The organism is Archangium minus (assembly GCF_044360475.1).
GTDB lineage: Bacteria > Myxococcota > Myxococcia > Myxococcales > Myxococcaceae > Archangium > Archangium minus.
Genome location: NZ_CP043494.1, coordinates 6,258,608 through 6,372,698, shown reverse-complemented (window position 1 = coordinate 6,372,698; position 114,091 = coordinate 6,258,608). Strand labels below are relative to the sequence as shown.

General features: G+C 66.8%; 92 protein-coding genes, 3 tRNA genes, 1 pseudogene and 1 riboswitch (1 of these 97 only partly in view). Of the genes and pseudogenes, 39 read left to right on the top strand and 57 right to left on the bottom strand.

Annotated features, from left to right (window positions below; all coding sequences use genetic code 11):
- Window positions 1–10: 10 nt before the first annotated feature.
- From F0U60_RS25865 to F0U60_RS25845, 5 genes are read right to left on the bottom strand one after another with little or no spacing between them, the layout of a single operon-like run.
- A complete protein-coding gene (locus F0U60_RS25865; RefSeq protein ID WP_395824567.1) occupies window positions 11–1,150 on the bottom strand; it encodes an acyl-CoA dehydrogenase family protein in 1,140 nt (379 codons plus the stop codon).
- A gap of 35 nt (window positions 1,151–1,185) precedes the next feature.
- Window positions 1,186–3,024: an AMP-dependent synthetase/ligase gene (locus F0U60_RS25860; RefSeq protein ID WP_395824564.1), complete on the bottom strand. Its 1,839-nt coding sequence runs from the start codon at window positions 3,022–3,024 to the stop codon at window positions 1,186–1,188.
- Between the two features lie 46 nt (window positions 3,025–3,070).
- A complete protein-coding gene (locus F0U60_RS25855) occupies window positions 3,071–3,898 on the bottom strand; it encodes an SDR family oxidoreductase (RefSeq protein WP_395824561.1) in 828 nt (275 codons plus the stop codon).
- Window positions 3,898–4,581: a TetR/AcrR family transcriptional regulator gene (locus F0U60_RS25850; RefSeq protein ID WP_395824558.1), complete on the bottom strand. Its 684-nt coding sequence runs from the start codon at window positions 4,579–4,581 to the stop codon at window positions 3,898–3,900. The genes F0U60_RS25855 and F0U60_RS25850 overlap by 1 nt, the downstream gene beginning before the upstream one ends.
- Window positions 4,578–5,420: an enoyl-CoA hydratase-related protein gene (locus tag F0U60_RS25845; protein ID WP_395824555.1), complete on the bottom strand. Its 843-nt coding sequence runs from the start codon at window positions 5,418–5,420 to the stop codon at window positions 4,578–4,580. Before F0U60_RS25845 ends, F0U60_RS25850 begins: the two co-directional genes overlap by 4 nt.
- A gap of 219 nt (window positions 5,421–5,639) precedes the next feature.
- Between F0U60_RS25845 and F0U60_RS25840 the strand changes: the two genes are divergently transcribed.
- From F0U60_RS25840 to F0U60_RS25830, 3 genes are read left to right on the top strand one after another with little or no spacing between them, the layout of a single operon-like run.
- Window positions 5,640–6,851 (top strand): acyl-CoA dehydrogenase family protein, encoded by a 1,212-nt coding sequence (locus F0U60_RS25840; protein ID WP_395824552.1) that lies wholly within the window; start codon window positions 5,640–5,642, stop codon window positions 6,849–6,851.
- Window positions 6,852–6,870: 19 nt separating this feature from the next.
- Window positions 6,871–7,893: a phosphotransferase family protein gene (locus F0U60_RS25835; protein ID WP_395824549.1), complete on the top strand. Its 1,023-nt coding sequence runs from the start codon at window positions 6,871–6,873 to the stop codon at window positions 7,891–7,893.
- A gap of 26 nt (window positions 7,894–7,919) precedes the next feature.
- The gene (locus F0U60_RS25830; protein WP_395824546.1) at window positions 7,920–8,693 is read left to right on the top strand and encodes an SDR family NAD(P)-dependent oxidoreductase; all 774 of its coding nucleotides are present in this window, start codon (window positions 7,920–7,922) and stop codon (window positions 8,691–8,693) included.
- Window positions 8,694–8,742: 49 nt separating this feature from the next.
- On the opposite strand, the gene F0U60_RS25825 is transcribed toward F0U60_RS25830, so the two are convergent.
- The 16 genes and pseudogenes from F0U60_RS25825 to F0U60_RS25750 form a co-directional block, all read right to left on the bottom strand.
- A complete protein-coding gene (locus tag F0U60_RS25825; RefSeq protein ID WP_395824543.1) occupies window positions 8,743–10,764 on the bottom strand; it encodes a hypothetical protein in 2,022 nt (673 codons plus the stop codon).
- Between the two features lie 435 nt (window positions 10,765–11,199).
- Window positions 11,200–11,276: transfer RNA gene (locus F0U60_RS25820), tRNA-Asp, on the bottom strand.
- Window positions 11,277–11,350: 74 nt separating this feature from the next.
- A tRNA-Pro gene (locus F0U60_RS25815) sits at window positions 11,351–11,427 on the bottom strand.
- Between the two features lie 189 nt (window positions 11,428–11,616).
- A pseudogene (locus F0U60_RS25810) lies at window positions 11,617–11,955 on the bottom strand (integration host factor subunit alpha); the annotation flags it as partial.
- A 111-nt stretch (window positions 11,956–12,066) separates the two neighbouring features.
- Window positions 12,067–14,478 (bottom strand): phenylalanine--tRNA ligase subunit beta, encoded by a 2,412-nt coding sequence (pheT, locus tag F0U60_RS25805; protein ID WP_395824540.1) that lies wholly within the window; start codon window positions 14,476–14,478, stop codon window positions 12,067–12,069.
- Entirely contained in the window at window positions 14,478–15,527 is a 1,050-nt protein-coding gene (gene pheS / locus F0U60_RS25800; RefSeq protein ID WP_395824538.1) for a phenylalanine--tRNA ligase subunit alpha, read from the bottom strand. The genes pheT and pheS overlap by 1 nt, the downstream gene beginning before the upstream one ends.
- Before the next feature lie 150 nt (window positions 15,528–15,677).
- Window positions 15,678–16,025 (bottom strand): 50S ribosomal protein L20, encoded by a 348-nt coding sequence (gene rplT / locus F0U60_RS25795; RefSeq protein ID WP_395824534.1) that lies wholly within the window; start codon window positions 16,023–16,025, stop codon window positions 15,678–15,680.
- Window positions 16,026–16,138: 113 nt separating this feature from the next.
- Window positions 16,139–16,348, bottom strand: a complete 210-nt coding sequence (rpmI, locus tag F0U60_RS25790) for a 50S ribosomal protein L35 (RefSeq protein WP_204228402.1) — start codon at window positions 16,346–16,348, stop codon at window positions 16,139–16,141.
- A 100-nt stretch (window positions 16,349–16,448) separates the two neighbouring features.
- Window positions 16,449–17,207 carry a translation initiation factor IF-3 gene (infC, locus tag F0U60_RS25785; protein WP_395824530.1) on the bottom strand — a complete coding sequence of 253 codons (759 nt, stop codon included), beginning with the start codon at window positions 17,205–17,207 and terminating at the stop codon, window positions 16,449–16,451.
- A 60-nt stretch (window positions 17,208–17,267) separates the two neighbouring features.
- Window positions 17,268–19,196 carry a threonine--tRNA ligase gene (thrS, locus tag F0U60_RS25780; RefSeq protein WP_395824527.1) on the bottom strand — a complete coding sequence of 643 codons (1,929 nt, stop codon included), beginning with the start codon at window positions 19,194–19,196 and terminating at the stop codon, window positions 17,268–17,270.
- A gap of 73 nt (window positions 19,197–19,269) precedes the next feature.
- Window positions 19,270–19,341, bottom strand: a tRNA-Val gene (locus F0U60_RS25775).
- A gap of 89 nt (window positions 19,342–19,430) precedes the next feature.
- Window positions 19,431–20,153: a uracil-DNA glycosylase gene (locus tag F0U60_RS25770; protein WP_395824524.1), complete on the bottom strand. Its 723-nt coding sequence runs from the start codon at window positions 20,151–20,153 to the stop codon at window positions 19,431–19,433.
- A gap of 26 nt (window positions 20,154–20,179) precedes the next feature.
- The gene (locus F0U60_RS25765) at window positions 20,180–21,367 is read right to left on the bottom strand and encodes an AI-2E family transporter (RefSeq protein ID WP_395824522.1); all 1,188 of its coding nucleotides are present in this window, start codon (window positions 21,365–21,367) and stop codon (window positions 20,180–20,182) included.
- A 95-nt stretch (window positions 21,368–21,462) separates the two neighbouring features.
- Window positions 21,463–21,861, bottom strand: coding sequence for a hypothetical protein (locus F0U60_RS25760; RefSeq protein WP_395824519.1), 399 nt, complete (start codon window positions 21,859–21,861; stop codon window positions 21,463–21,465).
- A 23-nt stretch (window positions 21,862–21,884) separates the two neighbouring features.
- On the bottom strand, window positions 21,885–22,664 hold the full coding sequence (locus tag F0U60_RS25755; RefSeq protein ID WP_395824516.1) for an LPP20 family lipoprotein: 780 nt from the start codon (window positions 22,662–22,664) through the stop codon (window positions 21,885–21,887).
- 101 nt (window positions 22,665–22,765) lie between these two features.
- Window positions 22,766–23,107, bottom strand: coding sequence for a PilZ domain-containing protein (locus F0U60_RS25750; protein WP_395824514.1), 342 nt, complete (start codon window positions 23,105–23,107; stop codon window positions 22,766–22,768).
- A gap of 157 nt (window positions 23,108–23,264) precedes the next feature.
- Between F0U60_RS25750 and F0U60_RS25745 the strand changes: the two genes are divergently transcribed.
- Complete coding sequence (locus tag F0U60_RS25745; protein WP_395824511.1) at window positions 23,265–23,963, top strand: FKBP-type peptidyl-prolyl cis-trans isomerase; 699 nt, start codon at window positions 23,265–23,267, stop codon at window positions 23,961–23,963.
- Between the two features lie 82 nt (window positions 23,964–24,045).
- On the opposite strand, the gene F0U60_RS25740 is transcribed toward F0U60_RS25745, so the two are convergent.
- The 4 genes from F0U60_RS25740 to uvsE all read right to left on the bottom strand — a co-directional run bounded on the left by F0U60_RS25740 (window position 24,046) and on the right by uvsE (window position 29,394).
- A complete protein-coding gene (locus F0U60_RS25740; protein WP_395825436.1) occupies window positions 24,046–26,028 on the bottom strand; it encodes a hypothetical protein in 1,983 nt (660 codons plus the stop codon).
- A 209-nt stretch (window positions 26,029–26,237) separates the two neighbouring features.
- Window positions 26,238–26,441 carry a cold-shock protein gene (locus F0U60_RS25735; RefSeq protein WP_203404698.1) on the bottom strand — a complete coding sequence of 68 codons (204 nt, stop codon included), beginning with the start codon at window positions 26,439–26,441 and terminating at the stop codon, window positions 26,238–26,240.
- Window positions 26,442–26,564: 123 nt separating this feature from the next.
- The gene (locus F0U60_RS25730; protein ID WP_395824506.1) at window positions 26,565–28,424 is read right to left on the bottom strand and encodes a M2 family metallopeptidase; all 1,860 of its coding nucleotides are present in this window, start codon (window positions 28,422–28,424) and stop codon (window positions 26,565–26,567) included.
- Window positions 28,425–28,467: 43 nt separating this feature from the next.
- A complete protein-coding gene (uvsE, locus tag F0U60_RS25725; protein ID WP_395824503.1) occupies window positions 28,468–29,394 on the bottom strand; it encodes a UV DNA damage repair endonuclease UvsE in 927 nt (308 codons plus the stop codon).
- 125 nt (window positions 29,395–29,519) lie between these two features.
- On the opposite strand from uvsE, the gene F0U60_RS25720 reads away from it, so the two are divergent.
- Window positions 29,520–30,047 carry a DUF3105 domain-containing protein gene (locus tag F0U60_RS25720; protein WP_395824500.1) on the top strand — a complete coding sequence of 176 codons (528 nt, stop codon included), beginning with the start codon at window positions 29,520–29,522 and terminating at the stop codon, window positions 30,045–30,047.
- Window positions 30,044–31,138 (top strand): heparan-alpha-glucosaminide N-acetyltransferase domain-containing protein, encoded by a 1,095-nt coding sequence (locus tag F0U60_RS25715; RefSeq protein WP_395824497.1) that lies wholly within the window; start codon window positions 30,044–30,046, stop codon window positions 31,136–31,138. Before F0U60_RS25720 ends, F0U60_RS25715 begins: the two co-directional genes overlap by 4 nt.
- Window positions 31,139–31,183: 45 nt before the next feature.
- On the opposite strand, the gene F0U60_RS25710 is transcribed toward F0U60_RS25715, so the two are convergent.
- Window positions 31,184–32,776: a thiol-activated cytolysin family protein gene (locus tag F0U60_RS25710; RefSeq protein ID WP_395824494.1), complete on the bottom strand. Its 1,593-nt coding sequence runs from the start codon at window positions 32,774–32,776 to the stop codon at window positions 31,184–31,186.
- Window positions 32,777–32,911: 135 nt separating this feature from the next.
- Here F0U60_RS25710 and F0U60_RS25705 point away from each other — a divergent pair, with 135 nt between their 5' ends.
- From F0U60_RS25705 to F0U60_RS25690, 4 genes are all read left to right on the top strand, one after another.
- Window positions 32,912–34,717: a von Willebrand factor type A domain-containing protein gene (locus tag F0U60_RS25705; protein WP_395824491.1), complete on the top strand. Its 1,806-nt coding sequence runs from the start codon at window positions 32,912–32,914 to the stop codon at window positions 34,715–34,717.
- 486 nt (window positions 34,718–35,203) lie between these two features.
- Window positions 35,204–37,669 (top strand): glycosyl hydrolase 2 galactose-binding domain-containing protein, encoded by a 2,466-nt coding sequence (locus F0U60_RS25700; protein WP_395824488.1) that lies wholly within the window; start codon window positions 35,204–35,206, stop codon window positions 37,667–37,669.
- 140 nt (window positions 37,670–37,809) lie between these two features.
- Window positions 37,810–38,631, top strand: a complete 822-nt coding sequence (locus F0U60_RS25695; protein WP_395824484.1) for an alpha/beta fold hydrolase — start codon at window positions 37,810–37,812, stop codon at window positions 38,629–38,631.
- 64 nt (window positions 38,632–38,695) lie between these two features.
- On the top strand, window positions 38,696–39,214 hold the full coding sequence (locus F0U60_RS25690) for a MarR family winged helix-turn-helix transcriptional regulator (protein ID WP_395824481.1): 519 nt from the start codon (window positions 38,696–38,698) through the stop codon (window positions 39,212–39,214).
- 1 nt (window position 39,215) lies between these two features.
- On the opposite strand, the gene F0U60_RS25685 is transcribed toward F0U60_RS25690, so the two are convergent.
- Both F0U60_RS25685 and F0U60_RS25680 read right to left on the bottom strand, forming a co-directional pair.
- Window positions 39,216–40,550 carry a dicarboxylate/amino acid:cation symporter gene (locus F0U60_RS25685; protein WP_395824478.1) on the bottom strand — a complete coding sequence of 445 codons (1,335 nt, stop codon included), beginning with the start codon at window positions 40,548–40,550 and terminating at the stop codon, window positions 39,216–39,218.
- A gap of 40 nt (window positions 40,551–40,590) precedes the next feature.
- Complete coding sequence (locus tag F0U60_RS25680; protein WP_395824475.1) at window positions 40,591–41,319, bottom strand: SDR family oxidoreductase; 729 nt, start codon at window positions 41,317–41,319, stop codon at window positions 40,591–40,593.
- A 147-nt stretch (window positions 41,320–41,466) separates the two neighbouring features.
- Here F0U60_RS25680 and F0U60_RS25675 point away from each other — a divergent pair, with 147 nt between their 5' ends.
- Together F0U60_RS25675 and F0U60_RS25670 are read left to right on the top strand one after the other, a co-directional pair.
- Window positions 41,467–42,420: a LysR family transcriptional regulator gene (locus tag F0U60_RS25675; protein WP_395824472.1), complete on the top strand. Its 954-nt coding sequence runs from the start codon at window positions 41,467–41,469 to the stop codon at window positions 42,418–42,420.
- An 8-nt stretch (window positions 42,421–42,428) separates the two neighbouring features.
- Window positions 42,429–43,085, top strand: coding sequence for an HAD family hydrolase (locus tag F0U60_RS25670; RefSeq protein WP_395824468.1), 657 nt, complete (start codon window positions 42,429–42,431; stop codon window positions 43,083–43,085).
- Window positions 43,086–43,308: 223 nt separating this feature from the next.
- Here the strand turns inward: F0U60_RS25670 and F0U60_RS25665 are convergent, their stop codons facing one another.
- The gene (locus F0U60_RS25665) at window positions 43,309–44,322 is read right to left on the bottom strand and encodes a GlxA family transcriptional regulator (protein ID WP_395824465.1); all 1,014 of its coding nucleotides are present in this window, start codon (window positions 44,320–44,322) and stop codon (window positions 43,309–43,311) included.
- 167 nt (window positions 44,323–44,489) lie between these two features.
- On the opposite strand from F0U60_RS25665, the gene F0U60_RS25660 reads away from it, so the two are divergent.
- Window positions 44,490–45,317 carry a DJ-1/PfpI family protein gene (locus F0U60_RS25660; RefSeq protein ID WP_395824462.1) on the top strand — a complete coding sequence of 276 codons (828 nt, stop codon included), beginning with the start codon at window positions 44,490–44,492 and terminating at the stop codon, window positions 45,315–45,317.
- Window positions 45,318–45,353: 36 nt separating this feature from the next.
- Here the strand turns inward: F0U60_RS25660 and F0U60_RS25655 are convergent, their stop codons facing one another.
- On the bottom strand, window positions 45,354–46,322 hold the full coding sequence (locus F0U60_RS25655; RefSeq protein ID WP_395824460.1) for a helix-turn-helix transcriptional regulator: 969 nt from the start codon (window positions 46,320–46,322) through the stop codon (window positions 45,354–45,356).
- 111 nt (window positions 46,323–46,433) lie between these two features.
- On the opposite strand from F0U60_RS25655, the gene F0U60_RS25650 reads away from it, so the two are divergent.
- Window positions 46,434–46,904, top strand: coding sequence for a GFA family protein (locus F0U60_RS25650; RefSeq protein ID WP_395824457.1), 471 nt, complete (start codon window positions 46,434–46,436; stop codon window positions 46,902–46,904).
- On the opposite strand, the gene F0U60_RS25645 is transcribed toward F0U60_RS25650, so the two are convergent.
- The gene (locus F0U60_RS25645) at window positions 46,801–47,268 is read right to left on the bottom strand and encodes a CHASE3 domain-containing protein (RefSeq protein ID WP_395824454.1); all 468 of its coding nucleotides are present in this window, start codon (window positions 47,266–47,268) and stop codon (window positions 46,801–46,803) included. The two genes, F0U60_RS25650 and F0U60_RS25645, sit on opposite strands and share 104 nt — an antisense overlap.
- Window positions 47,269–47,349: 81 nt before the next feature.
- Window positions 47,350–47,763 carry a winged helix-turn-helix transcriptional regulator gene (locus tag F0U60_RS25640; protein WP_395824451.1) on the bottom strand — a complete coding sequence of 138 codons (414 nt, stop codon included), beginning with the start codon at window positions 47,761–47,763 and terminating at the stop codon, window positions 47,350–47,352.
- Between the two features lie 130 nt (window positions 47,764–47,893).
- On the opposite strand from F0U60_RS25640, the gene F0U60_RS25635 reads away from it, so the two are divergent.
- The gene (locus tag F0U60_RS25635) at window positions 47,894–48,589 is read left to right on the top strand and encodes a glutathione S-transferase family protein (protein WP_395824449.1); all 696 of its coding nucleotides are present in this window, start codon (window positions 47,894–47,896) and stop codon (window positions 48,587–48,589) included.
- 63 nt (window positions 48,590–48,652) lie between these two features.
- Here F0U60_RS25635 and cglB read toward each other — a convergent pair whose 3' ends face one another.
- Together cglB and F0U60_RS25625 are read right to left on the bottom strand one after the other, a co-directional pair.
- Entirely contained in the window at window positions 48,653–49,918 is a 1,266-nt protein-coding gene (gene cglB / locus F0U60_RS25630) for an adventurous gliding motility lipoprotein CglB (protein ID WP_395824446.1), read from the bottom strand.
- Between the two features lie 123 nt (window positions 49,919–50,041).
- Window positions 50,042–51,157, bottom strand: a complete 1,116-nt coding sequence (locus tag F0U60_RS25625) for a HEAT repeat domain-containing protein (RefSeq protein WP_395824442.1) — start codon at window positions 51,155–51,157, stop codon at window positions 50,042–50,044.
- Between the two features lie 188 nt (window positions 51,158–51,345).
- Here F0U60_RS25625 and F0U60_RS25620 point away from each other — a divergent pair, with 188 nt between their 5' ends.
- On the top strand, window positions 51,346–52,713 hold the full coding sequence (locus tag F0U60_RS25620; protein ID WP_395824439.1) for a class II 3-deoxy-7-phosphoheptulonate synthase: 1,368 nt from the start codon (window positions 51,346–51,348) through the stop codon (window positions 52,711–52,713).
- A gap of 136 nt (window positions 52,714–52,849) precedes the next feature.
- Window positions 52,850–54,172 carry a right-handed parallel beta-helix repeat-containing protein gene (locus F0U60_RS25615; protein ID WP_395824436.1) on the top strand — a complete coding sequence of 441 codons (1,323 nt, stop codon included), beginning with the start codon at window positions 52,850–52,852 and terminating at the stop codon, window positions 54,170–54,172.
- A 5-nt stretch (window positions 54,173–54,177) separates the two neighbouring features.
- On the opposite strand, the gene F0U60_RS25610 is transcribed toward F0U60_RS25615, so the two are convergent.
- The 5 genes from F0U60_RS25610 to F0U60_RS25590 all read right to left on the bottom strand — a co-directional run bounded on the left by F0U60_RS25610 (window position 54,178) and on the right by F0U60_RS25590 (window position 59,884).
- Window positions 54,178–56,223, bottom strand: a complete 2,046-nt coding sequence (locus tag F0U60_RS25610) for a hypothetical protein (RefSeq protein WP_395824433.1) — start codon at window positions 56,221–56,223, stop codon at window positions 54,178–54,180.
- Between the two features lie 113 nt (window positions 56,224–56,336).
- Window positions 56,337–56,687 carry a calmodulin gene (locus F0U60_RS25605; protein ID WP_395824430.1) on the bottom strand — a complete coding sequence of 117 codons (351 nt, stop codon included), beginning with the start codon at window positions 56,685–56,687 and terminating at the stop codon, window positions 56,337–56,339.
- A gap of 30 nt (window positions 56,688–56,717) precedes the next feature.
- The gene (trxA, locus tag F0U60_RS25600; protein WP_395824427.1) at window positions 56,718–57,044 is read right to left on the bottom strand and encodes a thioredoxin TrxA; all 327 of its coding nucleotides are present in this window, start codon (window positions 57,042–57,044) and stop codon (window positions 56,718–56,720) included.
- A 22-nt stretch (window positions 57,045–57,066) separates the two neighbouring features.
- On the bottom strand, window positions 57,067–58,818 hold the full coding sequence (locus F0U60_RS25595; RefSeq protein ID WP_395824424.1) for an amidohydrolase: 1,752 nt from the start codon (window positions 58,816–58,818) through the stop codon (window positions 57,067–57,069).
- A 19-nt stretch (window positions 58,819–58,837) separates the two neighbouring features.
- Window positions 58,838–59,884 carry an alpha/beta hydrolase family protein gene (locus F0U60_RS25590; protein WP_395824421.1) on the bottom strand — a complete coding sequence of 349 codons (1,047 nt, stop codon included), beginning with the start codon at window positions 59,882–59,884 and terminating at the stop codon, window positions 58,838–58,840.
- A gap of 495 nt (window positions 59,885–60,379) precedes the next feature.
- Between F0U60_RS25590 and F0U60_RS25585 the strand changes: the two genes are divergently transcribed.
- Window positions 60,380–61,405 carry a poly-gamma-glutamate hydrolase family protein gene (locus F0U60_RS25585; protein ID WP_395824418.1) on the top strand — a complete coding sequence of 342 codons (1,026 nt, stop codon included), beginning with the start codon at window positions 60,380–60,382 and terminating at the stop codon, window positions 61,403–61,405.
- A gap of 81 nt (window positions 61,406–61,486) precedes the next feature.
- On the opposite strand, the gene F0U60_RS25580 is transcribed toward F0U60_RS25585, so the two are convergent.
- The gene (locus F0U60_RS25580; RefSeq protein WP_395824415.1) at window positions 61,487–63,169 is read right to left on the bottom strand and encodes a hypothetical protein; all 1,683 of its coding nucleotides are present in this window, start codon (window positions 63,167–63,169) and stop codon (window positions 61,487–61,489) included.
- A gap of 208 nt (window positions 63,170–63,377) precedes the next feature.
- Between F0U60_RS25580 and F0U60_RS25575 the strand changes: the two genes are divergently transcribed.
- From F0U60_RS25575 to F0U60_RS25550, 6 genes are all read left to right on the top strand, one after another.
- Entirely contained in the window at window positions 63,378–64,226 is an 849-nt protein-coding gene (locus F0U60_RS25575) for an FAD binding domain-containing protein (RefSeq protein WP_395824412.1), read from the top strand.
- Window positions 64,219–64,689 carry a (2Fe-2S)-binding protein gene (locus tag F0U60_RS25570; protein WP_395824409.1) on the top strand — a complete coding sequence of 157 codons (471 nt, stop codon included), beginning with the start codon at window positions 64,219–64,221 and terminating at the stop codon, window positions 64,687–64,689. The genes F0U60_RS25575 and F0U60_RS25570 overlap by 8 nt, the downstream gene beginning before the upstream one ends.
- Window positions 64,686–67,064: a xanthine dehydrogenase family protein molybdopterin-binding subunit gene (locus tag F0U60_RS25565; RefSeq protein WP_395824406.1), complete on the top strand. Its 2,379-nt coding sequence runs from the start codon at window positions 64,686–64,688 to the stop codon at window positions 67,062–67,064. The genes F0U60_RS25570 and F0U60_RS25565 overlap by 4 nt, the downstream gene beginning before the upstream one ends.
- 196 nt (window positions 67,065–67,260) lie before the next feature.
- A complete protein-coding gene (locus F0U60_RS25560; RefSeq protein WP_395824403.1) occupies window positions 67,261–68,535 on the top strand; it encodes a trypsin-like serine protease in 1,275 nt (424 codons plus the stop codon).
- Window positions 68,536–68,606: 71 nt separating this feature from the next.
- Entirely contained in the window at window positions 68,607–69,101 is a 495-nt protein-coding gene (locus tag F0U60_RS25555) for a hypothetical protein (RefSeq protein WP_395824401.1), read from the top strand.
- Between the two features lie 293 nt (window positions 69,102–69,394).
- The gene (locus F0U60_RS25550; protein ID WP_395824399.1) at window positions 69,395–70,549 is read left to right on the top strand and encodes a hypothetical protein; all 1,155 of its coding nucleotides are present in this window, start codon (window positions 69,395–69,397) and stop codon (window positions 70,547–70,549) included.
- Between the two features lie 32 nt (window positions 70,550–70,581).
- Here the strand turns inward: F0U60_RS25550 and F0U60_RS25545 are convergent, their stop codons facing one another.
- Window positions 70,582–71,016 carry a hypothetical protein gene (locus F0U60_RS25545; protein WP_395824396.1) on the bottom strand — a complete coding sequence of 145 codons (435 nt, stop codon included), beginning with the start codon at window positions 71,014–71,016 and terminating at the stop codon, window positions 70,582–70,584.
- 166 nt (window positions 71,017–71,182) lie between these two features.
- On the opposite strand from F0U60_RS25545, the gene F0U60_RS25540 reads away from it, so the two are divergent.
- Entirely contained in the window at window positions 71,183–72,646 is a 1,464-nt protein-coding gene (locus F0U60_RS25540) for a hypothetical protein (RefSeq protein WP_395824393.1), read from the top strand.
- Window positions 72,647–72,663: 17 nt separating this feature from the next.
- Here F0U60_RS25540 and F0U60_RS25535 read toward each other — a convergent pair whose 3' ends face one another.
- The 5 genes from F0U60_RS25535 to F0U60_RS25515 form a co-directional block, all read right to left on the bottom strand.
- Window positions 72,664–76,074 carry a hypothetical protein gene (locus tag F0U60_RS25535; protein ID WP_395824390.1) on the bottom strand — a complete coding sequence of 1,137 codons (3,411 nt, stop codon included), beginning with the start codon at window positions 76,072–76,074 and terminating at the stop codon, window positions 72,664–72,666.
- Window positions 76,071–78,116 (bottom strand): CHAT domain-containing protein, encoded by a 2,046-nt coding sequence (locus F0U60_RS25530; protein WP_395824387.1) that lies wholly within the window; start codon window positions 78,114–78,116, stop codon window positions 76,071–76,073. The genes F0U60_RS25535 and F0U60_RS25530 overlap by 4 nt, the downstream gene beginning before the upstream one ends.
- 101 nt (window positions 78,117–78,217) lie before the next feature.
- A complete protein-coding gene (locus F0U60_RS25525; RefSeq protein WP_395824384.1) occupies window positions 78,218–79,144 on the bottom strand; it encodes an alpha/beta fold hydrolase in 927 nt (308 codons plus the stop codon).
- A 93-nt stretch (window positions 79,145–79,237) separates the two neighbouring features.
- A complete protein-coding gene (locus F0U60_RS25520) occupies window positions 79,238–80,119 on the bottom strand; it encodes a helix-turn-helix domain-containing protein (RefSeq protein ID WP_395824381.1) in 882 nt (293 codons plus the stop codon).
- 223 nt (window positions 80,120–80,342) lie between these two features.
- Complete coding sequence (locus tag F0U60_RS25515; protein WP_395824378.1) at window positions 80,343–81,656, bottom strand: LysM peptidoglycan-binding domain-containing protein; 1,314 nt, start codon at window positions 81,654–81,656, stop codon at window positions 80,343–80,345.
- A 174-nt stretch (window positions 81,657–81,830) separates the two neighbouring features.
- On the opposite strand from F0U60_RS25515, the gene F0U60_RS25510 reads away from it, so the two are divergent.
- The 6 genes from F0U60_RS25510 (at window position 81,831) to F0U60_RS25485 (ending at window position 89,345) form a co-directional block, all read left to right on the top strand.
- Window positions 81,831–82,451: an RNA polymerase sigma factor gene (locus F0U60_RS25510; RefSeq protein WP_395824375.1), complete on the top strand. Its 621-nt coding sequence runs from the start codon at window positions 81,831–81,833 to the stop codon at window positions 82,449–82,451.
- A complete protein-coding gene (locus tag F0U60_RS25505) occupies window positions 82,451–83,224 on the top strand; it encodes a hypothetical protein (protein ID WP_395824372.1) in 774 nt (257 codons plus the stop codon). The genes F0U60_RS25510 and F0U60_RS25505 overlap by 1 nt, the downstream gene beginning before the upstream one ends.
- Window positions 83,221–84,768, top strand: coding sequence for a caspase family protein (locus tag F0U60_RS25500; protein ID WP_395824369.1), 1,548 nt, complete (start codon window positions 83,221–83,223; stop codon window positions 84,766–84,768). Before F0U60_RS25505 ends, F0U60_RS25500 begins: the two co-directional genes overlap by 4 nt.
- A gap of 36 nt (window positions 84,769–84,804) precedes the next feature.
- The gene (locus F0U60_RS25495) at window positions 84,805–86,151 is read left to right on the top strand and encodes a hypothetical protein (protein WP_395824366.1); all 1,347 of its coding nucleotides are present in this window, start codon (window positions 84,805–84,807) and stop codon (window positions 86,149–86,151) included.
- Window positions 86,152–86,303: 152 nt separating this feature from the next.
- Window positions 86,304–87,758 carry an FAD-dependent oxidoreductase gene (locus F0U60_RS25490; RefSeq protein WP_395824364.1) on the top strand — a complete coding sequence of 485 codons (1,455 nt, stop codon included), beginning with the start codon at window positions 86,304–86,306 and terminating at the stop codon, window positions 87,756–87,758.
- 12 nt (window positions 87,759–87,770) lie between these two features.
- Window positions 87,771–89,345, top strand: coding sequence for an FAD-dependent oxidoreductase (locus F0U60_RS25485; RefSeq protein WP_395824361.1), 1,575 nt, complete (start codon window positions 87,771–87,773; stop codon window positions 89,343–89,345).
- Here the strand turns inward: F0U60_RS25485 and F0U60_RS25480 are convergent.
- Genes F0U60_RS25480 through F0U60_RS25465 form a run of 4 tightly spaced genes read right to left on the bottom strand, consistent with a single transcriptional unit; the run spans window position 89,302 to window position 93,267 of the window.
- Window positions 89,302–89,970 carry a hypothetical protein gene (locus F0U60_RS25480; RefSeq protein ID WP_395824359.1) on the bottom strand — a complete coding sequence of 223 codons (669 nt, stop codon included), beginning with the start codon at window positions 89,968–89,970 and terminating at the stop codon, window positions 89,302–89,304. The genes F0U60_RS25485 and F0U60_RS25480 overlap by 44 nt on opposite strands.
- Entirely contained in the window at window positions 89,964–91,028 is a 1,065-nt protein-coding gene (locus tag F0U60_RS25475; protein WP_395824356.1) for a TadE family protein, read from the bottom strand. Before F0U60_RS25475 ends, F0U60_RS25480 begins: the two co-directional genes overlap by 7 nt.
- Window positions 91,028–92,515 carry a pilus assembly protein TadG-related protein gene (locus F0U60_RS25470; protein WP_395824353.1) on the bottom strand — a complete coding sequence of 496 codons (1,488 nt, stop codon included), beginning with the start codon at window positions 92,513–92,515 and terminating at the stop codon, window positions 91,028–91,030. Before F0U60_RS25470 ends, F0U60_RS25475 begins: the two co-directional genes overlap by 1 nt.
- A complete protein-coding gene (locus F0U60_RS25465; RefSeq protein ID WP_395824350.1) occupies window positions 92,512–93,267 on the bottom strand; it encodes a TadE/TadG family type IV pilus assembly protein in 756 nt (251 codons plus the stop codon). Before F0U60_RS25465 ends, F0U60_RS25470 begins: the two co-directional genes overlap by 4 nt.
- Before the next feature lie 412 nt (window positions 93,268–93,679).
- On the opposite strand from F0U60_RS25465, the gene F0U60_RS25460 reads away from it, so the two are divergent.
- A complete protein-coding gene (locus F0U60_RS25460) occupies window positions 93,680–95,059 on the top strand; it encodes a DnaA N-terminal domain-containing protein (protein WP_395824347.1) in 1,380 nt (459 codons plus the stop codon).
- Window positions 95,060–95,221: 162 nt separating this feature from the next.
- Window positions 95,222–95,292, top strand: a riboswitch (S-adenosyl-L-homocysteine riboswitch).
- Window positions 95,293–95,364: 72 nt separating this feature from the next.
- Window positions 95,365–96,783, top strand: coding sequence for an adenosylhomocysteinase (gene ahcY / locus F0U60_RS25455; protein WP_395824345.1), 1,419 nt, complete (start codon window positions 95,365–95,367; stop codon window positions 96,781–96,783).
- Window positions 96,784–97,663: 880 nt separating this feature from the next.
- On the opposite strand, the gene F0U60_RS25450 is transcribed toward ahcY, so the two are convergent.
- From F0U60_RS25450 to F0U60_RS25435, 4 genes are all read right to left on the bottom strand, one after another.
- Window positions 97,664–98,656: a hypothetical protein gene (locus tag F0U60_RS25450; RefSeq protein ID WP_395824342.1), complete on the bottom strand. Its 993-nt coding sequence runs from the start codon at window positions 98,654–98,656 to the stop codon at window positions 97,664–97,666.
- A gap of 43 nt (window positions 98,657–98,699) precedes the next feature.
- A complete protein-coding gene (locus F0U60_RS25445; RefSeq protein ID WP_395824339.1) occupies window positions 98,700–99,320 on the bottom strand; it encodes an NAD(P)H-dependent oxidoreductase in 621 nt (206 codons plus the stop codon).
- Window positions 99,321–99,468: 148 nt separating this feature from the next.
- Window positions 99,469–99,831: a LysR family transcriptional regulator gene (locus tag F0U60_RS25440; protein ID WP_395824336.1), complete on the bottom strand. Its 363-nt coding sequence runs from the start codon at window positions 99,829–99,831 to the stop codon at window positions 99,469–99,471.
- 114 nt (window positions 99,832–99,945) lie between these two features.
- On the bottom strand, window positions 99,946–101,103 hold the full coding sequence (locus tag F0U60_RS25435) for an alpha/beta fold hydrolase (RefSeq protein WP_395824332.1): 1,158 nt from the start codon (window positions 101,101–101,103) through the stop codon (window positions 99,946–99,948).
- 348 nt (window positions 101,104–101,451) lie between these two features.
- Here F0U60_RS25435 and F0U60_RS25430 point away from each other — a divergent pair, with 348 nt between their 5' ends.
- Window positions 101,452–102,663 (top strand): glycoside hydrolase family 19 protein, encoded by a 1,212-nt coding sequence (locus F0U60_RS25430; protein ID WP_395824329.1) that lies wholly within the window; start codon window positions 101,452–101,454, stop codon window positions 102,661–102,663.
- A gap of 200 nt (window positions 102,664–102,863) precedes the next feature.
- Here the strand turns inward: F0U60_RS25430 and F0U60_RS25425 are convergent, their stop codons facing one another.
- Complete coding sequence (locus F0U60_RS25425; RefSeq protein WP_395824326.1) at window positions 102,864–104,039, bottom strand: FAD-dependent oxidoreductase; 1,176 nt, start codon at window positions 104,037–104,039, stop codon at window positions 102,864–102,866.
- A gap of 69 nt (window positions 104,040–104,108) precedes the next feature.
- On the opposite strand from F0U60_RS25425, the gene F0U60_RS25420 reads away from it, so the two are divergent.
- Window positions 104,109–104,546: a MarR family winged helix-turn-helix transcriptional regulator gene (locus F0U60_RS25420; RefSeq protein WP_395824323.1), complete on the top strand. Its 438-nt coding sequence runs from the start codon at window positions 104,109–104,111 to the stop codon at window positions 104,544–104,546.
- 245 nt (window positions 104,547–104,791) lie between these two features.
- On the opposite strand, the gene F0U60_RS25415 is transcribed toward F0U60_RS25420, so the two are convergent.
- Together F0U60_RS25415 and F0U60_RS25410 are read right to left on the bottom strand one after the other, a co-directional pair.
- Window positions 104,792–106,477 (bottom strand): tetratricopeptide repeat protein, encoded by a 1,686-nt coding sequence (locus tag F0U60_RS25415; protein ID WP_395824320.1) that lies wholly within the window; start codon window positions 106,475–106,477, stop codon window positions 104,792–104,794.
- Between the two features lie 165 nt (window positions 106,478–106,642).
- Window positions 106,643–107,446 carry an SDR family NAD(P)-dependent oxidoreductase gene (locus F0U60_RS25410; protein ID WP_395824316.1) on the bottom strand — a complete coding sequence of 268 codons (804 nt, stop codon included), beginning with the start codon at window positions 107,444–107,446 and terminating at the stop codon, window positions 106,643–106,645.
- A gap of 260 nt (window positions 107,447–107,706) precedes the next feature.
- Here F0U60_RS25410 and F0U60_RS25405 point away from each other — a divergent pair, with 260 nt between their 5' ends.
- The 4 genes from F0U60_RS25405 to F0U60_RS25390 all read left to right on the top strand — a co-directional run.
- Window positions 107,707–109,734: a lipoxygenase family protein gene (locus tag F0U60_RS25405; protein ID WP_395824312.1), complete on the top strand. Its 2,028-nt coding sequence runs from the start codon at window positions 107,707–107,709 to the stop codon at window positions 109,732–109,734.
- A 45-nt stretch (window positions 109,735–109,779) separates the two neighbouring features.
- Complete coding sequence (locus F0U60_RS25400) at window positions 109,780–111,168, top strand: cytochrome P450 (RefSeq protein WP_395824309.1); 1,389 nt, start codon at window positions 109,780–109,782, stop codon at window positions 111,166–111,168.
- A gap of 33 nt (window positions 111,169–111,201) precedes the next feature.
- On the top strand, window positions 111,202–112,548 hold the full coding sequence (locus F0U60_RS25395; protein WP_395824306.1) for a cytochrome P450: 1,347 nt from the start codon (window positions 111,202–111,204) through the stop codon (window positions 112,546–112,548).
- Between the two features lie 101 nt (window positions 112,549–112,649).
- Window positions 112,650–114,091, top strand: the beginning of a protein-coding gene (locus F0U60_RS25390) for a hypothetical protein (protein WP_395824303.1). The gene runs 3,529 nt beyond the window's last position; 1,442 of the gene's 4,971 nt are visible here — the first part of the coding sequence; the start codon lies at window positions 112,650–112,652; its stop codon lies off the right edge, out of view.

Here is a 114,091-nt window from a genome sequence, read left to right as displayed (position 1 = left end):
TGGTTCCGCTCTAGAGTCCGAACGTCTTGCCGATGATGTCGCGCTGGATTTCGCTCGTGCCGCCAAAGACGGTGGAGATCACCGTGGCTCGCAGATGCGACTCCATGTCGTACTCAAGGGCGTAGCCGTAGCCCCCCATCATCTGCATGCCTTCGAGCGCCACACGCTTGGCCGTCTCGGTCGTCTTCAGCTTCGCCATCGACGCCTCGCGAGGGAGCATCCGCTCGGGCGCCTCGTCCGCCATCGCGGCCACGCGGTAGATGAGCAACTCACAGCAATCGAGCTCGGTGGCGAGGTCCGCGATCCGGTGCTTGATCGCCTGGAAGGAACCAATCGGCTGGCCGAACTGCTTGCGCTCCTTCACGTACGCGACGGCGTCATCGAAGGCACGCCGGCCGCGGCCGAGCATGGACGCGGCGAGAATGAGCCGCTCGCAGTTGAGCCCCGCCATCAACTGGGGCCAGGCCCGGTCCACGGTTCCGACCACGGAGTTCTCGGGTAGGAAGCAGTCGGTGAAGAAGACGTCGTTCACTTCCTTGCCGCCCAGGGTGGGGATACCGCGAATCTCCATCCCTGGCGTGCCCGCGGGAACGCAGAACATGGTGAAGCCCTCGTGCCGTCCGCCCGAGGGGTTGGTGCGAGCCACGAGCAGGAGATGGTCCGCGAGGTGCGCGTTCGAGACCCAGGTCTTCTGCCCGTTGATGATGAACCCTCCAGGGGTCCGGGTCGCGCGGCAGGTGATCGCGGCGACGTCCGATCCAGCCCCGGGTTCGGAAATGGCGATCGCCTCCACGCGGCCGCGGGTGATACCTCCAAGGATCTTCTCGCGCTGGGCCTCGGTCCCGAACTTCACATACGGACCGGCGGCGACCGAGGTGGTGATATAGCCCCCCACCGGGGCGAGCCCGTACGCGGTCCGCTCGGCGAAGAGACACATGTCGGAGAGGCCGCCATCCGAGCCGCCATACTTCGACGGGATGCCCACCCCGAGCCAACCAAGCTCGGCCATCTGAGCGTAGAGGGCGGGGTTGTGGGCCTCGGCGCCGTTCCGGGTCAAGGCGTCGCGTTGCGCGCGCGTACCCGTCTTGTCGCGGCAGAACGCATCAATGGCGTCGGCGAACGAGGCTTGCTCCGGTGTTCTCGCATGCATGGGAGTCCCTTGGGTGGTGTTCCGGGAGGTGGAAATCAGGCGTTCGCGTAGAACGAGGCGATGCGCTCGGCGTACTGCTCGAGGATGACGCGGCGCTTGAGCTTGAGGGTGGGCGTGAGCTGGCCCGTCGCGGGAGACCACACCTCGGGGACCACCTCGAAGCGCTTGATCTGCTCCGCTCGGGAAAGCCGGGCGTTGGTTGAAGCAACGAGCGACTCGAGCTCGGCGCGAACCACCGGATCGCGCGAGAGGTCGGCGAGCGACTGCGGCGCGAGACCTTGAATCCTGGCCCAGAGCGGCGCGGCGTCCGGGTCGAGCGAGACGAGTGCCGTCACGTAGGGCCGACCGTCGCCAATCGTGATCGCCTGCCCGACGAGCGGATGCGCGCGCAGCATGCCCTCGATCCGGGATGGCGCGATGTTCTTCCCGCTCGAGGTGATGAGGAGCTCCTTCTTGCGGTCGGTGATGGTGAGGAAGCCGTCGGGGTCGAGCGTGCCGATGTCGCCGGTGGCGAGCCAGCCGTCCTCGTCGACCGCGCTGACGATCTGGCCGTCCGCGGCGAGATAGCCAAGGAACACCACGGGGCCGCGAACGAAGATTTCACCGTCCCCTGCCAGCCGGAGCTGCACTCCGGGAATGGGCCGGCCCACGGCACCCACGCGGAAGTCCGTGGGCGTGCTGATGGTGGCGCAGCCGGTGGTTTCGCTCATGCCCCAGACCTCGAGCACCTTGATCCCGAAGCCTCCGAGGTACTCGAGAATGTCGACGGGGATGGGCGCCGAGCCGCTGCTCGCCCACTGGAGCGCGTCCAGTCCGAGCGCCTTGCGCAGGGGCTTGAGGACCCTGGCATCCACCTCCGCGGCCTTCTGCTGGAGCTCCGGGGGCACAGCCTTTCCGACACCTTCGAGCCGGAAGGCCTCCAGGGCCACAGCATGAGCGGAGAGAATGGCCTCGCGCTGAGGAGGCTCAAGCGTGCCCAGCTTCGCCCGCAGGCCCCCGGCGAGCTTCTCCCAGACGCGCGGCACTCCGAAGAACGCGGGGGGAGACACCTTGGCCATCAGCGGCACCACTCCCGCCGGATCCGCGCAGATGTGCACGTGCAGCGCCTTGTAGAGTGCGCGGTAGAAGCCGAGCTCGCGCTCCGCGATATGCGCCAGCGGGAGATAGGCGATCGACGGGACCTGCATGGGAACGGGGACGGCGAGATCCACCGCGATCGCCTCATAGAAGGCGTTCTGGTGGCTCAGCACCACGCCTTTGGGGTCGCCCGTCGTGCCCGAGGTGTACATCATCGCGATCGGATCCTCGGGCCGGATGGATCTCCAGCCGTCCTCGAAGACCGTGGGCTCCGCCTGGTGCAACCTGCGTCCCTCGGCCTCGACCTCCTCAAAGGAGACGAAGCGCGCATCCCCGGCCGGGATGGCCGATGAATCGAGGACGATGATCCGCTTGAGCGCCCGGAGCGTTTCGAGCACCGGCCGCCACCGTGAGACCTCCTCCGCGCCCTCCAGCACCACCACCGTGGCCCGGCTGTGCCGCGCGACGTAGCCCACCTGCTCGATGCTCAGGGTCTGGTACGCGGTACAGGGAATGGCGGCGAGGTGGACCGCGGCGAAGTCGATGATCCAGTGCTCTGGCCGGCTGGACATCATGATCATCATCCGCTCGCCTCGCGTCAGCCCGAGCGCGCCGAGCCCGCGGGCGAGCACGGCGGTCCGTTCGCGCAGCTGTGCCCAGGTGAGCGTCTTGTCTCCAGCGCTGAGAGCGGGAGCGTCCGCGTATTCTTCGGCATTGCGTTTGAGGAGCAGCGGCAGCGTGAGCTTGCTTGCCTGTGATTGGCACTGTGCTTCCAATGCTGCGAGCGACGGACCCATGGGCACCTCCTCGAGTCAATGGACAAACTTGCTGCTGTGTTCCTCTTCAGGGGTCGACGTAGAGGTCGAGCAAGACGTCAGAGCCCCCCCCATAGCGGCTGAAGTCGGTGATGCCTTCAGCGCGGAGGACGTCTTCATCGATGAAGGTCTGCCCCGTGCAATCGCGCGGCGGACGCTGGAGGATGGCCACGGCCGCGTCCGCCATGATCTCCGGCGAGCGGGCCCGCTGCATCGATGCGTCGCCCCCGAGCATGTTCCTCACGGCGGCGGTGGCGATGAGCGTTCGGGGCCAGAGGGCGTTCGCGGCGATGCCGGCCTCGGCCAGCTCCGCGGCCCAGCCGAGCGTGAGCAGGGTCATCCCGTACTTGGCGAGCGTGTACGCCGGGTGCAGGCCCATCCAGTGCGGCGCGAGGTTGACCGGCGGCGAGAGCGAGAGGATGTGCGGATGGGGAGATCTCCGCAGGTGCGGAATCGCCGCGCGCGTCAGAAGGAACGTCCCCCGCAGCTGGATCTGCTGCATCAGGTCGAAGCGCTTGACCGGCAGCTCTTCGGTCTTGAGCGGGGCGAGGGCGCTCGCGTTGTTGACGCAGAAGTCGATGCCACCAAAACGGGCCACGGTCTCATCCACGGCCCGCTGCACAGCCGCTTCGTCGCGCACATCGCCAACCACCGCGAGCGCCTGGCCGCCCGCGGCTTCGATCTCCGCGGCCGCCGTGTGCACCGTCCCGGGCAGCCGTGGATCCGGGGTGTCGGTCTTCGCCAGGAGCGCGACGTTGGCCCCCAGACGCCCCGCCGCGACGCCGATCGCCAGTCCGATTCCGCGGCTTCCTCCGGACATCAACAGCGTGCGTCCCGCAAGTGGCCTCGAGGTCATTACTCGTCCTTTCCTCGCTTGCGCCCCGACCCCGGCCCCCGGGAGTCGTCGCGCTCGGGGGAGGCGTCTTGATGGAGCTGGGGGAACACGTCGCGCACGATCGTGATGAGCGCTTCGCTCAAGAGCAGGTGCGCGTCCTCGCGCGAGAGTGTTCCACCGCGGATCCACTCGCGAATGGTGGCTTTCACCAGACCGCCATAGGAGCGAATCATCGCCCGCTGCCGCGCGTCACTTCCGACCTCGACCTTGAGGCCCAGGAACTCAAGCGTCTTCGAAGCGGACACGTCGTCCGCCTCCGAGATGATGCGCTCGACCTCCGGATCCACGCCGATGCCCCCCGCGCCGGTGACCGCCACATAGGTCTTTCCGTGGGTCGCCACCGTATCGAGGTACCACTCCACGCTGCGCTCCACTCGCTGCCGCAAGGTTCCCGTCATGGGCACGCTCTCGTCCAGGCCGGGCATGAGCAGCATTCTCTTCACGACCTTCAAATAGAGATCCCGCTTCTGCCCGAAGTAGTGATTGATCAATCCCCGGGCGACGCCCGCCTCCCGGGCGATGTCCGAGGTGGAGACTTCCGCGTACGGGCGCTCGCCGAACAGCCGCGTGGCGCACGCCAGAATCTGTTCCCTGCGCGTGTCCGGCTCGAGCCGTTTCCAGCGAGGAGAGGCGGCCTGGCTCATGACTTCTGCTCCCGCCAGGGCAGGAACGCCGGCAGGTCCCGCTCCAACGTTCGGAGGAACTTCGCGGGCCGCTTCTGCAGGAACGACATCACGCCCTCCTCGGCGTCCGCGTTCTGGGCACAGCTCGCGATGAGCTGGCTGTCGAGTGCGAAGGCGGGCTCGGGCGAAGGGAGAGCGCTCATCCGGTAGAGTGCCTGCCGGATGACGGCCACGGACACCGGCGCGGTGTTCTCGACCAGCTCGCGAGCAAGCGCATAGGCGGCATCGAGCAGCGCATCGGGCTCGTGGAGGGACTGGACCAGGCCCGCGCCAAGCGCCTCTTCTGCTTTGATCAGACGGCCACTCACCATCCAATCGAGCGCGCGCCCCATTCCGACGAGGCGCGGCAGGAACCAGCACGAGCCCGCTTCCGGATAGATGCCACGCCGGCTGAAGACGAAACCAAAGCGGCTGTCTTTCGCGGCGAGGCGGAAGTCCGCGGGGAGAATCATTGTCGAGCCTACGCCCACCGCGGCGCCGCGGACGGCGGCGATGACCGGCTTGCGCAGCGCGAACATCTTGCGAGTCACCCGAGTCGCCGGCTCGACCCAGCCGCGCTCCATGTGATTGATATTCGACACCTCGAACGAGCGGCCACTCAGGTCCGCGCCTACGCAGAAGTCCTTACCAGCGCCGGTGAGGACGACCACGCGCACCTCTTCGTTTGCGTCGGCGGCTCCGAGCGCGTCGCTGAGCTCGTCCGCCATGGTCACGGTGAAGCCGTTCCTCGCTTCGGGACGGTGCAACTCCAGGGTAGCGACCCGATCCGCAACTGAAGATCGGATGTGTTGGTAGCTCATGAGTGGGCCTCTATGCGGGTGATGATGGGGGCTTGTTGGCATCGTGTCAACAGCAACAGTCTTTGAAGTGCGGCTTGTGAGGTCATGCCTGTGTCCGACGTGTTGCGTCATCCTAGTTGGGTTGAGGGCTGGACGCACGCGGCCAGGGACTCCCGCCCGAGCCACTGCGTGATATGCCAGACGCTAGAGACGCTCTGATTGCTTTCAAAGGAGAACCCCGTGGATTTCCAACACTCCCCCCGCGTCACGGAGCTGCAAAACCGGCTCAATGCCTTCATGAAGGAGCACGTCTATCCGAACGAACACACGTTCACCCAGCAGGTGCAGAAGAACCGCTGGGCGTCGCCGCCGATCGTCGAGGAGCTGAAGGCCAAGGCGAAAGCGCAGGGGCTGTGGAACCTGTTCATGCCGGGCACCGAGCACGGCGGCGCCGGCCTGACCAACCTCGAGTACGCGCCGCTGGCCGAGATCATGGGCCGCGTGTTCTGGGCTGCCGAGGTCTTCAACTGCTCCGCGCCCGATACCGGCAATATGGAAGTGTTCGCGCGGTACGCGACGCCCGAGCAACAGAAGAAATGGTTGGTGCCGCTGCTGGAAGGAAAGATCCGCTCGGCCTACGTCATGACCGAGCCGAATGTGGCTTCCAGCGACGCGACCAACGTGGAGCTCTCGATCCGCGCTGAAGGTAACGAGTACGTCATCAATGGCACCAAGTGGTTCGCCACCGGCGCGATGCACGAGAACTGCCAGATCTTCATCGTCATGGGCAAGACCGATCCGGACAATCCGAACCGCCACCTGCAGCAATCCCAGGTCCTGGTCGAACGCGGCACGCCGGGCATGAAGATCAAGCGTCCTCTGTCGACGTTGGGTTACTGGGAGGAGCCACACGGCCACGCCGAAATCGTGTTCGACAACGTGCGCGTGCCGAAGTCGAATCTCCTGCTCGGCGAGGGCCGCGGTTTCGAGATCGCCCAGGGTCGCCTGGGCCCAGGCCGCATCCATCACTGCATGCGCGTGATCGGCGCCGCCCAGCGCGCACTCGAATACGCCTGCAAACGTGTGGAGAATCGCGTGGCCTTCGGCAAGAAACTGAGCACGCAGGGCTCGGTGCGTGAATCCATCGCGGTGATGGCGTCCAAGGTCGAGATGTGCCGCCTGATGACGCTGCGCGCGGCGGACAAGATGGACCGCGTCGGCAATAAAGAGGCGAAAGACCTGATTGCGATGGCGAAGATCATGGTGCCGCAGCTCGGCTTCGAGGTCATCGACATGGCGATCCAGCTGCACGGAGCCGGCGGTCTGACCGGGGATTACTTCCTCGCCGAGGCGTTCAACTACGCACGCTGGTGCCGCATTGCCGATGGTCCCGATCAGGTCCACATGATGGCGCTCGGCAAGCAGGTCATCCAAGAGCTGTCAGCACTCTAATTTTCGAGGAGGCGTATCCATGTCCGAGGCAGTCGACACGCTGAATGTCGAAAAGCTGCAGAAGTATCTGGCTCCGCGGATCGCCGATTTCGGCACGATTCAGGAGTGCACCAAATTCGCAGGCGGTCAGTCCAACCCGACCTTCCTGGTGCGCACCGAGAAGAGCAGCTACGTGCTGCGCCGGAAGCCGCCCGGACTGCTGCTGAAATCGGCGCATGCGGTCGACCGCGAGTACCGTGTGATGAAGGCGCTGGCAGCGACCCAGGTGCCAGTGCCAAGGATGTTCGCACTGTGCGACGACGACAGCGTCATCGGCTCGATGTTCTATGTGATGGAGTTCATCGAGGGCCGCATTTTCTGGAACAGCGCGCTGCCGGAACAGACACCGGCCGAACGCCGCGCACTCTACGATGAGATGGTGCGCGTACTCGCCGCGATGCATACGGTCAACCTGGAGCAGGCCGGTCTCACCGACTACGGCCGCCCCGGCAATTACTTCGAGCGTCAGATCAGACGCTGGAGCGAACAATACCGAGCCAGCCAGACCGGCACCCTGCCGGCCATGGAAAAGCTGATGGAGTGGCTACCCGCCAACGTGCCGGCCGACGACGGTCAGGTCGCGCTGAACCACGGCGACTACCGCATGGACAATGTCATGTTCCACCCGGCCGAATCGCGCATCGTCGCGGTGCTCGACTGGGAGCTGTCGACGCTCGGTCACCCGTGGGCGGATCTCGCGTATCAATGCATGCATCTGCGCCTGCCGCCGGATGCGGCGATCCCTGGCCTCGGCGGTCTCGACCGCAGGGCACTCGGCATTCCCTCGGAAGAAGAGTACGTCGCGCGCTATTGCGAGCTGACCGGCATCAAGACCATCCCCAACTGGGACTTCTACATCATCTTCAGCTTCTTCCGCATCGCCGCGATTCTGCAGGGCGTCTACAAGCGCGCGCTCGACGGCAATGCGTCGAGCAGGAAGGCCATGGACTACGGCGCGCTGGCCGGTCCGATCGCGGAGATGGCTGTGGCGATGATCCGATGACACCGGCGGGAACGCAGGAGGACACCATGAGCAAGAATCGTTTTGATCTGACCGGCCGCGTGGCGCTGATCACCGGTGCGTCGAGCGGTCTCGGCGAGCATTTCGCGCAGGTCCTGGCCGAAGCTGGCGCCAAGGTGGTGGTCGCCGCGCGCCGTGTCGATCGCCTGCGGCAGCTGGCCGAGCGCATCAAGAGTGCCGGTGGTGATGCCGCAGCCGTGGCGATGGATGTCACCGATGGCGACAGCGTGAAAGCCGCATTCGAGGAGGCGGGCAGGTTCTTTGGCACCATCGATGTGCTGATCAACAACGCCGGCGTCGCCCGATCGATGCTCTTCGCGAAAACGCAGGAAGAAGACTGGGACTACGTCGTCGATACCAACCTGAAAGCGGCGTGGCGCGTCGCCCGTGCGTTCGTCGATCAACCGGGCATGGCCGGCAGGCCCGGCAGCATCGTCAACATTTCCTCGATCCTCGGCATCGGTGTCGGCTATGGGGAATCGCTGTATGCCACGTCCAAGGCGGGCCTGATCCAGCTCACCAAGCACATGGCGCTGGAGCTGATGCGCAACAACATCCGCGTCAACGCGCTCTGCCCGGGCTACATCGAAACCGAACTCAATTCCGGCTACTTCAAGTCAGAGCGTGGTCAGGCCTACCTCAAGAACAATATCCCGTCGAAAAAGCTGGGGACGGTGGAAGACCTTTCCGGCGCGCTGCTGCTGTTGGCCAGCGACGCCGGCGCTTTCATCACCGGTGTCGCCCTACCCGTCGACGGCGGTCACCTGCTGCACTCGCTGTAATCACCGAGGCCTCCGGCCGAATTGAAGCCGGAGGCCTCATCCTGGAGTCCTAGAGCGTCTTCAGGTACTCGATGATGGCCCAACGCTCCTCGTCCGTGAGCGATTGCGTGAAGTCATGCCCCTCATTGCCAAGCCCATAGAGATGCGAATTGAAGATCATCCGCGAGCGAATCTGCTTCTGGGTAATGGGCGGCGGTGACTGGTAGGCGAGCGAGTTGTAGTTCGCGACGAGGTTGGCGATGCTCGCGAAGAGGACGTCGGGCGTCGCCATTTCGTGGCTGCAGGGAATGAACGGGTCGTTGCTCGGGACATCTCCGCAGGCAAGTGGCGTCACCTTCCAGCCGAGCTTCGCGAAGTCATACGAGGCATGGCTCGAGTCGTAACCCGCGTTGGTTCCCAGCACGTTGGCGGAGGTCTGCTGGCGCTTCCACACCTTCCGGCGGTCCGATGGCTTCAGCACCTCCCAGAGGGTGGGCACGCTTCCGTTGTGGAAGAAAGGCGCGGAGGCCCACGAGCCGTAGAGTGGCGGCGCCATGTAGCCGAACGGCTCGATCCAGATGTTCGGCCCTTCGGGTGAGTAGATGGGCCCGAGGCCGTTGTCGTACGCGCTGCGCGGCACGCGGCGCAGTGCGCTCGTGATGGGGTCGTCGTAGAAGGGACCGTGGTCGGGGGCCTGGTCGTTATAGGCGAGGAAGGACGTGTTCCAGGCTCTGCGCTTACGCTCGTCGGCCATCAGTTGCTCGCGTGCCGGATCCGTCCGGATGGTTTCGATGGGCGTAATGACGCCGGCAACGCCCTTGAGACGGGGATCGGGCAGGTACGCGGGGTCGGCGGCGTAGCGCGGCGAGTAGACGCCATGGCAGCTCGCGCAGGAGCCATTGCCTGGAGTCTTCGGGATGTTGGCATTGGCGCCGTTCGCCCAGAGGTCACGCTCGTGAAAGAGCACGGCTCCTTGCTCGGCGAGCGCGGTGTTGATCGCCTTGGGGTAGACGGGGGGCGAGAGCGAGATGAAGAAGTTGTCGTTGTCCTCGAACTCGGCGGTCAGCGCGCGGCGCTGCGCGGGCGTGCGACCCAGGTTCGCGATTCCAAACGCCATCTCCGAACGGACGTTGTCCGAGGTGAGCGCCCCATCCCAGAACTGGCGCGTCTTGAACGCGCGGTACCACCAGTTGGGCGCACGGGACATGCCCCCCGCATGGGTCGGGAAATACTCGAGCAGGCTCGGTACCAGTGCGAGCGAGTCCATGTCGAAGATGGCGGGCAGGAGGTCGACGATGCCAATGGCATCACTCGTGCCGCGGCCCACGCTCCAGGGCACGGGCGCGAGTTGGAGCACCGTCCCCACGCCCGTGGACCGGAAGAAGTCGGACTGGATCAAGCCGGCATCTATCGCGTCGTTCGAGCGGCCCCAGACGAAGCCGGCCTCCTGCTCGCTCCCGAGCCGCGAATCGTGGCAACCCGAGCAGCCGGAGCTGATTTTTCCCGTGTAGCGCCCGTTCTCGTCCCGCTCCTGCACGAGCCCCAGCGGAAGCTGCCCGCTGCCGCCATTGGTGAGGTTGGGGTTCTCCCACGGCAGCGGGTAGGGATTGCGGAATGGCGCCTTCGCGAGCCCATAGCGTTTGATGACCTGCTCGTCGAAGTCGGCGGGGCGGGTGAGGTAGCCCCAGAGCCTATAGAGGTTGTAGTAGGCAAGCGAGTTGGTGAAGGACTGGAAGTAGGCACGGGTCTCGATGTTCTCCCGGCCCCGAGCGACGCTCGCGCGAAATTCGCCGCAGGTCTTCGGATTCGGAGGCAGCGTCGAGACGAACGGCGGCGGCGGCGTGTGCAGGTCCACCCAGTAGGCATTGAACTGCACCGCGGCCCCAGGCTTGTTGACGCCGGGCACCACCAGGGTGCGCGGATCCACTGGCAACGGAGTGGAATCCGGTTGCCCAGCACATGCCGCCGAGAACGGCGACCGGATGGCCGTCGAATCCAACAACGGCAACGGGTCCGCATCTGCCCGAAAAGCGCCCAGGGCAAGAATCAGAAAGCTCGAAAACGTCAACTCACGGTTCCACCGCAGTCTCATGGAGCAGCCCTCCATTACGTATTGGCACAGTGCCAATAAGGAGTTCCTTATGCCCCAGGGATGGGCGTCCACAATGCGCAGCGCGTCAACGCGCGTCATTGCTGGCCGCTTCATCCAGTGGACAACAGAGAGAAACGGACTCATCAGAGCAACGCACCCGAGCGCGGTTACTTGCTCACGACCACGCTGCGAGGACTCGAACGCGACGGGCTCGTGATGCGCACGGTCCACCCAACGAACCCACCGCAGGTGGACCCGCGCCGTTCAAGGCCGCGATGCGGAAAAAGCCAGCAGGCGTTCCCGGACGGAGCAGCCGCTGCCGCTCCAGCTCCACGCCGCACCGGCTAGAGACACCGGAGGGGGACACTGAGGGCACATGAGGGAACGAGGACAAAGAAAAAGCCCAGCAACCCCGGAGGATTGCTGGGCTTCTTTTGGCGAGGAGTACGGGACTTGAACCCGTGGCCTCCGGCGTGACAGGCCGGCGTTCTAACCAACTGAACTAACTCCCCACATCGCTTCCCCTCTGGAAGGGAGAAGTGAAGGCCCTGGAGTCCACCGTGAAGTGAGCCTCCAGGGCCTTCTATGGTCGGGGCGACTGGATTTGAACCAGCGACCACTTGCACCCCAAGCAAGTGCGCTACCAGGCTGCGCTACGCCCCGATGTGTGTCCCGCTCGGCGTCGGCGAGATGGGCTGCCTTATGCCTTTACCTGCCCCATGGGTCAAGTACGAGATCGGGCAGCCCTTCAAAAACTCATTCGGCCTTGGCCTTCATTCCGCCCACGGAGGCCTTGTACTCCGGGAGCTCCTCCAGCTCCTCGTCCAGATCCTCGGGATCCAGCCCCGCGGCCTCGGCTGCGTCGGCGGCGGCCTCCTCCGCGGCATCCAGCTCGGAGTGGTTCTCCGGAATCTGTTCGCCGTTGAGGGCGGCCTTCAGCACCGCGCTCGGCCGGAAGGTCAGCACTCGACGCGCCGAGATCTCGATCTCCTTCCCGGTCTGCGGGTTGCGGCCCACGCGCGCCTTCTTCTGGCGCACCTGGAAGTTGCCGAACCCCGAGATCTTGATCTTGTCCCCGCGCTCGAGCGTTTCCTTGAAGGTGTCGAAGACGAGCTCGACGATCTCCGCCGACTCCTTCTTGGAGAAGCCGACCTTCTCGTAGACCCCTTCGATGATGTCCGCCTTGGTCATGCGAGTACCTTCGCGCCCCTCTCTGCGGTGAACCCGGCGGACTGTGACAGCCTTCCCTGACAGCTGTCAACCCACCGGTTTCACTCAGGTTTTCCCTTTGGAGCCCCTAGATCAGGTCCGGAGGGCTCCGCCCAGTCGCTGGTTGACTTCGGAGATGATGCGCTGGTGGGCAGCGCTCACTTCCGCGTCGGTCAGGGTGCGCTCGGGCGAACGGTAGCGGATGGCATAGGCCAGGTTCTTGCTGCCCTCGGGGATGGGCTTGCCGGTGTAGACGTCGAAGATGAGGGCGTCCTCCACCAGCGGGCCACCGACCTCCAGGATGACGCGGCGGACCTCGTCGTTCTGGAGCTCCAGGGGCACCACCACGGCCAGGTCCCGGAGCACGGCGGGGAAGCGAGGCAGCCCTCCCCAGGCGGGAACCAGCCGGGCAGCCGAGTACAGGGGTGCCGTGTCGACCTCGAAGGCGAAGACGTCCCGGGGCAGCTCCAGAGCCTTGGTCACGCGGGGGTGCAGCTCGCCCACGTAGCCCAGCACCGTGCCGTCGGACAGCTCCACCCGAGCGCAGGCGCGGGGGTGGTAGGCCGGGGCCTCGGCGGCAACGAAGCGGACGCCGTCCACATGGAGTGCATGCAGCACGGCCTCCAGGGCGCCCTTGGCGTCATAGAAGTCCGCCCGGGCCTCCTTCTGGGTCCAGGTCCGCCCACCGCGCAGACCCCACACGAGGCCCGCGAGCCGGGGCACCTCGCGCGCGGCCGGGCGCTGGCCCCGTCCGCCCTCCGGATCCCGGAAGTAGGCCCGACCCATCTCGTACACGGCGACGGTGTCCACCTGGTGACGCACGCTGCGGGAGAGGTTCTCCAGCAGACCTGGCAGCAGGCTGGTGCGCATCACCGACTGCTCCACGCTGAGCGGGTTGAGCAGCGCCACCGGCTTCTCCTGCCCGCCCAGCACATCCAGCGTGCGCGGCGGAACGAAGGAGTAGTTCACCACCTCACTGAGCCCCAGGCCGGCCAGGGCCTGGCGGGCGCGGCGCTCGGCCTCGGAGGCGGCAGGCTCGGGACCCAGCTCGGCGATGCCACGCGGCAGCCGGGCGGGGATGTTGTCGTAGCCGAAGACGCGGGCCAGCTCCTCCATGAGGTCCTCCTCGCGCTCCACGTCCACGCGAGCCCGAGGCACCTCGAAGGTGGTCTGCCCACTCCCCTCCTCCACCGACTTGAAGCCCAGGGTGCCGAGGATGCGCCGGCACTCGGACTCGGCGATGGCCACGCCCAGCACCTTCTCCACACGGCCGTAGCGCAGCGTCACCCGGCGCTGAGGCTGGGGCTGCGGGTACACGTCCACCCGGCCCGGAGCCACCGTCCCCCCTGCCAGCTCGGCGATGAGGGCCGCGGCGCGATCCACCGCGGGGATGACGGCATCGAGGTCCGCGCCACGCTCGAAACGGTGCGAGGCCTCGGTGTGCAGGCCGTGGCGCTTGGACGAGCGACGGATGCTCGAGGGCTGGAAGTGAGCGGACTCGATCACCACGCGCGTCGTGCCCGCGCTCACCTCACTGTCCGCGCCGCCCATCACGCCGGCCAGGGCCTGGGCCCGGTCACGGTCGCAGATGAGCAGGTCCTCGGACTCCAGCGCCCGCTCCTTGCCGTCGAGCGTGGTCATCTTCTCGCCCGGCTTCGCGGTGCGGACGATGATCTCCTGGCCCGCGACCTTGTCCAGGTCGAAGGCGTGCAGCGGCTGGCCGTACTCGAGGAGGACGAAGTTGGTGACGTCCACCACGTTGCTGATGGGGCGCACGCCACAGGCCTTGAGCCGGTCCTGCAGCCACTGGGGCGAGGGGCCGATCTTCACGTTCTCCACGACGCGGGCCGCATAGCGCGGGCAGCGCACCGGGTCCTCGATGCGCACCTTCACCTTCTCGGAGGTGGGAGCGCCGGACTCGGCGAGCTTCGGCTGGGGCGGACGCAAGGTGTCACCGGTGGCCACCGCCACCTCCCGGGCCACGCCCAGGTGCGACAGGGCATCCGGCCGGTTGGGGGTGACATTCACCTCCAGCACCACGTCATCCAACCCGAGCGCCTGGGCGATGGGCGTTCCGGGCTTCAGGTCCTGCGGGAGGATGAGCAGGCCGGAGGACTCTTCGGAGAGGCCCAGCTCCTTGGCCGAGCAGAGCATGCCGAAGCTGTCCACGCCACGCAGGGGCGCCTGCTTGATCTCCACGCCGTTGGGCAACTTCGTGCCGATGGTGGCCAGCGGCACCTTGTCGCCGACCTTGAAGTTCTTGGCGCCGCAGACGATCTGGAGCGGCTCCGGACCGCCCAGGTCCACCTTGGTGACGGACAGCTTGTCCGCGTTGGGGTGCTGCACGGACTCCTTGATCTGCGCCACCACCACGCCGCGCAGCCCCTCACCGGGGCGCTCGAGGCCTTCAATCTCCAGACCCACGGCGGTCAGCTTGCGAGCCAGCTCATCCACACTGGCCGGCAGCGCCACGTAGTCTCCGAGCCACTTGACCGAGATCTTCATCAGAACTGCTCCAGGAAGCGCGCGTCGTTCTCGAACATCATCCGCAGGTCATCGATGCGGTAGCGCAGCATGGCGATGCGCTCCACACCCATGCCGAACGCGTACCCAGTGACCTGGGTGGAGTCGTAACCGCTGTACTTGAAGACGTTGGGGTGCACCATGCCGCTGCCGAGCACCTCCAACCAGCCGGTCTGCTTGCACACGCGGCAGCCCTTGCCACCGCACGAGGTACAGGAGATGTCCACCTCGGCCGAGGGCTCGGTGAAGGGGAAGAAGGACGGGCGGAAGCGCGTGCGCGTGTCCGAGCCGAAGAAGGCCTTCACGAAGGCATCCAGGGTGCCCTTGAGCTCGGCGAAGCTGACGTCCTTGTCCACCAGCAGGCCCTCCACCTGGTGGAACATGGGCGTGTGGGTGATGTCCGAGTCGCGCCGGTAGACGCGGCCGGGCATGACGGCGCGCACGGGCGGCTTCCGGTTGAGCATGAGGCGCACCTGCACCGGGGACGTGTGCGTGCGCAGCAGCACCGGGCTGTCCGCCTTCTGCGCGTGGCCGAGCGAGGCCTCGTCCACGTAGAAGGTATCCTGCATGTCGCGCGCGGGGTGGTCCTTCGGGAGGTTGAGCGCCTCGAAGTTGTAGTAGTCGAGCTCGATCTCCGGCCCGTGGGCCACCTCGAAGCCGAGCCGCTGGAAGGTGCGGACGATCTCCTCCATCGTCCGGGACACCGGGTGGCGGCTACCGGGGGTGACGGCCCGACCGGGCAGCGTCACGTCCAGCCGGGGGCCGCGCAGCTCGGCCTCCATCGCCGCCTCCTCCACGCGTTGGACGGCGTCGGCCAGGAGCTTCTCAATCTCGGCCTTGACCTGGTTGGCCACCTCACCGAGGGCGCGGCGCTCGTCGGGGGGCAGCTTGCCCATTCCACCGAGGACACCGGACAGCTCCCCCTTCTTGCCGAGGTAACGGATTCGGAGCGCCTCCACCGCGGACGGCTCCGAGGCGACGGAGATCTCCCGCCGCGCCGCGTCCGCGAGCGCTTGCAAGCGGTCTCGCATTGACTTCGCCTCCCACCCCGGCCGTGCCGGGGCAAAAAAAAGGGCCGCCCAAAGGGGCAGCCCGCTTTCAAACCCACGAGTGACAACGGCCTTCCAGGAAGACCGCGGCCACTCGCTTTCGATGCCGGCCTGTGCGGCCGGCCGTCATTCTCAGGCCGCCTTCGCGATTTTGGCGACGGCGGCAAAACCGGCGGGATCCGCCACGGCCATGTCGGCCAGGACCTTGCGATCCAGGGCGATCTTGTTCTTGGCCAGACCGGCGATCAGGCGTGAGTAGGACAGGCCCACGGTGCGGGCGGCCGCGTTGATGCGGACGATCCACAGCGAGCGGAAGTTGCGCTTCCGCGCGGCGCGGTCACGCGAGGCGTAATCCAGCGCGCGCTCCACGGCCTGGTTGGCCCGCTTGTAGCAATTCTTGCGACGGCCGCGGTAACCCTTGGCCAGCTTCAGAATCCGATTACGACGGCGACGAGCCTTAAAACCCTTCTTGACGCGCATTGCTGACTCCTAACTGCGGTGAGGTGTTCGAAAACCCCCGGCGTATTGGCACATGGCCACACCGACAGGGCCCTCTGTACTGCGTCCTGCGGTCCTGCGGTCCTGCGTCCTGCTTAGTTCGCGCCGAAGGGGAAGAGCTCCTTGATCACCTTCTTGGCATCCATGTCCTTCAGATGGCCAGTGCCGCGGTGCTCGCGCTTGAGCTTCTGGGACTTGGCGTGGGTGAAGAGGTGCTTGCCGAAGGCCTTGGCGAACTTCACCTGACCGGACTTCTTCACCTGGAAGCGCTTCTTGGCGCCGCTACGGGTCTTCAACTTGGGCATGTTGCGATTCCTTCCTTCAACTACCAATCCGCCGCAGCGAATCGCCGTCAGCGTCTGTCAAGGGCCATCGGCTTTGCAGCAATCCGACGGCCGGGTCCAACTATTTCGCGCCCCCAGGCTGGGATGCTGGAGCGCCCACCGCGGGAGCAGGCACAGGGGCCTGAGCCGCTGCCTGATCCTCGGGCTTGCCACCTGCCGCCGGGGCGGCCTCGTTCTTCTTGCCGCCCTCGGGCTTGCCCTCCGCCTTCTCCGCCGCCGCCGCCTGCTGCCGGGCAATCTCGCGCGCCCTCGCCGCCACCTTCGGGTTCGGGGCGATGATCATGAACATCTGCCGCCCTTCCATCCGGGGCATCTGCTCCACCACCGCCACGTCTTTCAAATCCTTGATGACGTCGTCCAGGATGGCCGAGCCCAGCTCCTTGTGCGTGATCTCTCGGCCACGGAACATGATCGTGACCTTGGCCTTGTTCCCCTCCTCGAGGAAGCGGCGCACGTTGCGGACCTTGAACTCGTAGTCATGCTCCTCCGTCTTCGGGCGGAGCTTGATTTCCTTCAGGTGGACGACGACCTGCTTCTTCTTCGCTTCCGAGGCCCGCTTCTTCTCCTCGTACTTGAACTTGCCGTAGTCCATGATCTTGCAGACCGGCGGCTTGGCCATGGGGTTGACCTCAACGAGGTCCATCCCCGCAGCCTGAGCGCGCTCCAGGGCCGCTTCGATCGGCAGGACTCCGAGCTGCTCGCCTTCCGGCCCTACAACACGGACTTCCCGAGCACGGATACGGCGATTCGTTCTTTGGTCGCGAGCGATGTGAAAGCCCTCCAGCAGTGGGAGTAGGTACCCCCCTCGGAAGACGGGCAAGATACTTGCCAGCCTTCCGGAGTCAAGGCCTGTCAAGGGCCTGTGACTCCCAGTGCGACATCACGGCCAGGCGGCCTCTTTCTCCAAGAGCGCCTCGAAGGCCTCGAGCTTCATGGTCTTGAGGTCCTCGCCGCCATAACGACGGGGAGACACCCCACCCGCCTCCACCTCGTTGTCTCCCACCACGAGGGTGAAGGGGATCTTCTGCAGCTGGGCGTCGCGGATCTTCGCGTTGAGCGTGAGCCCGCGCTCGTCGAAGTCGACCCGGTAGCCCTTGGCGCGCAGCTGATCGCGCACCTTGAGGGCGTAGTCCCTCTGGCGGTCCGCCACGGTGACGATCACGCCCTGGATCGGAGCCAGCCACGCGGGGAACGCACCGGCGAAGTGCTCGATGAGGATGGCGATGAAGCGCTCGAACGAGCCGTAGATGGCGCGGTGGAGGACCACCGGGCGGTGCTCGGCGTTGTCCTCTCCCACATAGGAGAGGTCGAAGCGCTCGGGGGCCAGGTAGTCGAGCTGGATGGTGCCCAGCTGCCACTTGCGGCCGATGCTGTCGGACACGTCGAAGTCGATCTTCGGACCGTAGAAGGCACCGTCGCCGGGCTTGAGCTCGTACTGCAGGCCGAGGCTCTCCAGGGCGCTCTTGAGGCCGGCCTCGGCGCGATCCCACAGCGAGTCATCGCCGAGCCGCTTCTCCGGCCGGGTGGACAGCTTCACCGAGTAGGACAGACCCACCGCCTTGTAGACACGGTCCAGCAGCTGCACGAAGCGCCGCACCTCGTCCGGGATCTGATCCTCGCGGCAGTAGATGTGGGCATCGTCCTGGCAGAACTGGCGCACGCGGGTGAGGCCGCCCAGCGAGCCCGCCGCCTCGTTGCGGTGGAGCACGTCCTGGGTGTGCAGGCGCAGGGGCAGGTCCCGGTAGCTGTGCTTCTTGAAGCCGTAGTACAGGTGGTGACTCGGGCAGTTCATCGGCTTCAGCGAGAAGTCATGCTCCCCACTTTCGCTGTCGAGCACGAGGAACATGTTCTCCTTGTACTTGCCCCAGTGGCCGCTCGTCTCCCACAGGCCTTTGTTGTAGAGCAGCGGGGTCTTGATCTCGACGTAGCCGGTCTCGCTCGTCAGCCGGCGCATGAAGGCCGACAGGGTGTTGTAGAGCGTGGTGCCCTTGGGGGTCCAGAAGGCCGCGCCCGGCGAGTACGGGTGGAAGTGGAAGAGATCCAGCTCCTTGCCCAGCTTGCGGTGGTCGCGCTTGCGCGCCTCCTCCATCCGCGTGAGGTACTCCTGGAGCGCCTTCTTGTCGAAGAAGGCCGTGCCGTAGATGCGCTGGAGCATCGGGTTGCGATGGTCTCCGCGCCAGTAGGCGCCGCTGGTGGACAGCAGCTTGATGACGCCGATCTTCCCCGTGGAGGGCGCGTGGGGCCCCAGGCAGAAGTCCACCCAGTCCCCGTGGGTGTAGAGCGTGAGCGTCTTGGCGCCCTTGGCCGCGATGTCCTTGACGATCTCGACCTTGAACTTCTCCCCCTTCTCCTCGAAGAGCTTGATGGCATCGTCCATGGACACCTCGGTCCGGACGAAGGGGAGGTTCTTGGCGATCTCCTTGTTGGCCTCTTCCTCGATCTTCTCGAGGTCCTCGGGCGTGAAGGGCTTCTCGCGGAAGAAGTCGTAGTAGAAGCCCTCCTCCGTCGCCGGACCGATGGTCACCTGCGTGCCCGGGAAGAGGCGCTGCACCGCGCTGGCCACCACGTGGGCGGCGTCATGCCGGATGAGCTCCAGCCCCTCGGGGCTCTTCGAGGTGAAGATCTGGAGCTTCGCGTCCTCGTTGAGGGGGCGGGACAGATCCACGTCCTCGCCATTCACGCGCGCGAACAGGGCGGCCTTGGCCAGGCCCGCCCCGATGCTCTCGCGCACGAAGTCCCCGATGGTCATGCCCCGCGCCGCCTGCTTCTGGCTGCCGTCGGGGAGGGTCACCGTGATCTGATCCGCCATGCGAGACCTCGGAAAAGGACGCGGGCGGCAGGCTGTTGAGCCTGTCGCCCGCTGTGGAACCACTTTGCTGAAGTGGGTCGTAGTGGGATCGAACCACTGACCCCTACCGTGTCAAGGTAGTGCTCTACCGCTGAGCTAACGACCCGTTTGCGCCTCGGGACTTCCGTCGTCGAAGGCGAGCGGGGAATACAGCGGGCGCCCCGCAGCTGTCAAGGAAACAGCGCGCGCGGTGTTTCATCTTCCCTGACGATTTTCGATCAGCTCCCGAGCCCGGCCCATCACCGCGTCGAACATGGCGGGGGTGAGCCGGCCCGTCTGGGTGTTCTGCTGGCTCACGTGGTAGCAGCCCAGCAGCACCGGGGCCCCGGGCAGCGCCAGCTCCGCGCCGTGGCCGAAGGCGGGCCGGGGCGAGGGAATGGCCACCCCCACCCTCTCCAGCCAGGCGAGGGTCGCGTTCCAGGCGATGCCCCCCAGGGCCAGGACCACCCGGGTGGGCAGCAGCGCCATCTCCCGGTCCATGAAGGGCGTGCACCGGGCCAGCTCCTCCGGCAGGGGCTTGTTGTCCGGCGGCGCGCATTTGCACGGCGCGACAATGTAGGCCCCCGTCAACGCAAGGCCGTCCTCCCGGTGCTCGCTCCGGGGCTGGTTGGCGAAACCCGCCCGGTGCAGCCCGGCGAAGAGGAAGTCCCCCGAGCGATCCCCGGTGAAGACCCGGCCCGTCCGGTTGGCCCCGTGCGCCGCCGGAGCCAGCCCGATGATGACCAGCTCCGCCCGGGGGTCTCCGAAGCCAGGGACCGGCCGGCCCCAGTACGTCCAGTCCCGGAAGGCCCGGCGCTTCTCCCGCGCCACCTGCTCCCGCCACTCCACCAGCCGGGGACATGCCCGGCAGGTGATGATCTCCTCCCGCAGCCGCGCCCATGCCGCCGCGCCCTTCCCCGCTGCCTTGCTCTCGGACACGATGCCCTTCCCCAGCCCCGGACGACTCAGGAGGCCGATCCCTCTCCCTTGTAGAGGGCCGTCTTCTGGTAACGCTCCACCACCACGCGCAGCACCACCTTGAGGATGGCCGTCGTGGGCACCGCGAGCAGGATGCCGGTGAAGCCGAACAGCTCGCCGAAGGCCAGGATGGCGATGATGACGGTCACCGACGAGAGGCCCACTTTGTCCCCCACCACGCGCGGGGTGATGAAGAATCCCTCGGCCATCTGGGCCACCACGAACGTGCCGACAACCACCGCGAGCTGCCACGGCCCCTGCCAGGACAACATCACCCCCAGCAGCGCCAGCACCACGCCCAGCGTCGTTCCCAGGTAGGGCACCATGTTGCCGAACCCGGAGATGGCGCCGATGACAATCGCCATGTCGATGCGCGCGAGCCCCAGGCCCGTGCTGTAGAGCACCGACAGGATGGCCCCCACGGTGATCTGTCCTCGCACGAAGGCGGACAGGACGTCGTCCACCTCGGAGAAGCGCCGGCTGACCAGGCCCACCGCCCGGCGTGGAACCAGCCCCTTCACCCGTCCCACCAGCTTCGGGTAGTCCTGCAGGAAGAAGAAGGCCAGCACCGGCACCACCAGCAGACCCAGCAACGTGGCCACGAACCGGGCGGTGTTGCCCGCGAAGCTCGCCACCAGCCGCGCTGCCGTGGGCCCCGCGCTCTGGAGCAGCTCCGAGGCCTGCCCCCCCAGCTCCGTCATGCGCTGCCGCAGCAGATCCGGCAACGGGCGCCCCAGCAGCGCCTCCACCTGCGGCACCACCCGCTCGCTGGCCCGGAGGAAGAAGTCCGGCAGCTTGGCCGCCTCGTCTCGGAAGACGGGGATGAGGTACAGCACCGCCCCCACCATCAGCAGCACGCACGCGCCGAACACCACGCTCGAGCCCACGGCGCGGTTGAGGCCCCGCCGCTCCAGCGCGGTGACGGGCGGGTTGAGCACGTACGCCATGAAGAGCGCCAGCAGTACCGGCACCGCCACCCCGCCGAAGACCGACAGCAGCTCGAAGACCAGCGCCAACGAGCCCACCATGCCCAGCGACCAGGCGAAGTCCACCCACCGGGCCTCCGCCTCGGAGAGCTCCACCTCTGGCTCCGGTAGCTCCACGGGAGCCGGCGCCGGCCCTGGCTCGGACCTGACCACCTGCAGGGGCACCTCCGCTGGAACCTCCCGCGCCATGGGCGCCTTCACCGCGCGCGCCTTGCCTCTCTTGTTACGTCCGATGGCGAACCTCCGTGCTGGGGTGAGGGTATACCGGATGCGAGCCCCGCGACTCAGTCCGCGCCGCCGCGCTCCGGCTCCACCGCCCGCAGTTTGATGGTCAGCCCCGCCCGGGCACTGCCTGGCTCGTAATACGTGGTGTACGGCCAGTAGCCGTCCTTCTTCACGTCGATGCGGTGCAGCCCCACCCCGACTTGGAGCCCATTCGCCCCTCCGCCGAAGTCGGTACACACGCCCTGGACCACTCCATCCAGGTACACCTCGGCATCCGAGGGCTCACACCGAAGCAGCAGGTTGCCTCCACGCGAACGCGTGGAGCGCAGCAGCTCGCGCGCCTTGTCCGCCGCTGGAGATTGCACCCGCTCGGGGCCCGAGGCACACCCCAGCATCAGCCCACCGAGCACCAGGGCAACCTCTCGCCTGCCCCACCGCCTCACACTCCAGGCCATCATCACCAGGCTCCTCGTCCTCCCGTCTACTTGATGAGGATCGCTACCCGCCCCTCGTTGAGCAGGCTTGGATCCAGCCCCTCGAGCGCCTTCGCCGCATCCGGCCCCAACTGAAGGTCCGAACCCTCGAGCCGCGCTGCCTCCAGCATCAGTGGTTTCGTCCCCACCAGCGCCGACTTCTTGGCCGCCTCGAGGCTCTTGAAGAATCCGGCCACCCCCGTGCTCTTCCGGGCCTCCGCCGACAACGACTCCACGCCGTAGAGCTGCTGGCCGGACGCATCGAGCAACCGGGGCGCCAATGCCGGCACCATGCCCAGCTTCCGCGCGTCCACCACCAACCCCGTGTACTTCACCTTGGCGGCTTTCTTCGTCTCGGCGGGCTTCGCTTCGGCCTGGGCGGGAGTACTCGAGGGCGTCGGGGGCACCAACACCGCAGTGAGTGCCGCGAGCGGAACCTCCACGTCCATCTGCACGCCGCTGTCCGAGTAGTAGCGCTTCCCGACGACCGTATAGCCGCGAAGCACGTCCTCGACCTGACGGCGCGTCTCCTCGCGAGCCATCTCGTCGCCCACGGTCCTGTCCGCCCGGACGCGGACGCCCTTCACCTGCTCCAGCAAATCCGTGAAAGCATCCGCCTTCGCCGAGCGCTCCGCGCCCAGCCTCGCCTGGGACGGGTTGGAAGCCTTCACGTCCGGCGGCCCATCCCCCGTCACCCGGAGGACCTGCCGCTGCCAATCCACCCCACTACCCTGAGCCAGTGCCGACAGCGGAGCCGCCAACACCAGCGCCCACAATGCACGCCTCACGTGAATCCTCCACGCTCTCGTTCGGAGGGTCGGATTCAACCGGCCGGCTCCGAGCCAGGTCAAGGCGGCTCTGTCCCATCTGCCCTCGCGCGGAGCGTGGCTCAGTGGCCCTGCGTGTTGCGTGTCACGTAGTCGTCAATCAACTGGCGATGCCGCTGGGTGAGCAGCGTAAAGCGCACGCCCGAACGCTCATTGCGGCGCGGGCTGCCGGCCTCCACCCACTCACGCACCACCTCGCCCTCGGCGTAGATGACCTCTTCCGACCCAGGGAGCTGGAACTGGAGCCCCACCCGACGGGCCTCCTGCTCGGGCTCCAGCAGGCGCGCCAGGCTCACGCCCTCCTGGCTGATATCGGAGGCTCGGGCCATGTACGGTACGCCCCCCATGTACTTGTTCAGGTAGACGTCGAGGGGAACCCGCGCGCTCTTCCGCTTGTCGCTCATGCTCACACCCTCCCGGTAGCTCGGCTGCTACAGGTTGCTTCCGCGCTGCAGCAGGCTGTCGCGAAGGTACGAGCATCCGGACAGGCCGCAAGAAAACGACCAGCCAGAAGGCCCGGGCAGGCCTATCCTTCCGCCTCCATTGAGAAAGGCGGTTCACATGCGATTCGGAATGTTGGCGGCAGCACTGCTCGGTCTCGCTGGAATGCAGGCACAGGCGCAGCAGGCGCAGGGACAAGCTCAGCTCAAGACCGAGGATGAGAAGACGGTCTACGCGCTCGGCCTGTCGATCGGACGCAGCATCAAGGTCTTCGACCTGAGCCCGGCCGAGATCGAGATCGTCAAGAAGGGCATGACGGACTCGCTCACCAACGCCAAGCCGGCGGTGGAGCTGGACACCTACGGGCCCAAGCTCCAGGGGCTCGCCAAGGCCCGCGGCGAGAAGGCCGGCCAGAAGTATCTGGATGAGGCCGCCAAGGAGAAGGGCGCCGTCAAACTGCCCTCGGGCGTCATCTACAAGGAGCTGAAGGCCGGCACCGGCCAGAGCCCCAAGGCCACCGACACGGTGAAGGTGAACTACCGCGGCACGCTCACCAGCGGCGTCGAGTTCGACAGCTCCTACAAGCGCGGCCAGCCCGCCGAGTTCCCGCTCAACGGCGTCATCCCCTGCTGGACCGAGGGCGTGCAGAAGATGAAGGTCGGCGGCAAGGCCCAGCTCGTGTGCCCCGCCAAGCAGGCCTACGGTGAGCAGGGCTCGCCTCCCACCATCCCGCCCAACTCCACCCTCGTGTTCGAGGTCGAGCTGCTCAGCATCGGCTCGGATACTCCGCGCGCGCAGCCCCAGCAGCCCGGGAAGTAAGCACTCCGGGTAGACGGGGTGAGGGGCTGACTGAGCGATAGACCCTCACCCCGACCCTCTCCCAGAGGGAGAGGGAGTGCATTCAGCGTCCGAGGAGCGCCGCCTCCGTGGCGCGCAGCAGCGGCTCGGCGCTCACCGGCGCGCCCGTGGCGTTCGTCATCCACACGTCCGGAGTCAGGGCCCCCTGGCTCGCCATCCGCTCGAACTCCGCCCCCAGCTTGCCCGCCTTGTGCAGGTGCTCCTCGATCTGAAACGCGATCAGGTGCCCCAGCGGATAGTCCGTCAGGTACAGGGGATAGGAGATCATGTGGCTGTAGATGCCCAGCAGCGGCGTCCCCTGCCCTCCCAGCACCGGCGCGTAGTAGCGATCCCACGTCTCCTGCGCGATACGCACCACCGCCTCGCGGAGCTGCGCCGGCGTAGCGTCTGGGTGCTCGTACATCCAGTGCCACACCGCGATGTCCACCAGCGCCACTCCGGCGATCTCCCACGTCTGCCAGAAGTCGTTGAGCACCCGCTCGCGCTCACGGGCCGCGTCCGGCTTCGCCTGTCCCAGCAGCTCCAGGTCTCTCGCCTGGAAGACGAAGGCCAGCGCCTCCGTGAAGGCATTGTTGGGCACTCCCGCCAGGAGCGTGTGATCCACCTCATAGAGCGAGAACACCTGCTCCACGTTGTGCCCCAGCTCGTGCACCGCGATGTTGTAGCCCTTGTAGTCCATGCCACTGGGGCCCACCCGCGTCCGTAGCCGGGGGAAGTCCCCGCGCCGCAGCGACGGCATCGCGTGCCCCGCTCCTCGCGAGGAGTCCACCCGGATGTGCTCCGACAGGAAAGCCGCCTTCTCCTTCGAGAAGCCCAGCCCCTGGAGGATCCGCGGCAAATCCTTCGCGAAGGCCTCCGCCGTCGGGTAGCGCTGGCGCGTCAGCTTGTCGAGCTCCGCCTCGGGCAGCTTCGCGTTCGCCCTGAAGCCGGCGTACCACAGGTCCTGCGGCTCCAGCTTCCGTCCCAACCTCTGCTCAATGAGCTTCGCCACTTGTGGCACCAGCGGAGACGTCAGCACCTGCTCCAGCAGCGCCTTTACCCGGGCCTCGGGCAGCTCACGCCCCAGCTCGAAGCTGCGCGCGATCGCCGTGGGCGCCACCGGCACGTAGGGGTCCTCCCTCCGAGCCGCGTGAAACTGCGCCAGCAGCTTCGTGTAGCGCACGTCGTCCTCACGCTTGCCGTCCAACACCACGGGGCGCTGGGGCGCGTCCGACTCGAGCTCCCCCGCGGGTGCAGCCTTCACCTCGTTGGTGAACGGATTCCAGTCCACCCAGGGATTGTCGATGACTGCCGCGGGGATCGTCTGCGTAACGATGCGCTCCATCACCTTGATGATCATCCGCTGCTTCGCCACGCCCTCCGGATCCGCGTACCGGGACTTCAGCTCGTCCCGCAGGTTCCAATGGCTGATCAACCGCATCCCCTTCGGGAAGGGCCGGCGCCCCTGCTCATCCACCAGGTGGTGCATCCAGATGTTGTACTCGGCGATGTAGAGGTCCGCGTCCGCCGTCGCGCGCGTCGACGCCTGCCGCACCTCCGCGGGGACGCGGCGGCTGAAACGACCGGTGAGCCGAGCCTCGGCCCACTGGCGGCGGGTGTAGCCCGGGCCCTTCTCCATCCGCTCGGCCAGCGTGGTGAGCGGGAAGTTGAGCAGCGCCACGAACCCCACCTTCGCCTGGAAGAGATCCTCGGTGGTGTGCGCGCCCGGGTCATACGCCGCGAGCAACGGATCCACCGGCAGCAACGGCCCCAGGTCCAAATCCGTGGGACGCCGCAGCTCCCGGCTGATCTCGTTCAAATGCCCGTCGAGCTGCTCGAACGCCGTCTCCAGCCGGGCCAGGGTGGCCTCGAGCTGCTTCTCGTCGGCGATGAAGTACTCGCGCACGAAAGCGGCCAGGTCCCCGTCCTCCGCGCGCCACAGCACGGCCACCTGGTCCACGCCCCGCTCGATGCGGGCCCGCTGCGCCTCGCCATGGCGGGCAACGAGCTCTGCCTTCAGAGCGGAGAGATCGGCGGTCTGCTTCATGGGACGAGCCTCCGCGGGCGCGGCGCCCGCCTGGACATGGGGCTGGCCGGACGCACAGCCGAGCACGGCCAGCAGGGGAAACACCGGGGCACGCTTCAGGAAGAACCGGGAAGAAGAGCGGACGAACATACGAGAACTCCGGACATGAAAAAGGGCCCGGCCCCAATGGGTCGGACCCTTTTCAGGAACAACCTACGAAGAGAGCCGGACTAGGCGGGACGAACGTTCTGCGCCTGCAGACCCTTGGGGCCCTTGGTCACTTCGAACTCGACCCGCTGACCCTCGGCCAGGGTGCGGAACCCATCCATGTTGATCGCAGTGTGGTGGCAGAACACGTCCTCGCCACCGCCGTCCTGCGTGATGAATCCGAACCCCTTCGCATCGTTGAACCACTTCACCGTACCAGTCGCCATTTGCTCTCTTCTTCCTTCAGACAAACGGGCGCGAAAATCTGCCGCCCGACCCGGTTGGATGAGACCCAGCCAAGCGGGCGAGAATGTAGGCTCAGCCGCTTTCCGTGTCTACCGCGCAAAGTCCTACCAGCCACACTTTTGTCCCTTGTTCTGCTCCTGCAGCCAGGTTCTCAGTGGAGTGAAGTAGTCCAGCATTGCTGAAGCATCCATCTCACGCTGCCCCGTGAGGGCCTCGAGCGCGTCGGGCCACGGCTTGCTCGCGCCCATTTCGAGCATGGCCTGGAGCCGCTTTCCGGCCTCCTTGTTGCCGTAGATGGAGCACTCGTGGAGGGCGCCCTGGTGACCGGCGGCCTGGCAGAGTGCGCGGTGGAACTGGAACTGGAGGATGCGCGCCAGGAAGTAGCGCGTATAGGGGACGTTGGCGGGGACGTGGTACTTGGCGCCCGGATCAAAGTCCTGCTCGGAGCGCTCCACCGGCGCGCGCACGCCCTGGTACTTCTCGCGCAGCGCCCACCAGGCCTTGTTGTAGTCCTCCGGCTTCACCCGCCCGGAGAGCACCTCCCAGCGCCACTGATCCACAAGCAGACCGAAGGGCAGGAAGGCCACCTTCTCCATCGCGTCCTTCATCTGCAGGTTGATGAGGCCCTTGTCCCCCTGCGGCACCGCTTTCAGCAGGCCCATCTGCTTGAGATAGCCCGGGGTGATGGAGAGGGTAATGGCGTCGCCGATGGCCTCGTGGAAGCCATCATGCGCGCCCTGCTGATAGAGCGCGGGGAGCGTGTAGTAGTACGTGTAGTAGTAGTTGTGGCCCAGCTCGTGGTGGATGGTGACCAGCTCCTCCTCGGTGGGCTTGATGCACATCTTGATGCGCAGATCGTTGTCGTAGGTGACGTCCCACGCGCTGGCGTGGCACACCACCTCGCGGTCGCGCGGCTTGGTGAACTGCGAGCGCTCCCAGAACGTCTGCGGCAGCGGCTTGAGCCCCAATGAAGTGAAGAAGCCCTCGCCCGTCTTCACCATGCGGATGGCGTCGTACTTCTGCCGCGTCAGCTCGGCGCTCACGTCCAGGCTGGGCTGCCCCTTGTAGGGCTCCACCAGGTTGTAGATGTTGTTCCACTCCTGCGCCCACATGTTGCCGAGCAGGTGCGCGGGGATGGCCTGGCCGGCGGGCACCTTGTCCTCGCCGTACTGCTTCGCCAGCCGGGCGCGCACGTAGCAGTGCAGGTCGTCATAGAGGGGCTTCACCTGCCCCCACAACCGCTGGGCCTCCTTCTCGAAGGCCTCGGGCGGCATGTCGTAGTTGGAGCGCCAGAGCGCACCGAGGTCCGAGAAGCCGATCTCCTGAGCCCCCTCGTTGGAGATGCTCACCAGGCGCTCGTAGAGCGGGCGCATCGGCTGCGAGATGGCGTGCCACCCCACCCAGGCCTCGAGCAGCTCGTTGTAGTTGCGGCTCTTCGCCATCACGTCGGACAGCTCGCCCAGGTCCTTGCACTGGCCCTTGCCATCCTTGCCGCAGTACTTGCCCTTGCCGTAGAGGCCCTCGAGCTTCGCGGCGATGGAGGCCAGCTCCGAGCGCTTCTGCGCATCGCTCGGCGCGACCAGCGAGGAGGACACGCGCAGCAGGTGCAGCGTGCGCGCGGTGTCCGCGTCCAGCCCCTGCACGTCCTTGAAGCGCGCGGCCTCCTTGATGGCCTGGTTGATGTAGCCCATCACCTCCTCGTTGATGGAGGCCGCGTTCCGCTCGGTGTCGTCGGTGATGTAGGTGGCCTTGATCCACTCGGCCGTGGACTGCCTCACCCACAGCCGCTTGAGCTCCTCATTCACGCGGGTGGCGAACTGGCGCGCGTTCTCGGCCGTGGGCTGGGCCGCGGCGGACTTCTGCGCGGAACCATGCGCCGAGGGAGTACAGCCGGAAGCTGCGACGAGCGGCGCGACCACAAGGGCCGCGCGCAGGAGGTATTTGACGGAAGGGGTGCGATTCATGGCGGGGCGCAACCGTAGAGGAATGCCCGCGCGAAGCGCACCTCTAAAGTGAGGAGGTGTTCAAGGGTTGGACGAGGGATTCTTGACGCAGTGCGAAGAGCGCCAGGTCCTTCTCCTTGGCCTCCAGCATCAGGTCCGCCGGACCGTCCAGCGCCGCCACCACGGCCCGGAAATCCTCCGGGTCGATGCGATCCGCATGCGCCCCCGGCCGGCCGTCTGGCTTCTGGCTCGCCAGATGGAACTTGGGCCTCAGGTCCAGCGCGCGCCAGGAGGCCGCCGACTCGCGCAGCAGCTCCTCCAATGACATCACCGGCTCCGAGGGCTCGATGACGTTGTGCAGGTTGTCCGCGAGCCAGGGCAGCCCGTGCGCGCGTGCCAGCGGGGCGACCTCTCGCGCGCTCCAGATCTTGTCATCGTGCTCGATGACGAGCCGATTGCGCAGCTCCTCGGGCATGGCGTCCAGCATGCGGTGCGCGTTGTCCAGCGCCTCGGGCCGGCTCGGCGCGGCACCTCCGAGATGGAGGACCACGCGAGCCTCGGGCCCCTGGCCGAGCAGGTCCAACACCCGAGCGCTGTAGCGCAACTCGGCGATGGCGGCATCGCGCACCCGCTGGTGCACGGACGTCAACGAGGCCGCTGCTGGCGAGGGGTGCATTGAGAGACGTTGGCGCGAGCGCCGAGCGATATGCCCCAGGCGCTCGAAGTCCCGCGCCCACTTCCGCCACCACTTGAGCGTATTGACCGGGTGCGAGCCGAACGGAATGAGCGAGGAGCCGATGCGGAACAGCTCGATGCCTCGCGCCTCGTTGAAGAGGAGGATCTGCTCGAGCTCGGAGAGGTTCTGCTCGATGAGCGCCTCCAGCCGCTGAGGCGTGGCCCCCGCGAGCCGGCACGTGTGGCTGGCCCCCAGGCCGAGGGAGAGGCAATTGGCGACGTAGCCGAGTCGGTATGAAGAGAGTCCTTCTTGCACCCTTTTAGGATTCGTATGGACGGAAACGTCGCCCAGGCTCGCTCAACCTGACCGGGAGGCGGTCAGCCCGCCCTGCCCTCTGTCCACTCGTCCACCCGGGGTGGAATGCGATAGAAGGACCATCGATGTCCCTGCTTCGTCGCACCCTTCCCCCCCTCATCCTGGCTCCATTGCTCGCCTGTAGCCCGAGCGAGCCGGACTGTTCCCGCTATGGGATCCAACACGCACCGGCCCCCGCGAGCACCCGGCACGTCACCTGCTCGAGCACCGCGTGTGGAGACGGACTGAACCCCCCCACCAGCGGCGAGCACTGCAGTGACACCCTGCGCTGCCGAGCCCACGACACCGAGCAGAACCGGTGCGTATGGCTGCACAACCTGGAGCACGGGCACGCGGTCTTCCTCTACAACTGCCCCGAGGGCTGCCCCGAAATCGTGTCCACGCTGGAGACCCTCCGGCAGGAGGCGAAGGTTGGGAGCAACGGTGTGGTTCGCGCCCTCGTTGCTCCGGACTCGCGGATTCCCCATCGCGTGGCGGCACTCCTGTGGCGGCGCTCCTGGGTCTCGGACGAGGTCGACCCGGACGCCCTGCGGTGCCTGCTGCAACTCCAGGACGACGAAGCCCCCGAACCCGGCCTCGCCTGCCTCCCATGAGTCTCGCCCCTCCCCCCGATCGCGTTCGCGCCATCGACTGGCTGCGCGGCATCGCGGTGCTGTTCATGGTCCAGTGCCACGCGCTGGTACTGCTGCGCCCGGAGCTGCGCCAGAGTCCGACGACGAAGTTCCTGCTCAGGATCGATGGGCTGGTGGCCCCGGCGTTCCTCTTCTCCGCGGGCTTCGCCCTCTCACTGCTGCTGGTCCGCAGCGCCGCCAGTGGCAAGCGGAGTGATCGGCTCGGACGCAACCTGCGCCGGGCCCTGCAAGTGCTCGGCGTCGCCACGCTCGTCAACTGGATGTGGTTCCCCCTCTTCCGGGAGCCGAAGTGGCTGGTGCGCCTGGACATCCTCCACTGCGTGGGGCTGTCGCTGCTGATCCTCCTGCCCTTCACCGCCGGGATGGCCTCACGACCCCGGATGCTGCGAGGCGTGGCCCTGGCCCTGGCGCTCGCCACCTTCTTCCTGTCACCACTCGGCGAGGTCGTAAACGGGCCGTGGGCCTACGTCCTCAATAAGTCCACTGGGGCCGTGTTCCCCCTCCTGCCGTGGCTCGGCTTCGCGTGGCTTGGGGCGTATGCCGGGGCGGTAGCCGGTGAGCAGGGCCGCACAGGGCTCGTCCGCGCCCTGCTCTTCCTCACCGGGCTTGGCGTCCTGGGCTGGCTGGCTGCGGAGCCCCTCCGGAACCTGTACCCGGAGCACCGGTTCTTCGTCACCAACCCCTCCAACGCGGCCGAGCGATGGATGTGGATCTGCATCGTGTTGCTTGGGCTGATCGCTCTGGAGCGGCGGATGGCGCAGGGAGCCGAGCCCTCCCGGGTGCGGCGCTTCGTGGAGACGTTCGGCACCTCTTCCCTGTCCGCATACGTCTTCCACGAGGGGCTGCTCTACTTCCACATCTTCGGCTTCTCCTTCGAGACGGTGTGGGGCAACCGGAGCGGCTGGGGGCAGTACACGCTGCTAACGGTGGCGCTCATCGGCCTGACGTACGGGCTGTGCCTGGCAGTGGATTGGCTCCAACGGCTCCCCCGGACAGCAGGCCCCCTTCTTCGTGCGAGGTGGTCAGCCCTCGGAGCCGGACAGTCGCGGTGAGGGCCTGGCCCCCCACCGGCTGCCCGGCACACCCGGAGGCGGCGCTCAGTACGGCGTGACGGTGTAGCGCAGGCCGACCTTCAGGTTCTTGTACTCGCCGATGACCTCTTGGTACCCCTTCGGCGACCAGTCCTTCAGGTAGGTGCTGAAGATGTGCGTGATGCCGGGGGTCACCTTCTTGTTGTTCTCCCAGACATCCGCTCGCACCCGCAGGGAGTTGCCCTCCTGTTGGAGCAGGGTGACCATCCGCGACACGTTCAAGGAGATGCTCTCCTTGTCACCGCGCTTCACGTTGCGCCCGGACGCCACGAGCGAGTCGCCCACGTAGACGTCGTAGTTCATCTCGCCCTTCCCGAAGGTCTCTCCGTTCGCGTAGATGTACAGCTCGCCCAGCGACACGGACATGGCGGTCGTCTTGCCCACGCAGGACGGCACCGTGTAGCTGGTCGTCGAGGCCACCACGAGCGGCTGGTAGTTGCTCAGGTAGCGCACCGTATAGGACAGCGGAACGCCCGGAGAGCTCGGCGAGAAGTTGGCTCCATCCTGGAAGTACTTCTGGAGCGAGGTGATCTTGTCCAGGCCGGTCCCGATGACCTCCACCGCGCTGCCAGCGGGCCCGCCCAGCGCCAGGATCGTCATCTTCATGTTCTGAAGGGTCTTCTGCTGCTCGTAGTCCAGGTTGATGGAGCCGCCCACCTTGCCCTTTGTGAAGACGGCGTCGAGCGTCGAGGACACCTTGGAGCTGTCCTCGGAGGACTCGAACTTGACGAGCAGCCGGCGGCCATACGTGACGGAGCTGAGATAGCCGGGCGGGTTGCCGTTGTAGATGAACGGCTTCAGCTCATCGAGCGTCACCGAAGGCGCGAAGAAGGCCGAGGGCTCCGCGGGCGCCCCGAAGGAGACGGTGTAATAGGACTGGGTGAAGTCCACCAGGAAAGTCGTCTTGCTCTGCGTCCACTGCTGGCCGAAGGTGGTGTTGAGCGAGTTGCCCGCGAACTGCACTGCGATGCCCGCCTTGATCGAGCCCTCGTTGAGCGAGTGCGCCTGGTGCATCGTGTAGGCAATCTTGGCCGCGTAGTTGACGCTCTCCGCGGTCAGGATGTTCTGGATGGCGTCCTGGGCGCTCGCCAGGCTCGGAGACGCCAGGGTCCGGCTGTACACGTACTCGGTCGGTGTGGAGCCGTCGATCCGCGCGTTGGTCAGGGTGATCGTCCCCGGAGCGCGCGGCGCCCCGATGGGCGACAGGAGCCCGAGCGACAGCGACTGCCCCTGCACGAGGGCACCCGGCCACAACACATCCGCGTTCGGATCAAAGGAGACCAGCTTGTCGAAGTGGCTCGTCTCCGAGACCTGGGTGTACGTGCAGACGTTGATCGTCGCGTCACGCACCTCCTCCTGGGTGGAGGAGCTCTCGCTGTGGCTCTGGGTCGGGAGGATGAGCGGCGACAGCTGGGTGAGGTAGTCGAAGATCGCCTGGTTCTGGATCAGCTCCTGCTTCACGCTCACCGGCTCACCCACGGGGGCGACCGAGGACGTCCCCTCCGCGACTGGCGCCACGGCACCGAGCTCTCCTCCACAGGCGTTCAGGCCCGCGACGGAGAGACCCGTCAGCATCAACACGCTTCGAAGTTTGTTCATGGTGCTTGAATTCTAACGTTTTCACGCAAATCAGGTCAAAACAGTAAGAATCTTAGAAACAGAGAAACCCCAATGTAGACCCAACTCGCGGCTGGTTCGTTTCGAACGTCACCTTCACCACTTTTCGGAGTGCACATGCCAACGTCCAAGCTGAACCGCCTGACCCGCTGGGGGAGCGCCGCCCTCGCCCTGGGCCTCGTCCCCGCGTGCAGCACGTCTTCCAAAGTCACAGGAGACAGCACGGCATCCCTCGCGCAGGCCCAGCCCAGCGAGATGAAGGAGGAAGCCGGATCCGCTCAGGCCCCGCGGGACCATGACGGCGTGGACGAAGAACCCGAGAGCGCCGCGGAGGCCGGTGCCCCTGCGCCTCGCATGCCGAGCCCGAAGCCGAGCTCCGCCTCCGCGGGGGCTGCCCTGTCGGCCCCCGTGGCGCGCGACAATGGCGCGAGGATGAAGCGCGCCGAGGTGCTGAGCGGCGTGGATGCCTCCGCCCCGGCCACGCCGCCGCCTCCTCCGCCCGCGAAGATGCATCCACCGGGCTCGCGCATGCAGCCCCCGGAGCCTGTGTCCCAGGGCAACAGCTTCGCCGAGCACGCGCCCAACACCTTCACCGAGACCGCCACGGATCGCTTCTCCACCTTCGCGGTGGACGTGGACACGGCGTCGTACGCGGTGTCACGCCGCTACCTCACCCAGGGAGCCCTGCCGCCGCACGCGGCCGTCCGGGTCGAGGAGTTCGTCAATTACTTCAAGTACCGCTACACCCCGCCCGAGCAGGGCGCCTTCACCGTGCACCTCGAGGGCGCGCCGTCCCCCTTCAACGCGAACCGCCACTTCGTGCGAGTGGGCGTGCAGGGGAAGAGCGTCTCGCGCTCGCAGCGCAAGCCCGCGCACCTGGTCTTCCTGGTGGACACCAGCGGCTCCATGAACCAGCAGGACAAGCTGCCGCTGGCCAAGGAGGCGATGAAGCTCGCGGTGAAGAACCTCAACGAGAACGACACGGTGGCGATCGTCACCTACGCGGGCAGCACCCGGGACGTGCTCTCCCCCACCCCGGCCACCAGCCTGGAGCGCATCTACAAGGCCATCGACAGCCTGGAGTCCGGCGGCGGTACAGCCATGGGCTCGGGCATGGAGATGGCCTACAAGCACGCGGTGAAGAAGGCCTCGGGCAGCGTGGTGTCGCGCGTGGTGGTGCTCACGGATGGTGACGCCAACATCGGCCCCAACCTCTCCGCGGACACCATGCTCAACAGCATCCAGGGCTATGTGAAGGAAGGCGTCACCCTGTCCGCCATTGGCTTCGGCATGGGCAACTACCGGGATGACCTGATGGAGAAGCTGGCCGACAAGGGCAACGGCAACTGCTTCTACATTGACAGCTACAAGGAGGCGAAGAAGGTCTTCGAGGCCCAGCTCACCGGCACGCTGGAGGTCATCGCCAAGGACGTGAAGATCCAGGTGGAGTTCGACCCGAAGGTGGTGCGCCGCTACCGGCTGGTGGGCTACGAGAATCGGGACATCGCCGACAAGGACTTCCGCGACGATAAGGTGGACGCGGGAGAGATTGGCGCGGGCCACAGCGTCACCGCGGTGTACGAGGTGGAGCTGACGGGCGAGAAGGCGGCACTGGGCACGGTGCGCATCCGCGCCAAGGCGCCCAACGGCACGGAGGCCGCCGAGCAGTCCTTCCCCTTCGAGCAGCGAATGGTGCGCGCCACGTTGGACGCGGCCTCTCCGGACTTCCGCTTCGCGCTGGCGGTGGCGGCAACGGCGGACGTGCTGCGCGGCAGCCCGAGCGCTCGGGGGTGGAACCTGGCCACGGCGCAGAAGCTCGCTGAGGGGGCCACGGACGGCCAGTCGGACCGCGAGGAGTTCACGAAGCTGGTGGCCCGGGCGCGAGGCCTGCTGGGCAACGCCGTGGCTCGCGACGCGAACTGAAACTGCTCCTGCATCTCATCCAAGCCCTGCGCAGGGACCAGGAAGAACGAACGTCCCTGCGCCATGTGGTGCTGTAGGGTTTTCCCGTGCGCTGGCCGGATCGTGGCGGGGAAAGAGGAAGTTCCACATGGCATCCCGAGTCGGGTGGACTCGTATCGCCACTTCATTCGTTTGTCTTTCGTGGCTGTGTGGATGTCTGGAGCGCCCGCGCCTCGGCTCTGACGTGGCCCGCCATACGGGCACGCACCGCCTTGATCCCAGACATGCAATGCCCATCTGCAACGAGCCCCGCCAGAGCCACTGGGATGTCGATGCGGGGTGGAGCTGCGTCTGTCCTCCTGACTCGGATGCCGGAGTGGCAGACGGCGGGATGGAGCGCTCTCCGAACTCGGAACAAAGCGCTCGGCACTCGCGGCACCGGGGGGACATATAGCTCGAGGTCCGACGCGGCTCGGACGTGACTTGCTGCTATGCTCAGAACACAAAATGCCTGAAACCACCCAAATCGACCTCGGTGGCGTCTGGTCGCTCGAGGCCGAAGGCCAGCGGCCGAACCTCAAGATCACCCTACCGGGCGACGTCCATTCCGCCTTGCAGGAACAAGGCATCATACCCGATCCCTATTTCGGCAAGAACGAAGCCGAGGTGCAGTGGGTGGCGCACAAGGACTGGAGGCTCTCGCGCAGCTTCCGGTTGGACGCTTCCGATCTGGATGGACGCTGGTATCTCGACCTGGATTTCGTCGATACGGTCGCGACCCTCCGCGTCAACGGCGAGAGGGTGCTGGAGGCCAACAACTGCTTCCGCCGCTACCGGCCCGACGTATCGAAGTTCCTCGCCGCGGGAGAGAACACGATCGAGGTGCTCCTGCATTCCCCGGTCGAGGCCGGCAAGGCGGTCCATGATCGGCAGCCCTTCGAGGTGCCGTGGACCCGGAACTCGCCGATTCCATACGGAAACATGTTGCGCAAGCCGCAATGCCACTTCGGCTGGGACTGGAACATCGCGCTTGCGCCGCTCGGCCTCTACGGCACGGTCAAGCTGCGCAAGCTGGACCCGGCGCGCATCGAACATCTCATGGTCACGCAGCGCCATCTGGCGACCGGCTCGGTCGAACTCGATGTCGTACTGACCCTCTTCGCCGTAGACCCTTGCGTGCTGCCCGTCGAATTCGAATTTGACGGCGAGACGGTGCGGCTCGATTGCAGTGCGAATGCCGGCGAGACGGTGCTCCACCAGCGCTTCGTCGTCGAGCGGCCACGCCTCTGGTGGCCCGCCGGCAGCGGCAAGCAGGAGCTCTACGAACTCAAGGTCACGATCCCGGGCGAGACCGTAGCCCGCCAGGTCGGCATCCGCACGATCGAGCTCATCACTGACAAGGACGAGGCGGGCGCCCGCTTTGCCTTCAAGGTCAACGGCCGCGAGATCTTCTGCAAGGGCGCGAACTGGATTCCGGCCGACGCGCTCTTCTCCAAGACGAGCCCTGAGAAGACCGAAGCGCTCTTGCAGTCGGCGGTCGACGCGAACATGAACATGATCCGCGTCTGGGGCGGCGGCTTCTACGAGCACGACGGGTTCTACGACACCTGCGACCGGCTGGGCCTGCTGGTCTGGCAGGACTTCATGTTCGCCTGCAATCTTTATCCCTCGACGCCCGAATTCCTCGACAATGTCGCGGCCGAGGTGGACTACCAGGTGCGGCGGCTCTCGCATCACGCCTCGATCGCGCTCTGGTGCGGCGACAACGAACTTGTGGGCGCGCTCACCTGGTTCCCGGTCTCCCAGAAGAACCGCGATCGCTACCTCGTCTCCTACGATCGGCTGAACCGGACGATCGAGGTCGCCGCCAAGAAGGCCAATCCGGAGCTCATCTGGTGGCCGTCGAGCCCGTCCTGCGGCTATCTCAACTTCGGCGATGCCTGGCATGCCGACGGCTCCGGCGACATGCATGTCTGGTCGGTCTGGCACGAGAACAAGTCGTTCGACCATTATCGCTCGGTCAAGCCGCGTTTCTGCTCGGAATTTGGCTTCCAGTCCTATACGTCGAACCTGCTGATCAGCCGGTTCGCCGACAAGAAGGACCTCAACATCGCGTCTCCGGTGATGGAGGTGCACCAGAAGAATCCTGGCGGCAACGAGCGCATTGCGGGCACCATGTTCCGCTACTTCCGCTTCCCAAAGGATTTCTACAACTTTGTCTATCTCTCTCAAATCCAGCAGGGCCTGGCGATCAAGACCGCCGTCGAATATTGGCGGTCGCTGAAGCCCCATTGCATGGGCACGATCATCTGGCAGCTCAACGACACCTGGCCGGTGGCCTCTTGGGCGAGCCTGGACTACGGCGGCAACTGGAAGGCCATGCATTATCAGGCGCGGCGCTTCTTCGAGCCCGTCAGCATCTTTGCGATCCCGTCAGCCGACGGCAAGGTGATCGACATGGCCATGGTCAACGACACCCCCCAACTCACCGAGGTTTCGGCCGAGTTCTTCACCGTCTCGATGGATGGCCAACGCTCGCCGCTGACCACCGCGCGCGGCACCTGCCGGCCGGACGCGGCATGCACGCTGATTTCGCTGCCAGCCGACAGCGTGCCCGAGGGAAGCCTGCTCATGTGGTCCTATTCAGCTTCAAATGGTTCGTCGGGCAGGGGGCACCACGTCAACGGCACCTACAAGCAGCTCGAGCTGGAGCCACCGGGGCTCTCAGCCCGCACGGTCCGGAGAGCCGACGGCAGCTACGAGCTCACGCTCTCGTCCAAGGGGCTGGCACTCTTCGTGATGATCGAGGCCGATATCGAGGGCCGGTTCTCCGACAATGCCTTCGATCTCACCGCAGGCGAAAGCCAGACCCTCTTCTTCACGCCGGTAGAACAGGGGGCGGAAGCGGAATTCACCCTCCGCGACCTCTATTCCTGCCAGGCGGTCGACTGCGCTTCGATTTCCACCAGCTGAGAAAGTGGCATCACTCGAAAAGGGTATCTCGCCCCCACTCTCCCGAGGATTCTCGCCACGGGCTCCAGCTGATATTCAGGACGGTGCAAGGACGCTCCTTCCTGCGTCCCAATGCCCCCCAAAATCATGGAGCCCAGACGATGAGCACGATCACGACGAAGGACGGCACGCAGATCTATTACAAGGACTGGGGGACAGGGCAGCCGGTGGTTTTCAGCCACGGCTGGCCGCTCAACGCCGATAGCTGGGAGGACCAGATGCTCTTCCTGGCAGCCAACGGCTATCGCTGCATCGCCCATGACCGTCGGAGCCATGGCCGCTCGAGCCAGACCTGGAGTGGCAACGACATGGACACCTACGCCGACGATCTCGCGGCGTTGATCGAGACCCTCGATCTGAAGAATGTCGTGCTGGTCGGCTTCTCCACAGGTGGCGGCGAGGTCGCCCGCTACATCGGTCGCCATGGCACGAAGCGTGTGGCCAAGGCCGTGCTGGTGGGCGCGGTGGCGCCGCTGATGCTGAAGACGGCGGCCAACCCCGGTGGCCAGCCGATCGAAGTCTTCGACGGCATCCGAGCCAATGTCCTCGCCGATCGCTCGCAGTTCTTCAAGGACCTCACCGGGCCCTTCTTTGGTGCCAACCGGCCGGGCGCCAAGGTCTCTCAGGGTATGCGAGACGCGTTCTGGCTCGCGGGGATGCAGGCCGGGTTCAAGGGCGCCCTCGACTGCATCAAGGCGTTCTCGGAGACGGATCTCACCCAGGATCTCAAGAAGTTCGACGTGCCGACGCTGATCATCCACGGTGACGACGACCAGATCGTGCCGATTGGTGCCTCGGCCCAGCTCTCGTCCAAGATCGTCAAGGGCTCCACGCTGAAGGTCTATCCCGGTGCGCCGCACGGCCTCACCAGCACGCACAAGGATCAGTTCAACGCCGACCTGCTCGCCTTCCTGAAGTCCTGAGCCACTGGGTGGGGGTCCCGGCGCCTTACTTCATAGCTTATATAAGGGGTGATATGTACAGGCCATGAGGCGAGGACTGGGAACCCAGCTAAGGCATCTACTCGAGCTGCTCGACGGAGCGGTGGCCCAGGCATACGAAGACGCCGGGCTGGACTATCGGCCGCGGTACACGCCGGTCATGCGCGTGCTGCAGCAACACGACAGCGCATCGATCGGCCAGATTGCCGCGGCGGCGGGCATCACCCAACCGGCAGCGACGCAGACGGTCGCGCTGATGAAGAAGGAAGGGCTGGTCTCGGTCGAGCCGGGGGAGGATGGACGACAGCGCCTCGTCTGTCTGACGCGGCGGGGACGTGACTTGCTGCCCGGGCTGGAGGCCTGCTGGGCGGCCACCCGCGCGGCAGCGGACAGCCTGGACGCGGAGCTGCCCTTTCCTCTGTCACAGTGCCTCGCGGACGCAATCGATGCGCTCGAGACGAAGTCGTTTGGCGAGCGAATTCGCGAGGCCCGGGCTCGCGCGCGCCCTGCGAAGACGTCGAACCCGAAAGCGAAGGACACCTGGGGCAAGACCAAGCAGGGATGAGCTACTCGCCCGAGGCCGTGCTCGGAGAATACTCGGGCACGGGCTGGGAGGGGTTGAGCATCACCTCGTCGAAGGTCTTGCGGTCCAGCCCGCCTTCCCACCGCGACACCACGACAGTCGCCACGGCATTGCCAATGAAGTTGGTCAGCGCCCGGCACTCGGACATGAAGCGATCGATGCCCAGGATCAGCGCCATGCCAGCGATGGGCACAGAGGGCACCACCGACAGGGTTGCGGCCAAGGTGATGAAGCCCGCGCCCGTCACCCCCGCGGCGCCCTTGGAGCTCACCATGGCCACCAGCAGCAGCAGCACCTGCTGGCCGAGGGTCAAATGGGTATTGGTCGCCTGGGCGATGAAGAGCGCCGCCAGCGTCATGTAGATGTTGGTGCCATCCAGGTTGAAGGAGTAGCCGGTGGGCACCACCAGGCCGACGATCTGCTTGGGGCAGCCCGCCCGCTCCATCTTCTCCAGCAGGCTGGGCAAGGCGGCCTCGGACGAGCTGGTGCCCAGCACGAGCAGCAGCTCCGCCTTGAGGTAGCGGATGAGCCGCAGAATGGAGAAGCCGTTGTAGCGGGCCACCAGCCCCAGCACCACGAGCACGAAGACGGCCGAGGTCAGGTAGAAGGTGAGCACGAGCGCCGCCAGGTTCACCACCGCGCCAAGCCCGTACTTGCCAATGGTGAAGGCGAACGCGCCGAAGGCGCCGATGGGCGCGGCCTTCATGAGGATGCTCACCAGCCGGAAGAAGGCGTGGCTCAGCGAGTGGAGCAGCGCCAGCACCGGCTGGGCCTTCTCCCCCACCGCGGCCAGGGCGATGCCGAACAGCACGGAGACGAACAGCACCTGGAGGATGTCTCCCTCGGAGAAGGCGCTCACCACCGTCGTGGGGATGATGTTGAGCAGGAACTTCACCAGCGACTGGTCATGCGCCTTGGCGGCATAGGCGCTCACCTCGCCCGCCGAGGACAGGGTGCTCGGGTCGATGTTCATCCCCTCCCCTGGCCGCACCACGTTGGCGATGAGCATGCCCACCACCAGCGCCAGCGAGGAGAAGGTGAGGAAGTAAGCGAAGGCCTTGGCGGCCACACGGCCCACCTTGTTCAGGTCCGTGGACCCCGCGATGCCCGTCACCACCGTGAGGAAGATGACGGGAGCGATCACCATCTTCACAAGCTTGATGAAGCCGTCGCCCAGGGGCTTCAGGGACGCGCCGAGCTCCGGGTAGAAGTGGCCGAGCAGTGCGCCCAAGGCGATGGCCGCGAGCACCTGGACATAGAGGTGCCGGTGAAGACCGCGGGAGGTGGGCTCCGCCTTGGAGAAGTCCTGAACGGCCATGGAGGGGTGGTCCTTGGGAAGTTCGAGACCCCCGAGCCTATCAAGTGATGCCGCCGTTGGCACCGAGGACCTGACCCGTGACCCAGCCCGCCTCGTCCGAGACGAGAAACGCCACGACATCCGCAATTTCCTCCGGCCGTCCAATCCGTCCCAGCGGCGTGTCACCGGGCGCACTCTTACGACGGGCGGGTCCCAGCATCTCGGTATCCGTGGGGCCTGGCGCCACGGCGTTCACGGTGATTCTCCGAGGCCCAAGCTCCTTGGCGAGCGTCTTGACGAACTGCTCCACGGCCGCCTTCCCGGCCTGGTAGAGACCAAGCGCTGGCAGCCCCTGGAGTGTCAGACATGTTGAGAACCCGATAACACGGCCGCCCTCCGGCACGCGTCTGGCGGCCTCAATGAAGGTGAGAAAAGAGCCGCGTGCATTGACCGAGAAGCCGACGTCGAAGTCGGCCTCGGTCATCTCGGCGAAGGGCCTGGCGAAGAAGGTGCCGGCATTGGCCACGACGATGCTCGGACGACCCATGCGGCGCTCGGTCTCATCGAAGAGCCGCTTCACGTCCTCGTGGCGGGAGACATCGGCCTGGATGGCGGTGGCCTTCCCCCCCGCCGCTACAATCGAGGCAACGACAGCCTCGGCCTTGTCCCGGCTTCCCGCGTAATTGACCGCAACGGACGCACCGTCACGCGCCAGGCGTTCCGCGATGGCTCGGCCAATGCCCCGCGATGCGCCCGTCACCAGTGCAACACGCCCCGAAAGTCGATTCATCTCTTGCCTCCATCCGTGCGGAGTGGCCGCCGATACCGGCGCGTCACCCCGTGAGTGATGGACAACTAGATGCACTTCATCGAGGCGGTTGATAATCACCTCGAATGGCGAAGGACCTTCAAGTGCCATGAAAAGATGAGAGGGACCATGGACCGATTCCAGAGCATGGCGGTGTTCACCCGGGTGGTCGCGAGCGGCAGCCTCTCGAAAGCCGGCCGCGAGCTCGGGATGTCCCCGGCAGGGGTGAGCCATCACCTCCGCGCGCTCGAGGACTGGCTGGGCGCCCGGCTGCTCAACCGCACGACGCGGCGGCTCGCGCTGACGGAGGTCGGCGCGGGCTTCCATGCGCGTTGCGTCCGAATCCTCGAGGAGGTGGAAGAGGCGCGCTCCGCCGCTGACGCCTTGCAGGCAACGCCGCGAGGGCTCCTTCGGGTCAACGCGCCCATCACGTTCGGCATGCGGCACCTCGCACCGGCGATCGCCGACTATCTCGCGACCCATCCGGAGATGGCCATCGACATCACCCTCAATGACCGCAGGGTCGACCTCCTCGAGGAGGGCTTCGATGTAGCAATCCGCATCGGCACGCTCGCCGACTCGAGCCTCATCGCGCGACGCCTCGCGCCGAGCCGCTCCGTGCTCTGCGCTGCTCCGGCCTATGTCGAGCGGTTCGGCGCTCCGTCGTCTCCGTCCGACCTCACCCGTCACCAGTGCTTCGAGTACACGTATCGCTCGACACCCGGGGAGTGGCGGTTCGTGGGGCCCAAGGGAAAAGAGGAGTCCGTGCGCATCCGTGGGCGACTGACGGCGACCAACGGCGAGCTGCTCCGCGTCGTCGCGCTCCGAGGGCTGGGGCTCACCCTCGCGCCAACCTTCATCGTGGGGGAGGATCTCGCTGCCGGCCGTCTGGTACGCCTCATGCCCGGCTACGAGCCAGCGGAGGTCGCCATCCACGCGGTGTATCCTCAAGGCCGTCATCTCTCGGCCAAGATCCGCAGCTTCGTCGACTTCCTCGCGGCCCGCTTTGGGAAGGAGCCTGCGTGGGACCAGCCTCCGCGCAAGACACACCGACGCCTCCCAACCGCCCCTGGTTTGCGATAGGGAGGGCCATGCTCACCATCTTCGATTGTGACGGCGTGCTGATCGATTCAGAAGTCCTGGCGGCGGGCGTACACGCCGAGCTGCTGACCGGACTGGGGCTCGTCATCTCCCGGGAGGAGGTCATCACCCGCTTCACCGGGCTGACCGACGCACAGCTCAGGACCCTGGTCACCCAGCAGCTCGGGCGCCCTCTGCCAGCGGACTACCGTGAGCGTTCGAACATCGAAATCGACCGCAGACTGGAGAGCGTGAAGCCGATCGAGGGCGTGCACGCGCTGCTCGATCGACTCACGGGCCCACGCTGCGTCTGCTCGAACTCGAGCACCCGGCGACTGAAGATCAGCATGAGCGCGGCGGGCCTCTGGGAGCGCTTCCATCCCCACATCTTCTCGGCCCCCGAGGTGGGACGCTCGAAGCCCTCCCCCGACGTCTTCTTGCACGCGGCGCGGGTGTTCGGGGCCCATCCGCAAGACACGCTCGTCATCGAGGATTCTTCACATGGTGTCGAGGGAGGAGTCGCGGCCGGCATGCGGGTGATTGGTTTCACGGGAGGCGGGCACAGCTGGCCCGGTCATGCCGATGCCTTGGTGCGCGCGGGAGCCGTGAAGGTGGTCTCTCGCCTCGAAGACGTAGGGGCGGCCATCGAGGAGTTTTCTTCCAGATAACGCACTCGATGTGAGGCCCCTCGTGCTCGGGACTCCCAGGCCGATGCAGTCAGCCAAGGGCTTCTGCGATGCGACTGTCCATCCGATTGCTTCTCACGCTTCTCATGCCGCTGGCGCTTAGTCCAGACGTCCACCCCCCAGTGGACACCAGACGGCCCGGGTGTGCTCCTGCTTCCTGCAGAGCCCCTCCGGGCCGTCGTCTTTCCAGAGGTCCGCTCTAGCATCAACGAAAGTGCTCCCGGTAGCGCGCTGGAGTGACACCGAGTCCACGCAAGAAGGCGCGCCGCATTACCTCGGCACTGCCGAAGCCGCAGGCGCTGGCGATCTCTTCGACCCCCTTGTCTGTCCGTTCGAGCTGGCGCCGCGCCGCTTCGACGCGCAAGTGCTGGACGTAGCGGGCCGGGGTCTTTCCCAACTCCTGGAGAAACACGCGGGCGAAGTTGCGAGGGCTCATCGCCACTCGCGCGGCCAGGGATTCGACGGACATCTGCTCGCCAGGGTTCTCGGCCATCCAAACCTGAAGCTCGTGGAGCGCCTTGCGCTCGGAGGACTGCGCGGACAGGGCGACACTGAACTGGGCTTGCCCGCCGGGCCTGCGCAGGAACAGCACCAGACCCCGTGCGACCTGGAGCGCAGCGGCGCTTCCGAAGTCCTCCTCCACCATCCCCAGGGCGAGGTCCATCCCGGTGGTGACCCCCGCTGAGGTGTAGATGCGGCCGTCCTGAATCCAGATGGGGTTGGGATCGACGGACACCCGGGGGTAGCGCCTGGCCATCTCGCGAGCCCATCCCCAATGCGTGGTGGCGCGCCGCCCATCGAGGAGCCCGGCTTCGGCCAGCAGGAAGGCGCCGGTGCAGATGGAGCCCAGGCGCCGCACCTGGGAAGCCCGCTCACACAACCAACGAAGAAGCAAGGGATCGCGCACGTTCACCACACCGGTGCCGCCGGCCACCAACAGCGTGTCGATCGGTCCGCGGACCTCGTTGAAGCTCCGCCCGGCCAGGAGCGAGAGCCCCGACTCCCCCGTGACGGTCCGTTCCGGCGTGCTCGTCACGAGCTCAATCTCGTAGCCGGGGTCGCGCCCCCCGAGGAGATGGTTGAGGCCCGCGAACACCTCCACGGGCCCCACGACATCGAGCTCCTGAACGGGCGGCACCGCGAGCACGACCACGCGTCGCACCTGACGGACCGAGCCATTCTTCCTCCCACTCCGCACCAGCGCTGCACGTGTGCTCACCTCGTCCTCCCTGCCCTCGAACGTACCCCACGGAGTGCTCGCATGACTCTGGCAGGAATCGTGGGGTCTTCGTCCTGACGGCAAATCCGCACAAACAGTACCTTGTGCGAGCCATACAGCAACAACCCACCCATGCACACGCGCATGGATTCTCAAGAAGGACGCACATGAACAGGCGTGACTTTGGAAAGACCCTTGGCACCCTCCTGGCAGCCTCGACCCTCACGGGAGGGCTGGAGGGTCTGGCCGCTACCCCCAGAGCAACTGGCAGCGGCCGGGAGTCGCCTCCGCCGCCCTCAGGCACGAGGCTGCGGATCGCCATGCTCATCTACCCGGGAATGACCGCGCAGGACATGATCGGCCCGCAGCTCCTCTTCGCCTCGCTCGGAAATGTCGACGTCCAGCTCGTATGGAAGACCCGGGAGCCCGTGGTCAGTGACACCGGAGTCACCATCCTGCCCACCGCCACGTTCCAAGAATGTCCAAAGGACCTGGACATCCTGTTCGTGGGAGGTGGCTTGTCGGGCACCTGGGCCCTCCTGAACGATCTACAGGTCCTCGACTTCCTCGAGGACAGGGGCCACTGCGCCCGGTACGTAACCAGCGTCTGCACCGGCTCCCTCGTGCTGGGAGCCGCCGGCCTGCTGCGCGGGTACGAGGCCGCCTCGTACTGGGCGGTGAGGGACCTGCTTCCGCTGCTCGGAGCCAGGCCCGTCGCCCAGCGAATCGTCCAGGACCGCAACCGCATCACGGGAGGCGGTGTCACCGCGGGCCTCGATTTCGGCCTCTACCTCTCGGCTCAGCTGCGCGGAGAGACGTTCGCCCGGATGCAGCAACTGTCTATCGAGTACGACCCGCAGCCTCCGTTCCAGGCTGGAAGTCCCGAGAGCGCCGGAGCGGCCATTACAGCCCAGGTCCTGGACATCCTGGCACCCGAGCTCGAGGCCGGCCGACAGGCAGCTCTCGAGGCTGCGAGGCGACTCGACGAGCGCTGAATCACGGGGCGGGCTATTGCGTGACCCTCACGATTCTCAGGGTGTTCCCTCGCGCTGTGCGGCTCGGGCGAGACGCTCGGACAGGCGGCGAAGGTGTTCGATGAGCTCTTTCGGTTCGTGCACTTCGAACTCGAACCCCAGCCACCCAAAGTAGAACGCGAGCGCCTCGAGGCTGTCGGCGCCAGCGTGGACCAGGCAGCGCTCCGCATCCAGCTCCTCGATGCGGCCAGCCACTCCGGACAACCGCTCGGAGACCACGCGCGAGGAGGCATGCACCGTCACGCGGGCGCGAAACCGGTACGCGTCTGTCGAGACCGCTTGCGAGACGTAGGCGGCCACATCCTCTGACGGTAATGGGCGGGCCTTGAAGGAGCGGCCGGTTCTCGGCTTCGGTCCGATGCGGTCGACGCGAAAGGTCCGCCACCCTTCCCTCTCGAGATCGTAGGCGAGGAGATACCAACGGTAGCTGGTGTGCACGAGGCGGTAGGGCTCGACACACCGCTCGCTCGCCATGCCCTCACGACTGCTGTAGTCGAATCGAAGCAGCTCGGAGTCGCGGCACGCATGGGCGATCACCGCCAGCGCCTCCGCATCGACCGAGGGCCCCGTGTCGCCGAGCCGCACGCTCACGGCCTGCAGCGCGGCCACCCTCCGCCGGAGCCTCTTCGGCAGCACCTGCTCCAGCTTCCCGAGCGCCCTCACCGCGGCCTCCTCCAGCCCCTTCACCGGCCCGGTCGCCGCCACGCGCAGCCCCACCGCCACGGCGACCGCCTCCTCGTCCTCCAGCGGCAGAGGGGGCAGCTCCTTGCCCGCCCCCAGCTGGTATCCGCCGCCCACACCCGCGGTCGCATGCACCGGGTAGCCAAGGCTCCGGAGCCGATCCACGTCCCGGCGGACGCTGCGCTCGGTCACCCCCAGCTCGCGCGCCAGGTCCCCTCCTGCCCAGAAGCGCCGGGACTGCAACAACGACAGGACCTTCAGCAGCCGGGCGGACGTCTGGACCATGGGATGGCTCCTCTCATCGCGGACCGAATCTGTCCGCGACCCTTCCTACCTTCTCTACATCCCAAGGGCGAGCCCTGAAGGCGCCCCGCCCACAACCTCGGAGCATCAGCCATGAGCAACCCCACTTCCGCGCAGAGCACCCTCTCCCCGGGCCTCCGGACGTACAAAGGCAGCTGTCAGTGCGGCGCCGTGCGCTTCGAAATCGACTTCGATCCCAGCAACGGGACGACCCGGTGCAATTGCACCATCTGCACCAAGACCGCGTGGTGGGGCGTCCACGTGAAGCCGGACGCCTTCCGTCTCCTTTCCGGTGGAGAGGTCCTGGGCGACTACTCGCGGCATGAGGCCATGCATGCGCGGTTCTGCAAGGTGTGCGGAATCCGCGTGTTCGGACACGGGGACATTCCGGAGCTGGGCGGAGCGTTCTACAGCGCGAACCTGAACTGCCTGGATGGCGCCAACCTCTCCGGCATCCAGATCAAGTACCTAGACGGGCTCCACGACACCTGGGAGCAGCTCGCCGTCGCGCCGTATGTGGATCCGTTCTCCGCCAGGGCGGCAGCACCGCACCCCACGGCATGAAGCGCCTGGTTGGCTCGGCCCACTCAGGTTCTAGCCTCTCGACTCTTTGTTGTTGGGCGGGGCTGTAGGCGGCAAGCTTTCGTACGTCCTCAAGGGCTGGCCGGTACCCCTCGAGGACCTGGTGGTAGGGGGCGAGATACGACTCATTGCCCGTGACGAGGAAGCCACGCTGGCCTGTTTCGGCATCCACCAGGATGCGCTGGAGACGCTCGGTCGCGAGTTGAATCTCGTGAGTGTGCTTCACCCAGGACTCAGCCTCGATAAGGCTTTGCCAGGAGCGGTTGGAGGCCCAGAGAAGGAGCGCAAGGAGCAGGCTGGCAACAAGCGCCAGCCCAGCCGGCTGAAGCGGCAGCTTCCGTCTCATGGAACAACCCCCCAAGGGCGCTGGCGCAACCACCCAGCCCTGGCATCAACAACCCCCAGGCAACATCATCCTGGAGCACTCCTATTCTGCGGTGCCGGGTGGGGTCGCCAGGGCAGCCCGGTATGGGATAGGCGCTCCATCGCCTGCTCCTTCCTGATGAGGTTGAGCCGCTGCCGTCCGGTGCCGCTGACGAAGCGCCCCCCACCAGTCGCCGAGCGCGTTGAGCAGGGGCACCAACTCGCGACCGTCCGCCGTGAGCTCATAGTCTACGCGCGCGGGCACACCCGGGTAGATCGTGCGGGACACAATCCCGGCGGCCTCCAGCTCGCGAAGCTCGAGCGTCAGCATCCGTTGCGAGATCTTCGGGTTGTCGCGACGCAGCTCGCTGAACCGCTTGGGTCCATTGCTCAAGTAATAGATCAACAAGGTGGGCCAGCGCCCACTCAGAAGGCGCATCACATCTTCGATGGGGCATCCAGAGACCGTGTCTTTCATCGTCATCACCGAGTATGAAAAATGTGACCGCACAACATTTTTGTGCCTACTTCACAATCAATCCAGACTGACGCATATGAACTCCAGCCGCGACACTTCAGACGCGGCGACATCCACATCTGGAGAAGACATGGAACCCGTACTCTTTTATGGAGTCCCGCAGGGGTGTTCATTCGGTTCGATCGTGGCCCTGGAGTGGCTCGGCTTGCCGTACCGGCTCTGTCGGATCACGCATGATACGCCAAAGGACCTGTTCGCGCAGTTCAACCCGGTTCGCCAGACACCGGTCCTGCTGCTCGAGAACGGCACCGCCTTGACTGAAAGCGCCGCGATCTTGCAGCACCTGGCCAACCGGGTGCCGGAGCGGCGGTTGGGCTTCGCCCAGGGAACGCCTGAACATGACCGGCTCAATGAGACCCTGGCCTACCTCAACACGACCTTCTTCTCGGCGTTCGCCCCGCTCTGGGCCTCCTACGATATGGAGAAGAATCCGCCCGTGCAGGAGATGCTACGGGCAATGGGCCGCGAGAAGGTCGCCAAGGCGCACAAGGAGCTTGAGGCGATGATGGCCAGACGGGAATGGCTGGTGGGCAACACGCGCACGATCGCCGATGCCTACTTCATCGGCATCGCGCGCTGGGCCACGTTCCACGGCGTGGCGGAGCCACGGGCCTATCCGAGGATCCACGCCCATATCCAAAGGCTGGAGGCGGACCCCGCGGTGATTTTCGCTCACGCGATCGAAGAGGAGCGTCCAGCCACGAGCTCGGGTGGATTCAAGGGGCACGTCGCGCTCGAGGACCTGCGGTCGCGTCTGGCGGCTTGAAAGCCAGCCCGAGGGGCGATCGCACCGCATCGCCCCCTCAGCGCGTCAAGCCGCCCCAGGGAACTACCGCCGCTGAACGGTGCGCACCTCGACGTTCACAGGCGTCGCCTCCGTGGAGTTCTTGAGACGCTCGCACGTGGCGCCCGCGAAGGAGATGCCCTCCTCCGTCAGGCTCCAGTCCACACCCGGGGAGAGGCGCTCCCCGTCGACGTAGACCACCGCCAGATCCTGCGAGTCCGGACGCTCGGAGTCGTCCTCGAAGGCAAACAGACAGGGCTCTTGAACCAGGATCTGGTTGCTGATGTCTCGCAGGGCCGAGACCAGCTCCGCCCTGTTGGACGCCTGGAAGAAGCGGCGCTTGCAGAGCCCCGCGGCCGTGTCACACGTGTCACCCGTGCCGCAGTCCACGTCCCGCGCGCACGTGCGATTGAAACCGCCCACCACGGCCATCTGGTTGAGGGTCTCCGCTCCCCGTCTGCCCGACTCGCTGGAGGCGTCGAAGTCCGCGCCGAAACCGATGACGATGGTCTGGATCTCCTTGTTGCGCAGGTCCTGCACCGCCGTCACCGAGGCATTCGCGTCGAGGCAGCCGATCTGCGGGGCAGCGCTGCAGCTAGCCGACAGGGTGCAGAAGCAATCGGGACTCGGCGCGGGGGTCGGGAAGTTCCTGTTGCAGTTGGGGAGACCGTCCGTGAGCAGCAGCACGAAATCGGAACGATCGCCCGTCTGCATCTCATTGAGTTTGCCCAGGAACGCGAGGCTCTCGCTGGTGGGTGTACCCCCTCTGGGCACCAACTCGCCCGTGGTCGAGGAGTTCTTGATCGCGAGGATCGCATTCTTCACATCCTCGGCGTTCTTCTCGAGTGAGGCCACGTCCTCGACACTCGCGGCAGGCAAGGCGACTTCAACCTTGGACGAGGGGTCGCACGAGTTAAGCGAATTACCCGCTGGGTAGGTGGCGAGCCCGAAACGCGCGAGAGAGCCACTGCTCTTGAGGAAGTCCTGCATCGCGCCCTGCAGCTCGCTCCAGCGCGTGGGGCAAACGGCTGTATTGCACGGACGCTGCTCAGAATCGCCACAGACTTTACCGTCGCTCAGCTTACAGGCCGGAAGCGACGGGTCTACCGGGGCCGTCATCGAGGCGGACTTGTCCACCAGCAGCATCAGGTTCGGCTTGGACACCTTCGCCACAACCCGCCGCGATTTCGTTGTCTGAGAAATCGCGAGCGGATCCACCGGCTCGAAGTCATACGTCTGGCAAGAGGTGGCGAGAACACCACCGAAGGCACCCAGGACAAGGGCGCCCAGGAAGGGCAGCTTGGTACGCATTATCGATGTCGCTCCGCGGAAACAGGCGCGGTTCTTCCCCGCGCTTACTATGATCCGGCCCCGAAAGTTGGATATCAAAGATACCCCCTCCGGCGCGACACGCGTACAGGAGAATGTGACGTTTTAACGGCGCTTGGAGCCCGGACCGCGCGCCTGCTCCACCCAGCGGCGCCAGGCCGTTATGTCATCACCGAAATCTTGCCCTGCCAGCTGCGCGAGCACCTTCCGCGCGGGCTCGCGGTCGAGCTCCGACTGCATGCTCGCCATCTCCAGCAGCACCTCACCGGCCTTGTCGAGGATCTGCTGCCGGTGGACAGTGCCCTCCACCTCCAGGATGTGCACCAGCGTCCAGCCTGCCTTGTTGCGGTCGGACGCCAGCGGGTACCAGAGCGCCTCGAGGATGGGCTCGATCGGAACGAGGCCGGGCTTCTTCGACCGCTCCTGCGCCGAGCCGATCCGGCGCAGCGCCTCGTTGCGCACCCCCTCGTACGGGTCACGCACCGAGGGGAGAAGGGCCTTCACCAGCTGCTCGGGTGAGGACAGGTACGTCAGGAGCATGAGCGCGTTCATGCGCTTGCCGCTGTCCTTGTCCTCGCGCAGCACGCGCACCAGCGCATCGGCGCTGCGGGGCACTCCGTCGATGAACCGCTGCTCCATGGGCGCGAGCTCGGGGTGATCGAAGCCTCCGTAGCACCCCATGGGCGCACGGCAGGTGCCCATGCCCCACTCAGGCACCGCGCCCTGGCTCCGCAGCGTCCAGAACGTCTTCAGGTAGTCCGACCAGGCCGCGATCAGTCCCTCTGGATCAGCGACATCCCCCATTGGCTCAGGGTTGAAGGGCATGCGCCACTCGTCCCCGATGTCGACCAGATCCACTGTCACACGCATGGTGTGGTTCATGTTCTGGCCCACCGTCATCCGGATGAACGCGAAGGACCCGGTGTCGGTGAGTCGCTTCTTGCTCTCGATGAGCTTCGCGACGAACTCCTTCTGCTGTGCCTCATCCTTCGTGTCGAGCCGCGTGCCCGGCGCCGGCAGGGTGATCAACTTGAGCAGCGTCTCCTTGGGGACCTTGCGCGAGCCGAAGACCTCCACCCCCTCGAACACGTAGATGGAGCTGGGCTGCTGCGGCGCCTCGGCCTTCACAGGCGCAGCGGTCTGGGTGGTGAACGGTTCGGCCTGGCGGGTGGTGGTGGTGCAACCAGCGAGCAGGGCAAGGCTGACGACGAAGCGTTTCATGAGTCCCCTCGGTGCCTGGAAGCAGGCACAGCCCCCGCGACTGTAGTGGTACAACGCAGAGGCTGGCGAGGCGAAGACCCAGAGGCGGGTCGGGGTACCACCCTCCCGAATGCACCCTCTCGTGCTGGAGAACCCGCCTGCCTGACCTCGTGCTGGTTCCCCATCAGTGTGATATTCCTGAACCCCGTATGAGCACCTGGTCCCCCTCTTCCTGGAAGACGAAGCCCATCACCCAAGACGTTCGCTACGAAGATCCGAAGGAGGTGGACGACGTCGTCACGGCGCTCAGCCGGCTGCCTCCGCTGGTCACCTCCTGGGAGGTGGAGCGGCTGCGCGAGCTGCTGGCGGAGGCCCAGCAGGGCCGCCGCTTCCTGCTGCAGGGCGGAGACTGCGCCGAGTCACTCTCCGACTGCCGCTCGGACATCATCACCAACCGGCAGAAGATCATCCTGCAGATGTCGCTGGTGCTCATCCACGGGGGGCACCGGCCCGTCATCCGGGTGGGGCGCATCGCTGGCCAGTACGCCAAGCCGCGCTCCAAGCCCACTGAGGTGCGCGGGGGCGTGGAGCTGCCCAGCTACTTCGGGGACCTGGTCAACCGGCCGGAGTTCACCCCCGAGGCGCGGCGGGCGGACCCGAAGCTGCTGCTGGCCTGCTACCACCACGCGGCGATGACGCTCAACTTCGTGCGCTCGCTGAGTGACGGTGGTTTCGCGGACGTGCACCACCCCGAGTACTGGGACCTGAGCTTCTTCCGGCAGGCCGCCGTGCCGGGCGAGCTGCGCGAGGAGTACGAGCAGACCACCCGCAAGCTCAGCGAGGCCCTGCGCTTCATGGAGGCCCTGGGCGAGCGCACCGTGGCGGACCTCACCCGCGTGGACTTCTACACCAGCCACGAGGGCCTCAACCTCCATTACGAGTCCGCCCAGACGCGCCAGGTTCCGTGGCGCAAGGGCTGGTACGACCTGACGACGCACCTGCCGTGGATTGGCGAGCGCACCCGCTCCCTGGACGGTGCGCACGTGGAGTTCTTCCGCGGCATCCGCAACCCGGTGGGGGTGAAGCTGGGCCCCAGCGTGTCCCCCGAGGACGCCGTCCGCCTGGCCGAGACGCTCAACCCGGACAACGAGCCGGGGAAGCTCGTCCTCATCACCCGAATGGGCGCCCAGCGGGTGGCGGACGCACTCCCCCCGGTGGTGGAGGCCATGCGCCGCGCGGGCAGGCTCGTGCTGTGGGTGTGCGATCCGATGCACGGAAACACCGTGAGCACCTCCTCCGGCATCAAGACGCGCAACTTCGATGAAGTCCTGCGCGAGGTGGAGCAGAGCTTCGACGTGCACGAGAAGCTTGGCTCCTACCTGGGTGGGGTGCACTTCGAGCTCACCGGCGAGGACGTCACCGAGTGCGTGGGCGGCGCCGTCGGCATCACCGAGCGGGACCTGGAGCGCAACTACGCCACCCTGTGCGATCCGCGGCTCAACTACCGCCAGGCCCTGGAGATGAGCTTCCGCATCGCTCGGCGCATGAGCCGCCTGCCCCGCGTGCCGCAGCCCTGAGCCCACGGGCAGAAGGGACGATCCTGACCCCAAGTGCGCCCGCTGCGCGGGTGCACAGCACTGGGAGTCCGAGAGCGCCTGGCCCGTGGCTCATCTGTATTCGTTGAGCACGCTGGGCGCTGTAGCGTCCGCGAGGATGAAACTCTCACCTCGCGCATACATCGTTCTCGCTAGCTCGCTCCTCCTCGCCGCATGCCCCTCGGACCCTGAGCTCGGTCCAGGGTCCGAGCCGTCCGCTCCGCCGCTGCCGGCTTCGCCGAACATACCGGCGAAGGAGTGCACCATCGATCTGGCGCGGTGGAACATCTCGAACGACGGCACTCGCCCGGACGAGACGACCGACGGAATCAACGCCGCCCTCCAGGCGCTCGTCGGCGAGGGCTGCGGCCGCGTGAAGCTCCCGACGGGCCATTACGCCATCGGGAAGCGGCTTTCGGACTCCTACACGGGTGGGATCGTCCTCCCCAGTCGGATGACCCTGGTGATGGACGACAACACGGTGCTCCAGCTCCGCCCGACGGACACCTGGGCCTACTGTGTGATCGACATCTCGAACGCGCACGATGTGGGCGTCTCCGGCGGGTCGATCATCGGCGACCGCGACGTCCATGACTTCAAGGTGAATGGAGAAGAGGGCCACTGCATCTGCATCGAAGACGAGAGCGAGCGCGTCGCCATCGACCGCGTCCGCCTGAGCAAGGCCATTGGCGATGGCGTCCTGATCGTCGCGCAGGGCGAGGAGGGCTCCTCCTGTAAGGACATCTCGATAACCAACAGCGAGATCTTCGACAACCGTCGTCAGGGCATCTCGATCGTCGGTGGGATGCGAGTCCTGATTGAGAACAACGAGATCCACCACATCAACGGAACGGCGCCGCAGTTCGGAATCGACATCGAGAGCCTGAAGTACAAGAGCCAGGACATCACGATCCGAAACAACCAGTTCCACCACAACCGCGGTGGTGACTTCGTGAACACCGACGGTCGCGGCGTCCTCCTGGAGCGCAACACCATGCGGGACGGGGATGGAAATCGCTACATCGACGGCCCCATCATCTACTGGAGCAACACCGATCAGATCATCCGCGGCAACCACATCACGATGGCGCTGGGCTCCGCGAACGGGAAGATGGGCATCCTCGAGTACTCCCATAAGACGCCGCGCACGAATCCCACGCGGAACCTCGTCGAGGAGAACACGCTCGAGGGCTGCTCAATCGACCTGATGCATGACTCGCTCGTCACGGTCCGTCGGAACACCGTGCGCAACGCCTCCATCATCCTCTACCACGTGGAAGACGTGGAGCTCGTGGAGAACACCATCGAGAAGGAGGGGCGCTCCTACTCGTATATGATCCACAAGAGTACGGGTACGGCGTCCGGGAACATCCTGAACGGCACGCCGTACGAGATCGCGATAACGCCCGACGCGCCGTTCTCGAACTGGGACGGGCAGTAGAGTGGTTACTTGACCACTTCCACGGTGGCCTTGGCGCTCGCCGCGAGGCCAGAGTCCTCCTGGTAGATTTGCAGATCCACGGTGTGAAGCCCCGAGGCGTTCGCCGGGATGGACTTCGTCATCGTGAAGGAGAAGGCGCCTCCTGGCGGGAGGTTCACTCCCCAGTCGGACCAGGCCGTCTCCCAGGCCTCCGGCAGGGTGGACACGAAGTCGTACCAGACCCAATTGCACGAAGCGGAGTCGTTGTTGGTCACGTTCACCGTCCAGGTGACCGCCGAGCCCGGGGCCGCCTTCACCGTGCTCGGCGAGAGCGTGAGCGTGGGAGGCGACGGGACGCAGCGCTCGATGATCCTCATCGTGCTCGTCCCCTGCACCGTGTAGCCGTCGCGGGTGACTGCCACTCCCGCGGTGTAGAGCCCTGGCTCTATGCGATAGGGCACATACGTCTGGAGGGTCTCGTAGGCCGTGCTCGACGCGGCGACCGTGAGCTGCGCGGGCAGCGGGTCGGCGCTCCATCCGTCCGGGAGGATGGCGCCGAGCTGGAAGGTGCTCGGGCCACAACCCGCCGAGTCCAGGTTGGTGAGGGCAAGCTCGAACTCCGGCCGACCACCAGGCCAGGCGGTGTCCGAGAAGGCAGTCACCCGCACTCCGGGAGGCGCCCGCACACACGGCTTCTGGCCATACCGGACCTGCACCGTGAGCCCCGCGGGCGTCGCGGATTGCACCGTCACGGAGAGGTTGCTGTACGGATCATCCCAGGTCCTTCCCGGCAGCAGGGCCGAGTCGCTCCAGGACGAGGTCTCTGGCGTGAAGTCGAGCAGGTGCGAACCATCCCGCGTCGCTTCGTCCTCGTAGTGCACGAGCGCGCCGCCGAAGACCTGCTGAGCCAGTGTCCCCTCGTAGAGGCCCACGGGCTGGTGGTATTCCAGCCACAGCCAACCGCCACTCGCGGAGCCACGGCGCACCTTGAGGGCCTTCAGCCCGCCGGACGACACCACGGGCGCGAGCGTGAAGGTTCCGCTCACGCCATCCACCTGGGCCACGGAGGCCGGCGCCAGCCAGCCGATGCGAGCCTTGTCCTGCGCCGAGTAGTGACCCAGGTTCCAGGTGCCCATGGTGGAAAAGAGGTCCCCGTACTCGGTGATGACGCCCTGGGCCCCCAGGTACCCGAGCGGCTCGGCACCGAAGTCACGCGAGTTCGCGTGGTTCAGCGAGAGGTTGTGCCCCGCCTCGTGCGTCACCAACTCCACGGCCTTGTCGTGCTGGCCCATGTACCCGGCGACGAGCCACGCGGTGGATGCTGAGACTGTGCCGTCCGGCGTCGACAGCTCGCCACAGGACAGCGTGGCCAGGCCCGAGTAGAAGCAACCTTCCTGAGGTCTGGGGTGGACGATGAAGATGCGGTCATACCGGGTGAAGTCCACGTCCGCGTTCGCCGCCCGCAGGGCCGCTTCGCGCATGGCATGGGTCTCGTCACAGGAATAGGCACGGTCCAGCGTGTACCAGCCCACCACGTCGCCCGTGGTGGTGGTGCGGCCCTCGGACACCTCGTGCCAGTAGCCGGCCAGCGAACGGCGCGTGGTGGAGAAAAAGACCTCCCGCGTCTCTTCCGGGGTGTTGGTCGGCCTGGGCATGCCCGGGAACGCCGCCAGGATGACCAGGCTGCGTTGCACTCCGGTGACGCCACAAGTCCCGGCGGAGGCTTGAAGGGCCGCTGCCCGCGTGTCGACCTCGAGCTCCACGGCGACGAGCTGGCCACCCACCTGCCGCCCACGCAGCTTCAGCTTCAGGCCACTGTGGAGCCCCTCCGGCGCCCCCCGGCTGAAGATCACCGGGTGACGCTCGTGCCCCTGGACGAGGAAATACTCCAGGCGCGGCTCCCCTCGTGACGGAGAGTCCACCACGAGGACCTCCAGCTCTCCACTCCACTCATCCCTGGGAACCACCTCGTCCGCGCTCGGCGCGGCGCTCCCCTCCTCCTGGGGAGAGGAAACCTGGGTACTACACGCCGCGAGCCACATCGCGGCGACCATGCTCCACGTACGGGACATCTCGCCTCCAGCGAACGGCGGCCTGGTGCGAAGACACCAGGAGACCGCCGCGCGCCTTCTGCCCGCGATCGTGCACGGTTGCAACGCTCAGCAGCGCGAACCTCCCGTTACGACTATGAGGGGGTGACTTCCCGCAGCAGCTTGGAGTTCCACGGGCACCAGAAGAAGCCTGGGAGAAATGCGCCACCGGCTTCGTCCAGATGATCCTGGACATAGCTCATGTCTGCGTCACACACCTCGATGGCCATCGCGAAGAACGAGATGCTCGCCGGATCGAGATGGTAATCCCACTTGGGGTTGTAGGGTCTCCGGCTCTTCACGAGCTTGCCCATGACATGGACCTTGAAGGTTTCCTTTCCAGAGAGGATGTCGAGCGCCTCCTGAATCTTCGCGGGATCGGTCAACTCGAAGACGAACTCCTGCTCCTGCCGCTGCATGAATGAGAAATATCTGGAACCAGCCATGAACTCCTCCTTTGTTTGGGTGACAGACAACTACAGGTTGGCAGCAAGAAACTCGCTCAGCTGAGACTTGGACGGCACGCCCTCTTTGATCGCGACAACCTCTCCCCGCTTGAACAGCAGCAGCGCCGGGATACGCCGGACACCATGTCTTTGCGCGATGGATTGGTTCTCGTCGATGTTCAGCTTGGCAATGGTCAGCTTGCCTGCATATTCATGGGCGATTTCATCCAGCACCGGAGCAATCCTCGAGCAGGGGCCGCACCATTCGGCCCAGAAATCGACCAGTACCGGGCCATCGTCCTGCAGCACGGCTACATCGAAATTGGCCTCCGATACATGAATGAATCCATCGCTCATGTTCGACTCCACGGAGGTGTGTTCAGCAGCAGGTGTGCCGAGGGAGGGGGGCGACAATCGGTTCGGCCACTGTCTTGGAGGCGCGGAGTGACCCGGCCACGGACGAGGCATCGGGAGGGCGTTGGTAGACGGTGCGCCCGCTCTTGACGGTCTCCAGGACGTACAGGTTCTTCAGGGTCTCGGTAGGCACCGTCAAGGGGTTGTCAGACAGCACCACCAGGTCCGCCAACTTGCCCGGCTCCAGAGTGCCCTTCCGGTCCTCCTCGAAGTTCTGGTACGCGGCCCAGGCCGTCACCGCCTTGAGCGCCTCCAGCGGCGTCACGCGCTGTTCGGGCCCCAGCACCGCTCCGCTGCGCGTGGTGCGGGCCACAGCACTCCACAGGAGCGGCAGGATGTCCGGAGGCACTACCGGCGAGTCGTTGTGAATCGTGTAGCGCAAGCCCCGGTTCGCCGCGGAGCGCAGCGGCGAGATGCACTCCGCTCGCTGAGGTCCCAGCGTCTCGTCCCGGTGCCAGTCACCCCAGTAGAAGGTGTGCGCCACGAAGAACGTGGGGATGACGCCCAGGGCTTTCATCCGGTCCAACTGATCCTCGCGCACCGTCTGCGCATGCACCATCACCGGCCGCCGATCCGCCACCCCGAGCTTCGCGTTGGCCCGCTCCAGCGAGACCAGCAGCATGTCCGCCGCTGCGTCGCCGTTGCAGTGGCAATGGAGCTGCCGGCCCTTCGTGAACGCCTTCTCCACCTCCGTGTCCAGCGCGTCCTGGGAGAGGATGGGTTGACCCCTGTACTCAGGGCCCAGACTCTCTGGCGGCTTCAGGTAGGGCGCCGAGAGATACGCCGTCTTCCCCTGCGGGGAGCCGTCCTGGGTGACCTTCACGCCCCCCACCTTCAGGTGGTTCACGTAATAGTTCTGGGGCAACAGAGGGAGCTCGTAGATGGCATCGGCCTCCGTCCACTTCGGGAACACGAGCACATCCAGGTAGAGCACCCGCAGGGCTGCGGCGAGTTGCAGCAGCACGACCCCGGACTTCGTCGCCAGGCCATCCTCCACGGTGGTGATGCCCAGGCTGGCGTAGTTCTGCTGTAGCTCCTTCAGGGTCTGCAGCATGCCCGGGACATCCGGAACGGCGGGCAATAGCTTGCTGAAGGCGTTGACAGCCTCCTCCTCTACCACGCCGGTAGGCCGGCCGTTCTCATCCACCTGGATGACCCCGCCCTCCGGCGCGGAGTCTTCGTTCACGTAGCCCGCCGCATCCAGCATCTTGCTGTTGAACACCGCCAGATGCGCGGAGGTGTGCACGATGCAGATGGGGTGCTCCGTGGAGACTGCGTCCAGATCCTCGCGCGTTGGATGCCGCTTCTCCTCGAGCAGCGAGTCGTCATACCCGCTGGCGAGCACGAGCGTGCCGGCGGGAATGGCCTTCTCCTGGATGTAATTCCTCAGCGCGTCAGCGATTTGCGAGATGCGCTCGATGGGGCCCGCGGGCGGCGGCGCCAGATTCGGCGTACCCCAGTAGAGCAGCCACCCCGTGAGGTGTCCGTGCGCGTCGATAAAGCCCGGCACCAGCGTGCGGCCCTCCAGCTCCACCACCTCCGTGTCCTCGTCCACGAGACCCTGGAGCTCCTCCCAGGTGCCCACCGCGAGGATGCGCTTGCTCCGGACCGCCAGCGCCTCCACCTGGGGTTGGGCGTCGTTCATCGTGAGAATGGGGCCGCCCCGGTAGATGCGGTCCGCCTTGAACAGCGTGAAATCGGATGTCTTTGGGCTCATATCACGTGCCTTGGACAGCTCAGGGGTGATTGCTCAGCCAATCGATCGATCCGGCGATGTCCTCGTTCAGGACGCCGAAGTGATCCGTGGCTGGATATTCTTTGTATTCGACGGAGGCCTTCCGGTCGATGAGCTGTTGTTTGACCACCTTCGTCTGTTCCGGGAGGACCCGCTCGTCCTTGGCGCCCTGCACGAGCCGCACGGGGGCGGTGATCTTCAGAAAGCCCGGATGCATCGCCGTGAGCTGAGCGTCGAGTGCCACCCGGTTCGCGCCCTGGCGGATCACCTTGTTGGGAATCACTCCACCCCACGAATCCAACAGGCTGAGTTCCACCCGACACTTTTCCTCGGCCTCTTCAAACAGTCGCACCATTTCGGGAGAGGCGAGCAGCTCGGCCGGTTTGATGTTGGGGTTACCCGCGATGGCACCCGTCAGGAACAGCGGGATGAACGCCGAGCCCATGGAGGGCTCCTTCCCACTCACGCCGAGCCAGAACAGAGGCTTGATCGCCGAGGCGGGCGCCAAGGCGATCACCGTCCGCAACTCCAGCTCGGGCGCCCACGCCTTCGCGTCGGCTGCGGCGAACAGCGCGGCCTGTCCTCCTTGCGAGTGGCCAACGATGGCGAAGCGCTTGGATAGCTTGCCCGGATGGAGCTTGTGCGCGGCGCGCACCATATCGAGGATGCCGCGCGCCTCGGAGTGCCCGAGCAGGAAGGGGTGCGGCCTGGGAGTTCCGAGCCCCTCGTAGTCGGTCATCACCACGGCCCAGCCCTTCCGCAGGTAGGCATTGAGCAGGGGGTGCGGAGCCTTGTTGATGCCGTGCGCCAGCGACTCTTCGTCATCACGCGAAGGCGCGCACTTGTCACCGACGCCCACGGTTCCGTGAGCCCAGGAGATGACGGGCCAGCCCCCCTCGGGAGGCGAGCCTGGCGGCAGTGCGATGATGCCAGAGACGGTGATGGGCGTTTGCTTCTCATCGGTCGCGGCCGAGCGGTAGAGCACCAGCTCGTTGCTTCCCGCTGCTTTCAACGCGGCCACGCCCGCGAGCGGACGCCACCAGATCACGTCGCCAGGTTTACCCTCGGGTGGCAGTGTCGATTGGTCGAACGCGTAGAACTCAACCCCCTCGGGTCCCCGCGGAGGCTTTGGGGGCGCTGGGTCTTGTGCGGCACCGAGGGAAGGAAGGGTAATCGTGGCAGCAAATGCCAGCGCTACCAGATGTGAAGATGGCATGAAATGGCTCCTCTGCGCTCCACCTGCCACTGAAAAGAGTTCTGGATCCATGGGATGGCAGGACAGTCTTTTATCTTTATGCGTACGCTTCTCAGCCAGGAACGAGTCGGATGAATCGAACGACCCTGCTCCTACCCTCTCTCTTGCGACCCGCACAATGAGCGCTTTGTTGAATTGACAAGCGGGTGGAGGTGCCCGTCAGTCTGGCCTGAGACGGCGCATCAGGCGCTGTGAAGCGTGCTCACGCTGACAGTAGACCCAGCGTCAGATATGAATGGGCCCCCTCGTCATTTTGCCCATGCCGTACTCCTCAAAGGAGGCCTTACGATGAAGAGCACTTCCGTTGCAGCCCTGCTATCGCTGGTGACATGCGTCACCCTCCCCTCTCTGGCCCTGGCCGCCGACACCTACGCGGACTGGGGCGCGCTCTCCGCCAGTGAGACGCAAGGGGAGGACTTCCAGATCCTGACCCAAACCGTCCCCGGCTCCAACGTGCTGATCACCGCCATCCACGGCGGAGGCATCGAAGCTGGAACCTCGGAGCTGGCCAAGGCCGTCGCGGGTTCCAACCACAGCTACTATCTGTTCGAGGGCATCAAGAGCTCGGGCAACAGCGTCCTGCACATCACGGCGACGAACTTCGACGAGCCCACCGCCATCAAGATGGCCGCCCAGTCCACCCGCCTCATCTCCCTGCACGGCGCGGCGAACGACAGCAGCGGAGACCCCATCGTCTGGATGGGAGGACTGGACACCACGCTCCGGGATCTCATCCGCACCCAGCTGAGCAACGCGGGATTCGACGCGCGCATCGCGCTCCCCGGCTCAGGCTTGGAGGGCACGGCCCAAGGGAACATCGCCAACCGCAACCGCATCCTGGCCGGCGTCCAGCTCGAGATGACGAGGAATCTGCGGGACTCGTTCTTCGTCGATGGCGACCGCCGCAAGCCCACCACGCAGGTGTTCGAGAACTTCAAGAACGCGATCCGGACCGCCATCACTGCTCACGTCGTCGACCTCAACGATCGTGCGTTCGGGATTGATCCCCTGGCCACCTCGTACCTGTCCGGTGGGGTGCGGTTCTATGTCCAGCCCGCGATCAGCACCCTGACCCTCAACCTGGGCACCAGCATCTACGACAACAACTACAGCGGCATCACGCTCGAGTTCTACAACACCTCGGGAATGCTCGTGACCACGAGGTCCTACACCTCGGCGGCCAACTCCCGGTTCGTTTCCCTCCCGCTGAGCTTCCTCTCCACCGGCTATTATTCCATCCGGGTCGTCCGGAACAACAACCCCTCTCCCTCCTGGATCTTCGGCAGCGTCAACAACATCACAGCCATCCAGTAGGACGCGGACGGGCTCTGGAGAACATGCCGTGCCGCAACGGGTAAAGCGGCGGCACGGCACCTCCCCTGAAAAGGCAGGAGATTACGGCGCAACCGGGCCGCGGATGCGTCCACCCCCGGTGTCGTAGGTTCCATCTAGCACGTTCACCACGTTGCCATTGCGCTTGATAGCCGCCCCCGCCGCTCCCCCGTACGATGGGGAAAGCGTTCCGCAGGCGCCTGCCGGCTGGCCTGGCTGCCCATACCCACCACCGTCTCCTCCCACCATGGAGTAGGAGCCATCTCCAGCGTAATCTCCCGCCTTGCCGCCCTCTCCTCCCACGGAGCCACCCGCGCCACCAGGAACACCAGCACGAACCCCGTTGTCCTGACCACAAAACGCCAACTCGTCCGAGTTGCTGAGCTGACTGGCCCCCGCGCCCCCCGTGCCTCCGACATGGCCAGCACCGCCTCCACCTCCTGCGTTTTGATTGCAGCCCGAGCCGCCCCCTCCTCCTCCGCCTCCTCCCCAGACGTTGCCACGGTTGTTGAGGGTAGCCGGCACCGTCAGATGAATGGCCGTTCCGCCCGGAAGCCCGTTGCGGCCACACGCGCGCGGCCTGCCTCCGCTACCGCCATTGCCACCCGAACCTCCCGCTCCTCCCGCTCCCAAGATGCTCGCGTAGTTGTTGAGCTGCACGGTGGAGCCCGAAGCGAGCGCTCCCGTGGTGAACGCAGGCGTAAGCGTCGAGGTAGCGCTCACCGTGGCATTCACGTCCACGGTGATGTTAACCGCACCCGAAGGCTGTCCAGCCGCGGCCGCCACGTTGAAGTTGGTCGTATCCCGGACGACCACCAAGTTCAGCCGGGCGACCGAAAGCGGAATATTCCCAGAGAAAGGCGCATAGCGACTCATATGGGAGAGGAAGGAAACCTCTCCGAATTTCGACATGAAGTACTCTTCCACCTGGGTGGTCGAATTACCGCCCCCCGCTGCCCACGAGAGGACACGCTGCCCAGTCGAGTAGGACAGACTGCGGTTGTTGGCATAAGGCTGTTTGTGCGTGACAGGCTCTGGGGCCACCAATTGTACCTTACTGGAGGGCACTCCGTGCACCGTCGATTGGGCGCTGTTGTAGCCCGTCACCCGGACGACACTCACGTTGCCCACATAGGGACCGGTCAGCGTCACATGAGAAGGCATGTACGATGCGATGCCAATCTGGATGTTCGGCAGATTCTGGTCCACCACCAGGGTATAGGTGCCCCCCTCATAATTGCTGAACAGGAAGATGTTCCCAGCGGTCACGCTGACCGTGAACGGATTGCTGACACTAACGATCGTGCTGGCTGTATCGGGCAGGTAACGCAGTTCATAGTTCCCGCTCTGCGGCGGGGCCGAGAGCGTCAGCAGGCCAGAGGACCCCGCGGGCACGTACTTCTTGGCAAGGAACGAGGCATCGGGCTCGCCAACCTTGAAGATTCCCACCCAATCTCCCAGGGAATGCGTCGCAGGTGCGGACCAGGAGACGTTGATGGCGGCGCCCGCCCGATAGGTGCTGCCATCCGTCGAAAGCACATAGGAGCCGTCGTGCAGCGGCTCCGAGGGTGCACCCTGCCCTGGCACCGAAGGTGCACCCTGCCCCGACTCCGCCGGAACATCCTGTCGAGGAATCGTATCGAGCTTCGCACCGGCGCCCCCGTCCTTGCTCGGCTCACACGCCATCACCAACCCCGTGACGACCAGGGCTATCCGGTTCACTCCTCTTCTGACCGTCTTTTCCATGTTCAATCCCTTCAGGACTCGAGGCGTTAGTCGCCGTACACGTACACGGTAAAGGCCACACCACGGACCGATCGGAGTGCGGCACCACAGAGGAGACGGGCCGCATGAGATCTATGCAGGGAGCTCTTCACTTTGTGCAGGCAGGGAGCTGCCACAGACTGAGAACGACACATCCGCCAAGCGCAGGAATCCATCCAATAGGGCATCCATGAGATACGCGGAGCCAGAGACCGTCGAGGAGGGCGTCACCCTCCTCGCATCCACCGAGCACTCGCGCTGCATCGCGGGTGGAGCCACGCTCGTAGCGATGATGAATGCGGGCCACATCGCCCCCGCGATGCTGGTCAGCCTGCATCGCATGCGCGAGCTCTTCACCCTCACCGAGTCCGCCGACGGGCTCTGGCTCGGCGCCATGATGTCTCATCGGGTCGTGGCCGCTGAAACACGGCTGCGCGGCGCTATGGAGGTCGTCCGCAGTGCCGCGGGCCAGCTCGCGCACCCGAGCATCCGCAACATGGGAACGATCGGTGGTTCGGTGTGCCTCGCCGATCCCAGCACGGAGATGCCTGTAGCCCTGGTCGCAGCCTCAGCTCGGGTCGAAATCGCGGGCCCCGGCGGCAGGAGGCTCGTCCCTGTTGAGGACGTCCTCGTGGACCGCTTCAAGACCTCCCTGCGCCACGGGGAGATCGTCACCCGGATCCTGATCCCCAGAGGCGTCGAGGGCGCGGTGGGCCACCACCTCCGGTTCAGCCGCGTGTCGGGCGACTACCCCACGGTGTCCCTCTCGCTGATCCTCGCCATGCAAGGGGACACGTGCAGCCACGTGCGCGTGGTCGTGGGTTCCTGTGGGCCAGTCCCCCTTCACGTGGCCGCGGCCGACCAGCGGCTCATTCACACCGCACTCGGCGAGGAGGACGTGGCCGCGGCGGGACAGCTCCTCGCCCATGCCGCATCCCCCATCGATGACGTCCGCGGCTCGGCCGAGTACCGGCGCATGTTGATTCCGCGCCTGCTCGGCCGCGCCCTCACACAAGCTCGGGAGCTCGCCCATGTCTGACAAGATCTCCCTCTCGCTCCAGGTCAATGGAGATGCCCATGCGCTCGTAATCGCCCCCGAGCGAACCCTGCTGGACGTGCTGCGCGAGGAGCTTCGTTACACGGGCACCAAGCGCGGTTGTGACCAGGGAAGCTGTGGCGCCTGTACGGTCCTGGTCGACGGCGAGCCCGTCTTCTCCTGCCTCTCCCTGGCCGTTACCCTCCGCGACCGTGCGATCACCACGATCGAGGCCGTAGAGGCAGGCAACGAGCTCCATCCCGTTCAGCGGGCCCTCGTCCAACATGGCGCGGTGCAATGCGGCTTCTGCATTCCTGGCATCGTCATCGCCGCCAAGGCCCTGCTCGATCGCAACCCCCACCCGACCGTCGATGAGGTTCGCCAGGCGCTCGGCAGCAACACCTGCCGGTGCTCGGGTTACGCCAAGATCGTGGGAGCCATCGCTTCGCTGGGAGAGCGCCCATGAGCCATTCGCCCAAACCGGGCCCCACCCCGACTCCCGTGGGAGACATCCTGGGCAGGTCCGTGCCTCGCCTGGAGGCGCGCGAGAAGGTGACCGGGCGCGCGGTCTACACCGACGACATGACCCTGCCTGGGATGTTGTACGGCGCCCTCCTGGGCAGCCCTCATCCCCATGCCCGGATCCTCTCGTACGACACCTCCCGGGCCCGGGCGATCCCCGGGGTCAAGGCCGTGCTCACCGCCGAAGATCTGCCCAACCATCGCGTGGGCAGCGTCCTCAAGGATCAGCCGCTGCTCGCGCGCGGCAAGGTCCTCCATGAGGGCGAGCCCGTGGCCGCGGTCGCCGCCGTCGATCTCCAGACGGCCCGCAGAGCGCTCCAGGCGATCGACATCCGATACGAGGTCCTCCCCGCCGTCTTCGATCCCGAGGAGGCGCTACGCCCGGGGGCTCCCGTCCTCCACGAGCAGCGAGACACCTATCTCGACTTCCAGGCGGTCTCCCCGGAGCGAGCCAACCACCCCAACGCCGCTTCACACATCCGGCTCATCGAGGGCGAACCGGACCGGGTGTGGGAGCGCTGCGACGTCATCGTCGAGGACGTGTACGAGACTCCCGCTCAGCAGCACATCTACCTGGAGCCGTGCTCGACCCTGGCCTCAGTGGATCGCGACAGCGGCAAGGTCACCCTCTACACCTCGACCCAGTCCGTGTTCCGGGTGCAGGCCATCACCGCCGAGGCGCTGGGCATCCCCATGTCTCGAGTCCGCGTCATCGCCCCCCGAGTCGGCGGCGGGTTTGGCGGCAAGACCGAGATGACCAACCAGCCCATCACCGCGGCGCTCGCGCGGGCGGCCGGTGCTCCGGTCAAGATGACGCTCTCGCGCACGGATGACATGCGGATGATGAAGTCGCGCCACGCGTGCCGCATCCACATGCGCACTGGCGCGACCCGGGATGGCCGCATCCTCGCCCGCAGGGTGCGGATCGTCTACGACACCGGTGCCTATGCCGACGATGGGCCGTATGTCGCCGGTGTGGGGGCCTACTTCGCGCGCGGGCCGTACCGCATCCCCCACGTTGATATCGAGTGCTGGGCTGTCTACACCAACCGGCTCCGGGCCGCGGCGTTCCGGGGTTTTGGCAACCCGCAGATCCACTTCGCCAGCGAGACACAGGTCGATCTGCTCGCCGAGAAGTTGGGCCTGGATCCCATCGACCTGCGGCTCCGCAATGCGCTCGAGACGGGCGAGCGGTGGCTCGGCGGCGCGCCCGTGGAGAGCGGAACGCTCCAGGCGTGTCTGGAGAAGGCCCGAGAGGCCTCGGACTGGGTCCGGCGCCGGAGTCAGCAGCGGGCCTCTTCTCCCGGCAAGCGGCGTGGCATCGGGGTGGCGGCCGTTGGGCACGTGTCCGGGCTGCTGGGCTCGAGCGCCACGGTGCGGCTCAACGAGGATGGGACCGTCACGGTCAACACCGGTGCCGTGGACATTGGTCAAGGCTCGGACACGGCGCTCGCTCAGTGCGCGGCCGCGGCCCTGGGTCTCTCCCTCGAGCAGATCAACTACAGCGGCCCCGACACGGATGTCTCGCCCTACGACTGGTGCACGGGAGGCACCCGCACCACCTTCACCGTGGGCCGGGTCATCACCCAAGCGTGCGAGCAGATCAAACAGCAGCTCTTCGAGCACGCCAGCGAGATGCTCTCCCGCCCGGTGCAACAGCTTGAGCTAAGGCCTGGCGGCATCGTGGGCGTCCAGGGCGAGCCCGGCGCCTCGGTCCCATTCGGAGCCATCTCCGCGCGCGCCCTCTACTTCAAGGGCGGCCCCCTCATCGCCAGCTCGCGCTACCTGTTCCCGCCCACACCGATCGACACCCGCCAGACATCCGCCCAAGGGCTGGCCTCGATGGGAAACGGCTTCTTCGTGTTCGCCGCGCAGGTGGCCGAGGTCGAGGTGGATGAATTGACCGGCAAGGTCGAGCTGCTCGAGGCCTGGAGCGTCCACGACGTGGGCCGGACGATCAACCGCGCAGCGGCGGAGGGCCAAATCCAGGGTGGGTTCGTCCAGGGGCTCGGCTTCGCTCTGACCGAGGAGCTGCTGTGGCATGAGGGCCACCTGCTCAATCCCTCCATGAGCAGCTACAAGGTCCCGGGTGCGCCCGACGTCCCGGTTGGCATCCACCCCCTCCTGCTCGAGCATCCCTCGGGAGAGGGGCCCTTTGGAGCCAAGGGAGTCGCAGAGGTCAGCCTGGTGGGCGTGGCCCCCGCGATCTGCAATGCGATCCGCCATGCGACTGGTGCGACCGTCACCCGGATTCCCGCCACGGGTGAGCGCGTCCTGCGCGCATTGCTGGCCCGTGAGGGGACCGGCGCGAAGGAGTAGACGGAGCGGCACAGGTGGCACGGCCGTCCCGTGCCAGTGGCACATGCCATCCTGTGCCACTTGAGCCAGCGCCACCGTGCTGGAGCACGCCCCTCCAGAGGGGCGCACGCGTGTCCTCCGTGTTCGTGTCCATTGGCATCGCGGCTGCAATCCCCTCAGGCGGGTGCTCAAACCCACCTGACAAGGAATCAGCCTCATGCACGATGGACGAATCCATCCCCACCGACCCAAGGGCCGCGGGCTCGGAGTGATGCTTCTGGCACTCGGTCTGTCGACTTCCCTCGGCGCCTGCACCGACGTTCCCGCGACCGAGCTCGAGCCGCTTGGAGAGCAGACGCAAAGCATCAAGAACGGCACCGTCTGGAACCCGTGGACGCAGAACACCCAGACCTGGACGCGCAACGTGGTCCGGCTGTCCGGGTGCACCGGCACGCTGCTCAACCGTGAGTGGGTCCTCACCGCCGGTCACTGCTTCGCCAACGGCACCAGCACCGATCCCTCGACGGTCACCGCCAGGCTCACCCTCGCCGATGGCACCGTGGCGAGCTCGCAGGGCGTCGAGCTCCTCTTCCATCCGCGGAACTCCGAAGGCGTGGACGTCGCGCTCCTGCGCCTCGCGGAACCGATTGATCCCGGCGTTGACTCACTGCCCATCTATAGCGGGACCACCGCCTCGTTGCTGGGCAAGAGCGTGTTCTGTGCCGGCTACGGAGCCATCGACACCGGAGGAAGCTGCTCCGAGAGCTCGGATTGTGCGTCCGGGCAGTGGTGCCAGTGGGGCGTGTGCATGACGCCGACGGACGGAAGGCTGCGCACGGCGTCCTTCAACATCATCACGGATCCGGTCGACCCGGTCATGTGGTACCGGTTCAGCGTTCCGAACCCGCTCGGACAGATTGAGCTCCCCGGAGACTCGGGCTCGAGCTGCTGGGATGGAACGGGCCTCACCGGCGTCATGAAGGCCGGCAACCCGACGAACTACAACCGGCAGACGAGCGCCGAAGCCTTCCGCGACTGGGTCAACAGCGTCGTGACTCCGACTCAGGTCAAGCAGGTCAACCAGCCGGGCGCCTCCTGTCGGACCGTCCAGGGAGGACAGCTGAGCTACGGAAGCGATGGCGAGGCCTTCAACTCGGGCAACACCCTCAGCCAGCTCCTGTGCCCCATCCGGCGCCCCGGTGATGGCGGGTTCGCGAACGTGGTCGATGTCCCGCGGCTGTTCGTGCTGGACCGCCACCCGACCGCGAACGTGTGCTGCCGCCTCCAGTCGAAGAACCCCAGTGGCCAGCTCATCACCACCACCGAGGTCTGCTCGACCGGTGCAAGCAGCGACCCCCAGGCGTTGGTGCTGCCGTCCGTCTACGACGGCACGACCTGGAGCCAGTTCAACCTGGTCTGCTCTGTCCCGGGAATTGCCGCCCTCGGCCGCTCCGGCATCCAGAGCTATCGGCCGCGCCTGTCGATGCGCTGAGCCTCTCTCGCCTCACGAAACCCTCTCAACAAACGTCGAACCCACGAAAGCACTTACGGAGAACTCCATCCATGTTCAGCCATACTCGCCGCCCCCTGAAGGGTCTTGTCATCCTCACCGGAATCCTCGCCGCCGGAGCCACCCTGGCGGACTCGACCCAGAACGCCCCCGGCGCCGCCTGCGTCGCCATCAACGGCGCCAGCCTCACCGTGCGTGACGATGGCGAGGCCGAGAACCGTACGGCCTCCCTGGTCACCGCCATCTGCCCGGCCGAGCGTCCCATCGGCACCGGGACCACCACGACCCTCAGTGGCCGCGTGTTCGTTGTGGATCAGAGCACCACGAGCGAGGTGTGCTGCCGAGCCGTCTCCAAGAACCCGCTCGGGGCGAAGGTCACCGGTGCGTGGCAGTGCTCGACCGGCAGCAGTGCCAACTACCAGGCACTCGACCTCGCATCGCTCTCCGACACCTACACGTTCAGCTCGTTCTACCTCGAGTGCCAGGTGCCTGCGCTCAGCGGTGGCAACGCCTCGCGGATCCAGATGTACCGCGCGACCCAGCAGTAGTGGACACCCGCGCTCGGGCAACCCGCCCACTCCTGAGCGGGTGCCCGTCGTAAGCGCGAGGGACAGCCACGACAGTCGCCCATGGACGAACACCCTGCGCTACCGGGTAGCTGGCCTTCCCCTGCTCTCGGGGAGAGCTTTTGGTGGGAGGGTGTTCCTTCATGCTTGTTTCTCTCTTGGCATTCGTCCTGGCCCAGGCGCCAGGACCCTGTCTGGAGCGTTACCAGACCCTTCACCCAGACTGTCCTGGGCGAGCGAGCTGCCCTTCGACTGAAGAGGCGGCGTGTTCGCTGATGGTCAGTACCTTCGCGGTGGATGAATCGCGCCTCGGGCAGGTCCTCCGCAAGGACGAGGCCGTCGAGGTCATCCAGCGCGAAGCGATCCAGCCGACCCTGGGTGTGGGTGTTGCCGGCACGCCCGGTCAGATCGATGCCACGACCTCGATCCAGCCGGTGGGACTCGCGGGTGCCACCCTGGGCGTCGTGTCCAGCGATTACGGCCGCATCTGGATCCTCACCGTCTCGGCCAACCCGCTCGCCATCTCGAGCAAGGACGCGGGTTCCTATGCGCGGCTGTCGCGGCTCTTTGATGTCAGCGTCGTGCTGCCCGCGCCCCTCCTGGCTGAGAACCCGGCCGGATTCATCGGCTTGAGGTCCAACATCGACTTTGTCGGCGCCGCGGTGGCCCACCGCGAGTTCGAGACGCTGTCCGCCGCGGCCCTCCAGGCCCAACGTCAGGAGCTCGCCACGGGGGGCGGGTTCCGCGAGGACCTGAGGCGCGCGCTCGACACGCTCCCTCCCGAGCGGCGTGCACAGTGTCTCGACGCCCTCTTCGGTCCCCGCAGTACGCTCGAGGGGATCGCCGCCGCCTGCTCCCCCGAGCTTCCCGCCCGGCTCCGGGCGGCGGCTGCTGCGACCTCTTGGTTCCAACAAGCCCGGGACGACTTCGAGGATGCGGTCGACACCTCGCATGGAGGGCTCAATGTCCAGCTGGACGTTCCGGCGAACCGGTCCAGCTCCGCGCCCTTTCGCGCCGCGCTCCTGGGCTCCGGAACGTACGGCCTGACCAAGGAGGTCCGCTCTCCGTGGCGGGTCGACCTCATGGCCTCGCTCGGCCCGGATTACCTGCTCCAAGCCGGAGAAGGTGCCCTGGGCGCGACCCTGGCTGTCGCGCTGGGCGTGAGGGCCCGGCTCCTCCATGGCATGCCCAGGCTGCATTCGAGCATCGGACTGAGGGGCCATCTCGGTCAGGCCTCGGAGCTGCGACCCCTCAGCGTCCCGAGCCGGCCCGGGAACTACCTGCAAGCCCAGCTGGGCCTCAGCCTTCCCATCGGACGGACGGGCGTGGCTGTGGCTGGCGGTGTGAACTGGTCCCTCGCGGGCAGGGATACTGGAGAGACGGCCTTTGCAGCGAATCTCATCTATTCGCTGCCGGGCCAAGCGCGATAGCCCGTGCGGAGAGCAGGCCCGAAGAAGAGGCCTCACCCGGCTGGAGTGAGGGCCAGGCTGCCCACCACCGCGTCGGCCAGCATCGTCGCCTGCTCCTGCGGCAGCTGAAGCTTGGAGGCGTTCTGCAGCGTCGTCTCGCGCACGCGGGTGAGCAGCTCGGGCGTCAGCGGGGGGCCCTTGGGCTTGGGCTTGTCCATGCGCTCCTTGAACTTCTTGAACATCCCCTTCACGAACTCTCCCACGAAGCCAGCGCTCTCCGTCTTGAGCTGCTTCTTGACCTCACCCGCGAGGAACGTGACGACCTGGGTCACGACCGCCAGGATGGCGGGAGTCATCTGGATCAACGTCTCGCCCACACCAAAGTCGAGGATCTCGTCCTGAGGTGACGCCTTCCGTAATACCTTGTCTGGGTCCTCGAAATAGGCAGCGCTGGTGGCCTCGAACCGCGGCAACTCCCCAGGTGCCATCTGGCTAACCAGATCTCGTGATAGCTCCGAAATAATCTGTGCCTGGTCTTGCTCAATCACGGGCTCCTCCTTCCATTCGTTCCTCAGACGTAGATGGAGCTTCGACATACATTGAAGTGACAAGCCTTGAATGGGAAGGGACCTGCCCAGAGGGAGAGGGAGCGTCATGGAGCCACCCCAGGAGACACTCGAGCTCCTGCTCGCCAGGGCCGATGATCATCAGCCCTTCCTTCCCTCCGGACTCGAGCCAGAGTCCATCCAGGGCGCGCCTCGGCCTGATCGGTTACCGCGCCGGGTCGAGGTGCCCCTGCTCGATAGACCCGATGCGGACCCGAACGCCTTACCCGAGCAGCGCTGGGGAGTGATTGCGCCCGAGGGAAGTGAGGGTGACTCACTGCTGCAAGCCATTGCCCCGCTGGTGGAGCACCGGGCGCGACAGCAGGGCGCCGAGGTGAGGGTCTACCGGGTGCACCCCCACATGGAGGCGGCCCAGGCGGTGGACTGGAGGGAGCGGGTATATCGGAGCGAAAGCGTCCCCCAGGAGGAGCGGCCGAGGTACCTGTTGGTGCTCGGGGGCCTGGAGCAGGTCTCCCTCGAGCTCCAGCACGTACTGGCCCAGGGGGCCTTCGTGGGGCGGTTGCACTTCGCGACGCCAGAGGGAACACCGGACCTCGCCAGCCATGCCGCCTACGTGGAGAAGGTGCTGGCGCACGAGCGGTCCTCCGGGGAGGCCGAGGCCCCTGAGGTGCTGCTCTACACGGCCACCGATGGCTCGCGAGCCACCGTCCGGGGCCATCAACTCCTGATGGAGCCCTGCCGGAAGGTGGTGGAGTCGCGATGGCTTCCCCGACAGCTGGCGAGGAAGCTCCAGGTTCTCCCTGACGAGGGCTCGGAGCCGGAAGCCCTGCTGCACGCGGCCGGCGCGGTGCGCTCGGGGGTATTGCTGTCGGTGTCGCATGGGCTGGGCGCGCCGCGTGAGGGTTGGGCCTCCGCTGAGCAGCAGCGCGCGAGGCAGGGCGCACTCTGCCTGACGCCCAGGCTGGAGCTCACCGCGGACAAGGTCCGGGCTCCGCCGTTCCTCTCGGGGGGCGTGTGGTTCTGCGTGGCGTGCTTCGGGGCAGCCACCCCGCGCAAGAGCGCGTTCCACGCCTGGTTGTCGATGCTGGCTCGGCAGCAGCTCTTCCCTGGCCGCCCCGAGGCCGTGCTCGAGAGCCTGCCTCGGCCTGGGGAGCCCCCCTTCCTCGCCGCGCTTCCCCAGGCCCTGTTGGCCAATCCGAACGGACCCCTGGCCTTCCTGGGGCATAGCGATCTGGCCTGGAACTTCGGATTCGCCAACCCGAACGATCTCACCGAGAGTCGCGCTTCACGCATCCTCTCGGCGCTCGAGGTCGTGGCGAAGGGCAGCCGCGTAGGGGTCGCGCTCGATGCGCTGATGCGCTCGTTCCGGGATGTGAATGACAGCTTGATGTCCGCCTACCAGGAGCGGCAGGACGCGGCCGAAGAGGGGCGGCCGGACCCCACGGATCCCAAGCGGGTCGGCTATCTCTGGATGCTCCGCAATGACTTGCGAGGCTACCTCCTGCTGGGAGATCCAGCAGTCCGGCTTCCACTCCGGCGCGCAGCGAGGTGAGGAGGCGCCCCGAGCACTCAGGCGGAATCACGGCCATAGGAGCGCTCGCAGCCGACGTAATGCCTGAGAGCCCGCGCCTGGCGCTCGTAGAGATAGGTTTCGCGCAGGTCCGGCGTCAGGCAGTCCCTGTTGTCATGGCGCAGGTGTCGCTGGAGCTCGGGGACGGAGAGCAGGGACCATTTTCTCGCTGTCCCGTCATTGTCAGCGGTGACGAGGTGCTGGCCATCTGGGCTGAAGGCCGCGGACTGGACCGGACCGGTGTGGCCTTGCAGCACGAGAGGCTCACCCGTCCCATCCGCCCGCCACACGCGCACCGTTCCGTCATCTCCCGCGCTGACGAGGCGCTGGCCGTCCGGGCTGAAGGCCGCGGACCGGACTGGGCCGGTGTGGCCTTGCAGCACGAGGAGCTCGCCTGTCCCATCCGCCCGCCACACGCGCACCGTTCCGTCCGAGCCAGCGGTGACAAGGCGCTGGCCGTCCGGGCTGAAGGCCGCGGAATGCACCACGCCCGCATGCCCCCGGAGCACCACGACCTGGCCCGTTCCATCCGCCCGCCACACGCGCGCCGTCCCGTCCCAGGAGGCGGTGACGACGCGCTGTCCATCCGGGCTGAAGGCCGCGAATTGCACCGGCGCCGTGTGTCCCCGGAGCATGACGGGCTGGCCCGTTCCATTGGCTCGCCACACGCCCGCTGTGCCGTCTGAGCTGGCGGTGAGGATGCGCTGGCCATCCGGACTGAAGACGGCGGACGTCAGCCCCGCCGCATGCCCTCGGAGCACCACGGGTTGACCTGTGCCATCGGCTCGCCAAACGCGCGCCGTCCCGTCCCAGGAGGCAGTGACGACGTGCTGGCCGTCCGGACTGAAGGCCGCGGATTGCACCTGCGCCATGTGCCCTCGGAGCACCACGGGCTCTCCTGCTCCATCCGCCCGCCACACGCGCGCCGTCCCGTCCCAAGAGGCGGTGACAAGACGCTGGCCGGCTGGGTCGAAGGCCGCGGAGGTGACCGGCCCCGCATGTCCCCGAAATACCATGGGCTCCGTCGAGCCCTCAGCTCGCCATACGCACGCCGTCCCGTCCCAGGAGGCAGTGACGACGTGCCGGCCATCCGGGCTGAAGACGGCGGACATGAGCAACCCTTTGTGACCCTCCAGCGCTATGGGCTGGCCCGGTCCTTGGGCTCGCCACACGCGCGCCGTCCGGTCCCAAGAGGCGGTGACAACCCACTGGCCGTCCGGGCTGAAGACCGCGGAATGCACCTGCGCCGTGTGCCCCTTCAGCACCCGGGGCTCGCCCATGCCGTCCGTCCGCCACACGCGCGCTGTGCCGTCCCAGGAGGCGGTGACGACATGCCGGCCATCCGGGCTGAAGGCCGCGGAGATGACCGCTGCCGTGTGTCCCTTCAGCACCCGGGGCTCGCCCGTTCCATCCGCCCGCCACACGCGTGCCGTCCCATCTTCGCTGGCGGTGACGACATGCCGGCCATCCGGGCTGAAGGCCGCGGAGATGACCGCTGCCGTGTGTCCCTTCAACACCCGGGGCTCGCCCGTTCCATCCGCCCGCCACACGCGTGCCGTCTCGTCCGAGCTAGCGGTGACGACGAACTGGCCATCCGGGCTGACGGCCACGGAATGCACCCGGGCCGCATGCCCCCGAAGCAGCACCGGAGAGCCCGTCCCGTCCGCCTGCCACACCCGCGCCGTCCCATCGAAGGACGCGGTGACAACGGACTGGCCATCCGGGCTGAAGGTGGCGGACACGACCGGTTGAGTGTGTCCCTTCAACACCACGGGATCGCCCGTGCCATCGGCTCGCCACACCCGCGCCGTCCCGTCCCAGGAGGTGGTGAGGACATGCTGGCCATCCGGGCTGAAGGCCGCGGAGATGACCGTTCCCGTGTGTCCCTTCAACTCCACGGGCTCGCCCGTCCCATCCGTCCGCCACACCTGGGCCGTCCCATCCTCGCTGGCGGTAACAACATGCTGGCCATCCGGGCTGAAGCGGGCTGCATAAACCGCTCCCGGGGTACGAAACGTCACCTCCGGCGCGTTCCGGGCCAGGGCGCCGTACGCGAGTGACCGCCAGCCTCGAATCCGCTCCGGCCGGCGAATTTCGAGCAGCAGCTTCATCGCCATTGCGGACTGGTCGCGCTCCAGCAACTCCCGTGCACCCGACATCACGGACTGGGTGCGGGCCTTCTCCGCCTGCGCCAACGCCCACAAGAAGAGTCCCCCCATCGCCACCGCCACCACCAGTGCCGCCACGGAGATGAGCCGCAACCTGCGCCAGCGGGCGAGCTGCCGCTGCTCCTCTTCTCGCTGCAACCGCTCCCGCCGGAGCTCGAAGACCTTCTTCGCCAGCCAGTCATGGCCGAGCTCGAAGCAACGGCTGCCGTGATGCTCTCCGGCCAGCAGCACCGAGGTCCTCTCCAGGGTGGTCAGCACCCGGTCCGCCTGTCCTGGCGGGAGCGCAGCGCGGGCCTGACGCTCCGTCAGCAGCGTCCGGCTGCCATCGCTGGCCACCAGATGATCCTCCAGCAGCCGCCGGGCATCCGCCGCCAGGGGCCCCAGCTCGTTCAGCGTGACATCCAGGTAGCGGTGCAGGAGGGGCTCGGCCTCCACCCACTCCACCCGCTTCCCCGCGGCGCGCTCTTCCCAGAGCGCACGGCAGACGATCTGCGCGAAGGCGGCCTGTACCTCCGCCTCGCCTGTGGCCTCCTGCCCCGGCACCCGCACCTGCAGCATCAGTTCCCACAGCTCCTGATCGGGCCAGGACTGAGCAGGCATACCGGAGGCCGCGAGCCTGCGCACCACCTCCACCATTTCCCGCACCGTGAGCGGACCGAGCCGGAAGCCATGCTCCAGCAGCTCGTTCGCGCCGCGCAACCACGCCCGGAATCGCCCCAGGTAATCCTCGCGCAGCAGCAGCACGAGCTGGAGTCCCCGGAAGGGGTTGTGCACCAGCCGCACCAGGCCCTCGAGCAGCGCGTCCGTCTGCTCCGATGAACGCCCTGGCAGGAAGAGTTGCTCAAATTGGTCCAGGTGAAGCAACACCGGTCTTTCCGAGCGCCGCTCCGCCTGCCGCACCGCTTCGTCGAGCGCCTCGTGGGGGCTCATCCCCTCGGGCACCGGTCCGAGCCCCAGGTCCACGAACATCGCCTGGACGAGCCACTCGAGGGGCGCCTGATCGGACAGCCAGGCCCCAACGCGGACCACGCGGAAGCCGTGCTTCTCTTCGAGCAGGGGTATCACCCCCGCCTGCATCAACGAGGACTTGCCCGCTCCCGAGGGGCCGAAGAGCAGGAGACAGGGCCAGGCCTGGATGCATTGCACCAGCTTGCGCGTGGACTCTTCCCGGCCGAAGAAACGGTCTCGTTCGCTCGCGCGGTAGGGCTGGGCTCCCAGGAAGGGATTGACGGAGTCCCTCATCCCTTCCTCCCGGCTGCCAGCGCCTCGAGCCATTCCATCAGCTCGTCATCCGTTGAGTCGAGCGCCCTCACCCCTGTCTCTCCTGGCAACCCCCGCCCCTCCTCCCACACCTCCTTCTCACGGGTTCTCGGATCAAGAATAGCCACGCTGCCGCGCATCAACGCGCGTCTGCCAAAGAGCTGGTAGAGCAACATCCGGTGACACCAGCTCAGCTGGGACAACCCCACGAGCAGGATGGGGCGCAGGCTCAGGACGCTCTGGATGGAATCGGCAAGCTCGAAAGGCAGCAAGCTCGCCAGGCTGCGAATGCCCAGCAGGTAATCATCCTCGGTGATCAGCGGCCGGCTGAAGTGATGGGCCGGGAGATAGCCAGAGCAGAGCCGGAGCACCACCACCTCTCGCTCGGTGTCCAATGCAGCCGGGACCTCGCGCAGCCGCTCCCAGCGGCGTTCACCCGCCTGGCGTCGCATGATCACCGCGTGCCTGTCAGCGCGCGATGAGGGTTGGATGACGTAGAGCGTGAGCTCCGGATGCGCCTCGGCAATCGCCTGCTCCAGCAAGGGCAACCGTAGGATCGTGATGTGAACCCCGGCCCCGAGCTGCCGTGCCAGCAGACGCACCAGCGGAGGCATGAAGTCCGTCTGGCCGAACACGTCTTGGAACTCGTAGTCCAGCTCATCATGCCCGATGCGCAGCGCGAAGTGCTCCGCCAGGGTGCTCAGGGGGAGCTCGGGTGGCACATCGCCCGTCTTCTGGGTGAGCTCGCCCTGGAGCCGATTGCGCAGGTCGCGGAGGATGGGCGACTCCTCCTCCCAGCGATCTCCCAGCACCAACGAGAAGGGCTGCTCCAGGAGCTGTGCCAGAACGGGAGACGGAGGGGACGTCCCCTGCCGTGTGGCCACGGACGGCGGGGGCAAGACCCTGCGCGCCTTGAAATCAAACAGCACCGGGTCTCGGCCGCGCAGGTACAACACCGGCGAGAACGCCTCGGCACTGCCCTCCAGCTCCGCCAAGACGCTGCGCCGGGCCTCATTGAGGCTGAGCGCCACGTCCCCCTCCTGCTGGGCTGCACGGGTGAGCGCGCGATAGAAGGCGCGCGAGCACCTCAAGGCCACGTCCATCCTCACCGGCCAGAGATAGGCGACGACGGCGTCCGCCGCGGTACGCGCCAGCAGCTCCGCCGCGCTCGCCAAGGGGCCAGGGCTCGCCCCCTCACAGGCATCCAGGACGATGAGCCGCAGGGGACCCCTGCCCCAGGACCGGTGGAGCTGCTGCGCCAGCAACTCCACCGGGAGCCAGCTCTCCTCGCCCTCCTCGTCCGCCAGCCGGAGAACAGGCCAGCCTTCATGCAGCCCCGCATGGCCGGTGAAGTGGATGATGTGGGGCTCGGGCTGGCGCCTCAGACGCTCGAACAAGGGGGCTCTCCGAGCCCGGGAGCCGGTGAGGGGCTCGAGCCACTCGATCTCTCCTGAAGAGAGGCTCTCGTGGAGCGTCCCCTGCAACTGAGAGAGCGCGTGCGGGTGCAGCGGCGCGATAGCGAGGAGACTCACCGCACCGAGCACCTCGCGCGGCTGCCAGGGCTCGGGCGAGCGCACGCCGCGCACCGGTAGGAGGCTCGCCGAGTTCCCCAGGAACTCGAAGTCCTTTCCGGGCTCGCAGAGGGCCTCCCAAGGGAAACTCTGAAGGTCTGTCTCCTGGAGCATGAGCCGAAGCAGGACGGGCCCTCCGGCGGCGGCCTCGCGCAGCCGCGCGAGCACTCCCTGGATATCTCCCTGGAAGAGGGCCCCGTGGAGCGCCTGGACCTGTTGTGCCAGCTGGGGCTCGAGCCGTCTGCCCTTCTCGGCCGCTGCCTTCACGCGTCCAGCGAGCGCATGCAGGGAGTCCGGTGTGAGTTCGGCGCCAAGCGGGTGCACTCCGGGCTGCTCGTGGCGGCTGCCCAGGGCCCGGACCCGCAGCTCAGCACCACTCCGCTCGACGTCGATCTCCAGCCAGCTCCCCGCAGAAATGGTCTCCCTCCAGAGGTGGACTCTCAGAGAGAACATACGGACCGCTGATGTCACGTGGAGCCCATGGAGGGAGAAGGGAGCTCGCTCGGACGACAGCCGCTACGGGAGGAAAAACGGCCCGCGCCGTGGAACTCTGTTCAGGCGCTCACGAGGCTCTTGGGCGCGTGTGCACCCAGGAAGCGCCCAACCCGCGCGCGGACCTCGTCGCGGTGAGAGAAGATGCAGAAGTGCTCGCCTCCGTCGAGCGTGAGCAACTCCGCCCCTGGAACGCGTGCCACGAGATGCTGCGCCTGTGCGTACGGGGCCGAGCTGTCCTTCGTGCCGTGCATGACGAGCATCGGGGCTTTTATCCGCTCGAGAGGAAGCGAGAGTTCGCTGCTCGTGAGGGCGATATCGTTCTCCGTCCCAGCCATCCGCAGCGGCATCCGGTTGTACGTGATCCGCTGCACCTCGCGGAGCAGGGGGCCCGCTTCGGGGTCATTCACCGTGCGCGCGCGCAGGACGGGGTCGGTGATGGACCGGCGCGAGGCACGCTCCGGATCCTGTCTGGCCTTCCTCTTCTGCATCGCGGTGACGAATGGGCTGAAGCGGACGGCCAGCTTCAAGATGTACCAGGCCATCGGCAGCCGCCCAGCGAAGCGGGAGTGGAACGACGAGATGATGACGAGCCCCCAGCAGCGCTCCGGGTAGCTGAGCGCGAACTGGAGCGCGGAAGGGCCGCCACCGGAAATGGCCATCACCGCCACGCGTTCAATGCCGAGCGCGTCGAGCAGGTCACGGTAGAGCTCCGCCTGCTCCGCCGGCGCCCGGCCGAGCGAGAGGGATGTCCCGAGATAGCCGGGGCGGGAGATCGCAATGTACCGAAAGCCTGGGACACCGGCCGTGCGTGCGAGCACCGAGGCCTGGTCATAGCCCCCCATGGCCCCATGGAGCGCGAGCACCGCCGGGCCCTCGCCCAGGGAGACACACTCGACGGAGCCTCGCCGCGTCTGCACCATCACCGGTTGCGAATCGCCGGGGAGCATCGCCGCCCCCCGCGGCTCGAGCTCATGTGAAGCGAGCATGCTGTCCTCCTCCTGAAGTCAGCACCGAAGCTAAGGCGCCCCCGGAGCGCTGTATTGTAGAAATGCGACACGGCGCATCCCGCCCGCGAAGGCCTACCGGCGATAGCGGTGGATGACGCGCGTCTCTTCGCGCGAGAGCCGCCGGTTCAAGAACGTACCCTTGTCGCCAGGCAGCCGGTTGGTCAGCGCCTTGAAGTCGTGGATGAGATGCGCCTGGTCCGAGTAGCCACACGCCTGCGCGAGCTCGCCGAGGCTCGTGTACGCGCCCAAGTGGATCGCCCCGAGGACGTTACGGAGGCGGACGAGCCGGCTCATGCGCTTGGGCGTCATGCCGAAATGCTCCAGGAAGCGGCGCTCCAGGCCACGCACGTTGAGGCCGAGCTCCTCGGCAAGCGCCTCGACCCGGAGCTGTCCGCCGTGCGCTTCGAGGAGCTGAGTGGCCCTGCGGCAGCGCACGTCTCCCACGAGCGGCGGGGCCACGTCCCGCATCAGCTCCGCGAGCGCATGCTGACGCGACGCGAGGTCCGGCAGGAGGCGCAATCGCTCGGCCACTGCTTGGATGGGCAGCCCTCCGAGGTGCGTCAGCTCGACGAAGCCGTTGGTGAGCTCCGAGGCGCGAATGTCCGCGAGGCGCGGCGCCTGGCCGGGCCGGAAGCGGATGACGAGGTACTCGGAACCAACCTCGCGCTCTACGGCCGCTCGCTCGGTCGCGGGCCCGAGCATCACCGCCCGGCAACCGTGTTCGGAGTGGCGGAAGATGAGATGGGCGCCCGCATCCGGGAAGAGCTCGTGGAGCGAAGTGCCCACCCCGGCGCGGCCCGGTGTCGCCCAGCACAGGTCGATCTGACTGGAGAGCCCGGGAGGCGGGGTCGAGATGAGGCTCGAGCGCTCGTCTTCCTCAAGGGGCGCTCGTGGGCCACGCCCACCCGGATCGCGCAGGCGTTCGCGGCGAGTGTGGAGCGGTGGCGTGGACATCCGAAGCACCTCCGACCCCGTGCATAACACACCGGCGCGTGGCCTCGTATGCGGTCCACCTCTCGAGCCCGGCCCGCGTTCAGATCCCGTCGGACGAGGGGTTGACCCGAGTGCTCCCCTGCTCGCCATTGATCACAAACACACAGCCAAGCCCAGGAAGGACGAGAAGGACGCGCGGCGATCCCTCTCCTTTCTCAAACGCAAGTGACAGGGGAACAGGCGCTCAGGCGCCGAGCACGCTCAGCGCACGCTGGTAGTAGGCGTCGCGGCTCGCCTTGCCGTTGTAGCCACCGTTCACCCGGTAGGTGACGGCGTCGAAGTTGCCCGCATCCGCGTACGCGTTGAGGTTGCGGCTGTTCCAGAACCACGCGGCCGTGCGGAAGCCCACGTCTGGATCCGCAGCACGGTGGGGGTTGTTCTCCAGGTCGATGCCCAGCGCCTGGCCCGCCGCGCGGTAGTTGGAGCGGCCCGTGAGCTGGATGGGCCCGCGACCCTTGTACCGCACGCCGTCACCCGGCTGGGTGTTGCCCAGGTCCCTGCGGCCCTCGTAAGCGGCACCGGAGGCGATCTCCTCGAAGTAGCGGAACTGCGCGCTCTCGTGCGCGAGCTGGGCGAGGAAGGCGGCCTGCCGGCGGGGCGTGTTGATGTTCGCCTCCCTCATGGCGGAGTTGAGGTGGGGCAGGAGCTGCTGCGCCCGATCCGCCGAGAGGTTGGGCATGATGGCCCGGAGCTGCTGGAGCGACACGCCGCCGGAGGAGCCCGGCTCGTTGCCCGGGCCCGTGACGGGGCCAGGACCGGACACGGGAGGACTGCCACCGCCGCCTCCGCCAGGGATGGTGAGGCGCTGGCCGGCGAAGATGAGGTTGGGGTTGGAGATGCCGTTGGCGGACGCAATCGCCCCCACGGTGGTCCCGAAACGCCCGGCGATACCGCTGAGCGTGTCTCCCGACTGCACGGTGTAGCTGCGCGAGCCACCACCGCTGGCAGGGGGCGCACTGGGACCCTGCGCGGGAGCCCCACCGGGGATGGTGAGGCGCTGGCCGGCGAAGATTCGGTTGGGATTGGAGATGCCGTTGGCGGACGCAAGCGCACCCACAGTGGTACCAAAGCGCCCGGCGATCCCACTGAGCGTGTCCCCCGACTGCACGGTGTAGCTGCGCGAGCCACCGCTGGCAGGAGGCGCACTGGGCCTCTGTGCCGGAGCCCCGCCGGGAATGGTGAGGCGCTGGCCGGCGAAGATGCGGTTGGGATTGGAGATGCCGTTGGCGGACGCAAGCGCACCCACGGTGGTGCCAAAGCGCCCGGCAATCCCACTGAGCGTGTCCCCTGATTGGACGGTGTAGCTGCGCGAGCCGCCCCCACCAGAGCTCGCGGGGGCCGCATCGAAGCCGTCAGGGATGACGAGTTGCTGGCCCGCGAAGATGCGATCCGGATTGGAGATGCGGTTGGCCTGTGCGAGGCGCTCCACCGAGGTGTTGAAGCGGCGCGCGAGGGCGCCCAGGGTATCGCCACTGCGGATCGTATAGGACTGGGACACGAGAACTCCGCTCGAAGGAGACACTCGGATTCTCGAATCGAGCGCTGAGAAGTTGCTGAAAAAATTCTCGGCCGCCGAGCAGACGGTTCAAGGACGCCTCGTCCCGAGGAGCATGGTAGAGACCGCCTCGAAAAATATTCGTCCAGAGGGCCGGCCACGGACGTTCTGCAGCGGATGGCATCCGCACACCGCGCGGTCGAGACCCCGCGCCTCTTCAAGATGACGTCGTTGACCCCGGATACCGCCCCGCCAGAGGCCGGACCGTCATGGCTGGACCGTTTCCATGCCGGAGACGCTGAGGTCCTGCAGGCGTGCTACCGCGAGCACTTCGAGGGAGTCCTGCGGGTGGTTTCGCGGCTCCTCCCCGCCGTGGACGCCGAGACGGTCATCCACGACCTCTTCCTGCGGCTGCTCTCGAGTGAGGAAGTGAGGCGCTCCTTCCAGGGAGGGTCCCTGCCCGCCTGGCTGAACACGCTCGCGCGCAACCAGGCCCTGGACGTGTTGCGCCGGCGCCAGCGCGAGCAGGAGGCCCTGGCGCGCTTCGCCAGCGAGCAGGACGACACAGCCACGACGCCGCTGGAGCCTGCGCTCGACGCCGAGTCCCTGCTGGAACGCTTCCGCCGGGAGCGACTCCCCCCCAAATGGGCCCCCGTCTTCGAGGCCCGCTTCATCCGCCAGCTCAGCCAGAGAGAGGCGGCCCAGTCCTTGGGAATACAGCGCACGACATTGGCCTACCAGGAGCTGCGTGTGCGCCACCTGCTGAAGAAGTTCCTGCTCTCCCCGGAGGTGCGCTGATGGGTACGGCCTGTGACATGACCCCGCTGGTGGACCGTCACTTCGCGGCGAGCATCTCCCCCGAGGACGAGCGCCGGATGCGCACACACGTCACCGGCTGCGCCACGTGCCGGGACCGCTACACACGCCTCGAGTTGCTGTCCCGCCTGGATCCTCGGGCCCCGAAGGCACAGGAGCGGCTGGCGCGCGGATTGGGATTCTCCTCGCACGCGGTATCCGTCCGCTCCACCCCCTGGATCCCCACACTCACCGTGCTGGCCGCCGCGTGTGTGGCACTCCTCCTGGTGCGAGTGCCGGGGGTACGGGAAGACACGGCCTTCACGCCCCGGGGAGGCGAAGCCGTGGCGGGTCCCGCGCGCCTCGTGGTGTACGCCGTGGGGCAGGACGGCAACGTAGCGCCGGTGGGTGACACGGTACGGCCCGAGCAGGAGCTGGCGTTCGGCTATCGCAACCCCGAGGCGAAGCGCTTCTTGATGGTGTTTGGCGTGGACTCGGCTGGGCGCGTGCATTGGTACTTTCCGAGCTGGACGGTCCCGGAGGAGGATCCGACGTCGATCCCCATCTCCCCGGGTGACGACCTGCACGAGCTTCCGGAAGCCATCTCCCAATCTCTGGCGCCGGGCCGCCTGGCCGTGCACGCCGTCTTCCTCGACACACCGCTCACGGTTCGGCAGATGGAGGAGCGGCTCGGGGCCGCGGGGCCACAAGACGTCACCGCCGCGCTGCCCGAGGGAGCGTTGCACAGCACGCTCGAGCTTCAGGTGACCCCATGAGACCCCTGCTCTTCTTGAGTGCACTCCTCACCGTCACGGCTGCCGCGGCCGAGGCGCCCGCACCTCGCGCCGAAGGCTCGCGAACGGCCGTGTTCGCGCTCATCATCGGCGTCAACCGGAGCCACGAGGCGAACCTGCCCACGCTGCGCTACGCGGACGACGATGCGGCGCGCTACCTGGATCTGTTCCGCCTGCTCGGCGCGCGCACGTACCTGCTGTCTCGCCTGGACGAGAACACACGGCGACTCCACCCGCAGGCGGCGGCCGAGGCGGTGGACCCCAATCGTGAAGCGCTCACCCAGGCCGTCGGCGCGCTCGCGAAGGACATTGCCCTGGCGCGCGAGCGCGGCGTGGAGGCGGTGGCCTACGTCGTCTACGCGGGCCATGGCAACGTGCGCAATGGCGAGGGCTACCTCAGCCTGGAAGACGGGACGCTCACGGGCCACGCGCTGGCGCGGGAGGTGGTGGGACGACTCGCCGCGGACCGGGTGCACCTCATCGTGGACGCCTGCTACTCCTACTTCCTCGCCTATAGCCGGGGGCCAGGTGGGCAGCGCCGTGCGCTCGCGAAGGGCTTCAGCGAGACCCAGGGGCTCGCGCAGGACGACAACGTCGGGCTGCTGCTCTCCACCTCCTCGGCACGCGAGAGCCACGAGTGGGAGGCCTTCCAGGCGGGGGTCTTCCATCACGAGGTACGCTCGGGTCTGTTCGGGGCCGCGGATGCGGACGGCGATGGACAGGTGAGCTACCGGGAGATCGCCGCCTTCGTGGAGCGCGCGAACTCGGCCATCCCCAACGAGCGCTTCCGGCCACAGGTTCACGTGCGGCCCCCTCGTGGTTCCGAGTTGCTGGTGGATCTGCGCCCCGGACTCCAGCGCCGACTGGAGGTAGATGGAGCCTCCGGGGCCCACTACATCCTCGAGGACGTGAACGGGGTACGGCTGGCGGAGTTCCACAACGCGCCCGGCCAGCCGCTGAACCTGCTGCGTCCCCCACCGCGAGGGCCTTCATTCCTGCGGAAGGTGGGCGAGGAAGAGCGCGAGTACCCGCTGCCGTCCGTGCCAGACGTCGTGCGCGTGGCAGAGCTCGCCCCCGAGCCGGTGCGCGTGGCCTCGCGCGGCGCGGCGCACGCCTCCTTCGAGCACATCTTCACCCTCCCCTTCGATGCACAGGCCGTGGACGAATACGTCTATCCCCAGCCCTCGGCGCTCGGGCTGGAAGATTCGCCAGCGCTCTCTCCGCGCGCAAAGCTGGGATGGACAGGGCTGGCCATCGGTGGCGCAGCGCTGGGCTCCAGCCTGGCCACAGTCCTGGTGGCTCGCCACACGCGAGAGGGCGTCACGGATGACATGCCTCAGCGAGAGGTGGCCCTGCGCAACGCGCGCATCCGCTCGCTCAACACCGCGGGGGCCGTGCTCGCCACGGCGGGCGGCGCCGTCGCACTGGGCGGCGCCTTGCTGCTCCTCTGGCCCGAAGCGGAGGCAGTGCCTCAACTGTCGATGGGGCCGGACGGCGCGGTGCTCGGAATCGCGGGAGCATTTTAATTCGTCCACCCGAGGGCCCCCTCTCGTTAAGGGGATATGAACAAACACCTCTTACTCTTCCGCGCTTCACTGTTGGCCGTGCTCCTCACAACCTCCGCGTGTGTGAACCTCATCCTGGAGGACGACCGCCCCTGCCCCTGCGGCCAGGGCTGGACCTGCTGCGAGGCGGCCCAGGTCTGCGTCCCAGAGGGAATGGCGGGTACGGAGTGCTCGGCATTGCAACCCGTGGACCCGGACCCCGCCGGGTTCTGCGAGGAGCCGAACTGCCGGGTGGAGAAACTCGTGTCCTTCGAAGCGGGTGAGGGAGCGCGCTACGCCGACGACCTCACGTTCTTCCGAAACGAGGAAGCGTTCCTGTGGGGCTCGACCGTCCTCCATCAAGAACCCAGGATCTGCGTGCGACCCTACTGCCAGTGGTCCATCCCCCTGTACAAGTGGACCGTTCCCTACGTCGAGGAAGAGCCGACCTGGCTCGAACCCGTGGGACTGCGCGGGACGAAGAGTCTGGTCCTCATACCGGGGACGAAAGCAGACGCGCCCGGCACCTTGCGGCTGCGGTGGTGTGATCCGCAGACCAACGGGTGCCGCAGGGCTCCGGATGAACTCGTGTTCCAGACCAGCGGAGGGTTCCCCCACGTCCTCCTCGTGGGAGATGACCTGCTCGTCGCCAGCGCCGGAACGATCGGGAATGCACCGGCCGGCTCCATCCTGCGGCAGGTTCCCGGCCGGAATGAACTGGAAGTGCTGGTCGCCGGTGGAGAGGCGGCGCCGCACCGCTACCTGAAGGACGAGGAGGTGACGGTCGGCGAGCATCTGGCCAGGGCCTCCACGAGCATGGGGGTGTCGAACGGAATGCTGTTCTGGCGCGCGGGACAGCACGTCTGGAGTTGCCCGCTGACGGGGTGCCCCGCCTCGGGACCGGTGGCGCAGGCCTACAACCGGGACGGCATCGACACGATCCTCTTGCATGGGGACTTCCTGTACTGGACGACACGTGGGCAGACTCCCGGCCTGGACGCCGAGCTCTTCTCCGTGTTCCGGCACAAGTGGACCGATGCCGCCGCCCCGATTGAGCTGCTGCAGTCGGAGGCACGCATCGGCAACGAGGTCTCCACCCGCATCGCAGTGGACGAGCACGGGCTCTACTTCTTGAAGGAGACGTTCACGCCGAACGAGCAGGGAGATCTGACCTGGACGGGTGCGGAGCTGCGCGCCTGCCCGGAGATGAAGTGCGGTACCGAGGAGCGCGTCCTGCTGCGGGGCGGCACCCGGAGCGAGGCCCTCTACGGCCTGACCGCAGGCCCGGACGGGCTCTACCTCTACAACGGCCATAGCATCATGCGGGTCCGTCCTCACACGTTTGAGACAAAGGCCTCGCAATAGACAGACACGATCGGGGCTCCCCGTCGAGACGCAACGGGGAGCCCTGGAGGAGCGCTCGGAGACCTCCGGCTCGTTCGGGAATCGGACACCGTTCCGAACCCGGTGCTGCGGTGACCGTCGCGGACGCCTAGCGTGGGCGCGAAGGAGGAGCCGTGCTGGGAATCGACGAGATCAAGGCCCGGGTGCGCGAGGCAGGGGGACCTGAGCTGCTCGAGCGCTTGGAGCGGCTCGATGCGGAGCGTGTCCGCCCGCCCATGGAAGCACCTTCCGTGCGCGCACCCGGAAGGGGCACCCGTCCGGACTTCGACGTGGTGCTCGCAGGCGGTGGGCTCTCCTTGCTGTACGCGCCCGTGCTGGCGGGGCTTGGATTGAAGGTCGGAGTGTTCGAGCGCTCCCGGGCGGCGGTGGCGCATCGGGAGTGGAACATCAGCGGCCCCGAGCTCGCGCCCTTGACGGTGAGCGGCCTCTTCCGCCCCGAGGAGGTGGGGTCGCTCATCGTCGCTCGCTACGAGGACGGCGTCTGCCGCTGGCATGGCGGCGGTGAGTATCCAGTCCGGGGCGTGCTCGACCACGCCGTGGATGCCGGTCGGCTCCTCCGGGACATTCGCCAACGGGCCGAGCAGCGCGGGGTCACCTTCCATGACGGCCATGCACTGGTGGGCGTGGGTGAGGGTCCCCAGGCCGTGCGCCTGCTGTTCGAGCGGCCCGGGGGAAGACGGGCCGAGGTGACCGCGCGTGTGGTGCTCGATGCGCGGGGGATTTCCAGTCCTCACGCGACGGCGGATCTCCTCTGCCCTACCGTCGGAGGAGTCCTCTCCGGATTGAAGGAAGGCACCGCCCCCGACGAGCTGAATCCCCAACGGGGCGACATCCTGGTGACGACCGAGGGCGTTGAAGAAGGGCGCCAACACATCTGGGAAGGGTTTCCCGGACGCCCGGGCGAGGCGACGGTCTACCTGTTCTATTACGCCCAGGCGCGCCGGATCCGCGAGCACGCGCTGCTCCGGCTCTACGGGCGATTCTTCGAGCGCCTGGGACGATACAAGCGGGGTGAGCCGCGTCTGCTCCGGCCAACGTTTGGCTACATCCCAGGCTGGTCACGGTTGGTGCCGCCCCCGCGCGCGCCGGGACGCCGGGTGGTGTTGGTGGGCGATGCAGCCGCGCGGCACTCGCCGCTGACCTACTGCGGCTTCGGCGCGATGATGCGCTCGTTCCTCCCTGGCTCCAGGGCCATCGCCGCCGCGCTCGCGTACGACCACGCCCCTCCCGAGTCCATCGTTCATGACACGCCGCTGCACTCGGTGACCGGGGCGCTGGCGCTCTTCATGGCCCTGCCCTCCCACGCGCCCGAGCGCCGCGACGACGTGAACCAACTCCTGGACACCGCCTTCGCCGCCCTCCACGAACTGGGCAACGACACCTATGCGGCACTGCTCAAGGATCAAATGCCTGGGACGGACTTCGTGCGCTTCCTCCAGCACATCGCCAGGAAACGGCCCCAGGTGTACCGAGACGCCCTTACGCTCGCGGGCTTTGGACCGCTCGCCCTCGCCCGCTGGCTGGGCGGGCTCTCTCGCGTGTTGATCCCCCTGCCCGCTTCACCCTGACCGGAGCGACCCATGCGCCTTCCGCTCGCATTGCCGAAGCTGTCCACCGGGCGTTTCTCCCCCGAGCGGCTCGCCCCCTCTCCCCAGGCAAGGCGCCCCCGCGCGCCCGAGGGCCTCTCCGCCGCAGTGGTGGGCGGAGGTTTGGCCGGCATGGCGGCAGCCACCGTCCTGGCCGAGCGGGGCGTCCGCGTCACCGTCATCGAGCGCGAGCCATTCCTTGGGGGCCGGGTGGCGGCCTGGAGGGAACGTCTGGCGGACGGAGAGCCTTTCGACATGGAGCGTGGCTTCCATGCCTTCTTCCGCCAGTACTACAACCTGCGTGCGTTGCTGCGCCGCGTGGATCCTCGACTGGAGCGCCTGCGCCGGCTGGAGGACTACCCCATCTACGGCCCTGGAGGGAGCATGGAGTCCTTCTCCAACCTCCCCGCGCTCCCGCCCTTCAATCTCATCAGCCTTGTCCGCCGCTCGCCGTCGCTGCGGCTCATGGAGCTGCGTCACATCGACGTTCGCTCCGGCCTGGCGATGCTCGCTTTCGACATGGAGCGGACGTACGCCACGTTCGATCACCGCAATGCGCGCGAGTACCTGGACTCGCTCCGGTTCCCGCCCCATGCCCGGCGCATGATGTTCAATGTCTTCTCCCACTCCTTCTTCAATCCGGAGGAGGACATGTCGGCGGCTGAGCTGCTGATGATGTTTCACTTCTACTTCATGGGGAATCCGGAGGGCCTCGTCTTCGACGTGCTCGACGAGTCGTTCGCCTCGGCGCTGTGGCACCCGCTGCGCCGCTACCTGGAGAAGAGACACGTCCAATTCCGGCTCGGCCAATCCGTCACCGCGGTGAACCCTCGCGAGGACGGGGGCGTGCGAATCCAGGTGGAAGACGCGGAGCCCGTCGAGGCGGACGCGGTGGTGCTCGCCACCACGGTGCCGGCGCTCCAGCGGATTGTGACGAACTCGCCGGAGCTGCTCGACAGGGGGTGGCGCGAGAAGGTCCTGGGGCTCTCGCTGACCTCGCCGTTCGCAGTCTGGCGGCTGTGGCTCGATCGCCCGTCCGGGCCAGGCCGCCATCCCTTCGTGGGCACCACCGGGCTGGGAATCATCGACAACATCTCGCTCTATCACCTGTTCGAGGGCGAGAGCCGACGGTGGGCGGCGCGGACGGGCGGCTCCGTGGTCGAGCTCCATGCCTATGGTCTGCCACTGGAGCTCGACGAAGAGTCCGTGCGGCGCGAGCTCCTCGGAGGCCTGCACACGCTCTACCCGGAGCTTCGCGACGCGCGCACGCTCGAGGAGCGATTCCTGCTCCGCCGGGATTGTCCCTCCTTCGCTCCGGGCTCCTTCCGGACACGTCCCACGGTGGAGACGCCCTCCCCGCGGGTAGCGCTCGCCGGCGACTTCGTCCGCTTGCCCATCCCCACGGCCTTGATGGAGCGCGCCACCACCTCGGGCTTCATGGCCGCCAACCATCTCCTCGAGGGCTGGGGCATCCAGGGAGAGGAGATCTGGTCCGTCCCCAGAGCCGGGCTGCTCGCGGGGCTCGCTACCGCCCGGGATCCAGGGGCAGCGGCTCTCCAGCCGTCTTGAGGAAGAGCACGGCGTCGACCCAGTCCCCCTTCACGGAGAGGGACAACCGGATCTCCTGCTCCCGCCTGCGGAAGACGCGAGGTGATTCCTCCTTGTACCCGGCGCGGGTGAGCTGCTCGCGGTACCAGTTGTGCACCTGCGCCTCCTTCGCTGCCACGCGGAAGGTGAGCGTCTGTGCACCCTCGAAGTCGCCATGCAGGACGTTCACCGCTCCGGGGTACACGGGAACGAGTTTGGATGGAGCGGCCGGCCGGGGCGCGTTCAGCTTCGCCTCGCCGAGCACCACCGACGTGAGCCCTCCAGGCTCGGGTTCGAAGATGACGGTGTAGGAGGTGAAGGTCCGCGTATCCAGCGCGGTGAGGTGGGGCTGGGCGATCAGCTGCTGCTGCTGGCGCTGGATGTAGAAGCCAGCCTCGTCAAAGGCGGTGGCGAAGTACTGGAGGAGGCGCTGCACCGTCTCCCGCGAGGTGTAGACCTGGAGACGAACGGGCACGCCCCCCACGCTCATCTCGGAAGGAACCTCCACCACGGACACCAGCCCCGGCACCTTCCAATGAAAGGGATCCGGGGCCTGCGCGGGGGACGCGGCCATCAACAGCTTGAGGACAAGCAACCCACTCAGCATCCCCTGATCCCCAGAAAACAGACGTTGGACTGACGGCGCAGGGCGGTCGGCTTGTGCTCCACACCGCCGGTATTGCGGGGCCGATCGAGCTCGTCCTGCGACTCGCCGGGCGGCGTGCTCTGCTCGATGTAGTCGTCCTCCTCGCCGCGGTAGCTCATGAAGAAGCCGTTCTCGTCGATGGGGCTGTAGCCGACGAAGTACTCGGCGAAGTCGGAGGCGGAGTGACCGGCGGCGCGCCCGTTCTTGTCGAACACATTCAGGGCCGCCTCATAGAAGGCCCGGTTCTCCGCGCAGGGCTCGTTCGGCTGCTCCGGCCGAAGAGGACACTGCCCGCTCACCTCGCGATCCGCGAAGCCAAAGTCCCCGAGGAGGATGCCGTAGCGACCCTGGCACCTGCCCCCCACGGCCTGGCCCGCAGCGCACACGCGCATGTCGAGCCGCACGGAGTGCTTCTCCTCGAAGAAGCCCGTGCGTCCCTCAAGGAAGGTGGTGGGCAACGAGGGCAAGCCCTCGATGTGCGCCTCCGCGGCGCAGGTGATGCCACCCATGTTCTCGTAGACACCGTCGAGCACGCTGTCCTCCGAGTCTCCCACGTCCTGCCCGGGCGGGGCCTGAGGCCAGTCACCCTGCCGTGGCGCCAGGAGCGCCGGCTTCTGGCTCCGGGGAACGTCGAACTCAATCTTGTCCTCGCGGTCGCACCGCACACGCAGCTCATTCAGTCGGGTGAAGACCTGGGTGACCTGCGTGCGGGAGCCCGGGGTGGAGCTACGTCCGTCGAAGTCCACGTAACGCGCGTTGGCGTTGGCCATCACCGCGGGAGCAATCGCGGGGAAGGTGCTGAAGTCACCGATGGCCCCTCGCTGCTCGCGCATCCGATGCACCCGAAGCGCCGTGCTATCCCAGAGCGGGGAGACGGCGGCCTCGTGCACCTTGAGCGAGAGGTAACCCACCTCGGCGAAGTGGATGCCGAACATCACCACGGTGACGAAGACGATCAGGCTCAGGGCCAGCTCCACCGAGGACTGGCCACGTGGAGCGCGTTGAAGCATCCCGCGCATCAGTGCACTCCCTTGTAACCCGCTCGGATGAGCTGCTGGTAGGCCTCGGCCGCCGGTCCGCCCACCGTGTCCGGGATGTCGGTGCCACCGCGCCTCAGGTCTCCCCCACTGTCGATGTCCGAGGCGACGAGGGTGGCGCGCCAGAAGGGATTCCAGAGGTTGGGCGGCTCGTTCCAGTGTCCGCGCCGGTGGTAGTAGGCCAGCCCGGTGGCGAGCGCGGACTGCACGCTGATGTCCGTGCCATCCGCCAGGTGCAGGCCGTGGTTGTCGAAGGTGCTGTCGCGCCCGGCGGTGAAGCGGAAGCGGAAGAGCAGGTTCCAGGGATCCGCGCGCAGTCCCCGCACCTTGTAGTCCCGCTGGGCGAGCGCGAAGATCTTCGGCTGGGCCCAGAGGTTGTCGTCCGAGCGGTCGCCCGTGTTGTACGCCATGCCCCCGACGAAGGTAGTCGGGCAGTACTCGCGCGGGAAGCAGGGCAGAAGCGTGTGCCGGTACTGCTTCTCCATGCCCGGATCCGAGCCACCGATTGCTGGGACGTCAGGCGTCCACCAGTGGTTGTCGGAGTCATCCTGAAGGTCGGTGGCCTTCACGCCCGCCCAGGCCCTGATGCTGAAGGGAGCGCAGCCGGGAAAGCGGACCTCCACCACGGCATGGTCCTCCGCCCAGGTGAAGTAGGTCTTTTCCGCCCGTCCACCATGCCCCAGGGCCTCACCCCAATAGGAGCTGCCTCCCTGACGGATGACGCGCAGACTGCCTCCCGCGGCGGAGATGGCCCCCAGGATGCCCCCGGAACCCGTGAAGCTCGGCATCCCCTGGCGGCGGGTGATGAACTCGTAGCCCCGGCTGGCCATGGCCATGTCCACGGCGTGGTCGAAGCCTCCAGAGGTGGCATACGCCAGCTCGTTCAGGGACACCTGGGTGGGCCCCGCGCGCAGCTCGCCCTTGAAACGACTGCCCTCGTTGGCCAGCTTCGCCAGCTGCTCGGTGAAGGACTCCTGCCCTCCCCCGACGCTCTGCTGGAGTTGCTGGAACATCATCCCCTGCATGACCGCCAGGTGGAAGGCAAGGACATGGATGTTGTAGGTCTGCACGCCCGCCTCCGCGTCCAGCTCGTTCCACCTGCGCGAGATCTCCTCGTTCGTGGTCTCCAGGGCCTCGAGCGCCTCAGCGGCGGCGGGACAGCCCGCGGCGGCCAGGCGCGAGGCGTTGAGGTTGGCGCGCGTCAGGCTGGTCCAGCTGATGAGGCTCATCGTCCCAGTCGCGGCCACCAGGTGCGCGGTCTGGGCGCGGCGCATCAGGGCGATGCTGTTGAAGGTGCGCGCGGTGGCCACCGCTCCGCTGTAGGCGGCCAGGTCCGCCACGCTCTGGGTCTCCATCTTCTCGCGAAGCTTCAGGGAGAACGAGAGCGACAGGCAGACCATGACCGTGACCAGCAGCATCGTCAGGCACATGAGCACCAGCGACTGGCCTCGGGAGCGAATGGAGCTCATAGGCCCTCCGGCGTGAGGGGACAGTTCTGGGTCTCGAAGAACCGGAGCCGTGCCGAGGTCATCATGCGCATGGAGTAGCTGGCCTGGAGCGGGAAGACATAGTCACGACGCTCGGCGCGCGAGAGCAGCTCCTGGCGGATGGCCGCATCGAGCGAGGGAACCACCTGGCCCGTCCAGTGCGCCGTGTGGGTCGGAATGAGCGGATCCGTGGAGGAGTATTCGCGCAGCCCCATGTGGGCCAGGAACATCCGGCTCAACACCCAGTCCGCGAAGGGAATGCGCAGGGGGTACCAGAAGACGAGCCGCGCCTCCAGCCGCATCACATCCGCCACACTGGCGTAGCGGGCCGGATCATCGAAGGACTCTTCCTCGTCCGGACGGATCTGCGCGCGCAGCGGCCGCTCCCGAGCAATCCACACGATGCTGCCGCTGTGCCCCGAGTCGTGCCCGGGCCGGTACTGGTTGTCCCGATGGTTGCGAAAGGCCGTCCCGAGCGCTGCCGGCGAATCCGTCCGAGCGAAGGACGGCAGTAACACCGCGATGGCCGCGTGGCTCATGGCCTCGCAGTCCCCATGCTTGACGCTGCCCGTGCGCACAGCACGGAACGCCGCGTACTCGGTCAGAGCTCGCGCCTGGAGCAGTAGAAAGAGTTGGAGCGTCCCCAGGATCAGGAAAACCGCCAATGGAAGCGTGATCGCTGCCTCCACCGCCGCCTGACCCGATTGAAGCTCCGTAGGGAGATTCCGCGACATGACGGAGGGGGCTTTTGCTCGCATTCGTTCCGGTAATCCAGAGAATCATGGAGATGTGTCCAATATCTCTGTTTTCCTGAATTTTAGGAGGATAAGTCGCACACTACCTTAAGAGCAACATCCCTGTAGCGACACGTGGCTTCACCAGCGAACGGGAGCCCCCGGGACCAGGTGACCCGGGGGGTAGACGATCCGAGAGGGACAGCCCAGATCGCGGGAGTGGATCACCCCGAGGCCATTTTCCAGCGGCTTCTCCTGCTGGTGGCGTGGCAACACGGATGGCACCTCTCCCCTCTTGGGGGCGGGCGCCACGGTGCTTCCACGAAGGGGGATGTGGATGTGGCCGCCGGCGTGAGGCGGATGCACACGGGGATCACGCGCGCCGCGCGCGGGTCCCTGGGGAGGCGGTGACGTGGCCGGGTTGGACTGGGTACAGGTGGACGTGGGCTTTCCCATGAGCCTCCCCGTGGTGTGTGCTGCACGCGCACTGGGGATGGATCGGCGAGCCTTCGTGGGCGCCATGGTGGAGCTCCAGATCTGGGCGGTGCAGGCCCTGCCCGCTGGGCGCTTCGAACCCTTCCCCGCGTCCGGCGGACACGTCCTGGACATGTCCACGGACGCATCCGCGGACGCATCCGCGGACGAGGCGGTATGGCGGGACGCGGTCGAGGGTGCGGTCCGGTGGACGGGCGCTCCCGGAGCCTTCTGGGACGCGCTGCTTCGCGCCGGGATTCTGGTGCGGGAAGGAGACAGCGTCCGCTTCACCCTCTGCGATCGCTACGTGCAAGTCCTCGAAAAGAAAAGGAAAGAGGCCGAGCGCAAGCGACGAGAGCGTGCCGCCAAGAGCTCCGGCGCGTCCGCGGGACGTTCCTCGGACATCCCCGTGACGTCCCCCGCAAGAAAGAAGAGAGAGAAAGAGAGTGAGAAGAAGACTTCTTCTGCTGCAGCAGAGGCCTTGGAAGCGGCAATGTCCGCCGGACGTCTCGCTCCCGTCGCCCCGCTCCCGCGCCCAGATGAGGACGCGTCCGCAGACGACACCCCCGTCCAGCTCGCCCTGCCCGGCACGCACATTGTGCCCGCGTCTCCTCCGCGCGAAGAGTGGCGTCAGGCCGTGGCAACCGCCGTGCTGACAACCCCCACGTCCGCGGGCACGGAGCCCCAGGAGTCCCGGAAGTCGGAGCGCGCCCCGTCCGGAGCGGAAGCCTTCTTCGAGGCCTGTCAGGAGGAACGCTGCCGCGCACTTCCCGGCATCCCCCCGGAGGAGCAGCCCAAGGGCTGGGCGAGCTGGTACCGCGGCGCACTGAGCAAGGTGGGCGGCGACGAGGGACGGCTCCTGGAAGCCTGGCGGGGCTACCTCCACTCGGACTGGGGGCGCTCTCGTGAGCCCCGCTGCACCGCGGAAGCCTTCTGCACCCCACGGGTCTGGGGACGCTACCTCCAGCCTGTCCAGCAGGAGAACCCGACTGGGGTGCCGTCCGGTCCGCCGTCCGTGGACGTGAGCACGGAAGCCGGACGCCTGTGGCAGGCGTGCCTTGCCTCACTCAACGACCATGGGAAGCGGTACGCCCTCTCCTGGCTCGCTCAGGCCCGCCCCGTCGACGTGGAGGACGGGCATCTGGTGCTCTCTGTGCCAGATCGCTATTTCCGCCAATGGGTGCAGGAGCACTATGGGCAGATGGTCGACCAGCTCGCCCAGGACCTCGGCCTCGAGGGCGTGCGCTGGGTGCTGACCTCGAACCTCAGCGGTGCGCCTCGCGGAGCTCGCGTATCCGAGCGGGGCGTTCGCGGATGAACTGGAGCGTCTGCTCCACGGGACAGGGCGAGGAAGGAAGCAGGCCCCCGCTCCCCTCCACCGAGATACCGGACCCCTCCCCCTGGCCCCCATCCGCTCGACCGAAGCCTCGGAGGGTTCAGTTCTGTGGCGAAGCAATATCGTCCTGATATAGGGTCCCCACACCCTGAGGAGCGCTGCAACGGGGGTCCTCCCCCGCCAGGCTCAGGTTCGTGCAACGGCGCTCGCTGACTCGTGGCTGGGTGCCCGGGAGGCGAGCAAGAGCCGTCTGCCACATCCAGCCCCCTGCCAATCAGGAGCAATGCATGCGGGCTGTAACTGATCTGAGCAAGTTCACCGACTACAAGGTCGCGGACATCAAGCTGGCCGAGTGGGGTCGCAAGGAGATCGCGATCGCCGAGACCGAGATGCCGGGCCTCATGGCGATCCGCGATGAGTTCGCCAAGACCCAGCCGCTGAAGGGCGCGCGCATTGCCGGCTCGCTCCACATGACCATCCAGACGGCGGTGCTCATCCAGACGCTGGAGGCCCTGGGTGCGGAGGTCCGCTGGGCGTCCTGCAACATCTTCTCGACCCAGGATCACGCCGCGGCGGCGATCGCCGCGGGCGGCACCCCGGTGTTCGCCTACAAGGGCGAGTCGCTCGAGGAGTACTGGGAGTACACCCACCGGATCTTCGACTGGGCCGACGGCGGCACGCCCAACATGATCCTCGATGACGGTGGCGACGCCACGCTGCTCATCCACCTGGGCACGCGCGCCGAGAAGGATCCCTCCGTGCTGGCCAACCCGGGCAGCGAGGAGGAGACGGTTCTCTTCGCCGCGATCAAGAAGCAGCTGGCGGCCAAGCCGGGCTGGTACTCGAAGAACCTCCAGAGCATCCGGGGAGTGACCGAGGAGACCACCACGGGCGTGCACCGCCTCTACCAGATGGCCAAGGAGGGGAAGCTGGCGTTCCCGGCCATCAACGTCAACGACTCGGTGACCAAGTCCAAGTTCGACAACATCTACGGTTGCCGCGAGTCCCTGGTGGACGGCATCAAGCGCGCCACCGACGTGATGATCGCGGGCAAGGTGGCCGTGGTCGCCGGCTACGGCGAGGTGGGTAAGGGCTCGGCGCAGGCGCTGCGCGGACTTCAGGCCCAGGTGTGGGTGACCGAGATCGATCCCATCTGCGCGCTCCAGGCCGCGATGGAGGGTTACCGGGTCGTCACCATGGAGTACGCGGCGGACAAGGCCGACATCTTCGTGACGGCGACGGGCAACTACCAGGTCATCACCCACGAGCACATGAAGCGCATGAAGAACAATGCGATCGTGTGCAACATCGGCCACTTCGACAACGAGATCGATGTGGCGGGCCTGAAGCAGTACAAGTGGGAGAACATCAAGCCGCAGGTCGACCACATCATCTTCCCGGACAACAAGCGCATCATCCTGTTGGCCGAGGGGCGTCTGGTGAACCTGGGCTGCGGCACCGGCCACCCCAGCTACGTGATGAGCTCGTCCTTCGCCAACCAGGTGCTGGCGCAGGTGGAGATCTTCACCAACCCGGGCAAGTACAAGCCGGGCGTGTACATGCTGCCGCGGCACCTGGATGAGAAGGTGGCCCGCCTCCAGCTCACCAAGCTGGGCGCGATGCTCACCGAGCTCACGCCGGATCAGGCGAAGTACATCGGCGTGCCCAAGGAAGGGCCGTACAAGAGCGACCACTACCGCTACTAGGCGGTAGCGCTCCGAGGCGGCGGGCTCGATTCCCGCCGCCTCCGCGAGAACAGCGCTGGGTGCTCCGGAAGCAGAGGAAGGGTGCCTCTGCCTCTGGAGACGTGGGTGCGGCCCTGGCCATGCAGCTGGGCATCTACCTTCACGGGGCCATGTCCTTCATGACGGTGCTTTCCCGTGGCTTCTGGCCGGCGCAAGACATCCATCGGCACGGCGGCTTCGACGTGATGGTCCTGGTTCTCGTTCACCCCTCCGTTCTGACCAACAAGCCCAGCCGCGACACGGGAATCGGATCCTCGGCGTTGTCGCGATGTCGCCGTGGATCGACCTGTCCGTCTCCGGAGACTCCGTGGCCTCTCGCGCGCTTCTGGCGCGGAATCCCACTGGCCCGACGGACGCCACGTGGTGGAGGGAGTGACGCTTCAGCCTCGGGTGATGCACCGCGAAGTAGTGCTCCCCGGCGATTGCCACGAAGGCATAGGGATTGGCTGGGTGGCTCATCAACCATTCCTCCGCCTCCACGCGTGTGGCGAACGAAGGAGTCCGCGGGGGGATTCCCCTGGCGGTCAGCGCCTCCAGCGCCTCCGCTGCTCGCCGCCGGGTCCCGATGAAAAGCGTCGCGCCTGTAAGCTCCTCGAAGATTGTCACCTGCACACCTCCGCGAGCTCGATTTCGGAGAGCATTCCCGGGGAGCGTTCCGCCATGACCAGGAGTGGCGTCAGATTGAGCCAGTCAATGGCGGGTTCCACCGCATCGAACTCGGCTGCGTACTCCTCTGCCCACTCACCGCGGCCCTTCGTGCATTCAACAAAAGCATCCATGCAGTTTTGATTTCTCATGACCAGGACGCCCTTCCAGACAGCTCCGGAGGGGTCCCTGCACCTCACGCGTCGCTGACGATGCGAACACCGAACTGCTTGAACCGCGCGATGGCCTCATCAGGCGCCACGAGCGTCTCGGGCAGTTGCAGCCCGCCATGTGCTGCGGGCCGTCCGTCCAGGCCCAGGATACGCTCGATGACGACCAGCACCCCCAGCGCGGTCATGTGTGCGTTGCCAACCGGGTCGGAAACCATCGTCCGACGATGGGCTGGCGTGCCATCCTTCAGGCGGCCTTCGATATCGATGTAGAGATCATGGGACGCCGGGCCCCCGGCGCGCGTACCGAGGGACTCACCCTGGACGAGGTCGAAGCGGACATTCGGCGCCCCCGTCACCGTGGCAAGGCTTGGCACGTCGAGCACGGACATGGGGAGTCCCTGCGATACACGCTCATCCCCTAGACGGAGGGACCTCCCGTGCTGCGTGGCGTCGACCCATTTCCAGACTCCCTCCTCACGCAGCAGCGCACGGCCGATGAAATGCTCGGTGTCATTGGCGGTCATCGGTCCAATCGGGTCCTTCGTATCGTAGACTCCCGCGAGCTGAAGTGAGTCGATACGGCTGAACGGTTCGACGGCCTTCCGTGCAACGTGCGTCAACACACCTGCCTGCCAATGCCCCAGCAGGACGATGGGCCGCTTCGGGGGCGAGCGCACCGCCGCGAAGGTAACGGGCGCGACGTCTTCCGCCAGCTTCGTGATGCCGATATGGGCGATGCCACGCTCCAATGCGGCATGGATGAGATTGTCGCCCGGGTCCTGCAAGGCCGCAACGATGAGCTCGACAGGTCCCACCTCGCTCAGTTCCCGCTCGGGATTCGAAACATCGAGCCGAGCCGTCGTGGCGCCACCCAGCTCCTGCGCGAGGGCCGCTCCCTTCTCGGGATTTCGCCCCGCGAGGATGAGCTCCACCTCCTTGTTGAGCTTCCTGATGTGCCGCGCGATGAAACCGCCTACCAGTCCATAACCACCTGAGATGAGGATGCGTGACTTCATGAGTGCTCTCCTGGGGTTCTCGACTTCCGCTCGATCAATGGGTTCATGCCGCCTCGACCGCCTCGCATCGCTTGGATGCATTGAAGAGATTGCGGCCGATGGCACGTGCGGCGTCCAGATGAAACGCCGGATCCTGCGTTTCGGATTCGAGCAGGAGCTCGGATGTCACGACGCAGGCGCCGCAGTAATCGAAGATCCCATGGTCGATCTGCGTCTTCATGGCGCCGAAGTAGCCGTGCCGGGCGTAGGTCCGTGCGTCGGCGCCTGCGATGGCGACGAGGTGAACCCGCAGGTGACGAAGCTTCTTCACCAGTCCGGTATCCAGGCTGAAGTCGAAAGCCCAGCCATTGGCGAACACGCGGTCGATCCAGCCCTTCAGAAGCGCCGGCATCGACCACCAGTAGACCGGATAGACCAGGACAAGGGCATCGGCACGATCGATCCTCGCCTGCTCGGCGGCGACATCGGCGGGCGGCGGCGCCTTCTTGCGGTGGACCGCGAGATCGGCCCCGGTGAACCTTGGATCGAACGCTTCCGCGGCGAGGTCCGCGATCTCGAAGGAATGGCCGGCACCGGACTGGGACACGCCCTCGGCGATCTGCGCGGCGACGCTGTGGCTGAGCGACCTGGACTCGGGATGTGCGACAACGATGAGCGTGTGCATGTCGAAGGCTCCTGCCTGCGGGTTGCGGATGAAGGGCACCGACTGCATACTTTTAGTAAGTTACTTTTAGTAAGTTACTTTTGGTAAGTCGCCGTGTCAACCGGAAGAGACAGACAACGCACCTCCGAGCCACCGCCGCGCCGCTGCGCTACGGGTCGACCGCAGGCGCAGCGTCGCCGAAGGTCTGCCTGACCCAATCGACGAAGACCTTCAACCGGGCATGCTGATGCCGGTTGGGCGGATAGATGAGCTTCCTGCCGCGCACCGCGCGGTCCATGGCGTCGTGCTCGGCGAGCAGGCGCTCGGCGCGGCGGTAGTACTCCAGTCCGTCCGAGGTGACGGCGAGCGCGCGGGTGGTGCGATGCATCAGCTTGATGCCGAGATGCTTTTCGAGATCGGTGACCAGCTTGCTGATCGTCGAGCGCGGCTGGGCCAGCTGGTCGGCCGCGCGGCTGAACGAGCCGGTCTCGACAACGCGCACGAAGGCGCGCATGGCCAGGAGTTGGTTCACGGTAGCGATCCGCCGAGGGGAGGTGGCTCGAGGGATGCCTGAACGACGTGTGCCCATGAGTAGCCGCCCGGTCCGGACCCTGAACATGCTTGAAGAGGCGACGTCGCCCTGACCTCAGCCCCTGGGAGTACCCGGGGACTTCGCGGCTTCGTCGAGCTCGGCCTTGCCGGCCAGGGGACGCACGTCCTGGACCAGATGCACGAGCATACGACCGGGCTCCTCCACCATCGCCATGTGGCCCGAGTTCTCGAACCAGATCAGCTTCTTCTTCGGCGCGCGGACCTTCTGGAGCCACGCCGCGGTGAGCTCGGAGGGCGTCGTGAAATCATGCCGCCCGGCGAACATGAGGATGGGGCATCGAAAGTCCAGAACGTTCGTGTAGTTGAACTTCCCGAGGTCGGGTAGCAGGCGCGGCACCGACAGCTCGGCGCCTTTGTCGATGGCGGCCACATCCTCGTCGGAGTAGTCCGGCGAGAGCTCCGCCTGGTTGAGGTAGTACCCCAGGTTGTCCCGGCGATGGCTCAGGCCGCCGAGCCGAACGGACCACTTGCGCTCGAGGCCGATCTTCTCGAGCGGCAACGTGCCGTCTTTTTCGGGATACGGCGCAATCGACTTCAGCTCGCGAATGGCCTCGTCGTTCCTGGCCGCCTCGGCGGCGCGGAGCGTGATCGCATAGCCTGTACGCTCGCTCTCCTGGCCGTTGATGACCTGGCCCATGCCCACGTAGGCGTGAAGCCACCCTGGATGCTTATGCGCGAGGCCCAGGCCCACCAGGCTTCCCCACGAGTGGCCCAGGACGAAGATCTTCTCCTTGCCGTAACGCTTTCGTAGGGCCTGCACCACTTCAGCCGCGTCCTGGGTGATTCGCTCGAGGGACAGCGTGGGTGCGATCATCGCCGGGTCGTTCGCGGTGTATGACTTGCCAGACCCGCGCTGGTCCCACTGGACGACGGTGAAGTAGTCCTCCCACCCCGCCTGGAAGGCCCAGCTCGTCGGCATCTCCGGCGAGGCGGGACCGCCGTGAATCATGAGCAGGACGGGATTGCGACGGTCTCGTCCTCGCACCGAAATCCACTGCTTCGTTCCACCAATCGGCAGCTCGAGCAGCTCCTCGACTCCGTTGGGTGTAACGATCCTGCGGGCATCGGCGATGATGCCTCTCGCCTGCGCTTTCGTGAACGCGGGGACACACGACTGCGGAGCGGGAGCGGCGGCCAGGACCAGAAGCAGGGCGAGATTCACGGCGGATGACTCCAAGGAGAGGGGTGGCATCCCCTCCCCTCCTACGAGCCTCCGGATGAGCGATTTCACCTGAAAGAGGCGGGCTTCGACATCGCCGAAGACCTCGGCATGCCTGAATGGCCACAGCGCCTCGGCCCCAGTCCGGTGTCCCCAACCGTTGGCGGTCTCACACCTGCCTCGATGGCGGTACCCACCTGCGCACTTCGTGGTGCCCCCCCACAGCGATATCCCTGGTGGAGGACCCCATCCGCACCGGCCCAAAGGCGAGCCGTGAACATCGCCGGTGCGGCTCTGAAACGCGGTTTGACCCGAAAAAATGAGCTGGCTTCTCAATGAAGTCGTCAGGATCGGTATTTCTCCAACCACGAGGAGAGAAATATGTCCCGTAGGATCGTGTATCGTTGTTTGTCGTTGTTGGGTGTCGTGGCTGGACTGGGTGGATGCGCTGCCGACGAAATGGTGGCGGTCGAGGAGACCTCTCAGCTGGAGAGCGCGGCCGTCGTGTCGAGCATCACAGAGGGCGACTACGTCATCCGCTCCGTCATGACCAACAAGTGCATCGACATCGCCTCGGCCAGCACCGCGGACGGCGCCAAGGTGCAGCAGTATGACTGCAACAACACCAACGCGCAGAAGTTCCACATCTCCCCGACGTCGGATGGGTACTGGAAGATCATCAACGTCAACAGCAACAAAGCGCTCGATATCTCCGAGAACAGCACCGCGCAGAACGCCAAGGTCCATCAGTGGACGTACGTCGGAGGGAACAACCAGCAGTTCAGGTTCGTGACCCGCGGCAACAACCAGTTCAGCATCCATGCGCGCCACACGGACATGGTCATCGACCTGTACTGGGGCTCGGCGGAGAACGGCACGGAATACGTCCAGTACCCGTATACCGGCACGGCCAACCAGCTCTACACCTTCGACAAGGTGGGTGACGGCACCAATCCTCCGCTGCCCGGAAACGGGCTGGGCGCCATCCTGAGCGAGTCCATGTTCAACACCATGTTCCCGGGCCGCAATCCATTCTACTCGTACAGCTCCCTGCTCGCGGCGGCGTCGACCTTCCCCTCGTTCGCGACCACCGGCGACACCGACACCCGCAAGCGCGAGGTGGCGGCCTTCCTCGCCAACGTCTCACATGAGACTGGCGGCCTCGTGTACACCGAGGAGATCAACAAGAGCGTGATGTGCGACACCAGCTGGGGTCCCCCGGGCTGTGGCTGCGCGCCGGGCAAGTGGTACTACGGACGTGGCCCCATCCAGCTGTCCTGGAACGGCAACTACTGCGCCGCCGGCAACGCGCTCGGGCTGAACCTCATGAACGATCCGGACCTGGTCGCGCGGGATGCGAACGTCGCCTGGCGCACCGGCCTCTGGTTCTGGACCACGCAGACAGGCGCTGGCTCCATGACGGCGCACAATGCCATCGTCAACGGCGCAGGCTTCGGAGAGACGATCCGCACCATCAACGGCGCCCTGGAGTGCAATGGCCGCAACCCTGCTCAGGTGCAGAGCCGCATCAACACCTATCAGCACTTCACGAGCCTGCTCGGCGTGAGCCCCGGCAACAACCTCGGCTGCTGAGCCACCCCAGCTGTGCGGGTGCAAAGGTAGGCCCCCCCGCGCCCGGGTGAAGCCGGGCGAGGAGCGGGCCGTGGCCCTGTACTCTCAAGCTGTGGGAAGCTCAGGGGGCTCAGGGGCCCCGTACCGTCACCCCGGGAACGTCACCCTCCCGGTGAGCCAGAAGGCGGCGCCCTGAGCACGGCTTCTGGCGCGGGGAAGGCTCACGCCCGGGATTGAGCCTCGGCCGACGACTTGCCCCGCTGCGACACGTGCTCGAACGCGCCGCGCGCCGCGTCGGCGGCGAGGGCATCGGCGATGCCTTCCGCCGCGCCCCGGGCGGCCTTCTCCGCCCGCTGGCACAGGACGAGCTCGTGCTCGCGCACCGCGGCGGCCCAATCCTCGTGCTCGGTGAGGGCGAGCGCCAGATCGGAAGCATCCAACATGGCGAGGTTGGCGCCCTGTCCCCCGAAAGGGGACATCAAGTGCGCGGCGTCCCCGAGCAGCGTGAGCCCCTGGCGATGCGCCCAGCGATGCCCGACGGGCAGCGCGTAGATCTGCCGGGGCACGATCCGGTCTCCACACTCGCGGATGAGCGCGAGCAGGGGGGGCGCCCAGTCCGAGAACAGCTTCAAGAGGCCCTCACGCACCCGGCCGGCATTCGTGAAGTCGATGCCCCCTTCCTCCACCCAACCCTCCGCCACCTTCAACATCGCGTAGACACGGATGTGCCCGTGGCCGTTGCGCTGCGCGACGAGTCCCCGGCCCTCTGCCATCGCGAACAGGCTGCCGTTCCCCACCATCCGGGCTATCTCCGGATGCCGCGAGTCCACGTCATCCAGTCCCAACTCGACGAAGGTGACCCCCGTGTACTCGGGCACGGCGGTGGACAGCAGTGGCCGGACCTTCGACCACGCTCCGTCCGCGCCCACCACCAGGTCGAAGCACTCGGAGCGCCCATTCGTGAAGGTGAGCGCGTGCGACCCGTCCTCTCGGGCCTCAAGCGTGCGCAGCTTGTGCCCCCAGCGCACCATGCCCTCGGGCAGAGAATCGAGCAGCATCCGCCGCAGCACGACGCGGTCGATCTCCGGGCGCTCCCCCTCCTCCATCCCCTCCGGATTGTCGATCAGCAGCGTGCCCTGCTTGTCCATCACCCGCATGCCCTGATCCTCGTAGCGCGCCAGGGCGCGGAACTCGGCCTCCAGCCCCGCCCGCTTCACCGCGACCTGGCCCGACTCGGGATGCAGGTCGAGCGTGCCGCCCTGCGGCCGTTCGTCGCTGGATGCCTCCTGCTCGAACACCGTGGCCGTCACCCCCCGGGTCCACAGGATGCGCGCGAGGGTGAGCCCCGCCGGTCCACCCCCGATGATCGCGATGCGAAGGGAATTGCGCTGCTTCATGTCCGCCTCCTAGATTGCATAGCAGGCGATATAAATCAACATAGCCTGCTATGCAACCAAAGGAGTGCCATGGGGACGAAGTTGGAGGGCAGACAATCCGCGGGGCACCTGACGACGCGGGCGGCGCGGCTGTTCATCCGGGCCATCGACGTCAGGCTCAAGAAGCTCGGCCTGTCATCGGGACAGCTTCCGGTCTTCTTCGCGTTGTCCTCGGGCGAGGAGATGTCCCAGAAGGAGCTCGTCGAGTTCGCGGCAATCGAGCAGCCCACCATGGCGGCGACGCTCACGCGCATGGAACGCGACGGCCTGGTGGAGCGCCAGCCGGACCCTCGTGATGGGCGCGGCAGCCTCATCCGCCTGACGCCGCTGGCGATGAAGAAGACCCGCGACGTGATGGCGACCATCCAGACGAGCAACGCCGAGGCCCTGGCGGGCTTCAGCGACGCCGAGAAGGAACTCTACCTCGGCATGTTGCGGCGAATCATCGCGAACCTCGAAGCCGACTGAACAGCTGCGGCGGCTCCTGGCCGGCCAAGGGCCCGGAGCGCGGGCAAGAGTTCGACGATGTGCAGCTCCGCTTCCGTGCGCGCCTCTTCCGAGGCAGCCGGATCACTCAGCACGCGAGCGTTGGCCATGAACGCGGCCACCGAGCCCTTCCGCGCGAGAATTCCACCAAGCCGGACTTCGTGGACTCCGGTACTCATTCGCCATGGGCCTGGCTCGCGGATGACTTTCAGGGAAAGCCAGTCAGTTCACTTGCCCTTGCGGAACTGCTCCAGGCAATCGGGCTGGGAGAGCTGCTTGCAAATGCGCGTCAGCAGCTCGCGTGCACCGGGTTGGCTGGGGTCGCCGCGAAGGGACTCGTCCAACCAGCGCAACGCCAGGGCCGGTTGGTTCTCGCGCTGGAGTCCGAAGGCCATGACGTAGAGAAGCGCGGGATTCCGTTCCTTGCGCAGCAGGGCATCCGTGGCACGGAGCGCGGCCACCGGATCCGACTCGGCCTGGTGGATGAGCCGCTCGGCGGCAGCGGGCCCCGGATGGAGCGACTCCGCACGTGCGAAGCACACCTCGGCCCGCTCCGGAAACTCCAGGTCCAGGTAGTAGTGACCGCAGAACGCAAGCTCCTCCGCCGTCTGCTTCCGCTGGTACGCTTCCATGGCTCGGACCCAGTTCTCGCGCGAGCGCTTGCGCTGCGCCTCCACGGTGGGTGTCAGCCCGTAGTCCGCTGCCGCCTTCCACGCCAGGGCGGCCTCCTCGGGCTTGCCGAGCGAGCGCAGGATGAGGCCGTGCAGGAAGTGGCCAGCGGGGTTCTTCTGGGTGTCGGCGAGGCTCGCGCGAATGAACCGCAGCGCCTCCGCGTCCTGGCCCCGCAGGTAGAGCACCAGTGCGAGGGTCTCGGGCCCGTTCTTCTTCGAGCCGCGCTCGAGAGCGGTGCGGCACGCCGCCTCGGCCTCCTTCAGCTTGCGCTGCTGGAGGAGCGCCCGGCAACGCATGGAGAAGAGAGCGCTCGTTCCCATCACGTTGCCCCGGCTGTCCTTCAAGGTCACGGTGTCCAGGGGGACTGCATCCAGCGTCCGCAGGGCACCCTTCAGGTCCCCGAACAGAATCTGGATGTTGCTGAGATTCACCACCGCATCCAGGTCATCGGGGCTCTCGCGCACCATCTGCGTCAAGAGAGGGAGCTGCGACGGGTAGTCCTTGAGCCAGGACAGGAGCCAGACGGAACCGCGGTCCGCGGAGAGGGGCCCCTCGACGGCCTCGCGCAACTCCTGCGTGGAGTGGATTCCGAAGCGGGAGCCGAGCTCGGGGAGGACGCGCTCCACGGCGAGCCCAGCGCCCTTTCCCGACGCCGGACGGCGGGGGCTCCTGGGTTCCGTCATGAAGAAGAAGACCTGGCGCGGGACGCCCGGGGGACACTCGAAGCCGTAACTCCCCAGACCCGAACCCCGCACGTCTTTCGTGTCCAGCTTGTCGAGCCGGCGCTCGCGGCAGACGATGTCCGTCAGCCAGAGGTTGGCTTGTGCCAGGCCCCCGACGTGAAGGGGTGCCTCACGCGAAGCCCCGAGTGCCACCACCTGCTCCTGACGCGCGGGCGAGAGTCGCGGAAAGAGGCTGACGAGCAGCTCGAACGCACCCGGAGAAGGGGCCGGGGAGAGAAGCTCGCGCTCGAGGAAGGTGCTCGCCTCGTCGAACTGCGCCTGGCGCGCCAGCAACCGTGCCGCGAGGAGCCGGGCACCCGGGCAGCCCTCGGCGCTCTTGCGTGCGAGCACGAGCGCCTCGTCGAGCCGCCCTTCGGCCACGGCGCGCTGGGCCTCGCCGAGCTCCGGCCCACATTCAGCCTTCGCGGGAGGAGGAAGGCCCGCATCCGAGGTATCCGCCGCGAGCGCGGCGGTTCCGAGAAGCGAGAGGACGAGGAGGAACAAGGAATGGAACCGCACGTTAGCGCATGGCATTGCGCGGAAAGCTACCATGCCCCGAGCAGCACCAGCGGCAGGCTCGTTATACCCAACACCCGCTGTGAGACGCCCGGCGTCGGCATCGCCCTCGTCAAACAGGTTGGGTGCGGCGGGCTCGAGTCCCGCCGCCTCCACTCCGGAGGGGCATCACATGCCCATGCCGCCGTCTACCGGCAGCCCGATGCCCGTGATGAACCGTGAGGCGTCCGAGGCGAGGAAGACGGCGGCATCCGCCATGTCCGACACCTCGCCGAGCCGCCCCAATGGCGTCTGACCAAGGATGTCGCGGACGGCCGCATCCATGCTCGGCGCGAGCCCGAGCTTCACCATGCTCTCCGCGAGCCCGATGCCCATCGCCGTGGGGACGAGCCCGGGGTAGATGCAGTTGACGCGCACGCCGTAGCCAAGCTTGCCGGATTCCAGCGCGGCGATGCGGGTCATCCGGTCCACGGCCGACTTGGTGCCCGAGTAGCCGGCAATGCCCGGCAAGGCGATGGTGGCCGATACAGAGGAGAGGTTGATGATGCACCCTCCGGCGCCCGCCTTGCCTCCGGGGCGCATGGCACGCAGGCCGTGCTTGAGGCCGAGCGCCACGCCCACCACGTTGACGTCCAGCATGCGGCGAAGATCCTCCGGGTCGATGTCCACGACGAGCGCGGAGATCTCGATGCCCGCGTTGTTGACGAGGACTTCCAGCCCGCCGAGCTCCTCGAGAGTGCGTGCGATGCCGCGCTCCCAGTCCGCCTCGGAGGTCACGTCGAGCTTCACGAAGGCGGCCCGGGCCCCCTCCTTGCGCAGGGCGCTCACCGTGGCACGCCCCTCCTCCTCGAGCAGGTCGGCCACCATCACGTCCGCGCCCGCGCGCGCCATTGCCCCGGCGATGCCGGCCCCAAGGCCGCGCGCCCCCCCGGTGACCAGTACCCTGCGACCCTTCAAGTTGTAGCTTGTCATTGCATCCTCCGTGGGCGCCCCATTCAATTATCAAGCCAGCTGCGTGTATGTCGTTATGGCGCTCAGGATTGATCCGGCCCTGTCCAGGTTCCGCTGTGGCGGTTCTTGACGCGTCAACCTGTGTCATTTGACGTGTCAACCTGTGTCATTTGACGTGTTGGTCATTCGGCTCGGGGGGCCCCTGGCGCCGTGGTGCTCTTGATGAGGCGGTGCGGTCCTCGTCCGACACACGGCATGGGCTCTGCATTGGGGAGGACGCCATGAGCGTGGAATACAAGATCAAGGTTCGTACGGGCGCTCGTCTGGGGTCAGGGACGGACGCCAACATCAGCGTTGTTCTGGTGGGCTCACTGGGAGAGAGCGAGCAGCACGTCCTGGACAAGCGCTTCCACAACGACTTCGAGGCGGGGGCGGAGGATGAGTATACGCTCAAGACCCGGGATGTCGGTGAGCTGCTCCTGCTGCGCTTCACCAACTCCGCGGGTCTGGCGAGTGACTGGCTCCTCGACTTCGCCCATGTCACCTCGGGTGACAAAAGCTGGCACTTTCCGCACTACCGCTGGGTCCTGGGCAATACGACGGTCGAGGTCCTCGAGGGCTCGGCCGGTTTGCCCCAGAACGTGCGTCACGAGCGCGCGAAGGAGGCCCGCCGCGCGCTGCTCGAGAACCGCAAGAAGATGTACCCCTGGCGCCCCGCCGAGGCGACCGCCGGGCTGCCCGGCGCGCTCGACATCAGCAAGGAGCGTCCGCTGCCCAAGGACGAGCTGTATCGGGGCCTGACCGAGGGCAGCTACGAGGGCGTCATCGCCAAGACGATGGCCACGATCCGGCTGCACCTACCCCTCCTGGCCGAAGCCTGGAATGGGTTGGTGGATACCCTCGACGTCCTCAGGTACCTGGAAGTGCCCAAGCTCACCGAGCGGTGGCAGGACGACCACGAGTTCGCGCGGCAGGCCGTCCAGGGCGTCAATCCGCTCCACATCACGAGCATCACCGCCCTGCCCGAGGGAATGCCGCTCACGGACCAGGAGGTCCGAGGTCTCCTCTCGCCGGGCACCACGCTTGCGGGGGCGCTCGAGGCCAGGCGGGTGTTCCTGATCGACTTCGAGGTGCTCGAGGGCATTCCCATGTTCCGCAAGGTCGACAAGCACGGGGTCGAGGAGCGGCGCTGGGCGCCCCCGTCCCGGTGCCTGCTCTACCTCGAGGATTCCAAGCGACTGCGTCCGCTGGCGATCCAGCTGGGCCGGGATCCTGAGAAGGATCCCGTGTTCACCCCGAACGACTCCGAGACGGATTGGCTCGCCGCGAAGATCTACCTGCGCTGCAGCGAGGGCAACGCCCACCAGATGATCGCGCACGCGGTGCGCACGCACTTCGTGGTGGAGCCGTTCGTCATGGCGACGATGCGCAACCTGCCGGATCCGCACCCCGTCTACAAGCTGATGCGCCGCCACTTCCGCTACACGCTCGCCATCAACGACGGGGCGCGCAAGGGCCTGCTCGACGAGGGCGGCGTGTTCGACGACTTCATCGCCACCGGAGGCCCGGACAAGGGACACATCAAGCTGGGCCAGAAGGGCTTCCAGCGTTGGAAGCTGACGGACAACAAGCCGCGCTTGGACTTCGAGCGCCGGGGCGTGCTCGACCCGGCGATCCTGCCCGACTACCCGTACCGGGACGATGCCCTGCCGCTGTGGGACGCGCTCGAGGAGTACGTGGGTGGCGTGCTCTCCCCCTTCTACAAGTCCGACGCTGACGTCGTGAACGACACCGAGCTCCAGGCCTGGTGGGCCGATCTCATCGAGCACGGCATCCCTGTCGACAAGATGCCCTGCGCCAGGCTCGAGCACGTCGCGGACCTCGCCGACATTCTCACCACCGTGCTCTACACGGGCAGCGTCCACCACGCCGCGGTGAACTACCTCCAGTACGAGCACTACGCCTTCGTCCCCAACGCGCCGCTGTGCATGCGCCAACCTCCCCCAACGCAGAAGGGCCTGCTGCGCCAGGAAGACATCGCCGAGATAATCCCGACCCGCTCCCAGACACTCTGGCAGGTCGCCATCGGACGCGCGCTCGCCAGCTTCGGCGAGGACGAGGAGTTCCTGCTCAACGAGGGCGGATGGCGCGAGACCTACTTCCAGGAGCCTGGGTTCCTCGCCGTCCGAGAGCGCCTCTATGAGCGGTTGCGCGCCCAGCTCGACGCGGTGAAGGCCCGCAACGCGAAGCGCGACGTGCCCTACACCGTGCTCCAGCCCGACCGGGTGCCCTGCGGCATCACCGTCTGAGTCGACGCTCACCCCGCCCCACCTGTGTCTCGAAGGAGTCCCTCCGTGCCGAACCTGCTGTCTCGAGGTCTGTTCAACCTGTTCTTTGGCTCCAAACGCCGAGCCCTGGCGTCCCTGCCCGGTCCCGTGCCTGGAATCCTCGGCAACGCCGGAGACTTCCTCGGTGACGCGAAGCCCTGGGACGTCTGCGCGCGCTATGGCCGTGAGTACGGAGGCGTCACCCTGGTCTGGCTGGGGCCCAAGCCGGCCCTGGTGCTCAACGATCCCACGCTCATCGAGCAGGTGCTCGACTCTCGCCGCATGGAGTTCGAGAAGGGCTCGCTCCACGAGCAGCTCAAGCCGACCACGACGGAGCACTCGATCTTCATCGCGAAGCTGAATGGGGATTGGGCCACCAAGCGCCGGCAGGATCCCTTCGTCCAGTCCTGGTCTCCGCGGTGGCTGGCCGAGCAGGTCGCCCCCATGCAGGCGGTGATCTCCGAATCCATCAATGCCCTCATTGCGAGTGGGGAGACGGTCGATCTCAGCCCCGTGATCCGCCGGCTGACGTTCGACGCCTTCGCCGTTGCCGGCACAGGCGAGAAGACGCCGGACTCGGTGTACGAGGACTTCATGCTGCTCGCCAAGGGGGCGGATGCCCGGCTCAAGTCCAATCTGCCCTTGTCGTTCGTCTCGTTGCCCAAGGGCTTCGAGGCCGCCCGTGAGCGGTTCTACCGGTTCTTCGAGGAGCGCCTCAGCGCCTTGAGAAAGTCACCGAAGCCGGGTGCCACGGATCTGATGTCGTGGATGCTGCGCGAGATGCCCGACTTCGATGACGCGTGGCTGGCGCGCCACGTCGCGCTGATGTTCTACGGCGGTGTCTTCTCCTCGAGCACCTCGCTGGTGGGTGCGTTCCACCAGCTGCGGAAGCACCCCGACGCCGAGGCGCGGCTCGTGACCGAGGCCACCACGTTCGCGGGGGGTCCACCCACCCTCGAGCGTTTGAACGACGCGCGGTGGGTCGAGGCCGCCACCCTCGAGGCGTTGCGACTTCTGCCCGCGGTCCGCGTCTTCATCCGCACCCCGGTCAAGGACGTGCAGTTCGCCGGCGTCACGTTGCCGGCGGGGACGACGCTCATGATCTCCAACCAGCACCTGCACCGCGACCCCACGCACTGGCCCAACCCGGACTCCTTTGAGCCCAAGCGATGGCTAGATGGGGGCGCGGCGCGTGATCCCATCGGCAGCGGCCACTTCTTTCCGTTCGGGCGAGGCCCTCGCATGTGCGTGGCCACCGACTTCGCCATGGTGTTCCTGCGCACAGCCGTGGCGACGATCGCAGCGCGCGCCCGGGTGCAGCTCGAGTCGACGGAGCCCTTCAAGGAGGACTTCTTCTTCGGCGTGGTCCTCCCCTCGGGAGTGCGCGCGAGGTTCGTCGCACCTCACGCTCCATGACTCTCCATGAGGAGGTGGAGTAACCTGGACTCCATGCTCCCTCCTGGCCCCCGCTTACCGGGCCCGGTCCAGACCGCGCTCTATCTCTCTCAGCCGTTACACTACCTGCGGCGGTGGCACCAGCAATACGGCGAGGCGTTCACCCTGCGCATGGCGGGCGCGGGGAACATGGTCTTCATCAGCTCGCCCCAGGACATCAAACGAGTCTTCACTGCCCCCATGGAGGTGGTTCACGCAGGAGAGAGCAACTCGCTGCTGCGGCCCTTCCTGGGGCCCCACTCCGTCGTCATCCTCGATGAGTGGGATCACGTCCGTCAGCGCCGGCTGCTGCTACCGCCCTTCCAGGGCGAGCGGATGCAGGCCTACGCCAAGGTGATGCGCGAGGTGACCCACGCCTCGCTGGTGCGCTGGCCGAGGGCACGGCCCTTCCCGCTGCTCGACGTCATGACGGAGATCACCCTCGAGCTGATGCTGCGCAACGTCTTCGGGCTGGAAACGCCTGGGGAAATCGCCGCGTTCTCCCGGGATTTCTCCTCGCTGGTGGACAGCACCACCTCGCCACTGCGGATGCTGCCCTCGCTGATCGGCATGGACCTCTTCACGCTGATGCCCTGGGCGCGCGCCTCACGGCTGAAGAAACGGGTGGACGCGGCCATCTACTCGCTCGTGGCGAGGCGCCGAGCAGAGCCTCGGAGACCAGAACGGACGGACGTGCTCAGCATGTTGCTGGAGAGCACCCACGAGGACGGCAGGCCCATGAGCGACCAGGAGTTGCGAGACGCGCTCCTGACACTCATCGTCGCGGGCTACGAAACCTCCGCCATCGGCCTGTCGTTCACGGTGGAGCGGCTGCTGGCTGAGCCCAGGACCCTGGCGCGGGTGCACGAGGAGCTGGAGCGGGTGGTGGGCGACGACGAGCTGGGGCCGGAACACATCGAACGGCTCGAGTACCTCGAGGCGGCCATCAAGGAGGCGCTGCGGGTCCGTCCGCTGGTGCCACTCATCTCCCGCCAGCTCAAGGGTCCCCTGGAGCTGACGCACTACACGCTGTCCGCGGGAGTGACGGTCCTCCCCGCCATCGTGCTCACCCACTTCCGCGAGGATCTCTACCCGGAGCCCGAGCGCTTCAAGCCCGAGCGCTTCCTCGAGCAGAAGCCGGACCCCTATGCGTGGCTGCCCTTCGGAGGCGGCGCCCGCAGGTGTCTGGGAATGGCTTTCGCGATGTATGAGATGAAGGTGGTGCTCGCGACACTGCTAGGGAGGGCGAAGCTTCGGCTGGCCTCATCGGAGCCGGTGCGGATGATCAATCGCCACATCATGCTCGCGCCAGCGGGCGGTGTGCCCGTGGTGCTGGACGAGGTGCGGGCCCGGCGAGACTGACCCCGGCGGCGAGCGGGCTGAGAGGATGTCAGGGCAGCTTGGAGTGCGGCTACCGCGAGAGAAGCAAAACAGCCTAGTCTCCCCCTGTAATGGGGACCCCGATGATCTGCCTGAGCTGTGCCGAGCTACGCGAGGGCGAGACCCTCGGCACCTGTCCGAACTGCGGCGCCAGGCTCGAGCCCGCGACGCGGTCCCACCTGGACAGGCTCGTCCAGGAGAAGCTGAAGCGGCGGATCGCCGACTGGCAGGCCACGCGGCTGCTGGATCCGTCCACCGCTTCCCAGCTCACCGAGTCCCTCTCGGGTGCCTCCGCCGCGAGCGCCGTCGTCGCGGTGCCGCTGCTCGAGGACGCGAGCACGCTGGAGCAGAAGGCCAACGCGCTCGCCGGGAAGCTCGAGCAGCTCGAGGACTGGCGCCCCACGTGGGGACAGGCGTTCTTCCAGGCGCTGGAGAACGCGGCACGAGAGGAGCGCGAGCGCGAGGCCACACCCCAGTCGCACACCGGGGAGGAAGGCATCGGGCTGGCGTCTGACTCGGGGCAGGCGCTCTTCCAGCGCGTGGATGCGGGCGCGCTCGGGGGCGGGCTGGATGCCATGGTGGCGCTGGATGACTCCGCGAGCGGCGCGGCGCCCAAGCTGCACGAGTACGTGTGGTGGTTCCTCGGCGCGGTGCTGGTGCTCGGCGGCTCCCTCATGGGCGTGCGCGAAGCCTGGCGCGCGCTCGGGGGCGTGCCGCGGCAGCTGCTCGTCACGGGCGCCCTCTTCGCCTACCACGCGGCCTTCATCGGGCTCGGCGTGCTCCTCGCCAGGCGCTCGGCCTCGGCGGGACGGGTGCTCGCGAGCATCGGCATCGCGCTGTTGCCCGTCGTCTTCGTCGCCCTCTCCTCCCTGGTGGGACTGTCCCCAGCGTTGGGGGCGCCTGCCTCGGCCGGAGTCGCCGCACTGGCCCTGCTCACCCTGAGGCCCACGGGACGCCTGCTGTATGGAGCCTCCACGGTGTCGCTTGGGGTGGCGCTGCTCCCCTCGCTGCTGGCCGGACTGCCCTTGATGGGGCTGGAGGAGGCACCCTGGACGCGCACCCTCTGTGCCTTCGCCGGTGTGGCAGCCTTCGGGGCCTCGGCGTGGCGCGCCCGCCGGGAGGAAGCCCGAGCCGGGCTCTCCGTCCTCACCACGAGCCTCTATGGCGCAGCCGCCCTGGCCGTCTTCGCCGTCGCGAGTGCACCGTCCGGCTTCGAGGCCCTCTCCCCGGGGAGCCCGCTCTTCGCCGGGATGACGCTCTGGGCGATGGCGCTCGCCGCGGTGGTCGCGGGTGTGGCGAGCCAGCCATCGACGCGTGAAGCCCATCCCCAAGCGGCGCCCGTGGTGGAGACACTCGCGCACGCGGTGCTGGCCAGTGGAGTGCTCGCAGCGGCGCTCGCGGCCTTCTCCGTACAGCCCGGGTTGGCGCCCGGGGTGGACCTCGCCTCGGCCCTCACGCCGGTGGCGGGGGCGCTGGCTTTCTTCGTGCTCGAGCCCCGGCGCCGCGCGCTCGTCCATCCGGCCGT

Excerpts from the sequence above, each read along its gene's own strand:
- F0U60_RS25865 (WP_395824567.1), bottom strand. The coding sequence starts at position 1,150 with ATGCATGCGAGAACACCGGAGCAAGCCTCGTTCGCCGACGCCATTGAT.
- F0U60_RS25860 (WP_395824564.1), bottom strand. The coding sequence starts at position 3,024 with ATGGGTCCGTCGCTCGCAGCATTGGAAGCACAGTGCCAATCACAGGCA.
- F0U60_RS25855 (WP_395824561.1), bottom strand. The coding sequence starts at position 3,898 with ATGACCTCGAGGCCACTTGCGGGACGCACGCTGTTGATGTCCGGAGGA.
- F0U60_RS25850 (WP_395824558.1), bottom strand. The coding sequence starts at position 4,581 with ATGAGCCAGGCCGCCTCTCCTCGCTGGAAACGGCTCGAGCCGGACACG.
- F0U60_RS25845 (WP_395824555.1), bottom strand. The coding sequence starts at position 5,420 with ATGAGCTACCAACACATCCGATCTTCAGTTGCGGATCGGGTCGCTACC.
- F0U60_RS25835 (WP_395824549.1), top strand. The coding sequence starts at position 6,871 with ATGTCCGAGGCAGTCGACACGCTGAATGTCGAAAAGCTGCAGAAGTAT.
- F0U60_RS25830 (WP_395824546.1), top strand. The coding sequence starts at position 7,920 with ATGAGCAAGAATCGTTTTGATCTGACCGGCCGCGTGGCGCTGATCACC.
- F0U60_RS25825 (WP_395824543.1), bottom strand. The coding sequence starts at position 10,764 with ATGAGACTGCGGTGGAACCGTGAGTTGACGTTTTCGAGCTTTCTGATT.
- pheT (WP_395824540.1), bottom strand. The coding sequence starts at position 14,478 with ATGAAGATCTCGGTCAAGTGGCTCGGAGACTACGTGGCGCTGCCGGCC.
- pheS (WP_395824538.1), bottom strand. The coding sequence starts at position 15,527 with ATGCGAGACCGCTTGCAAGCGCTCGCGGACGCGGCGCGGCGGGAGATC.
- rplT (WP_395824534.1), bottom strand. The coding sequence starts at position 16,025 with ATGCGCGTCAAGAAGGGTTTTAAGGCTCGTCGCCGTCGTAATCGGATT.
- rpmI (WP_204228402.1), bottom strand. The coding sequence starts at position 16,348 with ATGCCCAAGTTGAAGACCCGTAGCGGCGCCAAGAAGCGCTTCCAGGTG.
- thrS (WP_395824527.1), bottom strand. The coding sequence starts at position 19,196 with ATGGCGGATCAGATCACGGTGACCCTCCCCGACGGCAGCCAGAAGCAG.
- F0U60_RS25765 (WP_395824522.1), bottom strand. The coding sequence starts at position 21,367 with ATGGCGCGGGAGGTTCCAGCGGAGGTGCCCCTGCAGGTGGTCAGGTCC.
- F0U60_RS25760 (WP_395824519.1), bottom strand. The coding sequence starts at position 21,861 with ATGATGGCCTGGAGTGTGAGGCGGTGGGGCAGGCGAGAGGTTGCCCTG.
- F0U60_RS25750 (WP_395824514.1), bottom strand. The coding sequence starts at position 23,107 with ATGAGCGACAAGCGGAAGAGCGCGCGGGTTCCCCTCGACGTCTACCTG.
- F0U60_RS25745 (WP_395824511.1), top strand. The coding sequence starts at position 23,265 with ATGCGATTCGGAATGTTGGCGGCAGCACTGCTCGGTCTCGCTGGAATG.
- F0U60_RS25740 (WP_395825436.1), bottom strand. The coding sequence starts at position 26,028 with ATGAAGCAGACCGCCGATCTCTCCGCTCTGAAGGCAGAGCTCGTTGCC.
- F0U60_RS25735 (WP_203404698.1), bottom strand. The coding sequence starts at position 26,441 with ATGGCGACTGGTACGGTGAAGTGGTTCAACGATGCGAAGGGGTTCGGA.
- F0U60_RS25730 (WP_395824506.1), bottom strand. The coding sequence starts at position 28,424 with ATGAATCGCACCCCTTCCGTCAAATACCTCCTGCGCGCGGCCCTTGTG.
- F0U60_RS25720 (WP_395824500.1), top strand. The coding sequence starts at position 29,520 with ATGTCCCTGCTTCGTCGCACCCTTCCCCCCCTCATCCTGGCTCCATTG.
- F0U60_RS25715 (WP_395824497.1), top strand. The coding sequence starts at position 30,044 with ATGAGTCTCGCCCCTCCCCCCGATCGCGTTCGCGCCATCGACTGGCTG.
- F0U60_RS25710 (WP_395824494.1), bottom strand. The coding sequence starts at position 32,776 with ATGAACAAACTTCGAAGCGTGTTGATGCTGACGGGTCTCTCCGTCGCG.
- F0U60_RS25705 (WP_395824491.1), top strand. The coding sequence starts at position 32,912 with ATGCCAACGTCCAAGCTGAACCGCCTGACCCGCTGGGGGAGCGCCGCC.
- F0U60_RS25700 (WP_395824488.1), top strand. The coding sequence starts at position 35,204 with ATGCCTGAAACCACCCAAATCGACCTCGGTGGCGTCTGGTCGCTCGAG.
- F0U60_RS25695 (WP_395824484.1), top strand. The coding sequence starts at position 37,810 with ATGAGCACGATCACGACGAAGGACGGCACGCAGATCTATTACAAGGAC.
- F0U60_RS25690 (WP_395824481.1), top strand. The coding sequence starts at position 38,696 with ATGAGGCGAGGACTGGGAACCCAGCTAAGGCATCTACTCGAGCTGCTC.
- F0U60_RS25685 (WP_395824478.1), bottom strand. The coding sequence starts at position 40,550 with ATGGCCGTTCAGGACTTCTCCAAGGCGGAGCCCACCTCCCGCGGTCTT.
- F0U60_RS25680 (WP_395824475.1), bottom strand. The coding sequence starts at position 41,319 with ATGAATCGACTTTCGGGGCGTGTTGCACTGGTGACGGGCGCATCGCGG.
- F0U60_RS25675 (WP_395824472.1), top strand. The coding sequence starts at position 41,467 with ATGGACCGATTCCAGAGCATGGCGGTGTTCACCCGGGTGGTCGCGAGC.
- F0U60_RS25670 (WP_395824468.1), top strand. The coding sequence starts at position 42,429 with ATGCTCACCATCTTCGATTGTGACGGCGTGCTGATCGATTCAGAAGTC.
- F0U60_RS25660 (WP_395824462.1), top strand. The coding sequence starts at position 44,490 with ATGAACAGGCGTGACTTTGGAAAGACCCTTGGCACCCTCCTGGCAGCC.
- F0U60_RS25655 (WP_395824460.1), bottom strand. The coding sequence starts at position 46,322 with ATGGTCCAGACGTCCGCCCGGCTGCTGAAGGTCCTGTCGTTGTTGCAG.
- F0U60_RS25650 (WP_395824457.1), top strand. The coding sequence starts at position 46,434 with ATGAGCAACCCCACTTCCGCGCAGAGCACCCTCTCCCCGGGCCTCCGG.
- F0U60_RS25645 (WP_395824454.1), bottom strand. The coding sequence starts at position 47,268 with ATGAGACGGAAGCTGCCGCTTCAGCCGGCTGGGCTGGCGCTTGTTGCC.
- F0U60_RS25640 (WP_395824451.1), bottom strand. The coding sequence starts at position 47,763 with ATGAAAGACACGGTCTCTGGATGCCCCATCGAAGATGTGATGCGCCTT.
- F0U60_RS25635 (WP_395824449.1), top strand. The coding sequence starts at position 47,894 with ATGGAACCCGTACTCTTTTATGGAGTCCCGCAGGGGTGTTCATTCGGT.
- cglB (WP_395824446.1), bottom strand. The coding sequence starts at position 49,918 with ATGCGTACCAAGCTGCCCTTCCTGGGCGCCCTTGTCCTGGGTGCCTTC.
- F0U60_RS25625 (WP_395824442.1), bottom strand. The coding sequence starts at position 51,157 with ATGAAACGCTTCGTCGTCAGCCTTGCCCTGCTCGCTGGTTGCACCACC.
- F0U60_RS25620 (WP_395824439.1), top strand. The coding sequence starts at position 51,346 with ATGAGCACCTGGTCCCCCTCTTCCTGGAAGACGAAGCCCATCACCCAA.
- F0U60_RS25615 (WP_395824436.1), top strand. The coding sequence starts at position 52,850 with ATGAAACTCTCACCTCGCGCATACATCGTTCTCGCTAGCTCGCTCCTC.
- F0U60_RS25610 (WP_395824433.1), bottom strand. The coding sequence starts at position 56,223 with ATGTCCCGTACGTGGAGCATGGTCGCCGCGATGTGGCTCGCGGCGTGT.
- F0U60_RS25605 (WP_395824430.1), bottom strand. The coding sequence starts at position 56,687 with ATGGCTGGTTCCAGATATTTCTCATTCATGCAGCGGCAGGAGCAGGAG.
- trxA (WP_395824427.1), bottom strand. The coding sequence starts at position 57,044 with ATGAGCGATGGATTCATTCATGTATCGGAGGCCAATTTCGATGTAGCC.
- F0U60_RS25595 (WP_395824424.1), bottom strand. The coding sequence starts at position 58,818 with ATGAGCCCAAAGACATCCGATTTCACGCTGTTCAAGGCGGACCGCATC.
- F0U60_RS25585 (WP_395824418.1), top strand. The coding sequence starts at position 60,380 with ATGAAGAGCACTTCCGTTGCAGCCCTGCTATCGCTGGTGACATGCGTC.
- F0U60_RS25580 (WP_395824415.1), bottom strand. The coding sequence starts at position 63,169 with ATGGAAAAGACGGTCAGAAGAGGAGTGAACCGGATAGCCCTGGTCGTC.
- F0U60_RS25575 (WP_395824412.1), top strand. The coding sequence starts at position 63,378 with ATGAGATACGCGGAGCCAGAGACCGTCGAGGAGGGCGTCACCCTCCTC.
- F0U60_RS25570 (WP_395824409.1), top strand. The coding sequence starts at position 64,219 with ATGTCTGACAAGATCTCCCTCTCGCTCCAGGTCAATGGAGATGCCCAT.
- F0U60_RS25565 (WP_395824406.1), top strand. The coding sequence starts at position 64,686 with ATGAGCCATTCGCCCAAACCGGGCCCCACCCCGACTCCCGTGGGAGAC.
- F0U60_RS25560 (WP_395824403.1), top strand. The coding sequence starts at position 67,261 with ATGCACGATGGACGAATCCATCCCCACCGACCCAAGGGCCGCGGGCTC.
- F0U60_RS25555 (WP_395824401.1), top strand. The coding sequence starts at position 68,607 with ATGTTCAGCCATACTCGCCGCCCCCTGAAGGGTCTTGTCATCCTCACC.
- F0U60_RS25550 (WP_395824399.1), top strand. The coding sequence starts at position 69,395 with ATGGTCAGTACCTTCGCGGTGGATGAATCGCGCCTCGGGCAGGTCCTC.
- F0U60_RS25545 (WP_395824396.1), bottom strand. The coding sequence starts at position 71,016 with ATGGCACCTGGGGAGTTGCCGCGGTTCGAGGCCACCAGCGCTGCCTAT.
- F0U60_RS25540 (WP_395824393.1), top strand. The coding sequence starts at position 71,183 with ATGGAGCCACCCCAGGAGACACTCGAGCTCCTGCTCGCCAGGGCCGAT.
- F0U60_RS25535 (WP_395824390.1), bottom strand. The coding sequence starts at position 76,074 with ATGAGGGACTCCGTCAATCCCTTCCTGGGAGCCCAGCCCTACCGCGCG.
- F0U60_RS25530 (WP_395824387.1), bottom strand. The coding sequence starts at position 78,116 with ATGTTCTCTCTGAGAGTCCACCTCTGGAGGGAGACCATTTCTGCGGGG.
- F0U60_RS25525 (WP_395824384.1), bottom strand. The coding sequence starts at position 79,144 with ATGCTCGCTTCACATGAGCTCGAGCCGCGGGGGGCGGCGATGCTCCCC.
- F0U60_RS25520 (WP_395824381.1), bottom strand. The coding sequence starts at position 80,119 with ATGTCCACGCCACCGCTCCACACTCGCCGCGAACGCCTGCGCGATCCG.
- F0U60_RS25510 (WP_395824375.1), top strand. The coding sequence starts at position 81,831 with ATGGCATCCGCACACCGCGCGGTCGAGACCCCGCGCCTCTTCAAGATG.
- F0U60_RS25505 (WP_395824372.1), top strand. The coding sequence starts at position 82,451 with ATGGGTACGGCCTGTGACATGACCCCGCTGGTGGACCGTCACTTCGCG.
- F0U60_RS25500 (WP_395824369.1), top strand. The coding sequence starts at position 83,221 with ATGAGACCCCTGCTCTTCTTGAGTGCACTCCTCACCGTCACGGCTGCC.
- F0U60_RS25495 (WP_395824366.1), top strand. The coding sequence starts at position 84,805 with ATGAACAAACACCTCTTACTCTTCCGCGCTTCACTGTTGGCCGTGCTC.
- F0U60_RS25485 (WP_395824361.1), top strand. The coding sequence starts at position 87,771 with ATGCGCCTTCCGCTCGCATTGCCGAAGCTGTCCACCGGGCGTTTCTCC.
- F0U60_RS25480 (WP_395824359.1), bottom strand. The coding sequence starts at position 89,970 with ATGCTGAGTGGGTTGCTTGTCCTCAAGCTGTTGATGGCCGCGTCCCCC.
- F0U60_RS25475 (WP_395824356.1), bottom strand. The coding sequence starts at position 91,028 with ATGCGCGGGATGCTTCAACGCGCTCCACGTGGCCAGTCCTCGGTGGAG.
- F0U60_RS25470 (WP_395824353.1), bottom strand. The coding sequence starts at position 92,515 with ATGAGCTCCATTCGCTCCCGAGGCCAGTCGCTGGTGCTCATGTGCCTG.
- F0U60_RS25465 (WP_395824350.1), bottom strand. The coding sequence starts at position 93,267 with ATGTCGCGGAATCTCCCTACGGAGCTTCAATCGGGTCAGGCGGCGGTG.
- ahcY (WP_395824345.1), top strand. The coding sequence starts at position 95,365 with ATGCGGGCTGTAACTGATCTGAGCAAGTTCACCGACTACAAGGTCGCG.
- F0U60_RS25450 (WP_395824342.1), bottom strand. The coding sequence starts at position 98,656 with ATGAAGTCACGCATCCTCATCTCAGGTGGTTATGGACTGGTAGGCGGT.
- F0U60_RS25445 (WP_395824339.1), bottom strand. The coding sequence starts at position 99,320 with ATGCACACGCTCATCGTTGTCGCACATCCCGAGTCCAGGTCGCTCAGC.
- F0U60_RS25435 (WP_395824332.1), bottom strand. The coding sequence starts at position 101,103 with ATGCCACCCCTCTCCTTGGAGTCATCCGCCGTGAATCTCGCCCTGCTT.
- F0U60_RS25430 (WP_395824329.1), top strand. The coding sequence starts at position 101,452 with ATGTCCCGTAGGATCGTGTATCGTTGTTTGTCGTTGTTGGGTGTCGTG.
- F0U60_RS25425 (WP_395824326.1), bottom strand. The coding sequence starts at position 104,039 with ATGAAGCAGCGCAATTCCCTTCGCATCGCGATCATCGGGGGTGGACCG.
- F0U60_RS25420 (WP_395824323.1), top strand. The coding sequence starts at position 104,109 with ATGGGGACGAAGTTGGAGGGCAGACAATCCGCGGGGCACCTGACGACG.
- F0U60_RS25410 (WP_395824316.1), bottom strand. The coding sequence starts at position 107,446 with ATGACAAGCTACAACTTGAAGGGTCGCAGGGTACTGGTCACCGGGGGG.
- F0U60_RS25405 (WP_395824312.1), top strand. The coding sequence starts at position 107,707 with ATGAGCGTGGAATACAAGATCAAGGTTCGTACGGGCGCTCGTCTGGGG.
- F0U60_RS25395 (WP_395824306.1), top strand. The coding sequence starts at position 111,202 with ATGCTCCCTCCTGGCCCCCGCTTACCGGGCCCGGTCCAGACCGCGCTC.